The sequence below is a fragment of the Corynebacterium sp. HMSC056E09 genome (assembly GCF_001813425.1).
Taxonomy (GTDB): Bacteria; Actinomycetota; Actinomycetes; order Mycobacteriales; family Mycobacteriaceae; genus Corynebacterium; species Corynebacterium hesseae.
In genome coordinates this window covers 280,582-362,191 of the sequence record NZ_KV812490.1, presented here as the reverse complement: position 1 = coordinate 362,191, position 81,610 = coordinate 280,582, and the positions used below count along the sequence as shown (strand labels likewise).

Below are 81,610 nucleotides of genomic sequence, written 5' to 3'. Positions count from 1 at the left end.
GGTGATGCGCTACCAACTGCGCTACATCCGCATTGCACGTAACCGGCTGGTATGCCGTGGTGCGAGAAGAAACTTTATCGTGCACCGACCCAGTTTCCAAATCCGCAGCCCACAGCACTAATCCCCAACCATCCAACAGCGCTTGGATTACATTAATGTGATTGAGACTGCGGTTACAGTGATTGCGCATGATTGCACTAGGAACACACTAGTACTGCCGGGAGAACTCCAAGATCCATCCGTTCTCGCACAGCCCTGAGTAGCCACTACACCCTTACAGTCGCGAGCAACCAACCAGAGTAAATGCACGCAGAGTAATTGAAAGCGCGGTTGAGCTGGACGATTAGGGGTTTCCATACGCGCGGTGTACCTTAAGTGCTGCACCGAGGTTCTATAGCTCAGTGGGAGAGCGTTCCGTTCACACCGGAAAGGTCGCTGGTTCAATCCCAGCTAGGACCACCATTAAAGCTGCAGGTAAAAGACGTGCAGCGTATAACACAAGCCTCCGCGTGGATACTATGTGGAAAACGAATCCGCATTTTTCTGTTCACGCGGGGGTATTTTCTCATTGTTCCTGAAACTGGCCAAGAAAGCCAGACACGATAGCTCAACCCGTTGGGGCACGGCATGGTTGATAAAGCCTGCACGATATTGGACCTGCCCCCGCGCGTAGTTACCCGATAACTCCATAATGGTTCAATAGCAACACGTGCAGGCATAGGGTGATAGATGTGCAGTTGCCAAAGTACGGCCCAGCCTGGGCAGGCTCCTTGATGGGAACCTCAATTGCGTCAACTTTGTCGGGTTTGCATGGTCTACGCATAGGCCAAATCGTTTTTGCTCTTATCGCAGCTGTTCTGCTGGTGATTTTTACCGTGGGAACGAAAAATGTACCGCCTCGGCACCAGAATATGGCTGGGTGGGGCATGTACACGATGGGCCTGCTGGCGTGCGGCTCGGCATGGACCGCGCTGACCGGAACCGATGCCTTCCAGTTGGCAAGTTGGTGGATTGGCGCACCGCTTTCGGTCGTGGTCTGTCTGTGGCAGCTGTGGGGGTTGTTCAAACAGCAGCACCACTACGACAAGCCCGCGTTTCCTTGGGGGCTGGCGCTGGTCTCCCCCATGGTGGCGGCGACTTCCGCGGGTCAACTGGCTATCAATCACGGGCAGTTCTACCGCTATGCCGGCGAGCTGTGCTTCTTCCTCACGTTCATCACCGCAATTCCGCTGTTCGCTTATTGCTATTGGTCTTTAGCACGCCGTCAAGATAGGCCGCGCGAGGCGGCTGCGGGTACGGCATGGATCCCGCTCGGCGTGGTTGGACAGTCAACGGCGGCCTCGACGCTGCTTTTTGACGCCCACCTCTACGGCATCATCGTGTTCATCATTGGTGCGCCCTGCGTAGTATTCGCAATGTATTGCTTTTACCAAGCGGTAGTCGCGTGGGCCCCTTATGGCCCAGGCTGGTGGGGCTCCACATTCCCTGTCGGCACTTTGTGTCTTGGCTCCTGGGACGAAGGCTGGCACCGGTTGTCCCTTGCTTTATTGGTGCTCCTGCTATTGCATTGGGGAGCCTCTGCGCTGCGCTTCGGCACATGGCAGTTCCAACGCGCCTGATCACATACGCTCCGGCCAATCCCACACCCTAAGCCGTCGTCGACATTTCAGGTACCGTGGGGCGCCATGAGTGACACTGCTCTGATAAAACACCTCATGGGGCCCGACCGAGAAGGAATCCGCTTGATTGCGGTGAGCACTCTCCACGGCTCCGCCACCATCGATGGAACCTCAGGGCCAATGGGCAACGGCACCGACGCTCAACTCTTCGCTGCACTGCGCGAGTGGGCCGACATTGCCGTCGTCGGCTCAGCCACGGTGAAGTCGGAAGAGTACGGACCGTCGACAAGCACGCGGCTCGCCGTACTCAGTCACTCCCTTGACTTTGCCGGGTTCGAAGAGTTTATAGCCTCCGGCCCCATTGTTCTTACCCCGGAGGAACGCGCATCCTCGCCCGAGGCCCAGCACCTCGTCGAGGCCGGTGCCGACGTTCTAAGCATTGGCACCGGTACCATGAGCGAGGCAATCTCAGCCCTTCGCGCCCGGGGCGCGCGCCGCATCAGTTGTGAGGGCGGCCCTTCCGTGTATTCCGCCTTTATCGCCGAAGGAATTGGGGACAAGCTCTATTTGACGCTCGACCCGCACCTATCGCCCTCCGTCGAAAAGCCCGTCGTCGATGGCAAAGCCACCTCCCCTGCGCTCAAGCTCGAGTTGGAGAACGTTGCTGCTGTCGACAGCACGGTGTTTCTGCGCTATCGACGAACCCAAACACCGTAAACTGTGCTGCCGTGACTTCTCCGGCTCCCTCAACCTCAGATTCCGCGCGACTGTGGACGGCCGCCGCGTGGCCCGCCGCCATAGTCTTGGTTTTCCATCGCGTGTTCGTGCTCGCCTTCAACGGCACGGTGACCGATGATTTCGGCACCGTCTACCGCGCAATCCGGAACCTGTGGGAGGGCAACCCGGTCTACGAACAGAACTATTCCTTCGTCGAGCCGCTCTACCTATACAACCCGGGCGCAACGCTCCTCCTATCCCCCTTGGGGCTTGTTTCCGAGGAACACGCGCGCATCGCCTTCATCCTGGCCAACGCCGCAGCCATCGTCGCCGCCTTGGCCCTACTGACTCGCTTCGTAGGCCACAGCCTGCGCGGCCCCTTGTGGCCAGTCAGCATCGCTGCTGCCTTCGCTACCGAATCAGTCATCAACACGTTGGTCTTTACCAATATCAACGGCGTGCTACTACTCGCCATGGTGGCGTTTCTGGTCTTGTTAGATAAACACGGATGGGCCGCCGGGCTGTGCATCGGTCTGGCGATTCTGGTTAAGCCGCAATTTGCCCCGCTGCTCTTCCTCGCTTTAGTGCGCAAGCGCTGGCTCACCTTAGGTTTGGGCGTGGCTATACCGCTAGTGAGCAACCTTGCTGCTTGGCCGATCGTCCCGGGCGTGGAAGGCTTCCGCGCCAACCTTCTTCCCTACCTTGCGACAACGCGCGATTATGCCAACGCATCATGGCCGGGCGTGCGCGCCTACTTCGATCTCCCCGGCATTATCTACTACCCCATCTGGTTGCTCTTCGCAGTACTTGCGGCAGTGGCCATCCTCGGGCTTCTACGCTGGCGCGACAGCGAGCCCACCTTCTGGGCGCTGAGCACAAGTGGTGCCATCATGGTCGGCATCTTCTTCCTTTCCTCCCTGGGTCAGCAGTACTACTCCATGTGGCTTATCCCCATGCTGTTTACGGTGATGCTTGCACGCTCGGTCTTCCACACATGGGGAGCATGGTTGGCCGCATTTTTATTCTTAGCGCCGCTCGAGTGGACGTCGACAAGCATGCCCACCGCCGCACACTGGATGAGCGTCTTCATCGCCACCATCGGGTGGGGACTGCTCATCGTGGTGACCGCCACCACCGTAGCCGGCTGGTGGTCCGCGGAGCGAGGCACTAGCCCAAAGCCTCAAGCTAGCGATAAACTCCCAGCATGACTGATTTCAAGCTCATTGCAGATACCGAATGGCGCAAGCGGTTAAGCCCCGAGGAGTACCACGTTCTGCGTGAGGCCGGAACGGAAGCACCGCACGTCGGCGAGTACACCAACACGACTACCGAAGGCGTGTACTCCTGCCGCGCCTGTGGTGCCGAGCTCTTCCGCTCCACGGAAAAGTTTGAGTCACACTGCGGCTGGCCGTCCTTCTTCTCCCCTTTGGCCGGTGACGCCATCATTGAGCGCGAAGACAATTCACTGGGCATGCGCCGCATCGAGGTACTGTGCGCTAACTGTGAATCCCACCTCGGCCACGTCTTCGAGGGTGAGGGCTACGATACGCCGACGGACCTGCGCTACTGCATCAATTCCATCTGCCTGGATCTAGAAGAAAAGCCGGTCGAGGACTAAACCCTCAACCGGCTTCCGGCGCTTTTCGCGGCAGCTACCGCGAATTATCGCGGTTCTTAAGGCAGGATCGCGATGAGCTCAGCCACGTCCTTCACGCGGCGGCCGGTGTGGAAAGGAATCTCCTCGCGCACGTGGTGACGAGCCTCGGTGTAGCGCATGAGGTACATCAGGTCCACGATGCGGTGCAGCTCCGGGGCCTCAAAGGCCAGGATCCACTCGTAGTCACCCAGCGCGAAGGCTGGCACGGTGTTGGCGCGTACGTCCGGATAATCACGTGCCTGCATGCCATGCTCCATGAGGATGCGGCGGCGTTTTTCCTCATCCATGGTGTACCAGTCATAAGAGCGCACGAAGGGGTAGACGGAAATCCACTCACCGGGCTCCTCGCCCATAATGAAGGACGGCAGGTGAGACTTGTTGAACTCTGCCGGGCGGTGCAAAGCATTTCCTACCCACGTCACCTCAGAAACCTGGCCCAGGACGGTCTCGCGGCGGAAGTCCGCGAAGGCCTTCTGGATGTCGGCGAATTCTTCAGCGTGCCACCAGATCATGAAGTCAGCGCTCTCCCGCATCCCGGAGAGATCATAGATACCGCGAACGGTAACCACGCCTGCTTCCTCCAATTCCGCGAAGAACTTCTGTGCCTGCGCCACGATCTCCTCGCGCTCGGTGCCCAGCGCACCGGGGATTACTTGAAAAACCGCGTGCTGCGAATAGCGCTGGACCTTATTGAGCTCGGCAAAGTTGACCTTCGACATGCCTTTCTCCTTCTTTCAACCGACAGAGTTTCGCATCCATCATAAGTTGGAGACGACCCCTCGCGCCACTAGCCTTTCGGCGCGCCTTCCACCGCCACGAGGGCGGAGCTTATACGTTGTTCCCCGTGAGCAATTCCGACGTTTCTTCGCGCAACCTCGCAGGGGCACCGACCAACCTGCACGATCGCGCCGCCGCCTCCCCCGCCGATTCGCGCCCTGCGGAGCCGAGCACCCCGGCCGCCTTCACGGCGGCCGTTGACTCCCTCCATGCCGCACAGCTGCGCCCAGAAATCACGTTGGGCACCATCCGCCCACCGCAGCGGCTAGCGCCGTTCAGCCACGCCATCGGCTTGGAAGTTGAGCGCAACGAGCACGGGGACAACATCCCCACTGACTCTGACGGCGATGCCTTCGGCCGCCTCATCCTGCTCCACGATCCCGGCGCTGAGGAGGCCTGGGAAGGCGCAATGCGCCTCGTGGCCTACATCCAAGCAGACTTGGACGATGCCGTCGCTGGGGATCCGCTGCTTCCCGACGTCGCCTGGGAGTGGCTTACCGAATCCCTCGACGTGCGCGAGGCGACCCATACAAACCTGGGCGGCACCGTCACGTCGACCGCCTCGGTTCGTTTCGGCGAGATCGGCGGCCCGCCGCGCGCCTACCAACTAGAAATGCGCGCCTCCTGGACCGCCGCCGGCTTAGATCTCGCCCCACACGTGGAAGCTTTTGCGCAGGTTCTTTCCCTCGTCGCGGGGCTGCCTCCAGAAGGCGTAGCGGAGCTCGGGCGCTAACATGACTGAACTGCGCCAGGTACCGGTTGACGGAACACCAAAGGTCCTGCTTTCTCCCCGTGAATTTCACGCCGCCGCCGACCGCCTGACAGCTGGAACTGGCCCCTTCGCCATCGACACCGAACGCGCGTCAGCTTACCGCTATGACGATCGCGCGTTCCTTGTACAAATTCGCCGAGAAGGTGCGGGCACTTTTTTGCTCGCCCCGGAACACCACAGGGCTGAGCTCCGCGCGGCCTTAGCACCGGCGCTCAACGGCCAAGAATGGGTCGTCCATGCGGCCCCCTCCGATCTTCCTTGCCTTGCCTGGCTGGGTTTGTACCCAGGCAGGCTCTTCGATACCGAGCTGGCCGCCCGCTTCGCCGGCTTTGCCCACCCCAACTTGGCAGCAATGGTGCTGGAGCTTTTCGACGTCCAATTGGAAAAAGGCTACGGCGATTCCGACTGGTCCGAAACCCCCATTCCCCGGTCGTGGCGCAATTATGCGGCGCTTGACGTGGAGTTACTCAATGAGCTCGCTGTGACTTTGCGCGATATCCTCGCGGAGGAGGAAAAGCTCGACTGGGCCTATGAGGAGTTTGAGAAGATAGTCGACGACCACGCGCGCATTACGGGCCCCGAGCCCCGCTCGTGGCGGGATCTCAAGGGCGTGTCCTCGCTTCGCTCCGGCGAACAGCTCGCCGTGGCTCGCGAACTGTGGCAGCGCCGCGAATCTATCGCGCGCACACAGGACGTGGCCCCCAACCGAGTACTACCGCACCGCGTGTTGGTGGACATTGCTCGCCGCGTGCCCCGCTCGCCACGCGAAATCAACCAAATCAAAGGTTTTCCCCGACGCCGCGGGGGTGCGACCTTGCGGTGGTTCGACGCGGTTGAAACCGCACTGGCCAGCCCGCGCCAGCAATGGCCGAAGGTGCTGCGCAGCCCGCGCCCGGTTCCTTCCAAATCAGTTTTTAGCCGGGAGTTCCCCGAACTGTGGCAGCTCTACACCGAAATCCGTAGTGACTTCGAGGACCTCGGCGATGAGCTCGGCATGAGCTACGAGCTCATTCTCAAACCCAGCCTGCTGCGCATGGCCGTGTGGGCGGCGTGTGGCCCAGAGGGTGGCGTCGCCGGGGAAATCACAGATGCTGCGGATATCCCCGATTTCCTACGCTCCCAGGGCGCGCGCGAGTGGCAAATCGAGCTTGCCTCCCCGCTTTTGCGCCACGGGCTAGAGCAGTAGCGCCCACTCGCCCGCGTTCTTAGCTGCGAGCAGCTACCCACTCGCTGACGGACTCCGCGATTCCCTCCGGAGTCAGCCCGAATTCCTCAAGAACCTCACCGCGGCTGGCGTGCTTGGGGAAACAGCCCGGCACGCCGAGTCGGTGCACAGGGGTATCCACATCGGCAGCATCGAGTGCTTCGGCCACCATGGAACCCACGCCGCCACGCAGGATCCCGTCCTCCACCGTGACCACGAGGTCATGATCCGCAGCCAGCGCGATAATGGATTGTGGGACCGGAACCGGCCAACGCGGATCAACGACGGTCACGTTGAAGCCTTCGGCTTCCAACCGCTCGGCGGCCCCCAAGGACCGAGCACTCATGGCGCCGATGGAGACGATCAGAACATCCGTTGCTTCGGCCGCTGATTCAGCAGCATCGGAATAACGCAGGATATCGACGCCATCATCGAGGCGCTCGAGCTCCTCACAATCATCCAGCAGGTTGCCCTTAGGGAAACGCACTACCGTCGGGCCATCCTCGATGGCGATTGCTTCGTTGAAGAGCTCCCTTAAGCGGGCACCATCGCGCGGTGCGGCGATGCGCATACCCGGGACGATGCTCATCAGCGCCATGTCCCAGACACCATTGTGCGAGGGACCATCGGATCCTGTGACACCGGCGCGATCGAGAACGATGGTGACGGGCAGCTTCAGCAACGCGATGTCCATGACCACTTGGTCCACTGCGCGGTTGAGGAAGGTTGAATACACCGCCACCACCGGGTGCATACCTGCCAGCGCCAGGCCTGACGCAGAGGCCATGGCATGTTGTTCTGCAATTCCGACATCGAAGAAGCGCTCTGGGAATTCCTCCTGGAATGGAGCTAATCCCGTTGGGCCTGCCATAGCGGCGGTTATCGCCACAATATCCTCGCGGGCATGACCGGCCTTGATGAGTTCCTCGGAGAAGGCCGCAGTCCATCCCGGTTGCTTCTGTCCTTTGGACACACCGGTGACTGGATCGATAGCCCCTGTGGAGTGCATCTGGTCCTTCGGCTCATTGACCGCTGGTGCGAAGCCGTGGCCCTTCTCCGTGACCGTATGCACGATGATGGGGCCGTCATAGTCGCGGGCGTAGCTCAGTGCCCGGACCACGGCGTCGATATCGTGTCCGTTAATCGGACCAATGTATTTGATGCCCAGTTCTGGGAACATCTCGGTGGGCAGGACGGTGGACTTCACGCCTTCCTTGACCGCATGCAAAGCGTCAAAGGTGCGCTCACCTACCCAGCCCATGGACTTCAGGCGCTTCTTGCCCAGCGCCATGAACTCGTCATAGCCATGCTGCGCGCGGATGCGCCCAAGGTTCTCTGAGAGTCCGCCGATGGTCGGTGAATAGGAGCGGCCATTGTCATTCACGATGATAACAACGTTGCGGTCTTTATCCGCAGAAATGTTGTTGAGCGCTTCCCAACACATGCCACCCGTCAGGGCGCCGTCACCGACAACCGCCACGGCATTGCGGTGCGATTCACCGCGAATCTTGAAGGCCTTGGACAGGCCGTCCACCGTAGACAGTGACGCCGAGGCGTGGGAGGATTCCGTCCAGTCGTGCTCAGACTCCCCGCGGTCCGTGTAGCCGGACAACCCGCCCTTCTGGCGCAGCGTATCGAATTGATCGGCACGGCCCGTGAGCATCTTATGCACATATGCCTGGTGGGAGGTGTCAAAGACGATGGGATCTCGCGGGGAATCGAAGACGCGGTGGATCGCCACAGTGAGCTCCACAACACCCAAATTAGGGCCAAGGTGACCGCCGGTAGCGGACACCTTCTCAATCAAGCGCTGGCGAATCTCCGCCGCGAGCTCACCCAGTTGCGTCTTGCTCAGGGCTTTGAGATCGCCTGGTGATTGAATGGAATCCAGAATGCCCATAGAGCTTGCCTTAAACCCCTTCATCGATCGTTTTCTTCTCTACCACCGTACCCGCTAACACACGTGACACGTCAATCATTGCCCCGGCAGCACTCGAAGCGAAAGCTATGCCACCTGTGCCGCGGGGACCAACAGCGCCAGGGTTTCAAAGTGGTGCGTTCCGGGAAAAGCATTCACCATTGCTAAGTGCAGTATGCGGTAGCCGCTCTCAGACCACGCGGCGATATCGCGGGCAAAGGTAGCGGGATCGCATCCGATGTGCAGAACGCGTTGCGGCGCTGCCTCAGCAATTGCGCCCACCACATCCCGGCCAGCACCGGTGCGCGGCGGATCCAAAACCACCGTCGTTGGCTTTGGCAATTGGCTCGCTACCTGCTCCACCTTGTCGGTGCGAAAGTGCACGTCATACGCTGCAAGACCCGGCTGTGCCGCCGCAGCCGCCGGCGAGTAATCGACAGAAAACACGGTGGTGTGTCCGCCCTGGGGCGCCGTGGCCTCAGCCAGAGCAGGAACGAAAAGCCCTACCCCTCCATAGAGATCCCAAGCCACTGCGTCGACCGCGGATTCATCTGCGGCACTGCTTTCTCCCGCCTCCACAGCAAGCCACTCGCGTGCGAGACTGGTGTACACGTCAGGCGCGCCCACGTGCGCCTGCCAAAAGGCGGTGGCCGGGAAACGGAACTCGTGACCGTCGGCACGCTGCACGACGTCCTCGGTCGGGGCCTCGATTACTTCCCGGATAGTCTCTATGCGCCGGCCGCGCGGTGCTTTCCGTGTCTCGACGACGTGGCGGTTGCCATCGCTGTCCATGACCGCAATAACCTCCGCGCCAGGGCTAAAGGTGCGAGCACCAGGCCCCACCAGACCTGCGACGAGGCCCGGCACCAGCTGGCTGCACGCCACGTCTGTAATCAGCTCAGTGGAGCCGCGCTTGCGCACACCGGCACGGCCTTGCTTGTCGACGCCCAGCCGTACCCTCGTGCGCCACCCGCGCTGCGGTGCGACATCGATAGCCTCAATCTCGGGCACATCCTCAAGCCGGGCCACCCTATGTAGTTGATCGCGCAAGACGGCGGCCTTGATTCCTGGTTCCGCCGCAGGATCTAGCTCGGCGAAATCGCAGCAACCTGCACCGCGCTGTGCTGCGGGACACGAAGACTCGACGCGGTACTCACCTGGCTGGAGGACGGATATTATCTCAGCTTCCACGAAGGACTTCTTCGCCTTGGTAACCGTCGCCCTCACCTGGTCGCCCGGGAAAGCACTGGGGACGAAACACACGCGCCCGTCGGGCGCCTGACCGATTCCGACACCGCCGTGTCCCATGCGTTCGATGGTGGTATCGAAGGACGCCCCTTTGACAACGCTTGAATCAGCAGCGTTGTAAGCACTCTCAGTCATGGATCCTCTCCTTGGTGTCTTCGGAGCTGTGTGCTCCTTCTACGCCCTCTGATTCCTCCACCGCGGCGTTGGCACGGCGAACCATCCAGACGGTCAAGATGGTGACGATGCCGGTTAGCGGCCACCCCATGAGGATGCGAACGATGCCGAGGGTGGTGGTGGCATCGGCGTCGTAAAGCGCGCGCTGCACCACGAAACGGGCAATGAAGACCGCGGCCCAACCCGCCGTTGCCAAGGCATAGGCTCGCCGTGCCTTCGGCACGATTCGCCACCCCATGCCATCGCCGTTGAGGCCTTTCCACACCACGCCGACAAGCGGCCAGCGCACGATGATGGAGACAACCGCCACGATAAACAGCACGAGCGACATCCAAATTCCATAAAGGAAGTAACCCTTGGCGTCTCCTGTAAACCACGCGATACCAGCGCAGATGGCGACACCGAGCAACCCGGAAAATGCTGGCTGCAGAGTTTCTTTGCGCGCCAAACGCCACAGGCTGATGGCCAGCGCCACACCGAGCGCTGCGGCCAATGCAGGCCCCAGGCCCCACATGTTGTTAACCGGAATGAGAACCAGCACGGGCAGGGTCGCAGACACCAGACCGGTCAGGCCTCCCATTTGTTCGAGCAGCGACGGTTCTGCCTCAGGCGCTGGAGTCGCTGCTGCAGTCTGTTGTGGTGTCTCAGTATTCGTGGAGTCCATGGAGGCCTCAGAGGCGGGCGTCGTGCCGTGTTCGGTGGTATCGCGCCCTTCGGGCGTAGGGGTGGTCACGAGTTTCAACAATCCTTTTCGGTAGTAGCCGGGAGGGTCACGGCCAATGGCCTAGGGCGCGCTACTTGTTCTCGTGGTCGTCGAGATTGCGCAATTGTTCGCGAGCCTCGGCCTCCGCGCCGCTTTCGGCGCCCGCAGCATTATCCGCTGGCGCGGAGTTTTGAGCGCTGGATGGTTGCGCTGCCTGTTGCTGGCGCTCCTGAAGCGCCTGCTGGACTTGCTCAGCGAGCTGCTGCGGCAGCATCACGGGAAGTGAACTTCCGGCAAGAATTGGCTGCTCGCCGCGATAGATAAAGGTGCGCGCGACGACTTCGCGTCCCAGCTGCGCTAGCTCCTCTTCCTTGCCCGCAGGAGCGGCCAAGGTCAAACGGTACATCCACCGCGGCCCTTCCACACCAATGATTCGGATTCCGCCCTTATCACTGGTGCCGACGATTTCAGAACCCCAAGGACCATCCTCCGGATGCGCTGTAAACCCATCTGCTTCCAAACCCTTGACGATGTCCTTGGCAGATTCCGCCCACTGCCCCGGCGTGCGCGGCGCGGCAAAGGCCACAGGCGTCATGCGTCCGTGCGGCGTAAGAATGTGGAGCATACGAGGGCCGTCTGGGCCCATTTCTACCTGCACCTGCGAGCCCTTCGGCAGCGGGATGCGCATCGAGCCCAGGTCCAAAAGGCCGACGGAGAAGTCCTCGAAGTTGAACTCGGCGATATCCACGTTGTCGCCGTCGTAGGGGCCCATCTCACCGTTGATGGCGTCGTGCGCCACGGCTTTTACCCCGGCAACACCTTCGACGTCATCCTGATCCTCGCGGACCAGCCCTGCACTGGCTTGTACAGGCCCCTCAGCGGTCGAACTTTCTCCGGCCTCCGTTGCCAAGCTCTCCGCCGACGCTGGTTCGGCCGTTGCTTCTTTTACTTCTTTGTCCGCGGCATCAGTGCGGACGGTGGTGTTCTTGTCCTGGCTTTCGTCCTTGCCAGCATCCTTCTTCTTTTTGCCAAAGGGCCACATCGCCATGGTTTTGTGCCTTCCTCATTCTGTGTCTTGTGCCGGATAACTTGTGTTTGTCGGATGTGGGGTTGCTCGGTATGGCCCGCGCACGCGCAGGCTTTGCCACGAGCAACTGATTCAGTTGACGCCAGTGGATCCGTACCCGCCATCGCCGCGAGCGGTGTCATCGAGTTCCTCGACTTCGCGGAAGCCCACGAGCTCCACTCGTTGGACAACAAGCTGGGCAATTCGCATCCCACGCTCGACCTCAAAGGTCTTATCGGGATCGTGATTAATAAGGCACACCTTAATCTCACCGCGATACTCCGCATCGATGGTGCCCGGCGTGTTGACCACGGAAATCCCGTGCTTGGCCGCCAAGCCCGAACGCGGGTGGACCAAACCTACCGTGCCCATTGGCAAGGCAAGAGCAATGCCAGTACCGACGAGCGCGCGCTCTCCGGGGCGCAGAGTAGCGTCATGCGCGGCGTAGAGATCCGCGCCAGCATCGCCACGATGGGCTCGCTGCGGCAGCGGAAGCTCCTTATCAAGGCGCTTGATCTGAATGTCTCCGAATGGACTTACCGGATCTACAAGGGGGTGTTGCTCATTCACGCGGCCCAGCCTACCTTGTCCCCACCATCCCCTACCCCGAGGGATGGAGCTTTGTGCCGCGTCTACCGCGGTTACCCGGCACCTTTGGTTGCGTTGGGTTCTGCCCTTCCCCGACGACTAGACTCAGAGGCCATGACTTCGAATTCATCGCCTGTTTCCCCCACAGCGTCTGCTGAATCGCCCGTCATCCTCTATCGCGAGCGCCAATGGGTGCCGTGGTACTGGTGGTTTATGGCTGCGTTCGTCGTGGCGATTTCCACGGCCACGGTCAGTCTCAACCGCGGCATCATGTGGGTCATTATTCCCGCCATTCTGCTTAGTGCCATCGCCGTGTGGGTGCTAGTGACGTGGTCCAACACAGTAGTTCAAGTGGAGCAGGATGCCGATGGCACCCGGTGGCTCACCGTGAAGGACGCACAGCTGCCTAGCGATGTTGTCTCCCGCAGTACCGCGGTGCCGGCCACCGCGCGGCGCAATGCGCTGGGACCACAGCTCGATCCGGCTGCTTTCCTTGTCACGCATGGCTGGGTTCCTGAGCACGTCATGCTCGTCCTCGACGACCCAGAGGATCCCACCCCCTATTGGCTCATCGGCTCCACCAACCCCGAAAAGCTCCTCGCGGCTTTCCTTCCAGAACAGGCGGCAGCCGCCCAAGGCTAAGAGTCACGCACAGGATGAACTGCTGCGCTAGGCGCAGTCCATGCAGACTGGCTGCCCATCCTCTTCGTGGTCGAGGCGCTTATTGGATTGCACCAGGTAGCACACAGAACAGGTGAATTCGTTTTCTTTACGCGGCACAACGGTGACATTGAGCTCCTCACCGGTCAGGTCCACTGACGGCGGCTCAAAAGCCTCGACGATTTCACCATCGTCATCCATGCCGTTGTTATCGTTTTCAGCCGCCTTCAGGCCCTCGAGGGAATCGGTCTCAAGGTCGTCTTCTGCGCGGCGACGCGGTGCGTCGTAATCGGTGGCCATAATGCTTGCCCCTGTGAGTCAGATTGATTGGTACGTCTATTTATCGACGGCATCCTAAACCACGCAAGCCCCCGTGTCACACTCGCCCCGCGATGGGGGCACCAACCGCCCCACCCCTCTACCCCCTACCCTGCGAATTTTAATAGGATGAGCTGGGCATTCACCGTTCTTGGAGTGCTGGATATTTTTCTGAGTATCACTCCTCACACCCACCCACAATGCGGTCACTAATACGGGAGCGGCTGCAGTCACTAATACGGGAACGGCACAGTGCCGACTCCGCCAGCGATACGAAACTCACACTGTTGCCACATCAACGCCGCGCTCAACATAGACTGTCAGTATGACCGCGCAAGAAGCACAGCACCAGGACACGACATTGAGCCTTGAGCACCAGGGCCATTCCTTTGGCATTGATGTTGGGGGCTCCGGCATCAAGGGCGCCGAGGTAGACCTCGCGACAGGCGAGTTCGTCGGTGACCGTCTGAAGATCGCTACTCCCCAGCCCGCTACGCCGGAAGCCGTAGCAAAAGTAATTGCCCAAATCGTCGCCGAAAAAGGCTGGGACGGCCCCGTCGGAATCACGATGCCTGCTGTGGTGAAAGGCCAAGTGATTCGCAGCGCGGCGAATATTGATAAGTCTTGGATTGGCGTGGATGCGCAGGATTTGTTGAGCCAGTACCTCGACGCGCCCTTCACCGTGCTTAACGACGCCGACGCGGCCGGCCTCGCCGAAGTGGCCTACGGTGATGACATTGCACGTTCGGGCCCCGTCATCTTCCTCACCCTGGGCACGGGCATCGGCTCCGCATTCCTTCTGGACGGCCAGCTCTTCCCCAATACGGAGATTGGCCACCTTATCGTTGGTGAGAAGGAAGCAGAGCACCAGGCGTCATCCGCGGTCAAGGAACGTGAAGGTCTCAAGTCCAAGCAGTGGGCAAAGCGCGTCAACCGCGTACTCCACGAGTATGAGGCGCTGTTTAACCCTTCAGCCTTTGTGATCGGTGGCGGAATCTCCCGCAAGTTCGACAAGTGGGGCGAGCACCTCAAAATTGAAACACCGGTCGTTGCTGCTCAGCTCCGCAATCGCGCGGGCATCGTGGGCGCGGCAATGGCGGCGAAGGAAGGAATTCGCCCCTAATCTATATCGTCCCAGCGTTCCCTAGTTGACCCCAGTCACCGCCTGTTGACAAAAATGATCTATACTGGGCTGTCGATTATCGAATATCCAGCGGCGCGCCTCCCTCGCTCATCTCGGAGGCGGGCTAGCATCGGGGACTAGTCGCGACAAACTTGCGCGTCCCCATATTTTCCACTCAGAGAGCAAGTCGAAAGGGCGTACGTGGCAGCCACTGATTCTTCAGACCAGGTACTCGGCGAGGACAAGAGCGCCTCCGAGGCATCTGCACCTGCACAGAAGACCGCCAAGAAGACGGCAAAAAAGACCGCTAAGAAGACGGCCAAGAAAACCGCGAAAAAGACTGCGAAGAAGACCGCCAAGAAAACGGCTAAGAAGACGGCCAAGAAGGCAACAAAGAAAACTACTCGCAAGTCCGCCCAGAAGGCCGCGAAAAAGACGGCCAAGAAGACGGTGCGCAAGTCGGCGGCAAAGAAAGCAACCTCGCCGGAAAGCGCCGAGTCTTCGGAGGACCTCGCAGAGGATCAGACCGATGAGTTGGACGCCGAGACGTCCGATGACGCCGACATCGACTTCGATCCGGACAACGCGGAGATGGACGAGGACGACGAGTTCGGTGACGATGATGACGATTTGGAGGATGAGGACTCCGAGGACGAGGAGGAGGATGGCTCCTCCGTCTGGGATGAGGATGAATCCGCTGCCCTGCGTCAGGCCCGTAAAGACGCGGAGCTGACTGCTTCGGCCGACTCTGTCCGCGCCTACCTCAAGCAGATCGGTAAAGTCGCCCTGCTCAATGCCGAGCAGGAGGTCTCCCTGGCCAAGCGCATCGAGGCAGGCCTCTACGCTCAATACCGCATGGACGAGATGGAGAAGGCTCGCGCCGAAGGCGACAAGGCCGCCAAGCTCTCCCCCATGGAGAAGCGTGACATGCGCGCCATCGCTCGTGACGGCCGCAAGGCGAAGAACCACCTCCTCGAGGCAAACCTGCGCCTCGTGGTGTCCTTGGCTAAGCGCTACACGGGCCGCGGCATGGCCTTCCTAGATCTCATCCAAGAAGGCAACCTGGGTCTGATCCGCGCCGTTGAGAAGTTCGACTACACCAAGGGCTATAAGTTCTCCACTTATGCGACCTGGTGGATCCGCCAGGCCATTACTCGTGCCATGGCGGATCAGGCTCGTACCATCCGCATTCCGGTGCACATGGTGGAAGTCATCAACAAGTTGGGCCGCATTCAGCGCGAGCTGCTGCAGGACTTGGGCCGCGAGCCCACCCCGCTGGAGCTGGCGAAGGAAATGGATATCACCGAAGAGAAGGTGCTGGAGATCCAGCAGTATGCTCGTGAACCCATTTCCCTGGACCAAACCATCGGTGATGAGGGCGACTCCCAGCTCGGTGACTTCATTGAGGATTCCGAAGCGGTCATTGCTGTCGACGCTGTGTCCTTCACCTTGCTGCAGGATCAGCTCCAGGACGTGCTCACGACGCTCTCCGAGCGAGAGGCCGGCGTGGTTCGTCTGCGCTTCGGCCTGACCGATGGCATGCCGCGCACTTTAGACGAAATCGGCCAAGTCTACGGCGTTACCCGCGAGCGTATTCGCCAGATCGAGTCCAAGACGATGTCCAAGCTGCGCCACCCATCACGCTCTCAGGTGTTGCGCGACTACCTGGACTAGGGAGAGCAGAAAGATTTCAGCGGCGAGGAGGCCTAACCTTCCTCGCCGCTTCTTCTGTGCTCTGCGCGCTCTATGCGCATTGGATGGCTAATAATTAGGCCCCACGACAAAAATCAGTGCCATGGAAACGAAAGGAGCAATGTAGCTCCAGCCCACGCCAATGAGCATTCCCCACACCGCCATACCGGTCCCCCTGTGCTCAGGGCGTCGCCCCGATCCGAGAATGAGCGCAGCAACGCCAAGGCCTGCTGCGCACCACCCAGTGATCATGGTAAGCATCGACAGCATGAAGCCAACGGGGCTGATGAGGAGTGTCAGCGCGATGTCGATAAGTGGCGGAAGGATAGCCAAGCCCAGTGCCCATGGGGCGAGCGGGTTTTGAGTGGATGGCCTTTCATAAGGCACCGGCGTATAGGAACCCGCATAGGAATTCGGATAAGCCTGCGGGTACGGAGCCTGGTACGGATCCGCTGCGTAGTAGTTAGGTTCCACATAGTCGGGCTGGGTCATGACTTCCCACTTTCGCGAAGACTCGGCTAGGTCACTGCCCGATAGCTTATGCGAAGGCAGCGGGCGCGGTCCCCGCGTACGGGGGTCATTGCCCGCTGCTCATCGATTTCCTTGGCGCCTTAACCGTCGAGCCCCAGCTCAATGCCCGTAGCAATCCGGTCAATGACCTCTTTATCAGCAGTGTCACCGCTGATAGTCACTGAAGCACCCTGACAAGCACCAAGAGACATCAGCATCATTGCAGAGTCTGCTTCCACCTCTTCGCCATCAAAGGAAAGGACAATGACACCGTCTGCCTCTGCGGCCATCTCCGCGACCTTGGAGGCTGGACGGGCGTGAAGTCCCGCCTCATCAGCCACAGTCACTGTCAGCGAGTACCTATCTGGGTTGGTTTCGGGCTCCTCTTGATCCACCGGATCAGCGGCGGCAGACTTCTTCAGCACGAAGACCTCGATGGCCCGTTCCGCAGCTCTGGCGACGGCCGCAAGGTCATCGCCTTGTTGGGCGGCGGTGGCGGCGGCAACGGCAGCCTCGACTAGTGGGGCGTCCACAAACCGGACTTGTTCTTCATCAAGGAACTCAAGAACAGACTCAACGGTCATCGTGGCCGAGCCCAAGTCCGTGAGGACGACAACGCCGAGACCTTGGCCGAGGGCATGGCTGATGGCGCCTTCGATGTAGTCGTAGGAAGTTCCGATTCCGCCGTCTTCCAAGCCGCCGGCGGGAAGGATGGTCACATCAGCGGCCATTTGACCGGCAAGCTCTGCTAGGCCTTCAGCGAGCTTGGCCGAATGCGATACAAGGACAAGCCCAACGCGCGGTTGTGTCATGTTCTATGCCTCCTTCGTTGAAGTCTCGGCAGCATCGGCAGCCGCGGCCAGGAACAGAGCCGAGGACGTAGCACCCGGATCCTTGTGCCCAGCAGAGCGCTCCCCAAGATAGGAAGCGCGGCCCTTCGTTGCCACCATCGGAATGGTATCCTCCGCGCCGGTTGCTGCGGCGTCAGCAGCCGCCCGCACAACCTCAGCGGGACTCAGCGCGGCATCCGCCGCTTCACGGGCAGCTCGTGCGGCCGGCGCCCAGGCGTCGACCATCGTCTTCTCCCCTTCCGCGGCCTTGCCGCGCGCAGTAATCCCCTCGAGTGCAGCCTCGATTAGACTGGCCACCGTGGGCGCATCAATCGCCCCGGAACCGGCAGCCTTAGACGCACGCAAGAAAGCGGTCCCTAGCAACGGCCCGGAGGCGCCGCCAACGGTGGACATGAGTGTCTTTGCCGTCAGTTTCAGAACATCAGCGACGGTAGAATCCTCTGGGGAGATTTCCGCGCCCATCTTCTCCACGACGGCGCGGAAGCCGCGATCGACGTTTTCACCGTGGTCGCTGTCTCCAATGGCGCGGTCAAGCTCGATGAGCTCCTCGCGGTGTTCATGCGCAGCTGCAGCACAATTATTCATCCACGCTAATGCCCAGTCGGTTGAAAGAGTTACATCATTTGTCATAGTTACACTCCTTGGCGTAGTGCGGCGGTGTGGCAGGGGGCGTCGAAAAGCGCAAGGTCTTCGTCGTCGGCGCGCATGACGCTCACGGAGCACCCGGCCATATCCAGACTCGTAACGAAGTTGCCCACAAGGGAGCGTTCAATGCTCACTCCCGCCTCCTTTAAGCGCTGAGCTACCCGGCGGTAAACCACGTACAGCTCAGAGGCCGGGGTGGCTCCCATGCCGTTGACAACGACGATGGTGCGCTCGCCTTCGCTCAGCTTAAGGTCTGCCAGGACGGGATCAAGCAAGTGGTCCGTTACGTCGTCGGCCGAAACCAGCGGAATCTCCTTGCGGCCCGGCTCGCCGTGGATGCCCACGCCCAACTCAACCTCGTCTTCCCCGAGGTCAAAGGAAGGCTTGCCCACATGGGGCACGGTGCAGGCGGAAAGCGCCGCGCCCATAGTCGCGGTGTTTTCTACCACCTTTTTCGCCACAGCGGTCACTGCAGCGAGGTCATCGCCGCGCTCGGCCGCGGCACCGGCTAGCTTCTCCACCAAGAGGGTTCCGGCGACGCCGCGGCGACCGGCGGTAAACGTAGAATCCTCCACCGCGACATCGTCGTCGACGATGACCTGGCTAACTTCAATATCATCGAATTCAGCCAGCTCTGCCGCAGTATCGAAGTTGAGGACATCGCCGGTGTAGTTCTTCACGATGTAGAGCACTCCCGCCCCAGCATTAGCTGCCTCGGTGGCTGCTTGGATGGCGTCTGGAGTCGGAGATGTAAACATAGCGCCGGGCACGGCCGCGTCCAACATTCCATGGCCGACGAAACCGGCATGCAGCGGCTCGTGCCCAGAGCCACCGCCGGAGACAATAGCCACCTTGCCGTGTTCTTTCTTCTGTTTGCGGGAAACAAACAGCGGGTTCGTGTTGCGAGTGACAATATCACCGTGGGCTAACGCGAAGCCCTCTACTGATTCGGCTACTACGTTGTCCGGTGAGTTGATGAGCTTTTTCATCATCTTTCTCCTTAGGTTTTCCTTGGCCTAGAGCACTCTTCTCACAATGCTGCCGAGCCTACCCTTCGCCACCGGATACTGTGCCGGATTCTACTGCGTCCGCACAGCTACCACTTGCGTAGATAATCGATGCGCTCTTGCAACTGCTCAGCGTTACACAGCGCGGTAGGAGGTCCGCCGCAGGCCTTGCGCGCTTCGGTGTGGATGGCTCCGTGCGGGCGGCCGGTGCGCTGAGCGGTGATGGAGACCACCGTGTTGAGCTCCTTGCGCAGCGCGGAAATCTCATCCACCACGCCTGACTGGGATCCGGTGCTGCTTGCCGACGCCTCCGCCCCACGCTTGGGCGCATGCGGGGTGCCGTAGAGCTTGCGACGTTGTTCCTCCGCCGCCTCAGCAGCCCGGCGCGCCTTCTCCTCTGCCTCACGGCGATCCATCTCATCGGACTGTTTCTTGCGCAGGAGGTCCTTGACCTGGTCTGCGTCGAGAAGCCCGGGAATTCCGAGGAAGTCTTCTTCTTCGTCGGTGATATTGCCCGTGGTGAACTGCGAGCCGTTGTAGAGCAGGCCGGAGAATTCTGCTTCCGCGCCGAGGGACTCATAGGAAGGTTCGAGCATGTCCGGTTCGGACTTCTTCTTATTGGCGTCCTCGAGCAGCTCATCATCCCAGCCCTCCTTGTCGGGGTTCTTCTCCCCTCCGAGGACGTGGTCGCGCTGCTTCTCCATGTTCTCCGCCAGCCCCAGCAGGACCGGGACAGAAGGCAAGAATACCGAGGCGGTCTCTCCCGGCATGCGGGAGCGCACGAAGCGGCCGATGGCCTGAGCAAAAAAGAGCGGGGTCGAGGCAGACGTGGCATAGACACCCACTGCGAGGCGCGGAACGTCGACACCCTCGGACACCATGCGTACGGCCACCATCCACTCGTCGGTGGATTCGGAGAACTCTGCGATACGCGCGGAGGAACCCGGGTCATCGGAGAGGATGACGGATACCGGGGTGTTTGAAATCTGCTTGAGGATCTTCGCGTAGGCGCGCGCCGTCGTCGTATCGGTAGCGAGTACGAGGCCACCGGCATCCGGCATGTTGCGGCGCATCTGCATCAGACGCGTGTGGGCAGCTTGAAGGACCGTGGGGATCCACTCGCCCTTCGGGTCCAGAGCAGTGCGCCACGCGCGGGCGGTCTGCTCCGGATTGAGGATATCGCCCAAGCGGGCCGCATGCTCCTCGCCGGCACTATCGCGCCAGCGGGACTCGCCGGAGTAACTGAGGAAGACCACGGGGCGCACGACGCCGTCGGCAAGCGCATCGCCATAGCCGTACGTGTGATCGGAGCGGGAGACCAAGTGCCCTTCCCCGTCCTCCTCGTAGCGCACGAAAGGAATCTGGGAATCATCCGAGCGGAAAGGCGTACCGGTCAGGGCGAGGCGGTGCTCCACGTCGTCATAGGCCTCGCGCACGCCGTCACCCCAGCTCTTGGCGTCGCCGGCGTGGTGGATCTCATCGAGAATCACCAAGGTGCGCCGGGCTGAGGCCACCGCGCGGTGCTTAAAGGGGTGCATGCCTACCTGGGCGTAAGTCACCACCACGCCATCCATGGCGGGGTTGACTCCAGAAGAGTTCGTGAACTTCGGATCCAGCGCGAGCCCCACGCGGGAGGCAGATTCAGACCACTGCACTTTGAGGTGCTCGGTGGGCACCACCACGATCACGCGCTCTACGGTACGGTCCGCCATGAGCTCAGTGGCCACGCGCAGGGCGAAGGTGGTCTTACCTGCGCCTGGCGTTGCCACCGCCATGAAATCCTTCGGCTTGGTGGCCAGGAATTTATCCAAGGCCGCGCGTTGCCACACACGCAGCGAACCATTATTGGCAAATCTTTGTGCTGGAGTCTGTGTAGACACGGTCAGTGACTATCCCCCTCTAGTTATCCCAACATCCCGCTCTTGTGAAAGTCTTCGTTTTACGTCGACGCAATACTAAGCGTCGACGGCACGCTTAGCGGCGGCGCAGGCTCTTATATACGCGCTCGCAGTCCGGGCACACGGGCGAACCGGGCTTGGCTTGCTTGGTGACGGGGAAGGTCTCACCACAGAGGGCAACGACGTACTTACCGTTGACCGCGGAATCGAGGATCTGGTTCTTCTTTACATAGTGGAAAAACTTCGGGGTGTCGTCGTTGGTCGACGTATCCTCGCGGACATCAGGGCGTTCAATAGTCTTAGTCGTCGTACTCACGCCCACTATCATGCCGCATCGGTATCGAAGTTGGCGAGTCCTACCGCTACGCTGGTGGGCATGACCCCTTCGAACTCGCGCGATAACGTCCGCCATACCCCACGATCGGGGCGGCGGCGTGGGCGTCGATTCGGGCGTGAGGCTTACCTCATTACAACCGCCAAACTCGCTCCCGGCCAGGACCGGCATCGCCGCGAAGTTATCTACTCAATTTTGCAGTTTCTGCGCATCCCTTCGCTGCTTCTAGCTGGTGTCATGGTGTATGCCTGGCATTGGTGGATTGCCGCCGCCATCGTCGTGGGCGTCACCTTCCCGCTTCCCTGGATAGCCGTGGTCATCGGCAACGGGCGGGGGCAGAAGAAGGATAAACGTGACAAAGCTGTGTATAAGCCCGCCCTTGCCCGACAGATGGCGCAGGCACGGCGCGAACAAATCACCAGCGGTGCTCACGGCGAACTTCCCGGCGCGCCCACATCGGAGGATTCCCCCTCAGACACGAACGCGGAGAGTTCAACGACCAACACAATTGAGCACGAAGATTAAGAAGTCACCGTTTCCTTCCCCAACTATCAAAGGATATTTTTTGTGAGCACCCAACAGCCCTCCCCTTTCGGCCCGGCGATGAACCCGGACAACCCCATCGCAGACGTTGCGGAAGAACTAGCCCACGTCTTTGCTGAGGCAGGGTTGAGCGCGGACGGTATCGCGGGACACCTGGGGCCGGAGTACACCGAAGCGCTACATCGCGGCGAGCCAGCCGCCGTGGCACTGGGAGCCAACGGTGATTCCCGCCTGGACCACCTCATCCGGATCTTCCTGCTGCACGAACACGTACCGGCCACGCTGCTTTCCGACGTCCTCGGCGCACGCCTAGCCACCCGGCTGCTCGACTGCAGCGCAGTGCTTACCGACGAGCACGGAACCGCCTACGTGGCTTATGACATTCGGCCACACGTCATCGTGGGTAAGAACCGCATCGTGTTTTCCGATGTTGATGCTTCCCTAGTGGATCACGTGCCCGGCCCCGAGCACGTGTTGGGGGTAGGCTCTGCCAGTCTCTCCCTCTTGCACTCGACCCCGACCACACCCGTGTCCTCAGTACTAGACCTGGGCACGGGTTCTGGCGTACAAATCCTTGGGCAACTGGAGTCTGCTGAAAGAATTGTTGCGACAGACGTTCACGAGCGAGCCCTCCACCTTGCCCGCGCTACCGTCGCTGCTGCAGGCGCAGAAAACCGTGTTGAGCTTCGCCAGGGTTCTTGGTTCGAGCCCGTGCAGCACGAGAGCTTCGACCGAATCGTTGCTAACCCTCCGTTCGTGGTGGGCTTGCCCGAGGTGGGCCACGTGTACCGGGATTCCGGCCTCAATCTGGATGGAGCAAGTGAGCTTGTCATATCGCAAGCTGTGGAGCACCTCAATCCTGGGGGCACCGCACACATTCTCGCTGCGTGGGTACACCAAGGCGACAAGTCTTGGCAGCAGCGGGTTGCCTCGTGGCTGCCGGATACCGGCGTGGCCGCGTGGATCATTCAGCGCGATGTGGCGGACCCTGCGCTCTATGTTTCCACGTGGTTGAGCGATGAATCCGTGGATGTTCGCAGTGCCGAAGGCCAGGAGCGTTCACGCCGTTGGCTGGAGCATTTCCGCGATCATGATGTCACCGGCATCGGGTTTGGCTTCGTGGCTATCCAGCGCATTGCAGACGACGAGCCCTCCGATATTTTGGCGGAGACCATGGCGCAGCCAGTCATCGATCCGCTCGGGCCCGAAGTGGAGGAATACTTCGCTCGCATTGAATGGCTACGCAACCTGGTGCCGGGTGAGCTGGAAACAAAGCATGTGCAGCTGCGCCCAGGCGTCGCCCGCGAAGACGTTTCACTGCCCGACACGGAGCTTGGCATGGGCTTTGAGCGCGCAGCACTACGGCTCAGCCGCACGGACGGTCCGCGCTGGCAGCATGACGTCGACGAGCACCTCGCGGCGATCGTCGCCGGGCTCAATCCCCACGGGCTGAGTATTGGGGAGACCATCGAGCTCTATGCCGCCGCACAGGGCTTTGAGGAAACCGAGTTGGTCAGCGCCGCGCTTCCAGCCATTGTGGATCTCATCCGCCATGGGCTACTCATCCCTACGGAATTGTTGGCATTTAGCAACACTGAGTAGCCCTCCTTCCCTCAAGCCCCTCGCGTTTGTCATCTGAGAAAGAACTCCTCCCCAGAAAGGTCGTGTACTCCCTCCCATGCGTGCTGTCTTAACCCGCGTTTCCGAAGCTACCGTCACCGTAGACAACGACGTTGTCGGCTCTATTTCCTGCCCGGATACCGGCGGCGTCTTAGCGCTCGTCGGTGTTTCCCGTGAGGACGTCGCGGCAGGTTCTGATTCCGGCACTGCCGAGGGACCAACCTTGGAGGAGCGGATGGACACGATGGCGCGCAAAATCGCTGAGCTGCGCATCCTAGAAGGCGAAACCAGCGTGGCCGACAGCGGTGCTCCTGTTCTGGTGGTAAGTCAGTTCACCCTCTACGGGCGAACGGCTAAAGGCAGGCGCCCATCGTGGTCAGATGCCGCACCGGGTGAAGCCGCGCAGCCGGTTATCCAGGGAGTTGTCGCTCGCCTTCGCGAGCGCGGAATCACTGTGGAGGAAGGCCGCTTTGGAGCGATGATGCGCGTGTCCTCCATCAATGAAGGACCGTTTACCGTGCTCGTTGAGGTCTAGCTTCGGCGCGCCTCCCCCAAAATGGCCTAAAACCTCTCGCACTTCCCGGGTGATTAAACATTTTTGGGGCCGTGGGAACTATCTGACGCGAAGGCCCGTTGTAGGGGATGAACCAAGCCGCAACTTAGGAGGCATGAGATGGCCACATCATCCGCTGCTAGCGTCCAAGACGAGGACGGACAGGAAGTTGACCGCGGCTCACGCCGTAACCAGACCAATGACAATCCCTCCGCGGACTTGGTCCGCGTTTACCTCAATGGAATCGGCAAGACTGCGCTGCTGAGCGCCGAGGACGAGGTTGAATTGGCGCAGACTATTGAGGTTGGCCTCTACGCCGAGTACAAGCTTGCCAATGCTGAGAAGCTAACTCGCGCGGAGAAGCGTGACCTGAAGATCTTGGCCCGCGAAGGTAAGAAGGCACGCTCCCACCTCTTGGAAGCAAACCTGCGCCTCGTGGTCTCCCTGGCTAAGCGCTATACCGGCCGCGGCATGCCGCTACTGGATCTCATCCAGGAGGGTAACTTGGGCCTGATTCGCGCTATGGAGAAGTTTGACTACGCCAAGGGCTTCAAGTTCTCCACATACGCAACCTGGTGGATCCGCCAGGCCATTACCCGCGGCATGGCTGACCAGTCCCGGACAATTCGCCTCCCTGTACACCTAGTTGAGCAAGTTAATAAGCTTTCGCGCATCAAGCGCGAGATGTACCAATCCCTAGGCCGCGAGGCTACGAACGAGGAGCTCGCAGAGGAATCGGGAATCGAAGAGTCCAAGATCGAAATGCTGCTGCGCCAGTCCCGCGATCCTGTCTCCTTGGATATGCCGGTGGGCACCGATGAAGAGGCTCCACTGGGAGACTTCATCGAGGATGCCGAAGCAACGGACGCCGAAACCGCCGTGGTTGCTTCCATGCGCCACTCCGATATCCGCTCCGTCATTGGTTCTTTGGAGGAGCGCGAGCAGGACGTCATCCGCTTGCGCTATGGCTTGGACGACGGGGTTCCGCGCACCCTCGACCAGATTGGCCGCAAATTCGGTCTCTCCCGCGAACGCGTTCGCCAAATTGAACGTGAGGTCATGGCCAAGCTGCGCGAAGGAAACCGCGCCGATCGCCTCCGCGAATACGCACTCTAAATCTCTTATTCGAATCCTGGCATGAGCCATCGAGCCAGCTACCTGCTAGCCCAGCTGAAACAGCATTGTGGGCTTTGGTGGTCAGTGCTCGGTGGCTTTCGTCGTTCCACAAGGTCCCGCGAGGTTGCCGTGCCCCGTCGAACCCCCGCCGGAGGCACAGCGCTGCGCGCTCAATACTTTCGACGAATGCGCTATTGTTTAAGATATTCTTTTAATACATCCTTATTACCGCGTCTAAACCTATGTGGCTACGCACCGCCCACAACGCAGAAAGGTAAGCCCACGTGAGGGACCTAGTTGACACCACGGAAATGTATCTGCGCACCATCTACGAGCTCGAAGAGGAAGGCATCACTCCCCTCCGCGCGCGGATCGCAGAGCGTTTAGAGCAGTCTGGGCCGACCGTATCCCAGACCGTGGCTCGTATGGAGCGCGATGGCCTGCTCCACGTGCGCACTGATCGCAGCCTCGACCTCACCCAACAGGGCCGCGAATTGGCAACCAACGTCATGCGCAAGCACCGCCTAGCTGAACGCTTGCTCACAGACGTCCTTGGACTGGACATCGACAAGGTCCACGACGAGGCCTGCCGGTGGGAACACGTCATGAGTGAAGAGGTAGAAAAGCGCGTCGTCGCGGTATTGGAGGATTCCTCGCGCTCACCATTCGGCAACCCCATCCCAGGCTTGGCACAGTTGGGCACGACCCCGGTGGAGCTCGACTTGGGAACCCGCGCCATCGACCTCCCCACGGGACAAGAAACTGAAGCCACCATCGTGCAAATCAATGAGGTGTTGCAGGCCGACAGCTCGACCTTCGATGATCTTTATTCCTGCGGAATCCAAATCGGTTCGCAGGTGACGGTGGTCAATGAGAGCGGAACCATTACGCTGACGACGAAGTCGGGCCATACTGTCGAGCTTGTCGACGATCTCGCCCACGCCATCCGAGTTAAGGAGAAGTAAGACGATGAAGCTGTTAGTTACCGGTGGTGCCGGATATGTCGGCAGTGTGTGCGCGGCAGTCTTGGTTGAAAAAGGCCACGACGTCACCATCATCGACAACTTCTCTACCGGCAACCGCGAGGCCATCCCAGAGCAGGCGCGTCTCGTTGAAGGCGACGTCGCTGATGTCGCCCGTGAGGTGTTGTCTGAAGGTGGATTCGACGGCGTGCTGCACTTTGCGGCGCGTTCCCTCGTCGGTGAATCCGTTGAAGCCCCCGCTGACTATTGGCAACATAATGTCGTAACCACGCTGACGCTCCTGAACGCCATGCGGGAATTCGAGGTCACAAACCTCGTCTTTTCCTCGACCGCGGCAACCTACGGCGAGCCAGCGCAAGTGCCAATTACCGAGTCGATGCCTACGCAGCCAACGAATCCTTACGGCGCGTCCAAGCTCGCAATTGACTACATGATCACGTCCTATGCCACTGCCTACGGCCTTGGGGCGACCTCCTTGCGCTACTTCAATGTCGCCGGAGCCTACGGCACCATTGGAGAAAACCGCGAAGTAGAAACCCACCTCATTCCCCTCGTCCTGCAGGTAGCGCTGGGACACCGCGACAAGATTTTCATCTTCGGCGATGACTACAACACCGCCGACGGCACCGCGGTCCGGGATTACATCCACATCCGAGACCTGGCAGAGGCCCACGTCCTAGCGCTGGAGAGCAACGCCGCAGGAACGCACCGCATCTACAACCTTGGCTCCGGGGATGGCTACTCCGTCAAACAGGTCATTGAGGCCTGCCGCGAAGTAACCGGTCACCCCATCCCGGCTGAGCTTGCACCTCGCCGCGCTGGGGATCCCGCAACACTCGTGGCCTCCTCGGAAAAGATCAAATCCGAGCTCGGGTGGAACCCCAGCCGCACCGATCTAACCACCATCGTGACAGACGCGTGGAACTTCACCCAGCAGCTCGGCGAGCGGGCACATTCTGCGCATCGCTAGCCGCATCCTCTGAATGCTCCTCCCCTTCCCCTATAGCGTTTTCATAGGATTTGAGGGCGCCTGTATGAATTGAGTCCCGAATCTTTTCGTGCAGGCCATGACGGTATGCCTGGCACAGGAGTGAGCCTAGGCGGTGGCTGGGAAATTCTTCCACGACGAGCTGCAATGCAGGGCCGGCGAGGATATCCCACTCCTGTTCCAGCTGCGCCAGCGCAAAGAGAGTCAGCGCGTTTGCCCGCAACTCGCCGCCGAATGTCCGCGCCGCCGCCAGAAGGAGATGCGCTCCCTTTTCGCCCGACGTCGCGCACACGTTCACGACAAGGTCGCGCGTCCACGTCGTTGACAGCCACACAGCACAGGTTGCCAGCAGCTCACTGTCCTGCTCAGCCTCCTCCACCGAGGCCACCTGGTGAAGCGCCCACCGAGCATCGTCGAGCAAGTGATCCAAGAGGTCCTTTCGTTTCTTTCCCCGCACAGCTGCTACCTGCGCACGATACTGCGTCGCCGTTTCTCGCGCTTGCCGCGCCAAGGCATCGGCTTCGGCAGCATCCAGATACTGGTTCCCTGCGGCAAAGACAGCAAAGAACTCCTCCCTATTGAGCTCCGGTACAACATTGTGGTCGACGCAAGAGCGCATCGAGGGGGCGTCGGTCAGCGCCGGTATTGTCCCCTCAACCCACTTCTTCATTGGCCCGCTTCCATCCGCGTTGACGGTTCCATGAAGCAAGACATAAGCCTCATGTTTGGTGATTTCCCGGGTATGCCACGCAGCGTCGACCTCCAGCCCGTCCTCGGCGCGGTCTAGGCCATATAGCCAGTGAGCCACCTCCCTGAGCTCGGTGAGGGGACGCTTCGAAATAAGGAATGCAAACACACCTTCGCGGGCGTGCTCGGCCAGTAACGGCGAGATGTCCGCTACTGCCCCTTGGGCATCAGCAATGTCGACGCGAGCAAGCGGGCCCATGGCTGGGCCTCGCGGGGTGGTATCGATAGCCATGAAAACCACCGATTCAGTGGGATAGAAGCCTAGGAGGCCAGGGATGTTTGCGAGGAGGTGACCTGGGGTCGTTATCGGTGGAGTGCGGTCTGTATGCGTTGAGAGTGTGTTCATACCTTGTAGCCTGAACCACACTTACCTCAGTTCGCTAGAGCACTAAGACCGTCCACGGCACATCTGTGGATAACGAGTCCGGGCTAGTGCGCAGTCCACTGGAAGTAGCCCGGTTTTCCACACCCAGCAAGTGGAATCCTGGCACAACCAGCCTCCATATGGCATGCTTGAACGATCATCACTGGTTCCCTGCGGGAGCCCCGCGTGTACGGACCAGCTTCGCGTTCGCCCCGGACGCCCAGTCGCCTCTGGGAATAGGCGGTAAGCCTTAAGCGTTGCATGTCACAGAACACTGATTGAGGTCGTACGCTCGAGAACAAGCACACGGCTAGAAGGAGGAGTCACAACCATGCAGGAAGAACAGCGCCGCATGTACGAGCTGGAGTACCCCGCTCCAGTGGTCAAGGATGATTCCACTCCAGGCGCAGGCCCCACAATGATCGTTGCCATGAATGGCTACGCCGATGCAGGCCAGGCCGTTGAAGCCAGTGCTGATCACCTCAAAGCCGCGTTGGAAAACCGCCAGCTGGCCTCGTTTAATAACGACGAACTCATTGACTACCGTTCACGCCGCCCTGCCGTCACTATCGACCATGACCGCACCGTGGAGATTGAGAACACGGATTTGGGCATCAAGGTATTGCGGGATAATTCCGGCACGCCTTTCTTGCTGCTGTCCGGACCGGAACCGGACTTGCGGTGGGAGGCTTTTACGGATGCGGTAGTGAACTTGGTTGAAAAGTTCGATATCAAGAACACCATCATGCTCTACTCCGCGCCCATGCCGGTGCCACACACCCGCCCCACGGTGGTCACTGCGCACGGCAATGCCCCGGAACTCCTTAACTCTATGGTACGCATGGAATCCACCATGATGGTCCCCGGCGCAGCCGCCCTGTATATTGAGCGTGCCTTGGATAAGAAGGGCCGCCGCGTGGCCGGCTATACCGCGCATGTGCCGCATTATCTGGCGGCCTCGCCTTATCCAGCGGCCACGCTCCGTCTTCTGGATTCGGTTGCCTCAGCCGTCGACCTCAACATTCCCTTGGGTAGCTTGGAGGCAGACGTGGCTCGCGTCAACCAGCAGCTCGAGGAGCAGGTGACGGATTCTGAAGAGATCGCGGGCGTGGTCCGCCAGTTGGAAGAGCAGTACGACGCTTATATGGAGCGCTACCGTTCCCGCCATCCGCAGGCCATTATGCCGGGTGAAGAGCACATGCCTACGGGCGAGGAAATCGGGGCTGACTTCGAGGCTTTCCTTGCCGGACTCGATGACAACCCGGATATCCTCTCTGAAGACATCGACGACCGCGAGGATAACTACGGGCGCGACGAGGGCCCCGGCTCAGACATGGACGATGACGTCTAACCTCAGATAAGCTCAGCACGCCGCGGCTGTCGAGGAGTCTCGGTCTTTCACAGCCGCAGGGCGGAGACTTATGCTCTAAGGCTTTCGCCTAAGGTGGGACGGGTGAACCTTTCTCAGATGTTGCCCGATCTCGCCGAAGTCCCCGAGTCGATGGTTGATGAGGCCATCTGGGACACGTTTTTATCGTGGACCTCCGGCCGTGGAATCTCGCTGTACCCGGCGCAGGAAGAGGCCTCTTTAGCTATCCTCGCGCAGGATAACGTCATCTTGGCCACGCCTACCGGATCCGGTAAGTCCATGGTAGCCAATGCCGCCCACTTCATAGCTTTAGCGCGAGGGCAGCGCAGCTTCTACACCGCCCCTATCAAGGCCTTGGTGAGCGAGAAATTCTTCGCTCTCTGTGAGATTTTTGGCCCAGAAAACGTTGGCATGATGACCGGCGATGCCACGGTGAACGGTTCCGCGCCCATCATTGCTGCGACCGCGGAGATCGTCGCCAATATTGCACTGCGAGATGGCGCGGAAGCCGCCATCGATCAGGTGGTCATGGATGAATTCCACTATTATTCCGAGCCGGATCGCGGCTGGGCCTGGCAGGTTCCGCTGTTGGAATTGCCGAAGGCACAGTTCTTGCTCATGTCCGCGACCTTGGGCGATACGACGTGGCTGGAGAAGGACTTAACTGAGCGCACCGGACGCACGACGACGCTCGTGGCTGGGACAACCCGCCCGGTCCCGTTGGACTTCTCCTACGTCTTTTCCGCTGTCCATGAAACCATCGAGGAATTGCTCGCTGGTGGCAAGGCACCTGTCTACGTGGTCCACTTCTCCCAGCGCGAGGCCTCAGAGCGCGCGCAAGCATTGACGTCGCTGTCAAAGATCATCACCTCAGAGGAGAAGGAGTCCATTGCCGCTGAGCTCGCGGGATTCCGATTCACCACGACGTTCGGCAGGGACCTGTCTAAGCTGCTTCGTAAGGGAATTGGTGTACACCATGCCGGCATGTTGCCGAAGTATCGGCGCTTGGTGGAGCGGTTGGCCCAAAAGGGTCTGCTCAAGATCATCTGCGGTACCGACACTTTAGGTGTTGGCATCAATGTACCGATCCGCACGGTGTTGATGACGGGCCTGGCCAAGTATGACGGAACCCGTCAGCGGATCCTCAAGTCCCGCGAGTTTCACCAGATTGCCGGTCGCGCCGGCCGAGCAGGCTATGACACGGAAGGCACGGTCGTCGTAGAGGCGCCGGAGCACGAGATCGAAAACGCCAAAGCGCGGCGGCGCGTGGGCGATGACCCGGCGCGCCTAAAGAAACTGAAGAAGAAGTCCGCGCGCGATGGCGAGGTTTCGTGGTCGGAACAGACCTATGCCCGGCTTATCGACGCCGAACCGGAGCAGCTCACTTCCCAATTCCGAGTCTCCAATTCCATGCTGCTCAATGTGCTCGCCCGCCACGGCAACGGTTACGAACACCTAAAACACCTGCTGCGTACGAGCCACAACACGCGTGCGCGCCAGAACGAAGACATCTTAACGGCGCTGAGCCTGTTTCGAGGGCTTCTCAATTCAGGCGTGGTCCAAAAATCCACCAAGGGTCTCGACATCTATGGACGCCCGTACCACGTGGTGCGGGAAATGCCGCGCGATTTCGCCTTGAACCAACCTTTGGGGCCCTTCGCGTTGGCGGCACTCACCTTGCTGGATCCGGAATCGGACACCTATGCCCTCGACGTCATCTCGGTCTTCGAGGCAGTGCTCGATGATCCTCGCCAAGTCCTAATTGCTCAGCAAAAGCAACGCCGTGGCGAGGAGATCGCGGCGCTCAAAGCAGACGGGGTGGACTACACCGAACGCATGGCCATCGTGGAAGACATCACCTGGCCGAAGCCACTCGAAGAGCTCTTGGAGCAGGCCTACGACACTTTTTGCGAAACCAATCCTTGGGCCAAGGAATTTGAGCTGCGTCCTAAGTCTGTGGTTCGCGACATGCTAGAGAGCGCCATGACCTTCTCCGACCTTGTCGCCACCTACGGACTCGCCCGCTCTGAAGGCGTCATCCTGCGCTACCTCACTGATGCTTGGCGCACGCTCAAGCAGTCGATCCCTGCCGAGTTCCTTACCGAGGAGCTCGAAGACATCATCGTCTGGCTCGGAGAACTTATCCGCCAGGTTGATTCTTCGCTCGTCGACGAGTGGGCTGAAATGGCCGGCGAGGACTCCCCCATTTCCCAGGCGGATTTGGACCGCGAATTGGCCTTCGGCGTTGAGGATCCCACTGCCTTGACAGCCAATCAGCGTGCCTTTGGCATCATGGTGCGCAACTACTTCTTCCGGCTCGCGCAGCTCTTTGCCTTGGAGAAGGAAGATCGCTTGGCAGATTTGTTGGATTATTTGGAGGAGATCCCCGACTTTGGCCAAGCTCTCGATGACTACTTCGATGACTACGATGACATCGATACTGGGCCAGCAGCACGGGGCCCGGAGTACTTTGTCCTGGACAAGGGCGACAAGGGCGCAGGGGCTCGTGGCGTTGGGGGTTCACGATCGTGGACCGTCCGGCAGATCCTCAAGGACCCAGAGGGGGACAACTCTTACCACATCGTTGGCACTGTCGATTTGGATGCCTCCGATGAGGCTGGTGAAGTCCGGCTGTCCGAACTACGCGTGGAATACTAGGGAATTTAAATACTCCCTTTCTTTGTTATTATTCTCCGTCAACCGCATATTATGCGTATGATTGGGGAATGAGCACGCCACAGCAGATAGACGAACGCCAGCTTTCCCCCATCCCTCACGCTAGCGCCGCGCCCGCGGCCGAGCATCTCACCCTCGGATCCTTCACCATGAAGGTTCTCAACGGCATCTCGATCGCCGTCGTCGTGTCGCTCGTCCCGCAGGCCTTGCTCGGCGAGTTGGCCAAGGCACTGCTCCCCTTCTGGTCCGGCGCGTCCACCGTAATAGCGCTGACGGGTCTAGCCGCCAGCCTTTTACCTGTGATGATTGGTGTCCTCGTAGGCATCGAATTCAAGATGACGCCGATTCAGACCGCAGCCGTGGGCATTGCTTCTTTCTGCGGCTCCGGGGTGGCCACCGTCAATCCCGAAGGCGGCTTCTTCCTCAAAGGCACCGGGCTCGTCATCAACTCTGGATTAACCGCAGCCATGGCAGTTGGTTTGCTCCTCTTCATCGGCGATAGGCTCAAGAACTACTCCATCTTGTTGCTTTCCACCATCGTGACGCTCGTTGCGGGCAGCATCGGATGGGTTGTCACCTTCCCCATCGTCAAGGTCTTTACGCTGTGGCTTGGTGACCTCGTGAACGGTGCGACAACTTTGCAGCCGGTCCTCATGGGCATAGTCCTCGCCGTTCTTTTTGCAGTCATGATCGTCTCCCCAGTCTCCACCGTCGGCATTGCTACCGCCATCTTTATCGACGGCATCGCCTCTGGCACCGCCAACCTCGGGGCCGTTGCCGCAGGGTTCACGCTCCTCGTTGCCGGCTGGCGCGTCAACGGCTTCGCCACCTCCATCCTGCATGTTCTGGGCTCTCCCAAAGTACAGATGGCCAATATGTTGTCCAAGCCGGTCACCTTCCTTCCCGTCATTTGCTCCGCCGCAATCCTGGGCGGCATTGGTGGCGCTCTAGGGATCTCAGGCACACCAATCTCCGCCGGTTTCGGAATATCCGGCCTCATGGGCCCGCTGGCGGCCCTCAATTACGAAGGGTGGGGATGGAGCGCCGGCAACGTGATGATCATTACCTTCGTTTATGTCGTACTTCCCCTCGCCCTTGCGCTGCTCTTTTGCTGGCTCTTTGAAAAGGTTCTGCACTTAACCAAATCTGAATACTTTTCCCTCGATTTCAAGTAGCGACATGGGGAGTACAGTGGGCGCCACTATGACTAACCCAAACTCCCCAGCCACCAGCATCCACCTTGCCGGCGTTCGTTTTGAGACACACGAGGATTCAGTCACTGTGCATTGGCTCCTCGGGGGCATGCCCCACCACCGTGACGTCGTCTTTAAGCTGCACACCCTCGACCTTCAGCTCATCGCCTACTTCGAGCAAGCCAACCTCAGCTCGATGGAGATCGCTTCATACGGAGAAGACACGAGGGACGCCCACCGCCCAGTTGATTATCAATACAACTACTCCCCCGAGGCACTCGCAATCACGCTGCCCACCGCCCACTTTAATCTAAAAGAAGAAGTCTTCACGATGAGCCTGTCAGTGGACGGCATCCCCTGCGGTGAGTGGACCGGAACGATTACCTAAGCCTTCACTCCCTACACACAGCGAAGCCTATACACGCTTTACAGGACTCTGACCAGCGACGATACTGGAGTAAGAGCAGTTCTCTAGGGTTCAAGGAGCTGGAAATGGCACACCATGCCAATGAGCCCCATGGCGATTCACACAACGCGCGGTTAAATTCCCTTCGGGCGGGAGTTCTCGGCGCTAATGACGGCATCGTCTCCGTCGCTGCACTTCTGCTCGGCGTCGTGGGGTCGGGGGCGTCGGCAAGCGCCATCCTTATCGCCGGCTTGGCCGCAACCGTATCGGGAGCCGCGTCGATGGCGCTGGGAGAATATGTCTCGGTGTCAGCGCAGCGTGACTCCGAACGGATGATGATAGCCAAGGAGACCCGCGAGCTGGCAGAGCTTCCTGAACAAGAACACGCCGAACTCGTATCTATGTTGGCCGACTACGGCATGAACACCACTACCGCAGACACTGCAGCACATGAGATCGCCGCCAAAGATAGGCTCTTGGAGGCACACCTGAGGCTGGAAATGGGAATCGATGGTGAGGACCTGACGAACCCTTGGCACGCCGCTTTCTGGTCGGCAGTATCTTTCCTTGCCGGTGCAGCGCTGCCCCTCCTATCAATCTTCATAGCCCCGATGAGCATGGCCGCAGCAGTCGTCGCCGTGGTCACTCTCATTGCCCTGGCGATTACGGGCTACGTGTCTGCTCGCCTCGCCGGTACGAATGCCGCACGTTCCGTCTTCCGCCTCGTCTTTGGTGGAGCGCTCGGGCTAGCCATTACCTATGGCATCGGCGTTGCCTTCGGCGGGGTCATCGGCTAGAAGGCCGCAAACCGCCCCCAGCCCTTTGAGACACAAAAAGTCCCACTCCCCTGTACATAATCACGGGAGTGGGACTTTCTATCGTGCGCCTAAGAAGGCATGCTGTTTATCTACTCAGCGGAACGCACAGCCTCAGCCTGCAGCGCCTGCGCCACAGCCTGAACAACGCCTGCGACCTTGACGCCTTCCCAAATCTGCTCCTTGGTCACGCCCTCCTCCAACAGAGTATTGGCGTGTGCAGTCAAGCAGTGCTCGCAGCCATTGATAGCAGAGACAACGGTGCTCCACAGCTCAAACGTTGCCTTGTCTACGCCAGGCTTAGCAATGATGTTCATGCGCAGACCAAACTTGACCTGAGCGAAATCATCGCCCAACCAGCTCTTTGCGCGGTAGGCCACGTTATTCATAGCCATCACCGTGGCGGAGCCGAGAGCTGCGTCAACTGCCTCTTCGCTGAGGTGCTCGCGGGCTTCCTCAAGAATCTCCTTCAGGACCAGATCATTACGGGTGGCGGCCGCGGCAGCGACCAAGCTGCCCCACAGCTGCTCCTCATTCAGCTCGGTCGTACGCGTGAGCGTACCGATGTTGAGCTTCTGATCCTTGGCATACGCCGGAAGTGCGGACTTCAGGTTGTCGATGGACACTGAGTAACTCCTTTATGGTTGGACGGTTGTGCTTAGCGATGTCTTACAGTGCGGACTGAACGACCTCGAGCTTGTCGATGTTCTTCGTCGGGTCATTAGCCTCCCAGTTGCAGGCACAAACCTCTTCGGACTGCAGCGCATCGAGCACACGCAGAACCTCATCAACGTTGCGGCCGACAGCGTCCGGGGTCACGGACACGAACTGGATAACACCGTCCGGGTCAATGATGAAAGTTGCGCGGTCAGCAACGCCGTCGGCATTCTCCACACCGAGGGCGCGGATCAGGTCGTGGCGGATATCAGAGAACATCGGGAACGGGACTTCCTTCAGCTCCGGGTGGGTTGCACGCCAGTTGAAGTGCGCAAACTCATTGTCGGTGGAGCCGCCGAGGATCTGGGTATCGCGGTCCTGGAATTCCTCATCCAGCTTGCCGAAGGCTGCGATCTCAGTCGGGCACACAAAGGTGAAGTCCTTCGGGTAGAAGAATACAACCTTCCACATCCCCTGGTACTTGTCCAAAGACACCTGCTCGAAGTAATCCTCCGGCTGGTTAGCGTTGACGTCGTGGAGGTCGCCGCCCTTCAGCGCAGTCAGTTCGAACTCTGGGAACTTCTCACCAACGGTCAAGATAGGCATAGAAGATTCAACTCCTTCAATAGTCACAACAATGCACAAAAGTGATGTAAATCTCTACGACCGCACACCATTTTGCCTTTTAGCTGGTACGCAGCCGCTCGCTTGTTAAGTATGCCACGAACCCCCTCGCACGTCAATAGGCCCGACGAATTAGAGATGTTAGAGTTATAGGCATGAACAATAAGGAGTATCGCCCAACCCTCGCCCAGTTGCGCACCTTCGTCACGATTGCGGAGAACAAACACTTTGGCTCCGCGGCCGCCAAACTCGATATCTCCCAGCCTTCGCTCTCCCAAGCACTCGTCGCCCTCGAACAAGGCTTGGGCGTCCAGCTCATCGAGCGCTCTACCCGCAAGGTCATCGTGACGTCCACCGGCGAGGCGCTCCTCCCCTACGCCAAGGCAACGCTCGAAGCGTCCGATGCCTTCCTCAGCCAAGCCCACGGTGCAAGCGGTACGTTAACTGGCCCCCTCACCATCGGAATCATCCCCACCATCGCACCCTATATTTTGCCGGGGCTGCTGAAATCCATCAGCGAAACCTACCCTGATCTGGAACCACGCTTCGTCGAGGAACAGACTCAACACCTGTTAGACAAGCTGCGCGAGGGCAGCTTAGACCTCGCTGTGGCCGCACTGCCCACCGAGGCCACCGGGATGGTCGAGACTCCTCTCTATAGCGAATCCTTTACCGTCGTAACACCGGCAGGACACCCGCTCGCGGGGCGCGAGGATCTCACACTCGAAGAGCTTGCAGACCTTGACCTTTTGCTGCTTGACGACGGCCACTGCCTCCGCGACCAAGTCCTCGACCTATGCCGTCGCGCCAAGGTAAACCCCTCCGAAGCCACCAATGCCGTCACCCGAGCATCGTCGCTGACCACTATCCTGCAGCTCGTCATGGGAAATCTAGGCACTACCCTTGTCCCTGAATCAGCGCTCGCAACGGAATGCCAAAACCCGCAGCTTGCGGTCGCCCGTTTCGCCCCCACGGTAACAGCGGAGCGCCCGGTTGGACTCGTTTTCCGATCGTCTGCTGCCCGCGCTGATGAGTTTCGCGCCTTTGGCTCTTTGGTCACCGCCGCCTTCCAGGACGCTGCGGAACGCTCCCGAGCCCTCTTCCCGACCTCGTAATTCGAGCCCCCCAACTCTGATGGCATTAAAAACTACAACGCCGCCCTTGGCTTACCTCTTGTAGCCCGGCCCGCCTCGGTAGGCGGTGGCTAAACAAGCGGAAAGCTTAGGCGGCGTTGCGTTATAGGTCTGGTTTAGACCTTAAGCTGCGGGAGCATAACGACCCTGGCACTGGCGGCACAGGTGCGCTGTCGCCAGCTGAAGGGCCGGCGCGATAATAATCAGAGCCAAGCCCAAGGTAATAAGGGACGCGAAACCCAAGAGGCCAGACAGGACAATAAACAGCAAAAGGTGGCTGTAGTTTTCCTTGCCCAGCTTGAGTCCCTGGGAGAAAGCCTCGCCGATCGAGGAAGTATCGGCTGCCAACCAGGGCATGAGGGTAAAGAAGGGCTGAATAAACAGCGCAATCAACATCACTACAAGGAGCCCACCAAAGATGGAGCCAACGAGCGCGAAAACATCGCTCTGGCTGAGTTGCTCCGGATTCTGGAGATCCATCGAAGAGACTCCACCCAGGCCGACAACAAACAGAACGACGACCACGATGACGATGGAAATCGCGACAAGAACACCCAAAACAAGGTTCACTACGAGTGGCGGCACCCAGCGAACTCCCTGGAACAGGGTTCCCCATGTGGGGCTCGGCTTATCGATTTCACGGTAGGCCAAACGATAGACGACCAGAGAAATGACAAAGGACAGGATGGACACCGCGAAGGAGAAGAGGTCCAACATGACGGAGGTCTCCGCCCCATCGGCGTTCTGCGCACCAACGCTGATTCCAATTTGTGGGACAAACTGAATAGCAAGCACGACGACGGCGCCCAGCACCCACAAAAGTGCGTTGCCGAGCGCGGCCTTGAATCCCCATTTGATCGCTTCGATAGCGCTGACTGGGCCCGTATAGGCCGGACCGGCACCTGGGCCGAGGCCCTCTTGACCGGAGCTATTCCCATAGCTCGCACCGGCATAACCCGGCTGGCCAGCATCGTACCCACCATAGGACTGAGAGCCGTAAGCTCCACCGCCATAGTTGCCATAGTTGCCATAGTTTCCGGATTGACCGAAACCAGCCTGGTCTTCTGGGTGGCTGGTGGGTTCATACTTTGGAAGTCCACCTGTGTTCCCGGAGGAATTACCGGGGCCGTTCTGCGGGTTGCTTCCGAACCCTCCGTTGGAGCCGTTGTCCTCCGGATTCGAACCAAAAGGATTAGTCATTGATTGTGCCCTTCTTTAATCATTGTTCACACAGTCACCACGAGGGTACCAATTTCTCTACCTGGACCTGTGAGCGAATAGCCTTCCGAGTAGACTTTTAGGTCAACTATGACTGCTACTCGCGAAGATCTTTACGGCGCTCTCACAACAGTTTCTTTGAGTGATGAGCGCGCATTCCGTCGCCGCCTGCGCAAGGCTCGCTCTCCTAAGGCCCTTGCTGCGATCCAGGCCGATATCACAGCCGCCCAAGACAAGGTGAGCACCATCGATGCCAACGTGCCGCCGATTACCTACCCCGAGCAGCTTCCCGTCACCGGACGCCGCGACGATATCGCCGCGGCGATCGAAAAGAATCAGGTGGTCATCATCGCTGGTGAAACCGGTTCGGGAAAGACCACACAGATTCCAAAAATCTGCCTGGAACTCGGCCGCGGCCGGCGGGGGCTCATTGGCCATACCCAGCCGCGGCGACTAGCAGCGCGTACCGTCGCCGAGCGCATTGCAGAAGAACTTGATCAGTCCATCGGGGAGACAGTCGGCTATGCCATTCGCTTCGATGACAAAGTCTCCTCCACCACCGCCGTGAAGCTCATGACCGACGGCATCCTGCTGGCAGAAATGCAGCGCGACCGTTTCCTCAATGCCTACGACACGATCATCATCGATGAGGCACACGAGCGCTCGCTCAACATCGACTTCCTCTTGGGCTACCTCAAGCGGCTGCTTCCCAAGCGTCCGGATCTGAAGGTCATCATCACCTCAGCAACGATTGATCCCGAGCGCTTCGCCGAACACTTCGCGGACGCTGAGGGCAAACCTGCACCCATCATCGAGGTCTCCGGGCGAACCTACCCCGTGGAGATCCGCTACCGCCCGCTCGAGGTCGAATCGGGCGGCAAGACCATCGACCTCGATCCTCTCGACGCCCTCTGTGAAGCCATCGAGGAGCTCATGGCCGAAGGCGAAGGAGATATTCTGTGCTTCTTCCCCGGAGAGCGCGATATCCGCGACGCCATGGAGGCCATCGAGGGGCGCCACTGGCGCAACGTGGAGGTCACTCCGCTCTTCGGACGCCTGTCCAACCAGGAACAACATCGCGTCTTCCGCTCGCACCGCGGACGGCGCATCGTGCTCTCCACCAACATTGCTGAGACCTCATTGACGGTGCCAGGCATTCGCTACGTCGTGGATACGGGAACGGCGCGTATATCGCGCTATTCCACGCGCACCAAGGTGCAGCGCCTCCCCATCGAGCCGATCTCCCAGGCAAGCGCCAACCAGCGCTCGGGCCGCTGTGGCCGCGTTGCGGATGGCATCGCCATCCGGCTGTACAGCGAGCAGGACTTCCTATCCCGCCCGGAGTTTACGGATCCCGAGATTCTGCGCACCAACCTGGCCAGCGTCATCCTACAGATGATTTCGCTGCGCCTTGGTGACATTGCTGACTTCCCCTTCGTCCAACCCCCTGAGCCGAAGGCCGTACGAGACGGCCTACTTCTTCTGCACGAACTGGGCGCCCTCGAGGGCAAAGAAAAAGACGGACTACCTGTCCTGACCCGAATAGGCCGCGATCTTGCCCGCATCCCCGTAGATCCACGCATGGCCCGCATGCTGGTCGAGGCCAAGACTTCCGGGTGTCTCCACGACGTCATGGTCATCGTTGCTGCCATGACGATCCAAGATGTGCGCGAGCGGCCGAGCGACAAGCAAGCTCAAGCCGACCAGGCACATGCCCGCTTCAAGGATAAAACCTCCGACTTTGTGGCCATGCTCAACCTGTGGGACTTTGTCCAGGAAGCTCGCGATGAGATGAGCGGCAATGCTTTCCGCAAACGGATGAAGGCCGACTTCCTGCACTATATGCGCATCCGCGAGTGGTTCGATCTGGTGCGGCAGCTGCGGGACGTCGCCAAGCAGCTCGGGTGGAAAGCCCAGGAAAGCACAGAGCGTCGCCCCGATGACATCCATATGGCCTTGCTTTCTGGACTGTTGTCTAATATCGGCGCGCGTGATGGCAACTCTAAGGAGTTCATTGGTGCACGCAATACCCGCTTCCTCGTCTTCCCCGGATCGGCACTGGCAAAGAAACCGCCCGAGTTCGTCATGGCGGCTGAGTTGGTGGAAACGTCGCGCCTGTGGGCGCGCGACGTTGCTGCCATCGACCCAGCATGGGTTGAAAAGCTGGCGAAGGATTTGCTGAAGCACAACTATTCTGACCCGACGTGGTCGCGAAAGCGCGGCTCTGCGGTCGTCACCCAACGCTCGACGCTTTATGGCGTCACTGTTGTCGCCGACCGGACCGTGCCCTATCACCGCGTGGATCCTGAGGCAGCGCGCGATATGTTCATCCGTAACGCGCTAGTCGACGGCGACTGGACCACCCACCACCACTTCTTCCACGACAACAAGCGCAAACTCGCCGAGGCCTCCGAATATGAGGAGAAGGCCCGCCGGCGCGGACTCGTCGTGGACGAAGACACTCTCTTCGATTTCTATGATCAGCGCATCCCTGCGTCTGTCACCACCGCCCGGCATTTCGATTCCTGGTGGAAAAAGCAGAAGAACAAACATTCCTTGGACTTCGACCCAGAAGCGCTCCTTGAGGAGGACCACGATGTCACCGAAGATGCCTTCCCCGACCGCTGGTTGAAGGGAAGCATCGACTACGACTTGTCCTACAAGTTCGAGCCGGGAGACCCGCTCGACGGTGTCACACTCATGGTTCCCGTCCCGCTCCTCGCGGGGTTGGACACAGAAGGCTTCGATTGGCTGGTACCGGGCCTACGCCTAGAGCTCGTAACTGAGCTTATTCGCTCGCTGCCGAAGGCTCTTCGACGCACCGTGGTTCCGGCACCCGAGTTCGCTGAACGCGCACTGCCCAAGCTCTTGCCCTATGAGGGCACACTCACCGAGCAACTCGCTGCGGTTTTGCAAGAGATGGGCGGCCAAGGCATCAATGCCGGCGATTTCCGCCCCGACCAGCTCCCTCCGCATCTGCGCATGAACTTTGCCGCAGTGGACAAGCGGGGCAAGGTCATCGACTCAGACCGCAACCTGCAGGCTCTGGTTCAACGCCAAGCCGGCCACATTTCCTCCTCGGTCTCACGCGTTGGCCGCGCCGCCGAATCCACTGCGGTCAAGGAATGGACGGAGGATACACTCGGCACCATCGATGAGGAGGTGGTAACCGTCGTTGATGGACACGAGGTCACCGCCTACCCCGCGCTCGTAGCGACCAAGGACGGCGTGGCGCTCAAGGTCCATCCCACCAAGGCGGCTGCCGACGCCTCCATGATCACCACCACCCTAACCTTGCTGCTCCGGGAAATTACGGTGAATACGCAGCAGATGGTCAAAGGGCTTCCTCTGCAGCAGCGGGTAGCCGTCGACTCCTACCCCCACGGCGGGGCGGAGGGACTTGTCAGCGATGCCCGGGTTGCCGCAGTACGCGACATCATGATGGAAAAGGGCGGCCCCGTGCGCACCCCCGGTGACTTCAATGCATTGCTCAACGCGGTCAAACCGGAGGTCCCGGGCAGAGTGCGCCAGGCAGTCGTTGCAATTGCGCCAGGCCTGGCAGAGTATTCCAATCTGAATGCTGAGCTGAGGCACTGGGAGGGGCCGGCCATCGATGATATTCGGGCCCAGCTCAATTTCCTGTTGCCCGCGCACGCCATCACCGTCCACGGGATCCAGCACCTGCGCCATTTACCGCGCTATATCCAGGCCGCGCGCATCAGACTTGAGGAAATGAACGTGGACCCGGACCGCGATGCTGACCGGCAGGCAGACGTCGACGAGGCCAAAGCCTATGTGGCCAATCGGTTGCGTTCCCTGCCTCATGGCCGTGAAAAGACGCGTGAGGTTAAAGACATCTACTGGATGATTGAGGAACTGCGCGTATCGCTCTTCGCACAACGCCTGGGCACTGCCCACGCGGTGTCTTTGAGGAGAATCCAAAAGGCAGTGGATAAATTGCGTTAAAAGCTATCGCGGTCGCGCCGTCGCATGAGGCGGATTTCTGATTCGAAGTCGTCGGCGCTTTCAAAAGACTTATACACGGACGCAAAGCGCAGGTAGGCCACTTCATCGAGATCTCGCAGAGGTTCCAGGATGGCAAGGCCGATGTCATTGGCGTTTACTTGCGAGGAGCCGTGACTGCGCACGGTCTCTTCAACTTCTTGAGCGAGCTTCTTCAAAGCATCATCGCTAACGTCGCGCCCCTGGCATGCGCGTTTGACGCCTCGGATCAGCTTGTCGCGGCTGAAAGGCTCAGCCAAGCCATTTCGCTTGACTACTGACAAGACTGCTTTCTCGATGGTGGTGAAGCGACCTTTGCACGCGGCGCATTCGCGACGCCGCCGGATCGAGGTTCCACTGTCGATCACGCGCGAGTCAATAACGCGTGATTGTTCGTTGTGACAGAACGGGCAATACACAGTGCCGTATCCTTCCTTTCGACCAATGCGCACATGCTGCTGGCCCAAGGAATTCTAGCGCGAAGACACGACCGTCGTGGACGAAGAGGTGCTCGCACTGTCAACCTCACTATCGATACTGAGGCCACCCCATACTGTGCCGATGAAGACCGCGGCGCCAAAGACTGCTCCGAGCACATAGTTACCTACGTTCGACCGACTACGACGGCTGCCCGATGTTGCCCCGGCCGCCGAAACCTGGGAATTCACCGGAATTTCCGGACGGCACTGTGTTCTATCGTTTACGGCAAGAGTTCGAACACGAGACGGCCCATATGGAAGGTTGCGCGGGGCATCAGACGTGAGCGACCGAGACTGAGCGGGATCCCAGACCGCCGCTGGCGGCACTAGCACAGCCCGATTGCTAGACTTCTCGAGGGACACCCCGCGCAGTACAGAGGCATTGTTTAATGCGATAGCCATGACGGTTCCTTTCTAGGTCTTCCTTATTCATTGAGACAATGCCCGAAGTGTACGAACCAAGCCCGACATCTTCGAACATCACCTTCGATCAACCGTTCGATTTGGTGTGTATGTTCGATTTATAGCAGGCCTTCGAAAATTTGTCCACACTCGGGCGGCGTTAGTCGAACATTTTTTCTTTCCGTGCTAAAAAGGGAAGCGGAAGTATCACCAGCAGCCCACTCCCACTTATGTCCGGCACGCCAAAGCCGCGCACATCATCTCTGCACACCCCGACAGTTCCTAGGAGCAAGAATGGCCCGCAATCCGAAGCGAAGCGACCACCCTTCCCTCGATTCACTTTCCCCTCGCCAACGCCGCATCTTGGAAGTAATCCATGACGCCGTCATGTTGCGCGGCTATCCGCCAAGCATCCGCGAAATCGGTGACGCAACAGGCCTCCAGTCCACCTCGTCCGTGGCCTATCAGTTAAAGCAGCTGGAAGAGAAGGGCTTCCTTCGCCGCGATCCAAACAAGCCACGAGCTGTTGATGTGCGCCATTTCCCCGGCGCCGACGACCCCAAAAAGCCCGGACGAAAGACCGGGCAGACAATCGCACCATCGGGAACCTCCACCCCTGACGCACCCGAAGACGCCGCCACCCCAAACTACATTCCTGTTGTGGGCCGCATTGCTGCTGGTTCCCCCATCACCGCCGAGGAGAACATCGATGCCTACTTCCCCATGCCGGGTGAAATCCTGGGCAGCGGCGAACTATATATGCTGCAAGTCGTGGGCGATTCAATGCAGGATGCGGGAATCCTCAACGGGGATTGGGTCATCATTCGCTCGCAGTCTGTTGCAGAAGAAGGCGAGTTCGTAGCCGCACTTTTGGATGGTGAAGAAGCGACCGTGAAGGAATTTCACCGAGATTCTTCCGGTGTATGGCTCCTCCCCCACAACGACGCTTACTCGCCCATCAAGGGCGATGAAGCCGAAATCATGGGCAAAGTAGTATCCGTATTCCGCAAACTCTAGAAACCATCCACCTCAGCGCTCCCCCAGACCTTCCCCGCTCCACACCAATCACCCACTCGGTGCGGGCGAACCGGACTGGGGGATTGTTTCTTTTTACCCCCTTGTGTGTGTACATGCCCGATTTCGACCGTTTTAGCGTCCGAGATCACACATTCAGATACTCCCAGTACAAACGTGGGTTTTAATGACTAAGGCACGCATCCGATGTGAGCTTTTCTTTGTTTAGTTCCGTTTTGTTCGCATTCAGTGGGACAATAGAAGTATCGCCACAACATCCGTTGTTCTTTTCGTTCACACGCCCCAGCCCCTTTTTCCTTCACCGGCGGGCGCAGTGACCACCACAAGGCAGACTTCATTTGGAGGAACCATGTACGCAGAAGAGCGTCGCCGACAAATTGCGTCATTGACCGCTGTAGAAGGACGAGTCAATGTCACCGAGCTCTCCGAGCGCTTCGATGTCACCGCTGAGACGATTCGCCGCGATCTCGCAGTCTTGGACCGAGAGGGAGTTGTGCACCGAGTTCATGGCGGTGCAGTCGCCTCCCAATCCTTCCAGACCGCCGAATTCACCCTTGATACTCGCCAACGTTCGGCCACAGGCGCCAAGATGGCCATCGCACGCGCCGCACTGGAGCAGCTTCCCGACGGCGGCAGCATCTTTCTCGATGCCGGAACCACCACGAATGCGCTTGCCGATCTCATAGGCCAGCGCTACTCGGCCGGGCAATTCAGCATTGTGTCGAATAGTCTCCCGATCGCTCTTTCACTAGCCAGCAACGGGGTATCTGACGTCCAGCTGCTGGGTGGCACCGTGCGCGCGATTACCCAGGCCGTCGTCGGTGACACTGCGCTTCGCACCATGGCCCTGATGCGTGCCGATGTCGCCTTCATCGGAACCAATGCTCTAACCATTGACCACGGGCTCTCCACGGCCGATTCGCAAGAGGCGGCTATCAAGTCAGCATTCGTCACCAATGCACACCGCGTTGTCGTGCTGTGTGATTCATCGAAGTTGGGCAACGACTACTTGGTCAGCTTTGCATCACTCGATGAGATTGATGTCGTCATTACCGACGCCGCCGCCCCCGATTCCTACGTTGAAGCTCTGCGCGAGCACGGCATCGAAGTGATTGTCGCCGCGGAAAAATAGGCGCTTTCACCCATAGATCAATTCAGCACCCATAGATCAATTCAGGAGGTGTGCACCCCGCATGATGAGGGCGCACACCTCCTGTGCAATTCAGCGCTCTAAGCGGACTGGTATTCCTCCAGCAGCGCAATCACTGCGGCACGAGCGTCCGCTGGGCTTTCGGCGTTGACAGCCGCCTCTGCCATCTTCTGGCACTGCTCAAGGCTGAGCTCAGCCAGCTGCGCACCGACGCCAGCAACCGCAGTCGACGCCGCCGACAGCGAAGTCACGCCGAGGCCAGTCAACACGCAGGCAAGCATGGGATCAGCTGCGGCTTCGCCGCAAACGCCAACCGGAACGTTGTTATCGCGCCCCACCACGCAGGTGTGCTGAATCAGGCGAAGGACAGCAGGCTGCCACGGATCGGTCAAGTAGGCCAGCTGCGGCGACAGACGGTCCGCGGCCATGGTGTACTGCGTCAGATCATTGGTACCAATGGACACGAAATCGAGGTGCGGCATGATGGTATCCGCCATCAAGGCTGCGGCGGGAACCTCGATCATCGCACCGGCGGTCAAACCGCGCTCGCGGCACAGACCAGCGAACCATTTCGCTTCCACTGCGGTAGCCACCATCGGCGCCATAACCCACGTCGTAGCCCCATCTCCGCGCTTTTCCGCGGCCTGGGCGATAGCGTCGAGCTGACGAGTCAACAGCGCCTCGTTGTCGCGGGCGATGCGCAAACCACGAACGCCCAATGCGGGGTTTTCTTCCGAGTCCAAGGTGGCATAGGAAATCGGCTTATCCGAACCGGCGTCGAGCGTGCGTACAACGACCTTGGACTCCGGGAAAGCGTTGAAAACCTTGCCGTAGATGCGCGCTTGCTCCTCGACGGTCGGTTCCTCGCTGGCAGAGAGGAAGGACAGCTCCGTGCGGTATAGGCCGATGCCTTCTGCCTGCGAGTCAGAGGCAATGCGGGCCGCGTTTCCGTCAGCAACGTTGGCCAGCAACTGCACGCGATGACCATCCTTGGTCTGGGCTGGTCCCCGCCACTGGGCAACTCGTGCCGCCTTCTCACGGTATTCCTCCACGGCCTTCAGCGCGGAGGCACGATCTGCACCCAGGGACACCGATCCTACGGAGCCATCGACGAAGAGCTGGGTGCCAGCCTCAATCGTTCGCAGCTTAGCGCCCACTGCCACGATGCAGGGAAGATCAAGCTGGCGAGCAATAATCGCGGTGTGGCTGGTTGGCCCGCCAAGCTCGGTCACGAGCGCCTTGATGTGAGTGGTGTCCAAGGTTGCGGTATCCGCCGGCGCTAGATCGTCAGCCAGCAGTACAGCCTCTCCTTCGACCATGGGGAGACCCGGCTCTTGCTCACCGCGCAGCTGAGCAATCACTCGATCGCGCACGTCTTTAAGGTCCGTCGTGCGCTCAGCCATGACGCCGCCGGCAGCCTCAAACATGGTGACAAACCTGTCCGTGGCACCCACAACTGCATACTCGGCGTTCTTACCACCGCGAATACCCTTGCGCACTGCCTTGTGCCAGCCTCGATCCTTGACCATTCCGGCGGTTGCGCCAAGAACTTCAGCAGCTTGGCCTTCGGCCCCAGCTGCACGCTGTTCCAACCGGCTAGCAACCATATCTACCGCTTCGAGGAAGCGATCGTATTCGGCATCACGTTGCTCTTCCGCCACGGTTTCTCCAGCCGTGGGCAGTTCTGGGCGTGGGCGGACCCACACCGCCTCAGCGTATGCAACGCCAGCGACGACGCCGGTGCCTTTAATGATGGATGGGGATGCGTTTTCCATGACACATTTCCTTACGGAGACGATGTTTTCTCTTTCCAGATCATCACAAGTCGGCCAAAAATGCAACGAAACCCACAGTGATTCCATTGACATTCGGACACATACGGGCAATAATCAACATTAAGCAACATTAATTTCACGCTGACAACGGGCACTCCGCACCGAAGCTCTTGTTCACGCCGCCGAGGCGCGTTTGCCCCCAATATACGCACTCCGCGAAAGGGGACATTGTCCACGATGATCCTTACTTTGACCCCCAACCCGAGCATCGACGCCACCGTGCGCTTGAACGAGGAACTCGAACCTGGTGCTGTTCACCGCGCCGGGTCCGTCTCCAGCGTTGCCGGTGGTAAAGGCGTCAACGTTACGCACGCGGTAACGCTCGCCAACGTCGACAGCCTGGCGCTGCTCCCCGCCGTTGCCTCCGATCCTTTCCTGGCCCTCGCGGCAGACGCATCGATTCCCGTGCAGGCCGTGCCCACTCACAGCGCGGTGCGTACCAACACCACTCTGACCGAGCCGAATGGCCGCACGACCAAGCTCAACGGCCCCGGCGCCACGCTCGATGCGGACGTGCAGCAAGCCGTTGCACAGGCACTCGCAGAACACTGCGCCGACGCCGAGTGGTTAGTCATGGCAGGCTCTCTCCCCCAAGGCGTTCCCACCGACTGGTACACGCAGCTCATCCGGGTAGCCCGCGAAGCCAACCCTGACCTCCGCATAGCCGTCGATACCTCTGATGCGCCCATGGTGGCTCTCGGTGACAACCTCGAAGTAGCCAGCCCCGACCTCATCAAGCCAAACGGCCTCGAGCTGGGCCAGCTTGCAGGTGTCGATGGTCAGGCCCTTGAGGCCGCCGCCGAAGACGGCGACTTCAGCGGAGTGGTTGAGGCCGCGAGGGTCGTCGTCAAGCGCGGCATCCCCGAGGTTCTTGTCACCCTGGGCGGCGCTGGCGCGGTGCTGGTCACGGCCAACGAAGCATGGGCTGCTACTCCCCCGCCAATTACCCTGCGCTCCACCGTGGGCGCCGGCGATTCTTCGCTTTCCGGCTATATCCTCGCCCGCCGCTCCGGCGCCTCGTACCCCGAGGCCCTGCGCCAGGCTGTGGCCTACGGTTCAGCAGCCGCAGCACTCCCGGGAACCCAAATTCCAACCCCCGAAGAACTAGATATCGAACACACGACGGTTTCGGCCGTCACCGGCCTTTAGCAGTACTGAGGAGTACCTACCGATGTCATCACAACTCATCACCACCGACCTCGTGGCGCTCGACGCCAACTTCGGTGACAGCATCGAATCAGTCATTACCAATCTGGCCACGCTTGTTCACGACACCGGCCGCGCCACTTCCGTGGACGAGCTGGCAGGCCCAGCCATCGCTCGTGAAGCCAAAGCCGGCACCGGTGTCCCCGGCGGCGTTGCCATCCCACACTGCCGCTCTGCTGCCGTGTCTGAACCCACCCTGGCCTTCACCCGTCTCTCGCGCGGGGTCGACTTCTCCGGCCCCGACGGTGACGCCCACTTGGTGTTCCTCATCGCTGCTCCGGAAGGCGGCGGCAAGGCCCATCTGAAGATTCTCTCGAAGCTCGCTCGCGCGCTGGTGAAGAAGGACTTCTTGGAAGCCCTTCGAACTGCGAAGACCAAAGAAGAGATCGTCTCCCTCGTCCTCGACGTTGTCAACGCAGAAAAGCCGAAGAAGAAGGCTGCGGCCACCGAATCAGCATCCACTGCAGGTGCGAGTGCAGCGGCAGCGGCTCCTGCTTCGAGCAAGACTGCAGAGTCGAAGAAGACGCGCATTGTGGCCGTCACCGCATGCCCGACCGGCATTGCTCACACGTACATGGCTGCCGACGCCCTCACCCAAACCGCCGAGGAACGCGACGACGTCGAGCTCACCGTGGAGACCCAGGGGTCCTCCAACAACACCTCTGTTTCGGCAGACACGATTGCGGCTGCCGACGCCGTGATTTTCGCTACCGACGTGGGCGTTCGTGACCGTGAGCGCTTCGCCGGCAAGCCGGTCATCGAATCTGGCGTCAAACGCGCCATCAACGAACCGGGCGTGATGATCGATGAGGCCATCGCCGCCTCGAAGAACCCCAACGCGCACAAGGTGGCAGGAACTGCCGGCGCTTCCTCCTCTAGCGCTGAGGAAGATGGCCAGGGTCTGGGCTGGGGCAAGCGTATTCAGCAAGCCATCATGACCGGCGTTTCTTACATGGTTCCGTTTGTTGCCGCGGGCGGCCTCCTCCTGGCACTGGGATTCCTCTTCGGCGGATATGACATGGCTAATGGGTGGCAGGCCATCACCACCGACTACTCGCTGACCAACTTGCCGGGCCATGACGTCATGGTCGACGGCGAAATGATGACCTTCAAGAAGGCAGGGTTCGCCCTGTACATCGGCGCCGTGCTCTTCGCCATCGGTCAAGCATCGATGGGATTCATCGTCGCGGCGCTCTCCGGCTACATCGCCTTCGCGCTGGCAGGCCGCCCAGGCATCGCGCCGGGCTTCGCGGGTGGTGCCATTGCCGTGACTCTCGGCGCTGGCTTCATCGGCGGTCTTGTCACCGGTCTCATTGCTGGCTTTGTTGCGATGTGGATTGGCAAGTGGAAGGTACCGCGTTGGATCGGCTCCCTCATGCCTGTCGTTATCATCCCGCTGCTCGCCACGATGATCACTGGCTTGCTCATGTACCTGCTTCTCGGCGCCCCGCTGGCCGCCATCATGGAGGGCCTGCAGAACTGGCTGTCCTCGATGTCTGGTTCCTCCGCTGTCCTTCTGGGCATCATCCTCGGCCTGATGATGTGCTCCGACCTGGGTGGCCCGGTCAACAAGGCTGCCTACCTCTTCGCCACCGCAGGCCTGTCCACGGGCGACGAGGCCTCCATGAAGATCATGGCCGCCGTCATGGCCTCCGGCATGGTTCCGCCAATTGCACTGTCCATCGCGACCTTTGTGCGCAAGAACCTGTTCACGCCTGCGGAGCAGGAGAATGGTAAGTCCGCGTGGCTGCTGGGCCTGTCTTTCGTCTCCGAGGGCGCCATTCCGTTCGCTGCCGCCGACCCGCTGCGTGTCATCCCTTCGATGATGCTCGGTGGCGCGGTCACTGGTGCGCTGTCGATGTCCCTGGACGTCATGTCTCGCGCCCCGCACGGCGGAATCTTCGTTATCTTCGCCATCGAACCTGCGTGGGCGTACTTCGTGGCCATCCTTGCCGGCGTCATCGTGTCCACCATCGCGGTCATCGCGATGAAGCGATTCTGGCCCAACAAGGCTGCTGAAGAGGCTGCAGCAAAGGCCGACATGGCCAAGGCTGCCGCCTAACCCTTAACCCGCGTACACTTGTAAGCACGAAATACCGTAATTCGAAAGGATTATCATCATGGCTTCTAAGACCGTCAAGGTTGGTTCCTCCGTCGGACTGCACGCACGTCCGGCTTCCATCATCGCAGACGCTGCCGCTGAGTTCGATGAGGACATCTTCCTCGCCCTCGTTGGCGATGAGGACGAGGATGAGACCGATGCTGCTTCCTCCCTCATGATCATGGCTCTCGGCGCCGAGCAGGGCGACGAAGTCACCGTGACCTCCGAGAACGAGGCGGCTGTCGAGAAGATCGCCGGCCTCATCGAGCAGGACCTCGACGCTTCCTAAAGCACTTCCCGTTTATAGAACGGCAGCTCCCGCTTCCCTCTTGCGCTGAGGGTGGCGGGAGCTTTTCGTTGCTTGGTTGTCTAGCAAAAGGTTCTAGTCATCGGGCTCTACTCAAACGGTTTTGCTGGGGGCAAGGAAACCATATAGAGGTGCCTATAAGGTTCACTTGACCCCAAGAAAACCTTCTGACCCGAACCATGTGAGTAGAACCATGTGGATGCGCTGCCTCATACCGCAGAGGGACCGAAGTAAAAGCACCTTATGCAGACTTCTGCACACATTCACCTGTGGTTTTGCATAAATACGCGTCCAGATGGTGCTTTTGCTCCGGTCCCTTATCCTCGCTAGTCGGCGGAAGCGCCTCTAGTACTTCGCGCCGCGGCCTTCACCGATGGTGCCGTAAAGCTTCTTCATCACTGGGTAGAGCACGATGATGCCGACGGAGCCCCAGGCAATGCCTTCGAGGGTCACGCCGAAGACGTCGAGCGTGAGGTTGCCAATGCCCGCGATGAGCGCCACTGCCGCCGCAGTGAGGTTCACCGGGTTGTTGAAGTTGACCTTGTTGTCCATCCAGATGCGCACGCCAAGCATGCCGATGAGGCCGTAGAGGACGATGCAAGCACCGCCCAGCACGCCGGTGGGGATGGTGAAGATAAGCGCGCCAAACTTCGGGATGAAGGCCAGCGCGATAGCGGTAACAGCAGCCACCCAATAGGCGGCCGTCGAGTAGACACGGGTGGCGGCCATGACTCCGATGTTCTCCGCGTAGGTTGTGGTGCCGGAACCACCGAAACCACCGGCCAGGGAGGTGGCCAGGCCGTCCGCGATGAGAGCATCGCCAGCGAGATCATCGAGGTCGCGCTTGGTCATCTCAGAGACCGCCTTAACGTGGCCGACATTTTCAGCAATCAGAACGACCAACACCGGAAGTGCTGCCGCGATGGCTGAAACGTGGAACTCCGGCGCATGGAACTGCGGGAAGCCAATCCAAGCCGCCTCGCGGATAGACTCCACCGCGCCCTCACCGAGGTTGCCTGTGGCGGCCGCGAAAGCCCAGCCGACGACGACACCAATCAGAATCGACAGACGCGAAACCATGCCCCGCCCAGCGACAGTGGCGAGGATGATGACCGCCAGCGTCACCGTGGCAACCAGCGGCTGGCTCGAATAGTTGGTGGCCGCATTGGGAGCCAAGTTGAGGCCGATCAGCGCAACAATGGCACCGGTGACGGCCGGCGGCATGACAGCGTCGAGGACCTTTCGGCCCGCCGCCTTCACCGCGAGACCAATGGCCACCAAGACCAGGCCAGTCACGAGGACGGAACCTGCCTGCGCGCCAATGCCGTACTGCTGGGAGGCGCTCAACGGCGCAATGAACGCGAAGGAGGAACCTAGGTAAGAAGGCAGGCGGTTGCGGGTAATCAGGAGGAACAGTATCGTTCCCAAACCCGAAAACAGTAGCGTCGTGTTGACCGGGAATCCGGTCAGGGTGGGCACGAGCAACGTCGCGCCGAACATGGCCACCACGTGCTGCATGCCGATGCCGATGGTGCGGCCCCAGCTCAATCGTTCTTCGGGTGCGACAACCGCGCCCGGCTTAATCGTCTTTCCGTCCCCGTGGACGGCCCAGCCAAAATTACTCACGAGCCCTAATTATGGCTCACGCGAGCACCGAAACCTAAGCGTCTTGGTCAGAAACTCGAAATTCTTTGAGCTCGGCGGCGACGGAGGCTGGCAGGCGGACGTCGACAAGCGTGCCCTCCCCCGTGTAGTCCTCGCCGCGCACGGTGCCTTGGGTGTGGATGCGATCGATCACGTCCCCGCGGGTAAACGGCACGAGAAGCCGCACGTGTTCATCCTGAGAGTTGAGGAACAGCTCCACGCGCGTGGTGAGCTCATCAATGCCCTCCCCCGTCTTGGCGGAAACATACACAACGTTGTCGCGGTCGAGGACGTGACGCAGTTCCGCCAACACCAGCGGATCGGCCTGGTCAATCTTATTGATCACGACGATCTCCGGCGGTGCCTCCTCACCGGTCTCCTTCACGATGTCATAAATGACCTGGTTAACGGCCTCTATCTGCTTCAGCGGGAAGGGATCCGACCCGTCCACCACGTGCAGCATCAGGTCTGCTGCGAGGACCTCCTCCAAGGTGGACTTGAAGGCTTCCACCAACTGCGTGGGCAGATGGCGCACGAACCCAACGGTATCGGTGAAGACGACCTGGCGGCCATCGGCAAGCTCGGCGCGGCGAGTGGTGGGATCCAAGGTCGCGAACAGCGCGTCCTCCACCAGCACGCCGGCACCCGTCATTGCATTAATGAGGGAGGACTTGCCAGCGTTGGTGTAGCCGGCGATGGCGATCTTAGGGATCGTCGATGACGCACGGCGCGAACGCTTAATCTCACGTGCCGTTTTCATCGCCTTAAGCTCCTTGCGAAGCAGGGCCATCTGCGTGCGGATGCGGCGGCGGTCCGTCTCAATCTTGGTCTCACCGGGACCGCGCAGACCAACACCGCCGTTGGAACCAGCACGGCCGCCCGCCTGGCGCGAGAGGTTTCCACCCCAACCACGGGTATGGGTATAGAGGTATTCCAGCTGCGCGAGCGAGACCTGGGCCTTGCCTTCCTTGGACTTGGCGTGCTGCGCAAAGATATCCAGGATGAGCATGGTGCGGTCAATGACCTTGGTGTTGAGCGCACGCTCCAGGGCAGAGAGCTGACCGGGGGTTAGCTCGCCATCGCACACCACGGTATCCGCGCCAGTAGCAGCCACGATGTCCTTGAGCTCGTTCACTTTTCCCGAACCGATATAGGTGCCTGGATCCGGTTTATCTCGCTTCTGGTACAAGGCTTCGACGACTTCGGCTCCCGCGGTTTCCGTCAGAGCGGCTAACTCCGCCATCGTGGCCTCAACCTCGGCCACGGTACCTTCGGTCCACACTCCCACGAGCACCACTTGCTCAAGGCGCAGCTTTCGATACTCCACCTCGTAGCCATCGGTGGTGTCTTCCGCGCGGATGGTGGTCTCACGGTTTACTCGCCGGAAGGCGTTGCGCTCCGCAAGGTCGAGATCACCGGTAGTTGGCTCCTGTGAATTGGGCGCCGGCTCACCAAAAGCCTGCGCGAGGAGATCATCATGGGTTTCTTTTGTCATATGTCCCCTATTCTTGCACGTTGTCCCTCTCAACTGGGAATCTCCGCTTCCTGTTCCCACAGACTTCCGCAGCACGGTGACGTATCAGCGCTGGTTTTTGAGTCCCCTCTGAGACAGATACAATGGTGCGCATGACCGTGAAAGAAACCTCCCACCCAGAGATGCAGGCCATCGGCCTCAACTACGAGCGCTGGCAGGACGCCGTTGAGGCAGCCATTTCCAGCAATCAACTGGCAGTGACCGGGGAGGTTCGCGGGGGACAACTTATCCAGTTCGCGGATCCTTCCGGCGCGCAACTCAATATCCTTGCCGTCGAGCCTTTCGCCACCTTCATTGGTTTCGAGGGCGTTACCCAGGGCTTCGCCCACGTGTCGATGATTAATGATGTCTTGGCTTTCCTGGACATCATTGATCCTTTCGGCAACGTGCTCGCGCAGGCGACGGCAAATCTGGCGCAGGGCCCGCTCCTCGCTGACGAAGACACCCAGCAGTGGCAGCAAGTAGAGCTCACTGCGATGGGTCTCAACGTCTCCGCATTCGACAGCACAGACGCCTACGAAGCAGCGAAGGGAAGCTACCCGGCCACGTTTGAGTCCGTGGGTGCGGACATTGTCGCGGCTGGTTCCGGCGCCGAAACCCCCACCCCGCGCTGCACCTTTGCCGCACGGGTCATGGAATCCGAGTGGCGCCACAACCAGCTCACCGGTGAACGCTTCATTCATCTGGTCATGGATGGTGCATTCCCCTTCGATCTCTGCTTGCCCGAGAGCTTTGGAGACCTCCCGGTAAAGGATTCCGTTCTTGCGGGTTCGGCAATGCTGACCGCCTCGATCGCGCTGCCCACTGGTGGCTGTGGCGGCGAAGGCGGGTGCGCCTGCGGCTCCGGCGGCTGCGGCGGTCACTAGAACTTCCGTAGAGTAGTTCACATGAGTTTTTCCGCATCTCAGCGTCGCGGCCTCGCGCTCCTGCTCGCCGTGGTTACCGCTGCGGTGTTGATTCTGACACTGAAGCTGCCGGGAGTTATCCTCGCCGCGTTTGTGTGCGCAGCGCTGTGGCTCTTTGCTGACGCTCGCCCCAACGCCTCGGAACATGCAGCACTGCGGGCTTCTATTGCTCTCACGGTGGAGGACATCACCGGGGTCCTCGAGGACTACGCGACGTTTGCCACGAGCGACGACGCCGAGTCCCTCGCCGACCGCACGTTGCACCGCCCGGCGCTTGTCGACGCCGACTGCGCCAACCCCACCATCGAAGCGTTCCACTATGAGATGCATGGCGCGCAACGCTTCTTACGCCGCCTCGATGCTCGAGTAAACTCGCCGAATGCCGAGACAAGTGAGCTTGAATCCCTGCTCAAGGTAGCCGATGAGCGCGCCGCCGAGCTCAAAGAAGCCTGGCTCGCCGCCCGCCGCGCTGCCTTGGCCTTGGGAACCAATTACGAAAAGGAGGACGGACGCTAAACGCCGTCCTGAAAGCCCTATAGTGACGTTTCACCAGTTGCCACGATGCGCGAAGGGCCCGTCAGCGTGGAGCCGTCCTCGGTGAGTTCTACCTGGACCTCGCCGCCGGGGACGATGACGCGGACGCTGCCGGTGATGCGGGAGGCGTCGGCAAGCGCGGCGCACGCTGCCGCCACCGTCCCGGTGCCGCACGAACGGGTCTCGCCCGAGCCGCGCTCGAAGACGCGCATGTGAACCGTTCCATCCTCCAGGGGCGTGACCAGCTCAACGTTGACGCCAGCCGGGAAGAAGTCGGTATCAAATACCGGTTGCTCGAGGCGCTTTCCAGCCAATTCCTCTGGGCTAAGGTCTGGGATAACCGCCGCCAAATGGGGATTTCCCACGTCTACGCCAAGGCCGGCAAAGCTCTCCCCCGCCATCGACGCTGTGGAGACGCCGAGCACCTGTGCTGGGCCCATCTCCACGCTGACTTCGGCCGCTGTGTCGTTAAAGGAGTGCACGGTCACCTGCTTGGCCCCTGCACGAGTGCCCACGGTGAAGGCGTCGGTATCCACCAACCCCCGTGAGCGGACCCAGTGTGCGAAGACCCGGGTGCCGTTGCCACACATCTCCGCAATCGAGCCATCCGCATTGCGGTAGTCCATGAACCAGTCCTCCGCAGCGATACCCGGCGCGAGTTCCTCAATCTCCCCATTGGCAAGCAGCTGACCGGCGCGGATAACGCGCAGCACGCCGTCCGCACCGATTCCCGCACGACGGTCACACAGAGCCACTACCTTTTCCGGCGGCAGCGCTTCTGTTCCTTCCACAATGACGAAGTCGTTCTCAGTTCCGTGGCCTTTTGCAAACTTCATAGGTTTAAAGTCTACTGTCCTTCCACGATACGCAATGCCTGCGGCGTCGTCTCGGCCGCAGCATCGAGCCACTGGATCCGCTTGTCGCGGTTGAACCAGGAGCGCTGGCGGCGCACATAGCGGCGGGTTCCGGTAATGGTGCGCTCCACTGCTTCTTCCCATGTCAGCTCGCCGCGCTGGGCTTGCAGCACCTGTGCGTAGCCGATCGCCCGGCCTGCTGTGGAGTCAGCCTTTAGACCGTGGGCTTGGAGGTTTTCAACTTCCTCCACGAGCCCTTTATCGAACATGAGGCGGCTGCGCAGCTCAATGCGTGGGTTCAGCCAGCTGGAATCCGTGCGCAGACCGAGGATTATCGTCCCCCACCGGGGCGGAGCATTCTTCGGTGGCTGGCTGGCTTTGAAGGGCTTCCCAGTAAGCTCGATAACCTCCAGCGCGCGCACGGTGCGGCGCGGGTCTTTGTCCTCGATGATGGCTGCGGCCGCTGGGTCCACAGCGGCCAGCTCCGCGTGCAGGGCATCGGTACCGATCTCTTGGCGCCGTGCCTCCCAGCGGGCCCGCACCTGCGGGTCAGTGGGTGGGAATTGCCAGTTATCCACGAGCGATTGGACATACAGCATGGAGCCGCCCACCAGAATCGGGGTTTTACCGCGTGCACGGATGCCGTCAATATCCGCGATGGCGGAGGCCTGATAGCGCGCTACCGACGCCGTTTCCGTCACGTCCCACACGTCCAGCTGATGGTGCGGAATGCCTTCGCGTTCCTCCTTTGTCAGCTTGGCTGTGCCGATATCCATGCCCCGGTAGAGCTGCATCGAATCAACGTTGACAACTTCCCCGTCGAGCTCGTGCGCAAGAGCTACACCGAGCGCTGATTTCCCGGAGGCCGTCGGGCCCACCACCGCGATAGGGGTTGGGCCGGGTGCTTGGACTTCAGGCATTAGCACTGCCACCCCGCCACATAGCGCCCTACCCCGAGGGTTGAATCCGCCGCCCGCAGTTCCGCGTGACGTGGGTGCACGCTTGCCAGCTGCGCCCAGAGGCTCGTCTCGAGCACACCGGCAGCACGGAGGCGCTCTTCGTCGCAGTGGCCTTCCCCTCCCGCTAGGATGCTTTCGCACCACAGGTGTGCATCCCGTGCGCCATCGACAAGCGCAAGCGGCGCGCGCTCGGTCAGGCCGGCCGAACCGTCAACGCAGACCACAGTCAAGCGCCCGGGGCGGACCTCACCGAGCTCAGCGCGGGAATCCTCCACCACGAAGCCCGGTTCATCGGAAGTGAGATTAAGTGCACGGCTAAGCACGTAGCGGGCCATGATTTCCGGAAGGAAATTCCCGCCGCCGACATTGACCTGCGGTGCTCCCCATGCTTTCAAGCTCCCCGTGTGCTCGGTACGCCAGCGCACGTCGCGCGATCCCACAATGTCCACCTGGAGGGGGCTGCTGCCGCTCACGCGTGCGGCATCACGGGCCAACTCGCACGCAGCACTGAGCAGCGCACGCGAGGCATCATCGCTGGGTGAGAGTTCTTCCGCCAAGGCCGGTGAGGCTGGCATAATCATGAGATTCTGCATCGACTCCCATCCTATAAGGTTAGTTTTTCGGGGTTAACACGCGGCTGCGCGGCTGAAACGGTAGTGTTGTGTGACATAAGTTCTGGCAGCCGTGTCGCGCGGCGCGATAGTACCGAAGGTGGTTTCCTACCATGTCCGCTATTCCTTCCCCTGGAGCCATGCCCCGCAAGGGTTCTCGCCCCGGCCCAACTCCTTCCGCCCCGGCAGCTCGCCCGGTGCAGCCTGTGAAGAACGATCCCACTCAGTGGGGCCGCGTTGATGCTGATGGTTCGGTGTATGTCAAAGCACCCGAGGGCGAACGCAAGATCGGTGAATGGCAGGCGGGTACTCCTGAAGAAGGCCTAGCGCATTTTGGCGCACGCTACGATGATTTGTCTACTGAGATCGAGCTGCTGGAATCCCGCCTGAATGCACATCCGGGCGATGCAGCATCGATTAAGGCTACCGCGGCAGAGCTGCGGGAATCCCTGCCCACGCAGGCGGTGATTGGTGATATCGCAGCCTTGGATCAGCGCCTGGGCACCGTCATCGAGCATTCCGTCGAAGCCGGCGAGCAAGCACAGGCCGATAAGGCCCGCCGCCGCGAGGAGGCAATCGCAAAGAAGGAGAAGCTCGCCGCAGAGGCCGAGGACATCGCCGCTAACTCGACAGAGTGGAAGGCCGCCGGCGACCGCATCCGCGCCATCCTCGAGGAATGGAAGCAGATCCGCGGCATCGACCGTCACACGGATGATGCCTTGTGGAAGCGCTACTCCCGCGCCCGCGATTCCTTCAACCGCCGCCGCGGCTCGCACTTCGCTGAGCTCGACCGCAACCGCGCTGCTGCCCGCGCCAAGAAGGAAGAATTGGTTGAGCGCGCAGAAGCCATCAAGGAATCCACCAACTGGGGTGAGACGGCGCGCGCTTACCGCGACCTCATGACGGAGTGGAAGGCCGCTGGCCGCGCGCCGCGCGAGATCGATGACAAGCTCTGGGCCCGCTTCCGCGCCGCGCAGGACCACTTCTTTAATGCCCGCAACGCCGTCAACGATGAGCGCGACAAGCAGTTCGCAGAGAACGCCGCCGCCAAGGACGCACTCATTGCGGAATATGACTCCCAGATTGATCCCACCAAGTCGCTCGACGCGGCAAAGGCCAAGCTGCGAGAGCTGCAAGAAAAGTGGGAGGAGATTGGTTTCGTCCCACGCAATCAGGTGCGCGAGTTCGAGGCTAAGATTTCCGCTCTGGAAAAGCGCGTAAGCGATGCCGAGGATTCAGAGTGGCGCCGGACCGATCCGGAGGCCCAGGCCCGCGTGGCTCAGTTCCAGGCCAAGGTGGATGACTTCACCGCTCAAGCAGAAGCAGCTGAGGCCAAGGGCAATACCAAGAAGGCAGAGGATCTGCGTACCCAGGCCAAGCAGTGGCAGGAGTTCGCGGATGCCGCCGCGGCTGCTGTCAACGGCAAGTAAGCGCGCTGCGTAGCCTGAGTGTTCGTTCACATCGTCGCCCCGCCGGGCTCGGCACACGCTGAGCCCGCTGACTGTCTCCGCAGCTTCGTCTTCGACGCTAACCTTGCCGCGCAAGAGGCCAGCGGTGATCCCGCAGCCAGTGGCTCTCCACGTCGCGTGCTCCAGCGTCTCCAAGGTTCTACGGAGTCACGCACCTACCTCTTTGGTCTGACAGACTCCGTCTTGGGCCCAGCTGGAGAGTTAGGCTTGCCAGTTATTTCGGCCGCCGAGCCCAGCCCGGAAATTGACTTCGACGGTTTCATCCACATCTCGCTTCCGCTTTTGGAAGAGACAGATAACGCCGACATCGAGTGCGTCCTCGCCGCCGATCTCCTCCCGCTGCCTGGGGAAGAGCTGGAGCCGGAAGCCCTCGAGGTCACGCGGATCTTGGCCCGCGAAGCCCAACGCCTTACCCGCCAGCTAGGCCGCAAGAATGCCCAGGTTGGCATGCTGTACCCGCCGGACGCGGACTACTCATACGATCCGATGTCGCAGGCCTACCTCGAACTGGGCTTTCGCCAGAAGCACGCCGAGCGCCAGATGTACATCGACATCGCTGCCACCTCCCCGGTCCTCGGCGCGCACGTCTGGCCGGACTACGACATTCCGGATGCACTGCTTGACGACGTCCTCCGCTTGCTCACCCTCGCCTCCACCGACGCGGTCTACGGTGACTTGAGCGTCGAGCCCATCGTGTGGACGCGGCAGCGCCTCAAGGAGGCCCACGCCCGACTGCGCTCCCGCGGAGCGCACACTCTGCTCGTGGGTATTCTCGACCAAGGTAATGTCGTCGCCCTCACGGAGCTCTCCCGCCACGGCGATGCAGACCCCGAGGTGTGCGAGTGGACGCTCACAGTGACTGACCGTGAATACCGACGCCGCGGGTTCGCCACGCGCGCCAAACAGCACGCTCAGTACGCAGTGGCGCACCACTGGCCCACCGTGCGCCGTGCGTACTGCTCAGTGGCCCAGGCCGATCCAGCGATGAACGCGCTGTATGCCCGCCTCGGGGCGCACGTCATTTCCGCCAGCAGCGCCTACGAACTCACCGTGTAAACGGGGTAGTCGGTATAGCCGCGCTCCCCTCCCGTGTAGAACGTGCTCTCATCCGGCGCGGTAACAGGCAATTCCTCCTGCCAGCGGCGGACTAGGTCCGGATTCGAGATAGCCAGCCGCCCCACCGCCACGGCATCGCCGTACTGCACCAGCTGCTCGGCCTCCTCCCGCTGGGTGATGCGGCCAAAGCCTGAGTTGAGGATGACGCGTGTCTTCCCGTTGGCGCGAACAAGAGTGCTCAGCTCGGTGATGAGCTCACCAGTGGGCTCTGCGTGCAGGAAGGAAACATAGGCCAAGCCGAGGTCCTCGATAGCGCGAAGCAGCCCACCGTAGGTGGCGCGCACATCCTCAACGTCGCTTTCCTCAATGCCTTGAATATTGTTTTGCGGCGATAGGCGCAGCGCAAGGCGGTCCGCGCCAATCTCTTCAGCCACCGCACGCAGGATCTCCTCCACAAGGCGATAGCGATGTTGCGGGCTTCCGCCATAAGCATCGTCGCGGTGATTGGAGCTTGGGGAAAGGAACTGGTGCAAAAGATAGCCGTTGGCACCGTGGATCTCTACGCCATCCATGCCTGCGTCAATAGCGTTGCGTGCGGCTTGCCGGAACTCATCGATGATGCGCGGCATCTCTTCACTATCGAGTGCTCGGGGCACTGGGCACTCCTTACGGGATTCGAAATCTCTCACCGCAGTGCCGGAGGCCAGCGCGGAGGGAGCTGCCGGCTCCGCCCCTTCAAGAAGGCTGGCATGAGACAATCGCCCGCCATTCATTACCTGCATGAAGATGCGCCCGCCGGAATCGTGAACGGACTTCGCCACGCGACGCCACCCGGCTATCTGCTCTGATGTCTCGATACCAGGCTGGCCTGGGAAGGCACGGCTGGTCACCGCTGGGAACACACCTTCTGTCACGATTAGCCCCATGGAGGCGCGTTGCGTGTAGTACCTCTCATGCAGCTGCGTGGGGACGCCGTCGCGCCCTGCGCGCGACCGGGTCAAAGCCGCCATCGTCACGCGGTTTGGAAGCGTTAGTCGTCCCAGTTCTAAAGAGTCAAAGAGTGTAGCCATGCACTCCACAACACGAATCTAGGAACGCTTATTCCTCGCCCTGATGGCTCCGGTGGCGTGAGGCGGCGCGCGAGCGGCGGTCGTCGATAAGCAGCGGGTTCTGTTCCGCTGGAAGCGCGGTCGCGGCTTCGTTCTGCAGGACTCCCACGTGGTCAAGCTGCCCCGAGACTTCCCGCACGCGCTCCGCGGCGGCTAACTGCTCAGGGCTGCGGCGCAACGCCACTTGGCAGTACACCAGGAAGGCCACCAACGTAGACACAGCGCCCACGTACATGCCAATAGATGCCCCCTCAGCGGCACCGCCGCGGTACCAGAATCCCCACAAGTTAACGAAAAAGGAGATGGTCACCATCATCCATGCGGCGAGAGCCACAGACGTCCGCCGCGTAAGGATCGTAGCGGTAGTCAGAATTCCCACGCCACCCAACGCTAACCAGGCGCTAACGGTCTCCATAAGTGAAATTCGCACTCCCTCGGCGGTTCCGCCTACGAAGAGTGCTTCCCATCCACGGGCGTCACCGGCATAAGGCAACACCAGATACGCTACCCACACCACGACAGACACGATGAGCGCATATTTGTGCTTTCCCAGTTCGATGGTCTTCGCCGCGCGCTTTTCTGCGGCGACAGCATCGCGCACCTGCTTCAAGTCATCACTCATAGAATCGGAGCCTACTCCCTTCTAGCAGCCACAGGAATCAGCGGGAGCGCTGGGCTTGCCGACGCCCGGCAGGCCCAACCCCACCCCAATCGGTGCCGTGGTGGGGGTCTGCCCCGCTGCCGACATGTCGCCGGCCTTGGTGCGACGGTGCTCACTGACACCGGAATCGGCCACGAGGAAGAAAGAGCCCGCATCCGTCACGGTGGTGTGCACGACATCGCCAGGGCGAATCTCCGCGGAGATGTCCTTGCCCTCACCATCGACGGGAGCAAAGTGAACGAGGCGGCCATCGCGAGCACGGCCGGTAAGACGGTGGGTCTCGGCGGACTTACGGCCGCCTTCCGCCTGGACCAGGAGCTCCACATCGGTGCCAATGAGCTTCGCGTTCTCCTCGGCCTGGATGGAGTCTTGCAGCGCTACCAGGCGCTCGAAGCGCTCCTGCACTACATCCTTCGGGATCTGATTCTCCATGACCGCAGCCGGGGTTCCCGGACGCGGCGAGTACTGGAAGGTAAACGCGGAGGCAAAGCGGGCGCGACGCACCACATCCAGGGTGGCCTCAAAGTCCTCCTCCGTCTCACCGGGGAAGCCCACGATGATATCGGTGGTGATGGCGGCATGCGGCATTTTCTCGCGCACTTCGTCGAGGATGCCCAGGAATTTCTTCGTGCGGTAGGAACGGCGCATGTCTTTGAGGACCTTGTCGGAGCCAGACTGCAGCGGCATGTGCAACTGCGGGCACACCGCAGGGGTCTCCGCCATGGCATCGATGACATCGGAGGTGAACTCTGCCGGGTGCGGGGAAGTAAAGCGCAGGCGCTCAAGCCCCTCAATCTTGCCCACTTCCCGCAGCAGCTTGGAAAAGGCGAAGCGGTCTCGCGGCAGGTCCGGGTCAGCGAAATTGACGCCATAGGCATTGACGTTTTGGCCCAGCAACGTCACCTCAGAAACGCCCTGGTCCACCAAGGCCTGAACCTCTGCGAGGATGTCGCCAGGGCGGCGGTCCTCTTCCTTGCCGCGCAGGGAAGGAACGATGCAGAAAGTACAGGTGTTATTGCAGCCCACGGAGACCGATACCCACCCGGCATAGGCGGACTCGCGCTTGGCCGGCAGCACGGAGGGAAAAGCCTCAAGCGCGTCGACGATTTCAACCTGGGCCTCATCATTGTGGCGGGCGCGTTCAAGAAGTGTCGGCAACGCCGCCATGTTGTGGGTGCCGAATACCGCATCGACCCACGGCGCGTGGTCAAGGACTGTGTCCTTATCCTTTTGCGCCAAGCAGCCGCCCACAGCGATCTGCATGCCGGGGTGGTTTTCCTTCGTTTTCTTCAGCGCACCTAGGGTTCCATACAAACGCTTGTCCGCGTTCTCACGCACAGCACAGGTGTTAAAGACTACGAGGTCAGGCTCGGCGCCATCCGGTGCCGCCGAGTAGCCGGCTTCCTCGAGCAAACCGGAGATGCGCTCGGAGTCATGAACGTTCATTTGGCAGCCGAAAGTCCGCACCTCATAGGTGCGGGGCTGAGTATTACTTACGGGGGAGCTCACGGGGGGACATTCTAACTGGCCCATCCGGCTACTCATAATGCCTTTAATTCGGCGATGCGCGCATCAAGAGCCTCGATGGATATGCGCATGACAAGTTCCTGGTTGTAGCCGCGCCGCGCGAGCGTTCCCACGATGCGGCGCAGGAATTTGTCCCTTTGATGCCGGTCGGCCGGAACCTTTTTAAGCGTCCGTGCCTTCTTCTCCGCGACCTGGCGGGCGACAGCCTCTTCAGATTCTTCTGTAATCTGCTCTAAGGCTGCGGCCCGATCAGCGGCATCAACGCCCTTCTCCTTGAGCTCCACGTTGAGGGCTCGGGACGACTTGCCGCGCCGCGCATGACGCTGGCGAACCCATTCCTTGGCAAAGCTCGCGTCATCAACAAGGCCGACATCTGCGAGGTCATCAACAACTTCCTCGACCACGTCGGGCTCGAAGTCCGCAGCAACGAGGCGGTCACGCAGTTCTTTGCGGGAACGCGCTCTCTGATCCAGCAGACCCAGCGCACGAGAACGCACGGGAGCCTTCGCTGCCTCGGCTGCTGCATCAACCAGCTGCCCGCCCGCGTCACCTGATTCATAGGATTCGAGGGCCTGGCGCAGCTTCGCAATCTTCTCCGGTGAGGGTTGTGCCATTGATCCCGTTTAGTCGTCGTCGAAATCGACGTTCGGAACCAGATCCACAGACTCATCCGTCAGCGGATCATCTGCTCCTGGCACATCCATGGCCACGTTGTCGCCACTCTCGGCAGCGGCAGCACCCACACCGAGCTTGACAAAGATCTTCTTCTCAATCTCATCCGCCAGATCCGGATTGTCCTTGAGGAAGTTACGAGCCTTCTCCTTGCCTTGGCCCAGCTGGTCACCCTCATAGGTAAACCAGGAACCAGACTTCTTGATGAAGCCATGCTCAACGCCGAGGTCAATGATGGAAGACTCGCGCGAAATACCTTCGCCATACATGATGTCAAACTCAGCGATCTTGAACGGCGGGGAGACCTTGTTCTTTACAACCTTGAGCTTGGTGCGGTTACCAATGGCATCCTGACCGTCCTTGAGGGTCTGAATGCGGCGAATATCGCAGCGTACCGAGGCGTAGAACTTCAGCGCCTTACCACCAGTCGTGGTTTCCGGCGATCCAAACATGACGCCGATCTTCTCACGGAGCTGGTTGATGAAGATGGCGGTGGTCCCCGAGTTATACAGAGCACCCGTCATCTTGCGCAGCGCCTGGGACATGAGACGAGCCTGGAGGCCAACATGGCTATCACCCATCTCACCTTCGATCTCCGCCTTGGGGGTCAGGGCAGCAACCGAGTCAATCACGATGATGTCAATGGCGCCAGAGCGCACGAGCATATCGGCGATTTCCAAAGCCTGCTCACCAGTATCCGGTTGGGAGACCAGCAGGTTATCGGTATCAACGCCAAGCAGTCGTGCATACTCCGGATCGAGAGCGTGCTCAGCATCGATGAAGGCCGCAATACCGCCAGTCTTCTGCGCCGATGCAATAGCGTGCAGGGCAACGGTGGTCTTACCCGAGGATTCCGGACCATAAATCTCCACGATGCGGCCACGCGGGAAGCCGCCGACGCCCAATGCGATATCGATGGCCGTATTACCGGAGGAAATAGCCTGGATTGGCGGGCGATCATCATCACCCAGGCGCATAACGGCGCCTTTACCAAAATCCTTCTCAATCATCGCCATGGCAGCGTCAAGGGCTTTTTGACGATCATTGCCCTTGCTCGCTGCCGAGGACTTCTTCTTCGTAGCCATTCATTTCCTCACTATCGTGCGTCAGTTGTAGTGCGTTCTTACGCGTTAATTAAAAGTGGCACCTAATTAGACTGCCACGTGGCAGCTGAGGTTCCCTGGCGCGACTCAAACAGCCTTAGCGCCCTCTCCTCAAGCCACGAAGTCACCCTAACGTGCCCGCCGGACCACGTCCCACAATACACACACAAGTGTTCGATTTTCCATTTCGCCCAAGCGCGTGTCCCAGCAACAGCCTCCACTACTGAAGTACCCAAGGACCGTCCTGCTCTTGCCGCGAGAAGGTCACCTTCTCAGCAGTCTGAAGAACGGCCACCTCCTCCCCTAATGAGCTGCAAACATCCAGGTCATCAAGGTCAGCCCTGCTACTCATATACTTGGAATACCCCGGCCCTTGCACATCACGGTAGAGCTCAACGCTACCCGCCGCCGGTGGCACCCACTCATCATCCTCATCTGTACCTCCCTGCCAGGTTCCATCGCTGGCGGCGAGGACATCCCTTTCGGCAGCGCCAGGGCAAATAATGATCACCCGTTCATACTCCGAATCGAAGATGTCACCGATCGGCATGTCTACGCTTCCCGGCTCCCTTTCCTCGACCCCAGCGGCCTCATCGATATTTTCGATGACATTCGCGGAATTCACCAACGAACATCCAGCTAGGCCGCCTATGACCGCACCGGAAAGAAGTACTACTGCCCCATAGCGCGCCCTAAGGCACCCTAAACCCTTAAGCCACGCTTGTTTCTGCCCAATTTCCATGCACCAAAGATACCCCGTTCGGGGTGGATGCGCCGCCCAAATTACGTGCTTGAACACTGTTCAAAAGGTGCTATTTGCTGCACAGTTATCCCACTGGATAAACTTTGGCCCATGAAAAAGAATTCCGTCGCGACTGACATCGCGTACGTCGCGGTCTTTACCGCGCTCATCATAGTCTTTGCTTTTGTCTCTATCCCCACTCCCACCGCGGGCGTGCCCATCGTTCTTCAAAACGCGGTTATCATCCTCGCGGGTCTGGTCCTCGGCGGCCGCCGCGGCCTCTTCGTAGGCCTGCTCTTCATTGCCCTCGGCCTCGTTGGCCTTCCCATCCTCGCCGGCGGACGTAGCGCGTTGAGCGCTCTCGCCGGCCCCACGGTTGGCTACCTCGTTGGTTATGTGGTTGCCCCGGCCATCGCCGGACTCATCGCCTACCGCGCCCCGCGCAACAAGGGTGGAATGACGCTCGTCCTCGCTATCGCCGGCGTCGTTGGCCTCGCCGTCCAGTACTTCTGCGGAATTCTCGGCCTGATGTACCGCTCTGACATGTCCTTCGGTGCAGCCACCATCGCCCAGGGGCCATTCCTCATCCCCGATCTCATCAAGGTCGCCGTAATGGTTGTCATTGCGGTCGGCGTCCACGCAGCGTTCCCAGACCTGATGGGCCGACGCACCGCTAAGGCGAAGTAGCTCCCGTGCCGCTCATTGAATTCCGTAACGTGTCCGTCACCTTCGACGAGACGCCGGTGCTTAACGACGTTTCCCTCAACTTGAGCGAACAACGCATCGGCATCATCGGCGCCAACGGCGGCGGCAAGTCAACCCTCGTCCGGCTCATCAATGGTCTCGGTGAGCCCTCACGCGGTGAGGTCTTGGTGGACAACATGGACGTCGCCAAGCACGGCAAAGAAATCCGGCGCCGCGTGGGATTCGTGTTCTCAGACGCCGAGAACCAAATCGTCATGCCGCAGGTACGCGATGACGTGGAATTCTCCCTGCGGCGCCTCAAGCTGCCTCGGGAGGAACGCACCGCGCGTGTCGACGCCGCACTCGAACGCTTCGACCTCGACGCCCTGGCCGAGCAATCCCCACACTCGCTCTCCGGCGGGCAGAAACAGCTCCTTGCGCTGGCTGCGGTACTGGTCATGGAACCGACCGTTATCATCGCCGACGAGCCGACAACCCTGCTGGATCTGCGCAACCGTGACCGCATTCGCCGCGAGTTCGCCAGCCTGGAGCAGCAGCTGATCGTGGTTACCCACGACCTCGACTTCCTCTCCGACTTTGACCGCGTTCTGTGCATTGACGACCACCACGTAGCCGCCGATGGAACACCCGACGAGGTCATTCCCTTCTATACGAAGCTCATGGAATCCCGTCCCCTCTAGCGATCATGCCCAAGAACATCCCACTCGGCTTCTATGTCGACGCCGACACCATCATCCACCGCATCCCCGCCGCGGTGAAGTTCCTCGTACTCATCGGCTTCATCCTCGTGACTTCGCTGGCCGTTCACACGATCGGTTGGGCAGCGCTAAGCCTCGCTCTCCCCCTTGCCCTCTTCCCCATTGCCCGGGTTCCCTTTCGCGTCGCGCTCGGCCAGCTCGCGCCGCCGCTCTATCTCCTCGTCGCACTCGCTGCATTTCAGTGGTGGCAGAAGGACTTCACGGCGGCTGCCATCATGTTCCTCACGATTTACGCGGCGATTAGCGCGGCGGTCCTGCTGACGCTCACGACGAAGGTCTCGGAGATGATGGACTCCCTGGATCGCGCCCTCGCCCCGCTGGGGCGCCTCGGGGTCCCCGTTGAGAACATCACGCTGGCGATGTCCCTGACTATTCGACTGCTTCCCCTCATGCTGGGAACCGTGGTCGAGGTGCTAGACGCACGAAAAGCCCGGGGCGCCACGGCATCATTAACAGCTTTTGGCACCCCGGTTATCATTCGCTCTATCCGCCGCGCACGCGCCATGGGTGAGGCGCTTCAAGCGCGCGGCGTCGGCGACTAAGCCTATTCTCGCCTATTCTCCGCGCAGCTCGCGCAGGCGAGCCTGAACAGCATCGTTCTGCACGTTCGGCTGAGCCTGGGTTCCTGCCGAGCCGATTGCCTGCTGGGAGTTGCCCTCCACGGCCTTCGGGTTATTCATCTCCGCGCGAATCTGCTCGAGACGGGAGTGGCCAGCCAGTTGCACGCCAGCCTGCTCAATCTCCTGCATACGGTTAGACACGGAGTTCTCCGCGAGCTCTGCCTGGCCCAGGGCCTTGGAGTAACGGCGCTCAATCTTGTCGCGCACCGCGTCCAGGGACGGGGTGTTGCCGTTGGCAGAAAGCTCATTCATCGAGTTGAGGGACTCGGAAACCTTCTCCTGCATCTTGGCCTGCTCAAGCTGGGACAGCAGCTTCGAGCGCTCGTTGACCTTCTCACGCAGGGCCATGCCATTGCGCTCGACGGCCTTCTTAGCCTGCTCCGCCTGCTGCAGTGCCTGATCATGCAGCTTCTTGGTGTCCTCAACAGACTCCTCGGCAGTTACCAACTGGGCGGCGAAGGCTTCTGCTGCGTTCTCATACTCGGTAGCCTTCTGTGCATCGCCTTCAGCACGAGCCTTGTCCGCCAAGTTCAGAGCGTTGCGGGTGTTCTGCTGCAGCTTTTCGATCTCGCTGAGACGGCGGTTGAGCTGCATCTCCAGCTGACGCTGGTTGCCGATGACCGCCGCAGCCTGCTGCGAGAGCTCCTGGTGCTGGCGCTGAGCTTCCTCGATTGCCTGCTCAATCTGTACCTTCGGATCAGCGTTCTCCTCGATCTTCGAATCGAAGAGAGCCATCAAGTACTTCCAGGCCTTTACGAATGGATTCGCCATAACAGAAGGTGCCTTTCTCAGCAGTTCGTTGTGTCTATAAAAAGTGTTCGAAAAGAATTCTCTGCCTGCCTAATATTAGCGAAGCAAGCAGTGCTACGCCGCGGTTCTACGGTTCCGATGCTGCGGGTGCGGTGGACGCTAGCTCCTCATCCATCGATGGCAGCGCCATGTAGCCAGCGGCCTCGATGAGAACATCGGAAACACTGACATCAAGCGCATGGCACACGGATGCCAGAAGCTCAGAGGAAACCTCCTTGCGGCCGCGCTCCAACTCCGAAAGGTATCCCGGGGACACGCGCGCTACACCGGCGAGCTCACGAAGGGTCACGCCCTTATCCGCACGGAAGGCGCGAAGCGTCAGTCCGAGTGCCTCACGCAGCAGCGGCTCAGGGGTCCGCGTCGACCGCGTGCTGGTCTGGGTGGGCTTATCAAGTAATGCAACTGAAGTGTTCATCACTCCGTACAACGGCCCAGCACTCCTCCTTGTTCCCACAATCAACTATTTTTCTTCAAGAGTTGATAGGAGAAGACTCAATGCTGCCTCAACTGCACCGGCACGAATCGCGTTGCGCCCCTCAGCAGAAAGCTCATAGAGGACGCCGCGCTTGGCGACGCCCCCGTCGCCCCTCCCGCACAGCCCCACATACACGGTTCCCGCAGGTTTACCTTCTTGGAGGTCCGGCCCGGCCACACCAGTCAGCCCTAGCCCCCAATCCGCACGCGTTTCGACAACTGCGGCCTCAGCCATCTGCGCGGCAGTAGCGGCAGACACCACGCCTTGATCGTCAAGCTCTTCCACGGTGGTGTTGAGGAAATGTGCCTTGACCTCTGTCGCATACGTCACCAGACCGCCCCGCAACACCGCCGAGGCTCCCGGCACGCTCGCCACAGTGGCAGCGGCTAAACCTGCAGTAAGGGACTCACAGAACGCCACGGTTTCGCCGCGCTCGCGGAGCTTGGACACTAATTGCTTCTCGATGCTCACTGGTTCTCCCTACGGCCATCAATGAGATACTGGATGCCGGTCAGGACAGTAACGAAGGCGGCAGCCAACATGACGAGGAAGCTCGGAAGGTCCATCCACCCCGGCAGCGGACAGAGATACAACGCCACCGCCAAGGTCTGCAGCGCTGTCTTGAGCTTTCCACCTTGGGAAGCCGGCACCACTTTTCCTTGGCGCAGCAAGAAGAAGCGCCAAATAGTAATCCCGAACTCACGGAAAAGAATGACGACGGTGATCCACACGGGCAGAGCACCAGTGATGTTGAGGCACACGAAGGCCGCAGTCATCAGAGCCTTATCCGCGATGGGATCCGCAATCTTGCCGAAATTTGTAATGAGCCCACGCGAGCGTGCAATATCGCCGTCCAGCTTGTCTGTGAGCATGAGGAGCGCAAAGCATACAAAGGCCCACCACTCATGTCCGGCCAGAACCAACCAGGCGAACAGGGGGATAAAGAGGATGCGCAAACTGGTCAAGATATTGGGAAGATTCCAATTGGAGACCTCGGGATTTACATCCGCGGTTTGAGAGTGGTTGTGCGCAGCCTGAGAATCATTCACGCCCTTCATCCTACCGTGGCCTCCCTACCCCTCGCGCGAGCACTACCATGGAAAATATGAAGTACTTCGCTGTCTCCTATGAATACAATCCATCCAACCCAGTCATCGCAAATGTTCGCCCGAAACACCGCGAGTTCATCGGCGCGCTCCATGAGAAAGGCCAGATCTGCGGATCGGGCCCCTTCACCGATTCCAAGGGTGGGGCTCTCATCGTCCTGCAGTTTGAGGACGAGTCAATTGAGGTGGCCGAGGTAATCGCCCTCATGGACCAAGATCCCTTCTACACCGAAGGCGCTGTTGCGGGCCGTGCCTTCCGCGAGTGGAATCCCGTTATCAATTCCTTTTAAACTCTTCCCCCCATGCTGCCCGGGACTCGGGCAGCACTCGGAGTTAGGGCAGCTCGGATTTCGGCAGGTCCTCTGCCTTGCCCACAAGCTCTCCCTGCTTGTTACGAACGATCTTGTTGCCAAAATCGTCCCAGTCGTAGTGGTTGTGGGAAATCACCACGCCACCCTGAGTTTGGTCGCGCTTGTCTTTCCACACGGACAGCAACACAGTGATTGCGAGCACGCCGACGATGACCAGCAGCGACATCAGCGTGGAAATCTCCGGCACGGCGGAAACATCCTCACCGCCATTAATGAACGGCAAGTTGTTCTCATGCAATGCGTGGAACAACAGCTTGACGCCGATGAACAGCAGAATGATACCCAGGCCATAGGGCAGGTAAACCAGACGGTCCAACAGGCCATCGATGAGGAAGAACATCTGACGCAGCCCCATGAGCGCGAATGCGTTGGTGGTGAATACCAGGAAGGGCTCCGAGGTAATGCCGTAGATGGCGGGGATGGAGTCGAAAGCAAACATGACGTCGATAAGCCCAATTGCTGCCAGCGCCACGAACAGCGGGGTAAGCGCGAACTTCCCCTTCTTCTCCCCGGACTCTTCACGGTGGGTGAGCTTATCGCCGTGGTAGCGCGGGGTTACGTGTACGACCTTGCGCAGCCATTTGACCACCAACATGTCATTGGGGTCAGTCTCCGGGGCGTCGTTGATCTCATCGATGAGCAGCTTCACTGCGGTGTAAATGAGGAAGATTGCGAAGATGTAGAAGACATCGGACCATGCAGCGATAATTGCCGCGCCCAACAAAATGAAAATGAGACGGAATACCAGTGCCAAAACGATTCCGATGAGGAGCACCTTCTGCTGGTATCTGCGGGGGATTTTGAAGGATCCCATGATGAGCGAGAAGACGAATAGATTGTCCACGCTCAGCGCCTGTTCCGTCACCCAACCGGTGTAGAACTGAGCGGCATGTTCGCTGTCCCACAGCACCCATACAACTCCGCCGAAGACAACGGCGATTGCCATATAGAACAGCGTCCACCCACCGGATTCCTTGAGCGTAGGCTCATGGGGCGAGCGAACGTGGCTGTAGAAATCGAAAATAAAAAAGCCCAGAATCACCACCATGGTGATGGCCCAAACCCACAATGGTACGTGCATAATGCGCTATCCCTCCGGTCGACGCGACAACAAAGACCGGAGGTCTCCCCCGCTAGTGATGCTTACGCAGAGCAACGCTAGCCGGCGCGACCGGGAACTGTACCGCAGTTGCCGTGTTGACGATCGACGCCGAGGATTGGGGTACTCCCCTCCAAGACTCGTCCTATCCTACACGGAACTTAGAACGCACCTGTGGAGGGGTTGGCAGAGATTTCGACGGTGCGGGTATCTGCTGACTCCTCGTCAGCACCGTCAGTGCCTTCAGCTTCCTGGACTTCCTTCGGTGCCTCTGCTGGGTCCGCCCCCTTGATCATCCAAATGATGGTGTCGAGCTCTTCCGGTTTGACCAGCACCTCACGGGCCTTGGAGCCTTCCGATGGCCCGACCACACCGCGTGATTCCATGAGGTCCATGAGTCGGCCGGCCTTGGCGAATCCGATACGCAACTTGCGCTGGAGCATCGAGGTGGAACCCAGCTGGGACGTGACCACGAGGTCGACGGCCTCCAAGAGGTCGTCCATGTCCTTGCCGATCTCCTCGTCGATCTCCTTCTTGGCGTCCTTGGCTTTATCCTCCGTGACACCTTCGGTGTAGTTCGGTGCGCCTTGTGCCTTCGCGGCGTCGACAACCGCCTGCACCTCTTCGTCGGAGACGAACGCGCCCTGCATGCGCACTGGGCGCCCGCCCTGCGGGATAAACAGGCCATCGCCCATACCGATGAGCTTTTCGGCACCACCCTGGTCCAAGATGACGCGGGAGTCCGTGAGCGAGGACGTCGCGAACGCCAGGCGGGACGGCACGTTGGTCTTGATAAGGCCGGTGACCACGTCCACGGACGGGCGCTGTGTTGCGAGCACGAGGTGAATACCCGCCGCACGGGCCTTCTGGGTGATGCGGACGATGGAGTCCTCGATCTCCTTCGGCGCCGTCATCATGAGGTCCGCGAGCTCGTCCACGACGCACACGATGTAGGGGTACGGGCGCATCTCTCGCTGGGAGCCGGCCGGGGCCTGGTATTCGCCGCTGCGAACCTTGCGGTTGAAATCCTCGATCTTGCGCACGCGGGCAGCCTGCATGTCCATGTAGCGCTGCTCCATCTCCTCCACCAGCCATTGCAGGGCCGCAGCAGCCTTCTTTGGCTGCGTAATGATCGGGGTGATGAGGTGCGGGATACCCTCGTAGGGCGTGAGCTCGACCATCTTCGGATCCACCAGGATGAGGCGAACGTCCTCCGGGGTCGCGCGGGTCAGCAGCGAGACCAGCATCGAGTTCACGAACGCCGACTTACCTGAACCGGTTGCGCCGGCCACGAGAAGGTGCGGCATCTTCTTCACGGAGAAGGAGGTGAATTGACCCTCGATGTCCTTACCCAAGCCGATGAGCATCGGATCGTTATCAGCACGCAATGCCGGGGAATCCAAAACATCACGCAGGCGCACCATTTCACGGTCCGCATTAGGCACCTCGATACCGACTGCAGACTTGCCCGGAATCGGGGTCAACAGGCGCAGGTTATCCGTCGCCACTGCATAAGCCAGATTGGACTGCAGGTTGGTAATCTTCGAAACCTTGACGCCTGGTCCCAGCTCAATCTCATAGCGCGTCACTGTCGGGCCACGGCTAAACCCGGTGACCTGGGCATCGACCTTAAACTCCTCAAATACTTCAGTGATGGCTTCGATGATGCGGTCGTTGGCCTCCGTGCGAGCCTTCGCAGGCTTGCCGGCCGTAAGCAGGTCAGTCGTCGGCACGTCATAACCGCCTCCCAGTGCGGTATCTTCCGCACCGCTCGGGGCCGCGGGTGCTTGTTGCGCCGCGTCTTGAACATCCTCGTCGACCTTGGCGCCCGTGCGCGCATCGCGGCCGGAACGCTCCTGGAACATACGGACGGCCTCGGAGTGTGCGGCAGAGACAACGTCCTCCCCGGCCGCCCCAGCAGACGCTACGCTTGCCGACGCCCCCGCGGCTGCCGCCCCCAGCGCCGCACCGGCGGCACCGCCAACGTCTACGCGGGGACGCTTCTGCTGTGCAGGCTTGTGCGCAGGTTTCTCAACCGGCTTCTCGACAGGCTTCGGTGCTGCCTTCTGCTTCTGCTCCGGCTCCGGAACAACGGGGATCTCGTCGGTGTCATCGACGCGGCGCTCGGGCACGGCATCAAAGGAGGGGCGGCCGTGTTGGACCGGTTCCTGCTTCGTGGGCTGTGCCGCCGAGTCAAAGGAGACCGTGGCGTTTTCATCCGGCAGAGCCGGGTAGCTCTGCGTGTGCTGCGTGCGCTGGCGCTGACGCGGACGCGGGGTATGGACCGGGCGCGTGGGGCGCTCGCGCCCCTCGGCAATGGCGTCGATGTCATCGCTGACATAGCCGTAGTCGTCTGCGGAGGCGTCGTCAAGCAGCTCATGCTCCGAGCGGTCCTTCCGATCACGGAGACCACCGACGAGGGCAGAGAATTGAGCAGCCACGAAGTCATAAGCTTCGCGCAGGGTGATGCCGGTGATGTTGAGCGCCCCATAGACAATCAACAGGAAGAGCAACGGCACGGCCACGTAGCTAGAGAAGGCTGCTACGAGCAGCTCACCAATAGCAAAACCGATAGCGCCTCCGGCCTCTCCGGCGGCGTTATTATTCCACGTAAGGTCCGGGAGCCCAGCAAAGATATGGATAAGGCTCAGCATGCAGACCACGATCAGGGCCGTGCCGCCAACCACGCGCGGCTTGAAGTGGCCGGCCGGGCCGGAAAGGTCCATCATGAGCGCGATGGCTACGGCGATGAGCGCAACAGGAAGAACATAGGCGCCCGCGCCAATCACATAGCGCACAGCATTGGTGAGGTACTCACCGATAATGCCAGCCACCTGGAACCACGTAGCGCAGGCCAAGACGATGGCCACACCAATCAGCACGAGCGCGACCGCATCCGGGTTGGAGACGCGAATGCTCTTCTCTACCCGGGCGGGGCGCTCCATGATGCTCGTCGGCATCTCGCCGTCAACGTCCTGGGCACGGGTCACCTTGCTTTTCGACGAAGTGCCACCCTCAGCCCTGTTGCTAGTTCTCTTATTCTTCGCGCGTCCAGAAATTTCCCCTGGCTCCCTCACATCGTCGTAATCATCAAAAGCCTCTTCGTCATAGGACGCATCATAAGCGGGATCATAAAGATCCTCGTCCCGATCTCTCGCTTCAGCTGGCTTGAGTCCGGCGAGGCCATGCCCGACTCCCCGCGCCATACTCCCCATGCCCCGGGCCGTAGCGCCAAATACGGTGCCCAGTCCGTGACCAACGGCACGAAAGGCGCTGCCGGTCCTCTCTTCGGAGGTCTCGGCAGCGCGAGTAGCAGACGTCAGCGAGTAGCTTGTGCGGCCCGACGGTCGCGAGCGATTGGCCGTGCGACCTCGGCCGGAGGCGCGAGACGGAGCGTTCTTGACAGACATGATTGCCACTCTAGTAGCAAAAGCCCCATTAACAACATGCGCCACACACGTATGGCGAAGAAAATTAGCGGTTCAGCCTACAGGCTTGACCTTACGATTGCGGATTCATCGCCTTCAATCTCGACATCAGCAGCGTCGCGGCCGAAGGCCCACAAGAGCACCTCGGACACGGTACCTCGTACGCGAACCACAGCGTCGCCTTGTCCAGACACACGATGTCTATCCGCAGCCACGATCGGCGGGAAACCTTGTGGCTCCAGGACAACGGGCAGGCGCGAGTGCGACAGCAGCCGTGTGCCTAGCAGTTTCAACGGCGCCAGTAGCTCTTTGTTGACTGCTCGTGAAAGATCCCTTGGTTCAATGTGGCCATTAGCTCGGCGGAGATCCTCATGGTGGACAAAGTGCTCGGCCGCGTTGAACACGGAGTCTACATAGCGCAGAGGGCTAAACCTAGATGCTCCCCTCCCCCACGCATCCACCAACTCCTCATACGTCATGCCCTCGCGGACCCCATTAGCGACGCTCCGTGCATGAGAGGACAGCGCTGGAATAAAGGAACCGAGCGCTGCATCAGGGCGGTTCTCACGCACCCACAAGTGCGTTGCTAGGTCTCGGGTTGTCCACCCTTCGCACAACGTCGGGGCATCAGGGCCAAGCTCATGGAACAACGCCACCATCTTGGCGCGCTCTGCTGAAGAAAACGACATGCGCCCCAGCATACCCACCGGAGGCGGGAACACTGGGGCGCTTGCGGCCTTAGCTTTAGAGCGATTCGCGGGAAGCGTGAACTTCGTCGTCGTCAGGCAGCAGGATATCCGAGTTCGTCGGAACGATGGTCGGCAGAATCACCGGCTCGCGCTTGTACTTGGAGTCCATGAGCTTCGAGACCTTGCGGCGCAGCTTCTGCACCATGCGGTAGGTATCGTTCTCCCCCTCAGCGGCGAGGTCATTCATGGTGTTCTCCACCATCTCGGCGACCTCAGGCACGATACCGCGGTCATCGTCGGAGAAGCCCGTCGTGGACACCGTCGGGTGCTCAAGCAGGCGCGACGTGCGGTTATCGATGACACAGGTGATGGAAACGACACCGCCGGCACCCAGGTTGGTGCGGTCCGCGAGGGTATCCGCGTCGACATCACCCATCGACACACCATCGACGTAAAGGTTGCCCACCGGGATCTGGCCGACGACCTCAGCACGGCCGTTGCGCAGATCGACGACAACGCCGTTCTGCGCAAGGACCACGCGATCACGGGCCACACCAGTGGAGACTGCCAGCTCCTTGTTTGCACGCAGGTGGCGCCACTCGCCGTGCACCGGCATGGCATTCTTCGGGCGTGCAGCGTTGTAAAGGAAGAGCAGCTCGCCACCATAGCCGTGGCCGGAGGCGTGGACCTTAGCTTCCTTGTTCGTGATGACCTCAGCGCCAATCTGGGACAGCATGTTGATAACGCCGAACACGGCCTCCTCATTACCCGGAATCAGGGAGGAGGAGAAAATGATGAGGTCACCATCGCGGACGGTGATCTGGCGATGCTCACGACGGGCCATGCGGGACAGCGCTGCCATCGGCTCACCCTGGGTACCGGTGGTGATGAGCAGCACCTTGTGCGGAGCCATCTTGGCTGCCTCATCGATTGGGATGATGGTGCCGCGCGGAACCTTCAGGAAGCCCATCTTCTCCGCAATTTCCATGTTGCGCATCATGGAGCGGCCGTTGAACGCAACCTTGCGGCCTGCGGCTACGGCGGCGTCGATAGCCGCCTGCACGCGGTAGACGTTCGAGGCGAAGGAAGCGATGATCACGCGCTGCTTGGCCCCAGAAACTAGGCGCTTAAACGTTGCCGGAATGTCGCCCTCAGAGGCGGACACACCCGGGATGTTGGCGTTGGTGGAATCACACAGCATGAGGTCCACGCCTTCGTCGCCGTAGCGCGACAGGGCCGGCAGATCCGTCGGGCGGTTATCCAGCGGGGTCTGGTCCAGCTTGATATCACCGGTGTGGATGATGTTGCCAGCCGGGGTTCCCAGCATGACGCCGAGGGCATCCGGGACGGAGTGGTTCACTGCCCAGAAGCGGCAACGGAACGGACCGTAATTCACATCGGACTTCTCATTGACCTCAACGAACTTCGGCTTCTGGCGGTGTTCCTTACACTTGGCAGCAATCAGCGCAATGGTGAAGCGCGAAGCCACGATCGGGATATCCGGGCGCAGCTTCAGCAGCCACGGGATAGCACCAATGTGGTCCTCGTGCGCGTGGGTTACGACGAGCGCCTTGACCTTGTGAATCTTCTTCTCAATCGGACCAAAGTCCGGGAGAATCAGGTCCACGCCTGGCTCACCGGAGGACGGGAAAAGCACACCACAGTCGATGATGAGCATCTCATCCTGGTACTCAAAGACGGTCATGTTTCGACCGATCTCGGAAATACCGCCCAAGGCATAGATACGCAGAGAGTCCTTCTGCTGCTTCGGCGGCTCCGGCAGACGCTTGGTCAGATCCGCGCCTTGCATGGACTTAGGTACATTGCGACGGCCGCGGTTGTTGTTGCGATTGCGGTTGTTACGACCACCGTTGTTGTTATTGCCGTTGTTGTGGTTGTTGTTGCCGCCGCGGCCGCGACCACGGCCGCCACGGGAACCACGAGAACGGGAACGACGGTTGCCGTCGTCAGAGCTTCCAGACTCCTTAGAGGATGCACCGGAAGCAGCCGATTCCTTCGGCGCTTGGAAAACCGGCGAAGCCGCCTCATTCGAGGCGGTCTCGGTCTCCGAAGGCGGACCCGCCTTACGGGTCACCTTGCGGGAACGGTTACGGGATTCAGTCATTCTTAAAGGACTCCAGCCTTTTCCAAATCGTGACGGAGAACCTCAATCTCATCCGCGTCAGCCGCGGAAACCGGGAGACGAGGTTCTCCAACTTCAATGCCCTGCAGGCGCAAGGCAGCTTTAACAAGAGTTGCTCCTCCGAGGCGGCCTTGCGCCTCGACGAGCGGGGACAAAGTTTTCGCGTTGATCTCTCGCGCACGTGCGATATCACCTTCGTCGAAGGCCACGTAGAGATCAGCCAGGGCACGCGGGGCAATATGACCAATCACGGAAATAACGCCTGAAGCACCGAGGGCCAGCCACGGCAAGTTCAGCCCGTCATCTCCGGAGTACCATGCCAATCCGGTTTCCTGGATAAGCGGTGCAGCCGCCACAAGATCGCCTTTGGCGTCCTTGACGGCCTTGATGTTCGGCACTTCCGCGAGGCGAAGAAGGGTCTCCGTCTCAATCGGAATGCCCGAGCGGCCAGGGATGTCATACAGACAAATGGGGAGGTCCACGGCGTCAGCGACAGCGCTAAAGTGCGCATACACACCGGCTTGGGAAGGCTTGGAGTAATACGGAGTTACAACCAAGAGGCTGTCTGCTCCCGCATCAGCGAAAGCGCGCGCTGCTGAAATGCTGGTGGCGGTGTTATTGGTTCCCGCTCCCGCACACAATTTAGCGCGACTGCCTACCTCTTCCTTTACAGCTGCAAACAGCTCCAGTTTCTCATCCAACGACGTCGTCGGTGACTCACCCGTGGTCCCAGCCAAAATGAGCGAATCAATACCGTTATCAACCAGATGAGCTGCCAGGCGACGACCAGCGGACACGTCCAAGGCGCCATCCTGGTCAAATGGAGTGACCATAGCTACGCCTACGCGTCCGAAGGTGTCGACGCCTGTCTGTGCTGTCATACCTGTGCTCATAGGCGTCAAGATTACCCGCTTTCGCCCCTATTGGCCGCATCGGGGTCGTGCGCGAGTCTCCTGCAAAGCCTTTAAGCGTACGGGCTCGAAGCCATTTCGGTCCCGTCGGACAAAGTGGTGATGTGGAAGTCGTCGAAAAGCACCGGCGATTGCTCTCTCAACAGCTTCAAGCATGTCACCGCCAATTGGCGCATCTCAGTATCAGCCTGCTCCGTTGCCCGAGCACCGATAAAGTGGCGCCACGCACGGTAGTTGCCGGTCACTACTATGCGGGACTCTGTGAGATTAGGCAAAACCGCACGCGCTGCCTGCCGCGCCTGCTTCTTACGAAGCAATGCGTTTGGTTCCTCTTCCAGTTTGGACTCGAGGGCGTCGAGCAGCTCTTCGTAGACAAACCGCGCTTCGTCGGCCGCCTGTAGCGTTAACCGCTTTAGCTGCTCATCTTCTGCAATGAACTTGGGCAGCACGACCTCTGCTTCGTCGGAGTGTACGAAGCGTTGTGAAAGCTGGGAGAAGGAGAAATGCCGGTGGCGCACCAACTCATGTGTTGCGGAGCGCGACAACCCTCTTATATACAGCGTCGCGGTGGCATGCTCCAGAAGCGCGTCGTGGCCTACCTCCAAGATGTGGTGCAAATAAGCCTGGTTCGACGCGGTACGAGGATTTGGCTTATCGAAGGACTCGTAACACGCACGCCCAGCAAACTCGACTAAAGCCTCGCTTTCCGACGCCCCCTCGTCCGCCTTCCAATCCACCCCTCGTGGTGCATAAAACGCCGTTGCCGCGATGAGTTGGACATCAAGCTCAGAGACCTTTGCCATTACAGCCCCAGGTACTTCTCAAGCCCCACGGTCAAACCTGCGTGGGAGGAAATCTCGCGCACACCAAGCAAAACACCGGGAGTAAAGGAAGAGCGGTCATAGGAATCTTGGCGGATGGTCAGGGATTGCCCTTGGGTACCGAAGATTACCTCTTCATGCGCCACCATTCCCTGCATGCGAACTGCATGGACGTGGACGCCATCAACGTCTGCACCTCGCGCACCGTCAAGGGACTGCTCGGTCTTGTCCGGCATTGCATCCAGGCCAGCTTCCTTACGAGCCTTCGCAATTCCCTGCGCAGTATGAACCGCCGTGCCGGACGGCGCGTCAAGCTTATTCGGGTGGTGGTATTCAACAACCTCGGCGCTATCGAAGAACTTCGCCGCTTGGGCAGCAAACACCATGGTCAATACAGCTGAGACAGCAAAGTTCGGAGCGATGAGAACGTTGCCAGCGCCCTCCTTCTTAGTCCACTCCTCTCCCTTGGCTAGCCGCTCCTCGTCGAAGCCCGTGGTGCCGACAACAGCATGGATTCCATTGGCGATACAAAACTCAAGATTATCCATAACCGAAGCGGGCTGAGTGAAGTCGACGGCAACCTCGGCGCCTGCTTCAACTAGCTTCTCCAGCGGGGTTTCGCGATCAATTTCAGCGACAAGCTCCAGATCTTCTGCAGCGTTGACGCCCTCCACGATTGCCTGCCCCACGCGGCCCTTAGCGCCAAGGACACCCACCTTGATAGTCATTCACAATCCCTTCATACGTGTTCATACGGTTAGCTGTGCCCAGTCTATCCCCGCCGCCGGCAGGGTTTGGGACAGGGCAGAGAGGGCCGCCATAAACCTCGATCAATTGCGTAGTTCACTGGCGTTTAGGCGGTTTTACAACCTGTCACATTTGTATCGCACACCCAATCTATTTTGACGCGGATACCCCCGTTTATAGTAACGACTTGATGTGAATTCACTACTAGCTATAGCCATGTGCGGTGAGGGTCGGTAGAATCATTGTTAGAACATTTCTTCTAACTCATGTTTCTCGGGGGAGACATTCATGACCACCGCCACGCACCCTTCAACCTCCTCTTCTTTCTTCTTCTCAACAACGAATCCGAATAATCCACACGCTATAGCCCGCGCGGCAGCCCGCCGCGCTATCTACAACACCTGGGTTGCTGCTATGCCCAGCCTGCAGGCTGATATCAACACCACCGCTTTAAGCTTGGTGGCGGCCTGGTCACTTCCGGAAGGTCACATCAAAGCAGGTCTGCGTGCCATCCACCGGCTTGATAGCCTGCCGAAAGTCAAAG

Annotated in this window: 76 protein-coding genes, 1 tRNA gene and 1 pseudogene; 37 read left to right on the top strand and 41 right to left on the bottom strand. The window is 60.1% G+C overall.

The window, feature by feature from the left end:
- The first annotated feature begins 387 nt into the window (after positions 1 to 387).
- From HMPREF2912_RS04630 to msrB, 5 genes are all read left to right on the top strand, one after another.
- Positions 388 to 462: transfer RNA gene (locus HMPREF2912_RS04630), tRNA-Val, on the top strand.
- 464 nt (positions 463 to 926) lie between these two features.
- On the top strand, positions 927 to 1,619 hold the full coding sequence (locus HMPREF2912_RS04625) for an SLAC1 family transporter (protein ID WP_371441100.1): 693 nt from the start codon (positions 927 to 929) through the stop codon (positions 1,617 to 1,619).
- A gap of 66 nt (positions 1,620 to 1,685) precedes the next feature.
- Positions 1,686 to 2,336: a dihydrofolate reductase family protein gene (locus HMPREF2912_RS04620; protein WP_070683444.1), complete on the top strand. Its 651-nt coding sequence runs from the start codon at positions 1,686 to 1,688 to the stop codon at positions 2,334 to 2,336.
- Positions 2,337 to 2,347: 11 nt separating this feature from the next.
- Positions 2,348 to 3,544: a glycosyltransferase family 87 protein gene (locus HMPREF2912_RS04615; RefSeq protein WP_070683442.1), complete on the top strand. Its 1,197-nt coding sequence runs from the start codon at positions 2,348 to 2,350 to the stop codon at positions 3,542 to 3,544.
- On the top strand, positions 3,541 to 3,954 hold the full coding sequence (gene msrB, locus HMPREF2912_RS04610; protein WP_070522057.1) for a peptide-methionine (R)-S-oxide reductase MsrB: 414 nt from the start codon (positions 3,541 to 3,543) through the stop codon (positions 3,952 to 3,954). Before HMPREF2912_RS04615 ends, msrB begins: the two co-directional genes overlap by 4 nt.
- Positions 3,955 to 4,010: 56 nt before the next feature.
- Here the strand turns inward: msrB and hemQ are convergent, their stop codons facing one another.
- Positions 4,011 to 4,712, bottom strand: coding sequence for a hydrogen peroxide-dependent heme synthase (gene hemQ / locus HMPREF2912_RS04605; RefSeq protein ID WP_070513174.1), 702 nt, complete (start codon positions 4,710 to 4,712; stop codon positions 4,011 to 4,013).
- Positions 4,713 to 4,888: 176 nt separating this feature from the next.
- Here hemQ and HMPREF2912_RS04600 point away from each other — a divergent pair, with 176 nt between their 5' ends.
- Together HMPREF2912_RS04600 and HMPREF2912_RS04595 are read left to right on the top strand one after the other, a co-directional pair.
- Positions 4,889 to 5,503 carry a DUF3000 domain-containing protein gene (locus HMPREF2912_RS04600; protein ID WP_168166645.1) on the top strand — a complete coding sequence of 205 codons (615 nt, stop codon included), beginning with the start codon at positions 4,889 to 4,891 and terminating at the stop codon, positions 5,501 to 5,503.
- Position 5,504: 1 nt separating this feature from the next.
- Entirely contained in the window at positions 5,505 to 6,728 is a 1,224-nt protein-coding gene (locus HMPREF2912_RS04595; RefSeq protein WP_070683438.1) for an HRDC domain-containing protein, read from the top strand.
- A 19-nt stretch (positions 6,729 to 6,747) separates the two neighbouring features.
- On the opposite strand, the gene dxs is transcribed toward HMPREF2912_RS04595, so the two are convergent.
- From dxs to dut, 5 genes are all read right to left on the bottom strand, one after another.
- Positions 6,748 to 8,646 (bottom strand): 1-deoxy-D-xylulose-5-phosphate synthase, encoded by a 1,899-nt coding sequence (dxs, locus tag HMPREF2912_RS04590; protein WP_070531286.1) that lies wholly within the window; start codon positions 8,644 to 8,646, stop codon positions 6,748 to 6,750.
- A 105-nt stretch (positions 8,647 to 8,751) separates the two neighbouring features.
- Positions 8,752 to 10,047 carry a class I SAM-dependent RNA methyltransferase gene (locus HMPREF2912_RS04585; protein WP_070683436.1) on the bottom strand — a complete coding sequence of 432 codons (1,296 nt, stop codon included), beginning with the start codon at positions 10,045 to 10,047 and terminating at the stop codon, positions 8,752 to 8,754.
- The gene (locus tag HMPREF2912_RS04580; protein WP_210396371.1) at positions 10,040 to 10,750 is read right to left on the bottom strand and encodes a DUF3159 domain-containing protein; all 711 of its coding nucleotides are present in this window, start codon (positions 10,748 to 10,750) and stop codon (positions 10,040 to 10,042) included. The genes HMPREF2912_RS04585 and HMPREF2912_RS04580 overlap by 8 nt, the downstream gene beginning before the upstream one ends.
- A gap of 130 nt (positions 10,751 to 10,880) precedes the next feature.
- Entirely contained in the window at positions 10,881 to 11,837 is a 957-nt protein-coding gene (locus HMPREF2912_RS04575) for a DUF3710 domain-containing protein (RefSeq protein WP_070683432.1), read from the bottom strand.
- 111 nt (positions 11,838 to 11,948) lie between these two features.
- Positions 11,949 to 12,425, bottom strand: coding sequence for a dUTP diphosphatase (gene dut / locus HMPREF2912_RS04570; RefSeq protein ID WP_070623916.1), 477 nt, complete (start codon positions 12,423 to 12,425; stop codon positions 11,949 to 11,951).
- A gap of 132 nt (positions 12,426 to 12,557) precedes the next feature.
- Here dut and HMPREF2912_RS04565 point away from each other — a divergent pair, with 132 nt between their 5' ends.
- The gene (locus tag HMPREF2912_RS04565) at positions 12,558 to 13,085 is read left to right on the top strand and encodes a DUF3093 domain-containing protein (protein ID WP_070531297.1); all 528 of its coding nucleotides are present in this window, start codon (positions 12,558 to 12,560) and stop codon (positions 13,083 to 13,085) included.
- A gap of 27 nt (positions 13,086 to 13,112) precedes the next feature.
- Here HMPREF2912_RS04565 and HMPREF2912_RS04560 read toward each other — a convergent pair whose 3' ends face one another.
- Positions 13,113 to 13,403 (bottom strand): DUF4193 domain-containing protein, encoded by a 291-nt coding sequence (locus tag HMPREF2912_RS04560; protein ID WP_070531301.1) that lies wholly within the window; start codon positions 13,401 to 13,403, stop codon positions 13,113 to 13,115.
- 343 nt (positions 13,404 to 13,746) lie between these two features.
- Here HMPREF2912_RS04560 and ppgK point away from each other — a divergent pair, with 343 nt between their 5' ends.
- Positions 13,747 to 14,544 (top strand): polyphosphate--glucose phosphotransferase, encoded by a 798-nt coding sequence (gene ppgK, locus HMPREF2912_RS04555; RefSeq protein WP_070531305.1) that lies wholly within the window; start codon positions 13,747 to 13,749, stop codon positions 14,542 to 14,544.
- Positions 14,545 to 14,745: 201 nt separating this feature from the next.
- A complete protein-coding gene (locus HMPREF2912_RS04550; protein ID WP_070563188.1) occupies positions 14,746 to 16,218 on the top strand; it encodes an RNA polymerase sigma factor in 1,473 nt (490 codons plus the stop codon).
- A gap of 87 nt (positions 16,219 to 16,305) precedes the next feature.
- Here the strand turns inward: HMPREF2912_RS04550 and HMPREF2912_RS04545 are convergent, their stop codons facing one another.
- The 6 genes from HMPREF2912_RS04545 to HMPREF2912_RS04520 form a co-directional block, all read right to left on the bottom strand.
- Positions 16,306 to 16,728 (bottom strand): hypothetical protein, encoded by a 423-nt coding sequence (locus HMPREF2912_RS04545; protein ID WP_070683430.1) that lies wholly within the window; start codon positions 16,726 to 16,728, stop codon positions 16,306 to 16,308.
- A 119-nt stretch (positions 16,729 to 16,847) separates the two neighbouring features.
- On the bottom strand, positions 16,848 to 17,558 hold the full coding sequence (gene dhaM, locus HMPREF2912_RS04540) for a dihydroxyacetone kinase phosphoryl donor subunit DhaM (RefSeq protein WP_070623910.1): 711 nt from the start codon (positions 17,556 to 17,558) through the stop codon (positions 16,848 to 16,850).
- 3 nt (positions 17,559 to 17,561) lie between these two features.
- On the bottom strand, positions 17,562 to 18,227 hold the full coding sequence (gene dhaL, locus HMPREF2912_RS04535) for a dihydroxyacetone kinase subunit DhaL (protein WP_070563179.1): 666 nt from the start codon (positions 18,225 to 18,227) through the stop codon (positions 17,562 to 17,564).
- A 2-nt stretch (positions 18,228 to 18,229) separates the two neighbouring features.
- Positions 18,230 to 19,231 carry a dihydroxyacetone kinase subunit DhaK gene (gene dhaK, locus HMPREF2912_RS04530; RefSeq protein ID WP_070596691.1) on the bottom strand — a complete coding sequence of 334 codons (1,002 nt, stop codon included), beginning with the start codon at positions 19,229 to 19,231 and terminating at the stop codon, positions 18,230 to 18,232.
- A gap of 107 nt (positions 19,232 to 19,338) precedes the next feature.
- Positions 19,339 to 21,129: a DEAD/DEAH box helicase gene (locus HMPREF2912_RS04525; protein WP_070522009.1), complete on the bottom strand. Its 1,791-nt coding sequence runs from the start codon at positions 21,127 to 21,129 to the stop codon at positions 19,339 to 19,341.
- A gap of 94 nt (positions 21,130 to 21,223) precedes the next feature.
- Positions 21,224 to 21,475: a DUF3039 domain-containing protein gene (locus HMPREF2912_RS04520; protein WP_012715089.1), complete on the bottom strand. Its 252-nt coding sequence runs from the start codon at positions 21,473 to 21,475 to the stop codon at positions 21,224 to 21,226.
- A 48-nt stretch (positions 21,476 to 21,523) separates the two neighbouring features.
- Between HMPREF2912_RS04520 and HMPREF2912_RS04515 the strand changes: the two genes are divergently transcribed.
- From HMPREF2912_RS04515 to galE, 6 genes are all read left to right on the top strand, one after another.
- Positions 21,524 to 22,006 (top strand): DUF3099 domain-containing protein, encoded by a 483-nt coding sequence (locus HMPREF2912_RS04515; protein ID WP_070683428.1) that lies wholly within the window; start codon positions 21,524 to 21,526, stop codon positions 22,004 to 22,006.
- Positions 22,007 to 22,084: 78 nt separating this feature from the next.
- Complete coding sequence (locus tag HMPREF2912_RS04510) at positions 22,085 to 23,626, top strand: DUF7782 domain-containing protein (protein ID WP_210396369.1); 1,542 nt, start codon at positions 22,085 to 22,087, stop codon at positions 23,624 to 23,626.
- A 76-nt stretch (positions 23,627 to 23,702) separates the two neighbouring features.
- Positions 23,703 to 24,179, top strand: a complete 477-nt coding sequence (dtd, locus tag HMPREF2912_RS04505; RefSeq protein ID WP_070683424.1) for a D-aminoacyl-tRNA deacylase — start codon at positions 23,703 to 23,705, stop codon at positions 24,177 to 24,179.
- 138 nt (positions 24,180 to 24,317) lie between these two features.
- On the top strand, positions 24,318 to 25,313 hold the full coding sequence (locus HMPREF2912_RS04500) for a sigma-70 family RNA polymerase sigma factor (protein ID WP_010190233.1): 996 nt from the start codon (positions 24,318 to 24,320) through the stop codon (positions 25,311 to 25,313).
- 284 nt (positions 25,314 to 25,597) lie between these two features.
- Complete coding sequence (locus HMPREF2912_RS04495; protein WP_070521996.1) at positions 25,598 to 26,278, top strand: metal-dependent transcriptional regulator; 681 nt, start codon at positions 25,598 to 25,600, stop codon at positions 26,276 to 26,278.
- Between the two features lie 4 nt (positions 26,279 to 26,282).
- Positions 26,283 to 27,266, top strand: coding sequence for a UDP-glucose 4-epimerase GalE (gene galE / locus HMPREF2912_RS04490; protein WP_070596688.1), 984 nt, complete (start codon positions 26,283 to 26,285; stop codon positions 27,264 to 27,266).
- On the opposite strand, the gene HMPREF2912_RS04485 is transcribed toward galE, so the two are convergent.
- A complete protein-coding gene (locus HMPREF2912_RS04485; RefSeq protein WP_070596686.1) occupies positions 27,223 to 28,377 on the bottom strand; it encodes a DUF4192 domain-containing protein in 1,155 nt (384 codons plus the stop codon). The genes galE and HMPREF2912_RS04485 overlap by 44 nt on opposite strands.
- Positions 28,378 to 28,726: 349 nt before the next feature.
- Here HMPREF2912_RS04485 and HMPREF2912_RS04480 point away from each other — a divergent pair, with 349 nt between their 5' ends.
- From HMPREF2912_RS04480 to HMPREF2912_RS04460, 5 genes are all read left to right on the top strand, one after another.
- Positions 28,727 to 29,746 carry a PAC2 family protein gene (locus HMPREF2912_RS04480; RefSeq protein WP_070521987.1) on the top strand — a complete coding sequence of 340 codons (1,020 nt, stop codon included), beginning with the start codon at positions 28,727 to 28,729 and terminating at the stop codon, positions 29,744 to 29,746.
- 102 nt (positions 29,747 to 29,848) lie between these two features.
- The gene (locus tag HMPREF2912_RS04475) at positions 29,849 to 32,422 is read left to right on the top strand and encodes a DEAD/DEAH box helicase (RefSeq protein WP_070683422.1); all 2,574 of its coding nucleotides are present in this window, start codon (positions 29,849 to 29,851) and stop codon (positions 32,420 to 32,422) included.
- Positions 32,423 to 32,589: 167 nt separating this feature from the next.
- Positions 32,590 to 33,615 carry a PTS sugar transporter subunit IIC gene (locus HMPREF2912_RS04470; RefSeq protein ID WP_369816036.1) on the top strand — a complete coding sequence of 342 codons (1,026 nt, stop codon included), beginning with the start codon at positions 32,590 to 32,592 and terminating at the stop codon, positions 33,613 to 33,615.
- Positions 33,616 to 33,643: 28 nt separating this feature from the next.
- A complete protein-coding gene (locus HMPREF2912_RS04465; RefSeq protein WP_070563338.1) occupies positions 33,644 to 34,021 on the top strand; it encodes a hypothetical protein in 378 nt (125 codons plus the stop codon).
- A 104-nt stretch (positions 34,022 to 34,125) separates the two neighbouring features.
- Positions 34,126 to 34,836, top strand: a complete 711-nt coding sequence (locus HMPREF2912_RS04460) for a VIT1/CCC1 transporter family protein (protein WP_070563157.1) — start codon at positions 34,126 to 34,128, stop codon at positions 34,834 to 34,836.
- Between the two features lie 110 nt (positions 34,837 to 34,946).
- Here HMPREF2912_RS04460 and HMPREF2912_RS04455 read toward each other — a convergent pair whose 3' ends face one another.
- On the bottom strand, positions 34,947 to 35,480 hold the full coding sequence (locus tag HMPREF2912_RS04455) for an alkylhydroperoxidase, AhpD family (RefSeq protein WP_070524463.1): 534 nt from the start codon (positions 35,478 to 35,480) through the stop codon (positions 34,947 to 34,949).
- A 43-nt stretch (positions 35,481 to 35,523) separates the two neighbouring features.
- Positions 35,524 to 36,117, bottom strand: coding sequence for a peroxiredoxin (locus HMPREF2912_RS04450; protein ID WP_070524465.1), 594 nt, complete (start codon positions 36,115 to 36,117; stop codon positions 35,524 to 35,526).
- Between the two features lie 173 nt (positions 36,118 to 36,290).
- Between HMPREF2912_RS04450 and HMPREF2912_RS04445 the strand changes: the two genes are divergently transcribed.
- Entirely contained in the window at positions 36,291 to 37,250 is a 960-nt protein-coding gene (locus HMPREF2912_RS04445; protein ID WP_070524467.1) for a hydrogen peroxide-inducible genes activator, read from the top strand.
- A gap of 141 nt (positions 37,251 to 37,391) precedes the next feature.
- On the opposite strand, the gene HMPREF2912_RS04440 is transcribed toward HMPREF2912_RS04445, so the two are convergent.
- Positions 37,392 to 38,468, bottom strand: coding sequence for a hypothetical protein (locus HMPREF2912_RS04440; protein WP_070683420.1), 1,077 nt, complete (start codon positions 38,466 to 38,468; stop codon positions 37,392 to 37,394).
- Positions 38,469 to 38,576: 108 nt separating this feature from the next.
- On the opposite strand from HMPREF2912_RS04440, the gene hrpA reads away from it, so the two are divergent.
- Positions 38,577 to 42,452, top strand: coding sequence for an ATP-dependent RNA helicase HrpA (hrpA, locus tag HMPREF2912_RS04435; RefSeq protein ID WP_070683418.1), 3,876 nt, complete (start codon positions 38,577 to 38,579; stop codon positions 42,450 to 42,452).
- Here hrpA and nrdR read toward each other — a convergent pair.
- A complete protein-coding gene (nrdR, locus tag HMPREF2912_RS04430) occupies positions 42,449 to 42,907 on the bottom strand; it encodes a transcriptional regulator NrdR (RefSeq protein WP_010190258.1) in 459 nt (152 codons plus the stop codon). The genes hrpA and nrdR overlap by 4 nt on opposite strands.
- A gap of 756 nt (positions 42,908 to 43,663) precedes the next feature.
- Between nrdR and lexA the strand changes: the two genes are divergently transcribed.
- The gene (lexA, locus tag HMPREF2912_RS04425; protein WP_070683416.1) at positions 43,664 to 44,386 is read left to right on the top strand and encodes a transcriptional repressor LexA; all 723 of its coding nucleotides are present in this window, start codon (positions 43,664 to 43,666) and stop codon (positions 44,384 to 44,386) included.
- Between the two features lie 367 nt (positions 44,387 to 44,753).
- Complete coding sequence (locus HMPREF2912_RS04420) at positions 44,754 to 45,536, top strand: DeoR/GlpR family DNA-binding transcription regulator (protein WP_070683414.1); 783 nt, start codon at positions 44,754 to 44,756, stop codon at positions 45,534 to 45,536.
- 98 nt (positions 45,537 to 45,634) lie between these two features.
- On the opposite strand, the gene ptsP is transcribed toward HMPREF2912_RS04420, so the two are convergent.
- Positions 45,635 to 47,329 carry a phosphoenolpyruvate--protein phosphotransferase gene (gene ptsP / locus HMPREF2912_RS04415; RefSeq protein ID WP_070524477.1) on the bottom strand — a complete coding sequence of 565 codons (1,695 nt, stop codon included), beginning with the start codon at positions 47,327 to 47,329 and terminating at the stop codon, positions 45,635 to 45,637.
- A 237-nt stretch (positions 47,330 to 47,566) separates the two neighbouring features.
- Between ptsP and HMPREF2912_RS04410 the strand changes: the two genes are divergently transcribed.
- Genes HMPREF2912_RS04410 through HMPREF2912_RS04400 form a run of 3 tightly spaced genes read left to right on the top strand, consistent with a single transcriptional unit; the run spans position 47,567 to position 50,985 of the window.
- A complete protein-coding gene (locus HMPREF2912_RS04410) occupies positions 47,567 to 48,538 on the top strand; it encodes a 1-phosphofructokinase family hexose kinase (protein WP_070683412.1) in 972 nt (323 codons plus the stop codon).
- 22 nt (positions 48,539 to 48,560) lie between these two features.
- Complete coding sequence (locus HMPREF2912_RS04405) at positions 48,561 to 50,657, top strand: PTS fructose transporter subunit IIABC (RefSeq protein WP_070683411.1); 2,097 nt, start codon at positions 48,561 to 48,563, stop codon at positions 50,655 to 50,657.
- A gap of 58 nt (positions 50,658 to 50,715) precedes the next feature.
- Positions 50,716 to 50,985, top strand: a complete 270-nt coding sequence (locus HMPREF2912_RS04400) for an HPr family phosphocarrier protein (RefSeq protein WP_070524483.1) — start codon at positions 50,716 to 50,718, stop codon at positions 50,983 to 50,985.
- A 363-nt stretch (positions 50,986 to 51,348) separates the two neighbouring features.
- Here HMPREF2912_RS04400 and HMPREF2912_RS04395 read toward each other — a convergent pair whose 3' ends face one another.
- Positions 51,349 to 52,629 (bottom strand): uracil-xanthine permease family protein, encoded by a 1,281-nt coding sequence (locus HMPREF2912_RS04395; protein WP_070524486.1) that lies wholly within the window; start codon positions 52,627 to 52,629, stop codon positions 51,349 to 51,351.
- Positions 52,630 to 52,663: 34 nt separating this feature from the next.
- Positions 52,664 to 54,142, bottom strand: coding sequence for a GTPase HflX (hflX, locus tag HMPREF2912_RS04390; RefSeq protein WP_070683409.1), 1,479 nt, complete (start codon positions 54,140 to 54,142; stop codon positions 52,664 to 52,666).
- Between the two features lie 122 nt (positions 54,143 to 54,264).
- On the opposite strand from hflX, the gene HMPREF2912_RS04385 reads away from it, so the two are divergent.
- Positions 54,265 to 55,047: a hypothetical protein gene (locus HMPREF2912_RS04385; RefSeq protein ID WP_070524490.1), complete on the top strand. Its 783-nt coding sequence runs from the start codon at positions 54,265 to 54,267 to the stop codon at positions 55,045 to 55,047.
- Positions 55,048 to 55,068: 21 nt separating this feature from the next.
- Entirely contained in the window at positions 55,069 to 55,602 is a 534-nt protein-coding gene (locus HMPREF2912_RS04380) for a hypothetical protein (protein ID WP_070683407.1), read from the top strand.
- 17 nt (positions 55,603 to 55,619) lie between these two features.
- On the opposite strand, the gene dapF is transcribed toward HMPREF2912_RS04380, so the two are convergent.
- From dapF to HMPREF2912_RS04365, 3 genes are read right to left on the bottom strand one after another with little or no spacing between them, the layout of a single operon-like run.
- Positions 55,620 to 56,456, bottom strand: coding sequence for a diaminopimelate epimerase (gene dapF, locus HMPREF2912_RS04375; RefSeq protein WP_070683405.1), 837 nt, complete (start codon positions 56,454 to 56,456; stop codon positions 55,620 to 55,622).
- A gap of 11 nt (positions 56,457 to 56,467) precedes the next feature.
- Positions 56,468 to 57,394: a tRNA (adenosine(37)-N6)-dimethylallyltransferase MiaA gene (gene miaA / locus HMPREF2912_RS04370; protein WP_070683403.1), complete on the bottom strand. Its 927-nt coding sequence runs from the start codon at positions 57,392 to 57,394 to the stop codon at positions 56,468 to 56,470.
- Positions 57,394 to 58,026, bottom strand: a complete 633-nt coding sequence (locus HMPREF2912_RS04365) for a hypothetical protein (RefSeq protein WP_070562925.1) — start codon at positions 58,024 to 58,026, stop codon at positions 57,394 to 57,396. Before HMPREF2912_RS04365 ends, miaA begins: the two co-directional genes overlap by 1 nt.
- 131 nt (positions 58,027 to 58,157) lie before the next feature.
- Here HMPREF2912_RS04365 and HMPREF2912_RS04360 point away from each other — a divergent pair, with 131 nt between their 5' ends.
- Both HMPREF2912_RS04360 and HMPREF2912_RS04355 read left to right on the top strand, forming a co-directional pair.
- On the top strand, positions 58,158 to 59,474 hold the full coding sequence (locus HMPREF2912_RS04360) for a DUF349 domain-containing protein (protein WP_070683402.1): 1,317 nt from the start codon (positions 58,158 to 58,160) through the stop codon (positions 59,472 to 59,474).
- A gap of 18 nt (positions 59,475 to 59,492) precedes the next feature.
- The gene (locus HMPREF2912_RS04355) at positions 59,493 to 60,569 is read left to right on the top strand and encodes a GNAT family N-acetyltransferase (RefSeq protein WP_070683400.1); all 1,077 of its coding nucleotides are present in this window, start codon (positions 59,493 to 59,495) and stop codon (positions 60,567 to 60,569) included.
- Here HMPREF2912_RS04355 and HMPREF2912_RS04350 read toward each other — a convergent pair.
- The 6 genes from HMPREF2912_RS04350 to HMPREF2912_RS04325 form a co-directional block, all read right to left on the bottom strand.
- Entirely contained in the window at positions 60,551 to 61,639 is a 1,089-nt protein-coding gene (locus tag HMPREF2912_RS04350) for an alkene reductase (protein WP_083312477.1), read from the bottom strand. The two genes, HMPREF2912_RS04355 and HMPREF2912_RS04350, sit on opposite strands and share 19 nt — an antisense overlap.
- A gap of 28 nt (positions 61,640 to 61,667) precedes the next feature.
- On the bottom strand, positions 61,668 to 62,300 hold the full coding sequence (locus HMPREF2912_RS04345) for an Rv2732c family membrane protein (RefSeq protein WP_070683396.1): 633 nt from the start codon (positions 62,298 to 62,300) through the stop codon (positions 61,668 to 61,670).
- Positions 62,301 to 62,321: 21 nt separating this feature from the next.
- Positions 62,322 to 63,872, bottom strand: a complete 1,551-nt coding sequence (miaB, locus tag HMPREF2912_RS04340) for a tRNA (N6-isopentenyl adenosine(37)-C2)-methylthiotransferase MiaB (RefSeq protein WP_198530295.1) — start codon at positions 63,870 to 63,872, stop codon at positions 62,322 to 62,324.
- Positions 63,873 to 63,880: 8 nt separating this feature from the next.
- Positions 63,881 to 64,480 (bottom strand): recombination regulator RecX, encoded by a 600-nt coding sequence (gene recX / locus HMPREF2912_RS04335; protein WP_070683394.1) that lies wholly within the window; start codon positions 64,478 to 64,480, stop codon positions 63,881 to 63,883.
- A 9-nt stretch (positions 64,481 to 64,489) separates the two neighbouring features.
- Positions 64,490 to 65,623 (bottom strand): recombinase RecA, encoded by a 1,134-nt coding sequence (gene recA, locus HMPREF2912_RS04330; RefSeq protein ID WP_070683392.1) that lies wholly within the window; start codon positions 65,621 to 65,623, stop codon positions 64,490 to 64,492.
- Between the two features lie 238 nt (positions 65,624 to 65,861).
- The gene (locus tag HMPREF2912_RS04325; RefSeq protein ID WP_070683390.1) at positions 65,862 to 66,266 is read right to left on the bottom strand and encodes a hypothetical protein; all 405 of its coding nucleotides are present in this window, start codon (positions 66,264 to 66,266) and stop codon (positions 65,862 to 65,864) included.
- A 228-nt stretch (positions 66,267 to 66,494) separates the two neighbouring features.
- Here HMPREF2912_RS04325 and HMPREF2912_RS04320 point away from each other — a divergent pair, with 228 nt between their 5' ends.
- From HMPREF2912_RS04320 to HMPREF2912_RS04310, 3 genes are read left to right on the top strand one after another with little or no spacing between them, the layout of a single operon-like run.
- The gene (locus HMPREF2912_RS04320; RefSeq protein ID WP_070683388.1) at positions 66,495 to 67,070 is read left to right on the top strand and encodes a biotin transporter BioY; all 576 of its coding nucleotides are present in this window, start codon (positions 66,495 to 66,497) and stop codon (positions 67,068 to 67,070) included.
- A 5-nt stretch (positions 67,071 to 67,075) separates the two neighbouring features.
- Complete coding sequence (locus HMPREF2912_RS04315) at positions 67,076 to 67,768, top strand: energy-coupling factor ABC transporter ATP-binding protein (protein WP_070683386.1); 693 nt, start codon at positions 67,076 to 67,078, stop codon at positions 67,766 to 67,768.
- Between the two features lie 5 nt (positions 67,769 to 67,773).
- Positions 67,774 to 68,388 (top strand): energy-coupling factor transporter transmembrane component T family protein, encoded by a 615-nt coding sequence (locus HMPREF2912_RS04310; protein ID WP_070683384.1) that lies wholly within the window; start codon positions 67,774 to 67,776, stop codon positions 68,386 to 68,388.
- A gap of 12 nt (positions 68,389 to 68,400) precedes the next feature.
- On the opposite strand, the gene HMPREF2912_RS04305 is transcribed toward HMPREF2912_RS04310, so the two are convergent.
- The 4 genes from HMPREF2912_RS04305 to pgsA all read right to left on the bottom strand — a co-directional run bounded on the left by HMPREF2912_RS04305 (position 68,401) and on the right by pgsA (position 70,809).
- The gene (locus HMPREF2912_RS04305) at positions 68,401 to 69,237 is read right to left on the bottom strand and encodes a PspA/IM30 family protein (RefSeq protein WP_070531429.1); all 837 of its coding nucleotides are present in this window, start codon (positions 69,235 to 69,237) and stop codon (positions 68,401 to 68,403) included.
- A gap of 106 nt (positions 69,238 to 69,343) precedes the next feature.
- The gene (locus HMPREF2912_RS04300) at positions 69,344 to 69,691 is read right to left on the bottom strand and encodes a helix-turn-helix domain-containing protein (RefSeq protein ID WP_070563143.1); all 348 of its coding nucleotides are present in this window, start codon (positions 69,689 to 69,691) and stop codon (positions 69,344 to 69,346) included.
- A 45-nt stretch (positions 69,692 to 69,736) separates the two neighbouring features.
- Positions 69,737 to 70,222, bottom strand: a complete 486-nt coding sequence (locus tag HMPREF2912_RS04295) for a nicotinamide-nucleotide amidohydrolase family protein (RefSeq protein WP_070563138.1) — start codon at positions 70,220 to 70,222, stop codon at positions 69,737 to 69,739.
- Positions 70,219 to 70,809, bottom strand: a complete 591-nt coding sequence (pgsA, locus tag HMPREF2912_RS04290) for a CDP-diacylglycerol--glycerol-3-phosphate 3-phosphatidyltransferase (protein WP_198530979.1) — start codon at positions 70,807 to 70,809, stop codon at positions 70,219 to 70,221. The genes HMPREF2912_RS04295 and pgsA overlap by 4 nt, the downstream gene beginning before the upstream one ends.
- A 47-nt stretch (positions 70,810 to 70,856) precedes the next feature.
- Here pgsA and HMPREF2912_RS04285 point away from each other — a divergent pair, with 47 nt between their 5' ends.
- Positions 70,857 to 71,147: a YciI family protein gene (locus tag HMPREF2912_RS04285; protein ID WP_070683382.1), complete on the top strand. Its 291-nt coding sequence runs from the start codon at positions 70,857 to 70,859 to the stop codon at positions 71,145 to 71,147.
- A gap of 43 nt (positions 71,148 to 71,190) precedes the next feature.
- On the opposite strand, the gene HMPREF2912_RS04280 is transcribed toward HMPREF2912_RS04285, so the two are convergent.
- From HMPREF2912_RS04280 to dapB, 7 genes are all read right to left on the bottom strand, one after another.
- Complete coding sequence (locus HMPREF2912_RS04280; protein ID WP_070524509.1) at positions 71,191 to 72,309, bottom strand: TerC family protein; 1,119 nt, start codon at positions 72,307 to 72,309, stop codon at positions 71,191 to 71,193.
- Between the two features lie 179 nt (positions 72,310 to 72,488).
- A complete protein-coding gene (locus HMPREF2912_RS04275) occupies positions 72,489 to 75,737 on the bottom strand; it encodes a DNA translocase FtsK (protein WP_070683380.1) in 3,249 nt (1,082 codons plus the stop codon).
- A 77-nt stretch (positions 75,738 to 75,814) separates the two neighbouring features.
- Entirely contained in the window at positions 75,815 to 76,456 is a 642-nt protein-coding gene (locus HMPREF2912_RS04270) for a TIGR03085 family metal-binding protein (RefSeq protein ID WP_070524511.1), read from the bottom strand.
- A 43-nt stretch (positions 76,457 to 76,499) separates the two neighbouring features.
- Positions 76,500 to 78,569 carry a ribonuclease J gene (locus HMPREF2912_RS04265; RefSeq protein ID WP_070683378.1) on the bottom strand — a complete coding sequence of 690 codons (2,070 nt, stop codon included), beginning with the start codon at positions 78,567 to 78,569 and terminating at the stop codon, positions 76,500 to 76,502.
- 2 nt (positions 78,570 to 78,571) lie between these two features.
- Complete coding sequence (gene dapA, locus HMPREF2912_RS04260; protein ID WP_070524512.1) at positions 78,572 to 79,480, bottom strand: 4-hydroxy-tetrahydrodipicolinate synthase; 909 nt, start codon at positions 79,478 to 79,480, stop codon at positions 78,572 to 78,574.
- Positions 79,481 to 79,551: 71 nt separating this feature from the next.
- The gene (thyX, locus tag HMPREF2912_RS04255) at positions 79,552 to 80,301 is read right to left on the bottom strand and encodes an FAD-dependent thymidylate synthase (RefSeq protein WP_070524513.1); all 750 of its coding nucleotides are present in this window, start codon (positions 80,299 to 80,301) and stop codon (positions 79,552 to 79,554) included.
- Entirely contained in the window at positions 80,301 to 81,047 is a 747-nt protein-coding gene (gene dapB / locus HMPREF2912_RS04250; protein ID WP_070683376.1) for a 4-hydroxy-tetrahydrodipicolinate reductase, read from the bottom strand. Before dapB ends, thyX begins: the two co-directional genes overlap by 1 nt.
- Before the next feature lie 307 nt (positions 81,048 to 81,354).
- On the opposite strand from dapB, the pseudogene HMPREF2912_RS12850 reads away from it, so the two are divergent.
- Positions 81,355 to 81,610, top strand: a pseudogene (locus tag HMPREF2912_RS12850) (HNH endonuclease); the annotation flags it as partial.

Coding starts and splice junctions, on each gene's coding strand:
- HMPREF2912_RS04625 (WP_371441100.1), top strand. CDS start 927: ATGTACACGATGGGCCTGCTGGCGTGCGGCTCGGCATGGACCGCGCTG.
- HMPREF2912_RS04620 (WP_070683444.1), top strand. CDS start 1,686: ATGAGTGACACTGCTCTGATAAAACACCTCATGGGGCCCGACCGAGAA.
- msrB (WP_070522057.1), top strand. CDS start 3,541: ATGACTGATTTCAAGCTCATTGCAGATACCGAATGGCGCAAGCGGTTA.
- hemQ (WP_070513174.1), bottom strand. CDS start 4,712: ATGTCGAAGGTCAACTTTGCCGAGCTCAATAAGGTCCAGCGCTATTCG.
- HMPREF2912_RS04595 (WP_070683438.1), top strand. CDS start 5,505: ATGACTGAACTGCGCCAGGTACCGGTTGACGGAACACCAAAGGTCCTG.
- dxs (WP_070531286.1), bottom strand. CDS start 8,646: ATGGGCATTCTGGATTCCATTCAATCACCAGGCGATCTCAAAGCCCTG.
- HMPREF2912_RS04585 (WP_070683436.1), bottom strand. CDS start 10,047: ATGACTGAGAGTGCTTACAACGCTGCTGATTCAAGCGTTGTCAAAGGG.
- HMPREF2912_RS04580 (WP_210396371.1), bottom strand. CDS start 10,750: ATGGACTCCACGAATACTGAGACACCACAACAGACTGCAGCAGCGACT.
- HMPREF2912_RS04575 (WP_070683432.1), bottom strand. CDS start 11,837: ATGGCGATGTGGCCCTTTGGCAAAAAGAAGAAGGATGCTGGCAAGGAC.
- HMPREF2912_RS04565 (WP_070531297.1), top strand. CDS start 12,558: ATGACTTCGAATTCATCGCCTGTTTCCCCCACAGCGTCTGCTGAATCG.
- HMPREF2912_RS04560 (WP_070531301.1), bottom strand. CDS start 13,403: ATGGCCACCGATTACGACGCACCGCGTCGCCGCGCAGAAGACGACCTT.
- ppgK (WP_070531305.1), top strand. CDS start 13,747: ATGACCGCGCAAGAAGCACAGCACCAGGACACGACATTGAGCCTTGAG.
- HMPREF2912_RS04545 (WP_070683430.1), bottom strand. CDS start 16,728: ATGACCCAGCCCGACTATGTGGAACCTAACTACTACGCAGCGGATCCG.
- dhaM (WP_070623910.1), bottom strand. CDS start 17,558: ATGACACAACCGCGCGTTGGGCTTGTCCTTGTATCGCATTCGGCCAAG.
- dhaL (WP_070563179.1), bottom strand. CDS start 18,227: ATGACAAATGATGTAACTCTTTCAACCGACTGGGCATTAGCGTGGATG.
- dhaK (WP_070596691.1), bottom strand. CDS start 19,231: ATGAAAAAGCTCATCAACTCACCGGACAACGTAGTAGCCGAATCAGTA.
- HMPREF2912_RS04520 (WP_012715089.1), bottom strand. CDS start 21,475: ATGATAGTGGGCGTGAGTACGACGACTAAGACTATTGAACGCCCTGAT.
- HMPREF2912_RS04515 (WP_070683428.1), top strand. CDS start 21,524: ATGACCCCTTCGAACTCGCGCGATAACGTCCGCCATACCCCACGATCG.
- HMPREF2912_RS04510 (WP_210396369.1), top strand. CDS start 22,085: ATGAACCCGGACAACCCCATCGCAGACGTTGCGGAAGAACTAGCCCAC.
- dtd (WP_070683424.1), top strand. CDS start 23,703: ATGCGTGCTGTCTTAACCCGCGTTTCCGAAGCTACCGTCACCGTAGAC.
- HMPREF2912_RS04500 (WP_010190233.1), top strand. CDS start 24,318: ATGGCCACATCATCCGCTGCTAGCGTCCAAGACGAGGACGGACAGGAA.
- galE (WP_070596688.1), top strand. CDS start 26,283: ATGAAGCTGTTAGTTACCGGTGGTGCCGGATATGTCGGCAGTGTGTGC.
- HMPREF2912_RS04485 (WP_070596686.1), bottom strand. CDS start 28,377: ATGAACACACTCTCAACGCATACAGACCGCACTCCACCGATAACGACC.
- HMPREF2912_RS04480 (WP_070521987.1), top strand. CDS start 28,727: ATGCAGGAAGAACAGCGCCGCATGTACGAGCTGGAGTACCCCGCTCCA.
- HMPREF2912_RS04470 (WP_369816036.1), top strand. CDS start 32,590: ATGAAGGTTCTCAACGGCATCTCGATCGCCGTCGTCGTGTCGCTCGTC.
- HMPREF2912_RS04465 (WP_070563338.1), top strand. CDS start 33,644: ATGACTAACCCAAACTCCCCAGCCACCAGCATCCACCTTGCCGGCGTT.
- HMPREF2912_RS04460 (WP_070563157.1), top strand. CDS start 34,126: ATGGCACACCATGCCAATGAGCCCCATGGCGATTCACACAACGCGCGG.
- HMPREF2912_RS04450 (WP_070524465.1), bottom strand. CDS start 36,117: ATGCCTATCTTGACCGTTGGTGAGAAGTTCCCAGAGTTCGAACTGACT.
- HMPREF2912_RS04445 (WP_070524467.1), top strand. CDS start 36,291: ATGAACAATAAGGAGTATCGCCCAACCCTCGCCCAGTTGCGCACCTTC.
- HMPREF2912_RS04440 (WP_070683420.1), bottom strand. CDS start 38,468: ATGACTAATCCTTTTGGTTCGAATCCGGAGGACAACGGCTCCAACGGA.
- hrpA (WP_070683418.1), top strand. CDS start 38,577: ATGACTGCTACTCGCGAAGATCTTTACGGCGCTCTCACAACAGTTTCT.
- lexA (WP_070683416.1), top strand. CDS start 43,664: ATGGCCCGCAATCCGAAGCGAAGCGACCACCCTTCCCTCGATTCACTT.
- HMPREF2912_RS04420 (WP_070683414.1), top strand. CDS start 44,754: ATGTACGCAGAAGAGCGTCGCCGACAAATTGCGTCATTGACCGCTGTA.
- ptsP (WP_070524477.1), bottom strand. CDS start 47,329: ATGGAAAACGCATCCCCATCCATCATTAAAGGCACCGGCGTCGTCGCT.
- HMPREF2912_RS04410 (WP_070683412.1), top strand. CDS start 47,567: ATGATCCTTACTTTGACCCCCAACCCGAGCATCGACGCCACCGTGCGC.
- HMPREF2912_RS04405 (WP_070683411.1), top strand. CDS start 48,561: ATGTCATCACAACTCATCACCACCGACCTCGTGGCGCTCGACGCCAAC.
- HMPREF2912_RS04400 (WP_070524483.1), top strand. CDS start 50,716: ATGGCTTCTAAGACCGTCAAGGTTGGTTCCTCCGTCGGACTGCACGCA.
- hflX (WP_070683409.1), bottom strand. CDS start 54,142: ATGACAAAAGAAACCCATGATGATCTCCTCGCGCAGGCTTTTGGTGAG.
- HMPREF2912_RS04385 (WP_070524490.1), top strand. CDS start 54,265: ATGGTGCGCATGACCGTGAAAGAAACCTCCCACCCAGAGATGCAGGCC.
- HMPREF2912_RS04380 (WP_070683407.1), top strand. CDS start 55,069: ATGAGTTTTTCCGCATCTCAGCGTCGCGGCCTCGCGCTCCTGCTCGCC.
- dapF (WP_070683405.1), bottom strand. CDS start 56,456: ATGAAGTTTGCAAAAGGCCACGGAACTGAGAACGACTTCGTCATTGTG.
- miaA (WP_070683403.1), bottom strand. CDS start 57,394: ATGCCTGAAGTCCAAGCACCCGGCCCAACCCCTATCGCGGTGGTGGGC.
- HMPREF2912_RS04365 (WP_070562925.1), bottom strand. CDS start 58,026: ATGCAGAATCTCATGATTATGCCAGCCTCACCGGCCTTGGCGGAAGAA.
- HMPREF2912_RS04360 (WP_070683402.1), top strand. CDS start 58,158: ATGTCCGCTATTCCTTCCCCTGGAGCCATGCCCCGCAAGGGTTCTCGC.
- HMPREF2912_RS04350 (WP_083312477.1), bottom strand. CDS start 61,639: ATGGCTACACTCTTTGACTCTTTAGAACTGGGACGACTAACGCTTCCA.
- HMPREF2912_RS04345 (WP_070683396.1), bottom strand. CDS start 62,300: ATGAGTGATGACTTGAAGCAGGTGCGCGATGCTGTCGCCGCAGAAAAG.
- miaB (WP_198530295.1), bottom strand. CDS start 63,872: ATGGGCCAGTTAGAATGTCCCCCCGTGAGCTCCCCCGTAAGTAATACT.
- recX (WP_070683394.1), bottom strand. CDS start 64,480: ATGGCACAACCCTCACCGGAGAAGATTGCGAAGCTGCGCCAGGCCCTC.
- recA (WP_070683392.1), bottom strand. CDS start 65,623: ATGGCTACGAAGAAGAAGTCCTCGGCAGCGAGCAAGGGCAATGATCGT.
- HMPREF2912_RS04320 (WP_070683388.1), top strand. CDS start 66,495: ATGAAAAAGAATTCCGTCGCGACTGACATCGCGTACGTCGCGGTCTTT.
- HMPREF2912_RS04310 (WP_070683384.1), top strand. CDS start 67,774: ATGCCCAAGAACATCCCACTCGGCTTCTATGTCGACGCCGACACCATC.
- HMPREF2912_RS04305 (WP_070531429.1), bottom strand. CDS start 69,237: ATGGCGAATCCATTCGTAAAGGCCTGGAAGTACTTGATGGCTCTCTTC.
- HMPREF2912_RS04300 (WP_070563143.1), bottom strand. CDS start 69,691: ATGAACACTTCAGTTGCATTACTTGATAAGCCCACCCAGACCAGCACG.
- pgsA (WP_198530979.1), bottom strand. CDS start 70,809: ATGAAGGGCGTGAATGATTCTCAGGCTGCGCACAACCACTCTCAAACC.
- HMPREF2912_RS04285 (WP_070683382.1), top strand. CDS start 70,857: ATGAAGTACTTCGCTGTCTCCTATGAATACAATCCATCCAACCCAGTC.
- HMPREF2912_RS04280 (WP_070524509.1), bottom strand. CDS start 72,309: ATGCACGTACCATTGTGGGTTTGGGCCATCACCATGGTGGTGATTCTG.
- HMPREF2912_RS04275 (WP_070683380.1), bottom strand. CDS start 75,737: ATGTCTGTCAAGAACGCTCCGTCTCGCGCCTCCGGCCGAGGTCGCACG.
- HMPREF2912_RS04270 (WP_070524511.1), bottom strand. CDS start 76,456: ATGCTGGGGCGCATGTCGTTTTCTTCAGCAGAGCGCGCCAAGATGGTG.
- HMPREF2912_RS04265 (WP_070683378.1), bottom strand. CDS start 78,569: ATGACTGAATCCCGTAACCGTTCCCGCAAGGTGACCCGTAAGGCGGGT.
- dapA (WP_070524512.1), bottom strand. CDS start 79,480: ATGAGCACAGGTATGACAGCACAGACAGGCGTCGACACCTTCGGACGC.
- thyX (WP_070524513.1), bottom strand. CDS start 80,301: ATGGCAAAGGTCTCTGAGCTTGATGTCCAACTCATCGCGGCAACGGCG.
- dapB (WP_070683376.1), bottom strand. CDS start 81,047: ATGACTATCAAGGTGGGTGTCCTTGGCGCTAAGGGCCGCGTGGGGCAG.